General features: G+C 42.1%; 99 protein-coding genes, 4 tRNA genes, 3 rRNA genes and 1 pseudogene (2 of these 107 running past the window's edge). 62 read left to right on the plus strand and 45 right to left on the minus strand.

Features of this window, described 5'->3' with window-relative positions:
- On the minus strand, nucleotides 1-1,323 hold the 5' portion of the coding sequence (locus MmiHf6_RS00555; protein ID WP_316557777.1) for a DNA recombination protein RmuC. It extends 78 nt beyond the left edge of the window; the window shows 1,323 of its 1,401 coding nt (coding positions 1-1,323); its start codon is at nucleotides 1,321-1,323; the stop codon falls past the left edge of the window.
- A 232-nt stretch (nucleotides 1,324-1,555) separates the two neighbouring features.
- On the opposite strand from MmiHf6_RS00555, the gene MmiHf6_RS00560 reads away from it, so the two are divergent.
- The gene (locus tag MmiHf6_RS00560) at nucleotides 1,556-1,930 is read left to right on the plus strand and encodes a DUF488 domain-containing protein (RefSeq protein ID WP_316557778.1); all 375 of its coding nucleotides are present in this window, start codon (nucleotides 1,556-1,558) and stop codon (nucleotides 1,928-1,930) included.
- Between the two features lie 453 nt (nucleotides 1,931-2,383).
- Here the strand turns inward: MmiHf6_RS00560 and MmiHf6_RS00565 are convergent, their stop codons facing one another.
- From MmiHf6_RS00565 to MmiHf6_RS00600, 8 genes are all read right to left on the minus strand, one after another.
- Nucleotides 2,384-2,521 (minus strand): hypothetical protein, encoded by a 138-nt coding sequence (locus tag MmiHf6_RS00565; RefSeq protein ID WP_316557779.1) that lies wholly within the window; start codon nucleotides 2,519-2,521, stop codon nucleotides 2,384-2,386.
- An 8-nt stretch (nucleotides 2,522-2,529) separates the two neighbouring features.
- Entirely contained in the window at nucleotides 2,530-3,552 is a 1,023-nt protein-coding gene (gene cofG, locus MmiHf6_RS00570) for a 7,8-didemethyl-8-hydroxy-5-deazariboflavin synthase subunit CofG (protein ID WP_316557780.1), read from the minus strand.
- Nucleotides 3,553-3,620: 68 nt separating this feature from the next.
- Nucleotides 3,621-4,982, minus strand: coding sequence for a phytoene desaturase family protein (locus MmiHf6_RS00575; protein WP_316557781.1), 1,362 nt, complete (start codon nucleotides 4,980-4,982; stop codon nucleotides 3,621-3,623).
- 1 nt (nucleotide 4,983) lies between these two features.
- The gene (locus MmiHf6_RS00580) at nucleotides 4,984-5,151 is read right to left on the minus strand and encodes a DUF362 domain-containing protein (RefSeq protein ID WP_316557782.1); all 168 of its coding nucleotides are present in this window, start codon (nucleotides 5,149-5,151) and stop codon (nucleotides 4,984-4,986) included.
- A gap of 117 nt (nucleotides 5,152-5,268) precedes the next feature.
- Nucleotides 5,269-5,676 (minus strand): hypothetical protein, encoded by a 408-nt coding sequence (locus tag MmiHf6_RS00585; RefSeq protein WP_316557783.1) that lies wholly within the window; start codon nucleotides 5,674-5,676, stop codon nucleotides 5,269-5,271.
- Nucleotides 5,677-5,965: 289 nt separating this feature from the next.
- Nucleotides 5,966-7,057 (minus strand): lysylphosphatidylglycerol synthase transmembrane domain-containing protein, encoded by a 1,092-nt coding sequence (locus MmiHf6_RS00590; protein ID WP_316557784.1) that lies wholly within the window; start codon nucleotides 7,055-7,057, stop codon nucleotides 5,966-5,968.
- A gap of 148 nt (nucleotides 7,058-7,205) precedes the next feature.
- On the minus strand, nucleotides 7,206-8,381 hold the full coding sequence (locus MmiHf6_RS00595) for a nucleotidyltransferase family protein (protein WP_316557785.1): 1,176 nt from the start codon (nucleotides 8,379-8,381) through the stop codon (nucleotides 7,206-7,208).
- Nucleotides 8,382-8,625: 244 nt separating this feature from the next.
- Nucleotides 8,626-8,973, minus strand: coding sequence for a hypothetical protein (locus MmiHf6_RS00600; RefSeq protein WP_316557786.1), 348 nt, complete (start codon nucleotides 8,971-8,973; stop codon nucleotides 8,626-8,628).
- Nucleotides 8,974-9,181: 208 nt separating this feature from the next.
- Here MmiHf6_RS00600 and MmiHf6_RS00605 point away from each other — a divergent pair, with 208 nt between their 5' ends.
- Nucleotides 9,182-11,167, plus strand: coding sequence for a hydantoinase/oxoprolinase N-terminal domain-containing protein (locus tag MmiHf6_RS00605; protein ID WP_316557787.1), 1,986 nt, complete (start codon nucleotides 9,182-9,184; stop codon nucleotides 11,165-11,167).
- A 172-nt stretch (nucleotides 11,168-11,339) separates the two neighbouring features.
- Here MmiHf6_RS00605 and MmiHf6_RS00610 read toward each other — a convergent pair whose 3' ends face one another.
- Complete coding sequence (locus MmiHf6_RS00610; protein ID WP_316557788.1) at nucleotides 11,340-11,780, minus strand: hypothetical protein; 441 nt, start codon at nucleotides 11,778-11,780, stop codon at nucleotides 11,340-11,342.
- 816 nt (nucleotides 11,781-12,596) lie between these two features.
- Here MmiHf6_RS00610 and ppdK point away from each other — a divergent pair.
- Nucleotides 12,597-15,251 carry a pyruvate, phosphate dikinase gene (gene ppdK, locus MmiHf6_RS00615; protein WP_478219610.1) on the plus strand — a complete coding sequence of 885 codons (2,655 nt, stop codon included), beginning with the start codon at nucleotides 12,597-12,599 and terminating at the stop codon, nucleotides 15,249-15,251.
- An 81-nt stretch (nucleotides 15,252-15,332) separates the two neighbouring features.
- On the opposite strand, the gene MmiHf6_RS00620 is transcribed toward ppdK, so the two are convergent.
- Nucleotides 15,333-15,728 carry a hypothetical protein gene (locus MmiHf6_RS00620; RefSeq protein WP_316557790.1) on the minus strand — a complete coding sequence of 132 codons (396 nt, stop codon included), beginning with the start codon at nucleotides 15,726-15,728 and terminating at the stop codon, nucleotides 15,333-15,335.
- 149 nt (nucleotides 15,729-15,877) lie between these two features.
- On the opposite strand from MmiHf6_RS00620, the gene MmiHf6_RS00625 reads away from it, so the two are divergent.
- Entirely contained in the window at nucleotides 15,878-18,601 is a 2,724-nt protein-coding gene (locus MmiHf6_RS00625) for a calcium-translocating P-type ATPase, PMCA-type (protein ID WP_316557791.1), read from the plus strand.
- 203 nt (nucleotides 18,602-18,804) lie between these two features.
- Here MmiHf6_RS00625 and MmiHf6_RS00630 read toward each other — a convergent pair whose 3' ends face one another.
- Nucleotides 18,805-19,104, minus strand: coding sequence for a hypothetical protein (locus MmiHf6_RS00630; protein WP_316557792.1), 300 nt, complete (start codon nucleotides 19,102-19,104; stop codon nucleotides 18,805-18,807).
- Here MmiHf6_RS00630 and MmiHf6_RS00635 point away from each other — a divergent pair.
- Complete coding sequence (locus tag MmiHf6_RS00635) at nucleotides 19,089-19,496, plus strand: hypothetical protein (protein ID WP_316557793.1); 408 nt, start codon at nucleotides 19,089-19,091, stop codon at nucleotides 19,494-19,496. The two genes, MmiHf6_RS00630 and MmiHf6_RS00635, sit on opposite strands and share 16 nt — an antisense overlap.
- A 166-nt stretch (nucleotides 19,497-19,662) precedes the next feature.
- Here the strand turns inward: MmiHf6_RS00635 and MmiHf6_RS00640 are convergent, their stop codons facing one another.
- Nucleotides 19,663-21,021, minus strand: a complete 1,359-nt coding sequence (locus MmiHf6_RS00640; RefSeq protein WP_316557794.1) for a TldD/PmbA family protein — start codon at nucleotides 21,019-21,021, stop codon at nucleotides 19,663-19,665.
- A 1-nt stretch (nucleotide 21,022) separates the two neighbouring features.
- Entirely contained in the window at nucleotides 21,023-22,354 is a 1,332-nt protein-coding gene (locus tag MmiHf6_RS00645; RefSeq protein ID WP_316557795.1) for a TldD/PmbA family protein, read from the minus strand.
- A 245-nt stretch (nucleotides 22,355-22,599) separates the two neighbouring features.
- On the opposite strand from MmiHf6_RS00645, the gene MmiHf6_RS00650 reads away from it, so the two are divergent.
- From MmiHf6_RS00650 to uppS, 27 genes and pseudogenes are all read left to right on the plus strand, one after another.
- On the plus strand, nucleotides 22,600-22,794 hold the full coding sequence (locus MmiHf6_RS00650) for a hypothetical protein (protein WP_316557796.1): 195 nt from the start codon (nucleotides 22,600-22,602) through the stop codon (nucleotides 22,792-22,794).
- A 672-nt stretch (nucleotides 22,795-23,466) separates the two neighbouring features.
- Complete coding sequence (locus tag MmiHf6_RS00655; protein WP_316557797.1) at nucleotides 23,467-23,757, plus strand: hypothetical protein; 291 nt, start codon at nucleotides 23,467-23,469, stop codon at nucleotides 23,755-23,757.
- Between the two features lie 272 nt (nucleotides 23,758-24,029).
- Complete coding sequence (locus MmiHf6_RS00660; protein ID WP_316557798.1) at nucleotides 24,030-25,658, plus strand: CotH kinase family protein; 1,629 nt, start codon at nucleotides 24,030-24,032, stop codon at nucleotides 25,656-25,658.
- A gap of 211 nt (nucleotides 25,659-25,869) precedes the next feature.
- Nucleotides 25,870-26,556, plus strand: a complete 687-nt coding sequence (locus MmiHf6_RS00665) for a polyphosphate polymerase domain-containing protein (RefSeq protein ID WP_316557799.1) — start codon at nucleotides 25,870-25,872, stop codon at nucleotides 26,554-26,556.
- A 381-nt stretch (nucleotides 26,557-26,937) separates the two neighbouring features.
- Nucleotides 26,938-27,303, plus strand: coding sequence for a hypothetical protein (locus tag MmiHf6_RS00670; RefSeq protein WP_316557800.1), 366 nt, complete (start codon nucleotides 26,938-26,940; stop codon nucleotides 27,301-27,303).
- A 193-nt stretch (nucleotides 27,304-27,496) separates the two neighbouring features.
- The gene (locus MmiHf6_RS00675) at nucleotides 27,497-27,691 is read left to right on the plus strand and encodes a hypothetical protein (protein WP_316557801.1); all 195 of its coding nucleotides are present in this window, start codon (nucleotides 27,497-27,499) and stop codon (nucleotides 27,689-27,691) included.
- Between the two features lie 140 nt (nucleotides 27,692-27,831).
- Nucleotides 27,832-28,512, plus strand: a complete 681-nt coding sequence (locus tag MmiHf6_RS00680; protein WP_316557802.1) for a DUF4956 domain-containing protein — start codon at nucleotides 27,832-27,834, stop codon at nucleotides 28,510-28,512.
- A complete protein-coding gene (locus MmiHf6_RS00685) occupies nucleotides 28,509-30,413 on the plus strand; it encodes a CotH kinase family protein (protein ID WP_316557803.1) in 1,905 nt (634 codons plus the stop codon). The genes MmiHf6_RS00680 and MmiHf6_RS00685 overlap by 4 nt, the downstream gene beginning before the upstream one ends.
- 781 nt (nucleotides 30,414-31,194) lie before the next feature.
- Nucleotides 31,195-31,797, plus strand: coding sequence for a metallophosphoesterase (locus MmiHf6_RS00690; protein WP_316557804.1), 603 nt, complete (start codon nucleotides 31,195-31,197; stop codon nucleotides 31,795-31,797).
- Nucleotides 31,798-31,823: 26 nt separating this feature from the next.
- Nucleotides 31,824-32,585, plus strand: a complete 762-nt coding sequence (gene queC, locus MmiHf6_RS00695) for a 7-cyano-7-deazaguanine synthase QueC (protein ID WP_316557805.1) — start codon at nucleotides 31,824-31,826, stop codon at nucleotides 32,583-32,585.
- A 78-nt stretch (nucleotides 32,586-32,663) separates the two neighbouring features.
- A complete protein-coding gene (locus MmiHf6_RS00700; RefSeq protein ID WP_316557806.1) occupies nucleotides 32,664-33,944 on the plus strand; it encodes an acetyl-CoA decarbonylase/synthase complex subunit beta in 1,281 nt (426 codons plus the stop codon).
- Nucleotides 33,945-34,124: 180 nt separating this feature from the next.
- Nucleotides 34,125-35,387 (plus strand): CO dehydrogenase/acetyl-CoA synthase subunit delta, encoded by a 1,263-nt coding sequence (gene cdhD, locus MmiHf6_RS00705; protein ID WP_420891332.1) that lies wholly within the window; start codon nucleotides 34,125-34,127, stop codon nucleotides 35,385-35,387.
- Complete coding sequence (gene acsC / locus MmiHf6_RS00710) at nucleotides 35,387-36,895, plus strand: acetyl-CoA decarbonylase/synthase complex subunit gamma (RefSeq protein WP_316557807.1); 1,509 nt, start codon at nucleotides 35,387-35,389, stop codon at nucleotides 36,893-36,895. The genes cdhD and acsC overlap by 1 nt, the downstream gene beginning before the upstream one ends.
- 83 nt (nucleotides 36,896-36,978) lie before the next feature.
- Complete coding sequence (locus MmiHf6_RS00715; RefSeq protein WP_316557808.1) at nucleotides 36,979-38,088, plus strand: 60S ribosomal export protein NMD3; 1,110 nt, start codon at nucleotides 36,979-36,981, stop codon at nucleotides 38,086-38,088.
- A gap of 210 nt (nucleotides 38,089-38,298) precedes the next feature.
- Nucleotides 38,299-38,412: pseudogene (locus tag MmiHf6_RS00720) on the plus strand (transcription factor); the annotation flags it as partial.
- 60 nt (nucleotides 38,413-38,472) lie between these two features.
- The gene (locus MmiHf6_RS00725) at nucleotides 38,473-38,964 is read left to right on the plus strand and encodes a transcription factor (protein WP_420891333.1); all 492 of its coding nucleotides are present in this window, start codon (nucleotides 38,473-38,475) and stop codon (nucleotides 38,962-38,964) included.
- A 236-nt stretch (nucleotides 38,965-39,200) separates the two neighbouring features.
- Nucleotides 39,201-39,710, plus strand: coding sequence for an HDIG domain-containing metalloprotein (locus MmiHf6_RS00730; RefSeq protein WP_316557809.1), 510 nt, complete (start codon nucleotides 39,201-39,203; stop codon nucleotides 39,708-39,710).
- Nucleotides 39,711-40,008: 298 nt separating this feature from the next.
- Nucleotides 40,009-40,287 (plus strand): hypothetical protein, encoded by a 279-nt coding sequence (locus MmiHf6_RS00735; RefSeq protein WP_316557810.1) that lies wholly within the window; start codon nucleotides 40,009-40,011, stop codon nucleotides 40,285-40,287.
- 66 nt (nucleotides 40,288-40,353) lie between these two features.
- On the plus strand, nucleotides 40,354-40,641 hold the full coding sequence (locus tag MmiHf6_RS00740; RefSeq protein WP_316557811.1) for a hypothetical protein: 288 nt from the start codon (nucleotides 40,354-40,356) through the stop codon (nucleotides 40,639-40,641).
- 551 nt (nucleotides 40,642-41,192) lie between these two features.
- Complete coding sequence (gene psmB / locus MmiHf6_RS00745; protein WP_316557812.1) at nucleotides 41,193-41,822, plus strand: archaeal proteasome endopeptidase complex subunit beta; 630 nt, start codon at nucleotides 41,193-41,195, stop codon at nucleotides 41,820-41,822.
- Between the two features lie 464 nt (nucleotides 41,823-42,286).
- Nucleotides 42,287-44,185 carry a beta-CASP ribonuclease aCPSF1 gene (locus tag MmiHf6_RS00750; protein ID WP_316557813.1) on the plus strand — a complete coding sequence of 633 codons (1,899 nt, stop codon included), beginning with the start codon at nucleotides 42,287-42,289 and terminating at the stop codon, nucleotides 44,183-44,185.
- 139 nt (nucleotides 44,186-44,324) lie between these two features.
- Nucleotides 44,325-45,056: a DUF6994 family protein gene (locus tag MmiHf6_RS00755; RefSeq protein WP_316557814.1), complete on the plus strand. Its 732-nt coding sequence runs from the start codon at nucleotides 44,325-44,327 to the stop codon at nucleotides 45,054-45,056.
- 90 nt (nucleotides 45,057-45,146) lie between these two features.
- A complete protein-coding gene (locus tag MmiHf6_RS00760; protein ID WP_316557815.1) occupies nucleotides 45,147-49,937 on the plus strand; it encodes a DEAD/DEAH box helicase in 4,791 nt (1,596 codons plus the stop codon).
- Between the two features lie 44 nt (nucleotides 49,938-49,981).
- Nucleotides 49,982-50,455 carry a radical SAM protein gene (locus MmiHf6_RS00765; protein WP_316557816.1) on the plus strand — a complete coding sequence of 158 codons (474 nt, stop codon included), beginning with the start codon at nucleotides 49,982-49,984 and terminating at the stop codon, nucleotides 50,453-50,455.
- 87 nt (nucleotides 50,456-50,542) lie between these two features.
- Nucleotides 50,543-51,229, plus strand: a complete 687-nt coding sequence (locus MmiHf6_RS00770; protein ID WP_316557817.1) for a DUF8061 domain-containing protein — start codon at nucleotides 50,543-50,545, stop codon at nucleotides 51,227-51,229.
- A 328-nt stretch (nucleotides 51,230-51,557) separates the two neighbouring features.
- A complete protein-coding gene (locus tag MmiHf6_RS00775) occupies nucleotides 51,558-51,875 on the plus strand; it encodes a DUF2551 domain-containing protein (protein ID WP_316557818.1) in 318 nt (105 codons plus the stop codon).
- A 204-nt stretch (nucleotides 51,876-52,079) separates the two neighbouring features.
- Entirely contained in the window at nucleotides 52,080-52,943 is an 864-nt protein-coding gene (gene uppS, locus MmiHf6_RS00780; RefSeq protein WP_316557819.1) for a polyprenyl diphosphate synthase, read from the plus strand.
- A 173-nt stretch (nucleotides 52,944-53,116) separates the two neighbouring features.
- Here the strand turns inward: uppS and MmiHf6_RS00785 are convergent, their stop codons facing one another.
- The 3 genes from MmiHf6_RS00785 to MmiHf6_RS00795 form a co-directional block, all read right to left on the minus strand.
- On the minus strand, nucleotides 53,117-53,449 hold the full coding sequence (locus MmiHf6_RS00785; protein ID WP_316557820.1) for a hypothetical protein: 333 nt from the start codon (nucleotides 53,447-53,449) through the stop codon (nucleotides 53,117-53,119).
- Between the two features lie 380 nt (nucleotides 53,450-53,829).
- On the minus strand, nucleotides 53,830-55,281 hold the full coding sequence (locus tag MmiHf6_RS00790) for an aminotransferase class I/II-fold pyridoxal phosphate-dependent enzyme (protein ID WP_316557821.1): 1,452 nt from the start codon (nucleotides 55,279-55,281) through the stop codon (nucleotides 53,830-53,832).
- 265 nt (nucleotides 55,282-55,546) lie between these two features.
- Nucleotides 55,547-55,843, minus strand: coding sequence for a hypothetical protein (locus MmiHf6_RS00795; protein ID WP_316557822.1), 297 nt, complete (start codon nucleotides 55,841-55,843; stop codon nucleotides 55,547-55,549).
- 88 nt (nucleotides 55,844-55,931) lie between these two features.
- Between MmiHf6_RS00795 and MmiHf6_RS00800 the strand changes: the two genes are divergently transcribed.
- The 4 genes from MmiHf6_RS00800 (at nucleotide 55,932) to MmiHf6_RS00815 (ending at nucleotide 58,072) form a co-directional block, all read left to right on the plus strand.
- Nucleotides 55,932-56,348, plus strand: a complete 417-nt coding sequence (locus tag MmiHf6_RS00800) for an HIT family protein (RefSeq protein WP_316557823.1) — start codon at nucleotides 55,932-55,934, stop codon at nucleotides 56,346-56,348.
- Between the two features lie 133 nt (nucleotides 56,349-56,481).
- Complete coding sequence (locus MmiHf6_RS00805; protein WP_316557824.1) at nucleotides 56,482-56,781, plus strand: DUF2769 domain-containing protein; 300 nt, start codon at nucleotides 56,482-56,484, stop codon at nucleotides 56,779-56,781.
- A gap of 110 nt (nucleotides 56,782-56,891) precedes the next feature.
- Nucleotides 56,892-57,701, plus strand: a complete 810-nt coding sequence (locus tag MmiHf6_RS00810; protein ID WP_316557825.1) for a HesA/MoeB/ThiF family protein — start codon at nucleotides 56,892-56,894, stop codon at nucleotides 57,699-57,701.
- A gap of 92 nt (nucleotides 57,702-57,793) precedes the next feature.
- On the plus strand, nucleotides 57,794-58,072 hold the full coding sequence (locus MmiHf6_RS00815; RefSeq protein ID WP_316557826.1) for a MoaD/ThiS family protein: 279 nt from the start codon (nucleotides 57,794-57,796) through the stop codon (nucleotides 58,070-58,072).
- A 2-nt stretch (nucleotides 58,073-58,074) separates the two neighbouring features.
- Here the strand turns inward: MmiHf6_RS00815 and MmiHf6_RS00820 are convergent, their stop codons facing one another.
- From MmiHf6_RS00820 to MmiHf6_RS00850, 7 genes are all read right to left on the minus strand, one after another.
- The gene (locus tag MmiHf6_RS00820; protein ID WP_316557827.1) at nucleotides 58,075-58,749 is read right to left on the minus strand and encodes a TfuA-related McrA-glycine thioamidation protein; all 675 of its coding nucleotides are present in this window, start codon (nucleotides 58,747-58,749) and stop codon (nucleotides 58,075-58,077) included.
- A 65-nt stretch (nucleotides 58,750-58,814) separates the two neighbouring features.
- A complete protein-coding gene (locus MmiHf6_RS00825; RefSeq protein WP_316557828.1) occupies nucleotides 58,815-60,113 on the minus strand; it encodes a YcaO-related McrA-glycine thioamidation protein in 1,299 nt (432 codons plus the stop codon).
- 61 nt (nucleotides 60,114-60,174) lie between these two features.
- Entirely contained in the window at nucleotides 60,175-60,519 is a 345-nt protein-coding gene (locus MmiHf6_RS00830; RefSeq protein ID WP_316557829.1) for a hypothetical protein, read from the minus strand.
- A gap of 830 nt (nucleotides 60,520-61,349) precedes the next feature.
- A tRNA-Gly gene (locus tag MmiHf6_RS00835) sits at nucleotides 61,350-61,421 on the minus strand.
- 63 nt (nucleotides 61,422-61,484) lie between these two features.
- A tRNA-Phe gene (locus MmiHf6_RS00840) sits at nucleotides 61,485-61,557 on the minus strand.
- A gap of 49 nt (nucleotides 61,558-61,606) precedes the next feature.
- Nucleotides 61,607-61,680 (minus strand) — tRNA-Val (locus MmiHf6_RS00845).
- Nucleotides 61,681-61,961: 281 nt separating this feature from the next.
- Nucleotides 61,962-62,405 (minus strand): hypothetical protein, encoded by a 444-nt coding sequence (locus tag MmiHf6_RS00850; RefSeq protein WP_316557830.1) that lies wholly within the window; start codon nucleotides 62,403-62,405, stop codon nucleotides 61,962-61,964.
- 202 nt (nucleotides 62,406-62,607) lie between these two features.
- Here MmiHf6_RS00850 and MmiHf6_RS00855 point away from each other — a divergent pair, with 202 nt between their 5' ends.
- Nucleotides 62,608-62,967 carry a hypothetical protein gene (locus MmiHf6_RS00855; protein ID WP_316557831.1) on the plus strand — a complete coding sequence of 120 codons (360 nt, stop codon included), beginning with the start codon at nucleotides 62,608-62,610 and terminating at the stop codon, nucleotides 62,965-62,967.
- A gap of 63 nt (nucleotides 62,968-63,030) precedes the next feature.
- On the opposite strand, the gene MmiHf6_RS00860 is transcribed toward MmiHf6_RS00855, so the two are convergent.
- The gene (locus MmiHf6_RS00860) at nucleotides 63,031-63,168 is read right to left on the minus strand and encodes a hypothetical protein (RefSeq protein WP_316557832.1); all 138 of its coding nucleotides are present in this window, start codon (nucleotides 63,166-63,168) and stop codon (nucleotides 63,031-63,033) included.
- A 13-nt stretch (nucleotides 63,169-63,181) separates the two neighbouring features.
- On the opposite strand from MmiHf6_RS00860, the gene MmiHf6_RS00865 reads away from it, so the two are divergent.
- From MmiHf6_RS00865 to MmiHf6_RS00895, 7 genes are all read left to right on the plus strand, one after another.
- Nucleotides 63,182-63,385: a hypothetical protein gene (locus MmiHf6_RS00865; RefSeq protein ID WP_316557833.1), complete on the plus strand. Its 204-nt coding sequence runs from the start codon at nucleotides 63,182-63,184 to the stop codon at nucleotides 63,383-63,385.
- The gene (locus MmiHf6_RS00870; protein WP_316557834.1) at nucleotides 63,339-63,482 is read left to right on the plus strand and encodes a hypothetical protein; all 144 of its coding nucleotides are present in this window, start codon (nucleotides 63,339-63,341) and stop codon (nucleotides 63,480-63,482) included. The genes MmiHf6_RS00865 and MmiHf6_RS00870 overlap by 47 nt, the downstream gene beginning before the upstream one ends.
- 613 nt (nucleotides 63,483-64,095) lie before the next feature.
- Entirely contained in the window at nucleotides 64,096-66,126 is a 2,031-nt protein-coding gene (lonB, locus tag MmiHf6_RS00875) for an ATP-dependent protease LonB (protein WP_316557835.1), read from the plus strand.
- Between the two features lie 260 nt (nucleotides 66,127-66,386).
- Complete coding sequence (locus MmiHf6_RS00880) at nucleotides 66,387-67,202, plus strand: GLUG motif-containing protein (RefSeq protein ID WP_316557836.1); 816 nt, start codon at nucleotides 66,387-66,389, stop codon at nucleotides 67,200-67,202.
- Nucleotides 67,203-67,513: 311 nt separating this feature from the next.
- Nucleotides 67,514-67,765, plus strand: a complete 252-nt coding sequence (locus tag MmiHf6_RS00885) for an H/ACA ribonucleoprotein complex subunit GAR1 (RefSeq protein ID WP_316557837.1) — start codon at nucleotides 67,514-67,516, stop codon at nucleotides 67,763-67,765.
- Between the two features lie 116 nt (nucleotides 67,766-67,881).
- On the plus strand, nucleotides 67,882-68,889 hold the full coding sequence (locus MmiHf6_RS00890) for a transcription initiation factor IIB (protein WP_316557838.1): 1,008 nt from the start codon (nucleotides 67,882-67,884) through the stop codon (nucleotides 68,887-68,889).
- Nucleotides 68,890-69,329: 440 nt separating this feature from the next.
- Nucleotides 69,330-69,614 (plus strand): hypothetical protein, encoded by a 285-nt coding sequence (locus MmiHf6_RS00895; RefSeq protein ID WP_316557839.1) that lies wholly within the window; start codon nucleotides 69,330-69,332, stop codon nucleotides 69,612-69,614.
- Between the two features lie 225 nt (nucleotides 69,615-69,839).
- On the opposite strand, the gene MmiHf6_RS00900 is transcribed toward MmiHf6_RS00895, so the two are convergent.
- Entirely contained in the window at nucleotides 69,840-70,607 is a 768-nt protein-coding gene (locus MmiHf6_RS00900; RefSeq protein ID WP_420891334.1) for a DUF7839 domain-containing protein, read from the minus strand.
- A gap of 35 nt (nucleotides 70,608-70,642) precedes the next feature.
- Complete coding sequence (locus MmiHf6_RS00905; RefSeq protein ID WP_316557841.1) at nucleotides 70,643-71,158, minus strand: ArsR family transcriptional regulator; 516 nt, start codon at nucleotides 71,156-71,158, stop codon at nucleotides 70,643-70,645.
- A 681-nt stretch (nucleotides 71,159-71,839) separates the two neighbouring features.
- On the opposite strand from MmiHf6_RS00905, the gene MmiHf6_RS00910 reads away from it, so the two are divergent.
- The 3 genes from MmiHf6_RS00910 to MmiHf6_RS00920 all read left to right on the plus strand — a co-directional run bounded on the left by MmiHf6_RS00910 (nucleotide 71,840) and on the right by MmiHf6_RS00920 (nucleotide 73,679).
- Nucleotides 71,840-72,538: a hypothetical protein gene (locus MmiHf6_RS00910; protein ID WP_316557842.1), complete on the plus strand. Its 699-nt coding sequence runs from the start codon at nucleotides 71,840-71,842 to the stop codon at nucleotides 72,536-72,538.
- Between the two features lie 211 nt (nucleotides 72,539-72,749).
- Complete coding sequence (locus tag MmiHf6_RS00915) at nucleotides 72,750-73,241, plus strand: putative immunity protein (protein WP_316557843.1); 492 nt, start codon at nucleotides 72,750-72,752, stop codon at nucleotides 73,239-73,241.
- Nucleotides 73,242-73,361: 120 nt separating this feature from the next.
- Nucleotides 73,362-73,679, plus strand: a complete 318-nt coding sequence (locus tag MmiHf6_RS00920; protein WP_316557844.1) for a hypothetical protein — start codon at nucleotides 73,362-73,364, stop codon at nucleotides 73,677-73,679.
- 439 nt (nucleotides 73,680-74,118) lie between these two features.
- Here the strand turns inward: MmiHf6_RS00920 and leuS are convergent, their stop codons facing one another.
- The 3 genes from leuS to MmiHf6_RS00935 all read right to left on the minus strand — a co-directional run bounded on the left by leuS (nucleotide 74,119) and on the right by MmiHf6_RS00935 (nucleotide 80,526).
- On the minus strand, nucleotides 74,119-77,175 hold the full coding sequence (gene leuS / locus MmiHf6_RS00925; RefSeq protein WP_316557845.1) for a leucine--tRNA ligase: 3,057 nt from the start codon (nucleotides 77,173-77,175) through the stop codon (nucleotides 74,119-74,121).
- A gap of 53 nt (nucleotides 77,176-77,228) precedes the next feature.
- On the minus strand, nucleotides 77,229-78,446 hold the full coding sequence (gene thrC, locus MmiHf6_RS00930) for a threonine synthase (RefSeq protein WP_316557846.1): 1,218 nt from the start codon (nucleotides 78,444-78,446) through the stop codon (nucleotides 77,229-77,231).
- 145 nt (nucleotides 78,447-78,591) lie between these two features.
- Complete coding sequence (locus MmiHf6_RS00935; protein WP_316557847.1) at nucleotides 78,592-80,526, minus strand: hypothetical protein; 1,935 nt, start codon at nucleotides 80,524-80,526, stop codon at nucleotides 78,592-78,594.
- Between the two features lie 327 nt (nucleotides 80,527-80,853).
- On the opposite strand from MmiHf6_RS00935, the gene MmiHf6_RS00940 reads away from it, so the two are divergent.
- The 6 genes from MmiHf6_RS00940 (at nucleotide 80,854) to mtaA (ending at nucleotide 90,730) form a co-directional block, all read left to right on the plus strand.
- On the plus strand, nucleotides 80,854-82,236 hold the full coding sequence (locus MmiHf6_RS00940) for a TrpB-like pyridoxal phosphate-dependent enzyme (protein ID WP_316557848.1): 1,383 nt from the start codon (nucleotides 80,854-80,856) through the stop codon (nucleotides 82,234-82,236).
- 811 nt (nucleotides 82,237-83,047) lie between these two features.
- Nucleotides 83,048-84,521, plus strand: a 16S ribosomal RNA gene (locus MmiHf6_RS00945).
- Between the two features lie 187 nt (nucleotides 84,522-84,708).
- Nucleotides 84,709-84,781: transfer RNA gene (locus tag MmiHf6_RS00950), tRNA-Ala, on the plus strand.
- A gap of 301 nt (nucleotides 84,782-85,082) precedes the next feature.
- Nucleotides 85,083-88,014, plus strand: a 23S ribosomal RNA gene (locus MmiHf6_RS00955).
- A gap of 266 nt (nucleotides 88,015-88,280) precedes the next feature.
- Nucleotides 88,281-88,402 (plus strand): 5S ribosomal RNA (gene rrf, locus MmiHf6_RS00960).
- Together the 16S, 23S and 5S rRNA genes with 1 tRNA gene alongside form the textbook arrangement of a ribosomal RNA operon.
- Before the next feature lie 1,284 nt (nucleotides 88,403-89,686).
- Entirely contained in the window at nucleotides 89,687-90,730 is a 1,044-nt protein-coding gene (gene mtaA / locus MmiHf6_RS00965; protein WP_316557849.1) for a methylcobamide:CoM methyltransferase MtaA, read from the plus strand.
- A gap of 126 nt (nucleotides 90,731-90,856) precedes the next feature.
- Here mtaA and MmiHf6_RS00970 read toward each other — a convergent pair whose 3' ends face one another.
- The 3 genes from MmiHf6_RS00970 to MmiHf6_RS00980 form a co-directional block, all read right to left on the minus strand.
- Nucleotides 90,857-91,525, minus strand: a complete 669-nt coding sequence (locus tag MmiHf6_RS00970) for a hypothetical protein (RefSeq protein WP_316557850.1) — start codon at nucleotides 91,523-91,525, stop codon at nucleotides 90,857-90,859.
- Between the two features lie 107 nt (nucleotides 91,526-91,632).
- Nucleotides 91,633-92,286 (minus strand): histidinol phosphate phosphatase domain-containing protein, encoded by a 654-nt coding sequence (locus MmiHf6_RS00975; RefSeq protein WP_316557851.1) that lies wholly within the window; start codon nucleotides 92,284-92,286, stop codon nucleotides 91,633-91,635.
- 231 nt (nucleotides 92,287-92,517) lie between these two features.
- The gene (locus MmiHf6_RS00980) at nucleotides 92,518-92,646 is read right to left on the minus strand and encodes a hypothetical protein (RefSeq protein ID WP_316557852.1); all 129 of its coding nucleotides are present in this window, start codon (nucleotides 92,644-92,646) and stop codon (nucleotides 92,518-92,520) included.
- Between the two features lie 300 nt (nucleotides 92,647-92,946).
- On the opposite strand from MmiHf6_RS00980, the gene MmiHf6_RS00985 reads away from it, so the two are divergent.
- Complete coding sequence (locus MmiHf6_RS00985) at nucleotides 92,947-93,093, plus strand: hypothetical protein (protein WP_316557853.1); 147 nt, start codon at nucleotides 92,947-92,949, stop codon at nucleotides 93,091-93,093.
- A 2-nt stretch (nucleotides 93,094-93,095) separates the two neighbouring features.
- Here MmiHf6_RS00985 and MmiHf6_RS00990 read toward each other — a convergent pair whose 3' ends face one another.
- The gene (locus tag MmiHf6_RS00990; RefSeq protein ID WP_316557854.1) at nucleotides 93,096-94,025 is read right to left on the minus strand and encodes a 23S rRNA (uridine(2552)-2'-O)-methyltransferase; all 930 of its coding nucleotides are present in this window, start codon (nucleotides 94,023-94,025) and stop codon (nucleotides 93,096-93,098) included.
- A 250-nt stretch (nucleotides 94,026-94,275) separates the two neighbouring features.
- Here MmiHf6_RS00990 and coaBC point away from each other — a divergent pair, with 250 nt between their 5' ends.
- The 4 genes from coaBC to MmiHf6_RS01010 all read left to right on the plus strand — a co-directional run bounded on the left by coaBC (nucleotide 94,276) and on the right by MmiHf6_RS01010 (nucleotide 98,754).
- Entirely contained in the window at nucleotides 94,276-95,931 is a 1,656-nt protein-coding gene (gene coaBC, locus MmiHf6_RS00995; RefSeq protein WP_316557855.1) for a bifunctional phosphopantothenoylcysteine decarboxylase/phosphopantothenate--cysteine ligase CoaBC, read from the plus strand.
- Nucleotides 95,932-95,941: 10 nt separating this feature from the next.
- Nucleotides 95,942-96,910 (plus strand): pantoate kinase, encoded by a 969-nt coding sequence (locus MmiHf6_RS01000; RefSeq protein WP_316557856.1) that lies wholly within the window; start codon nucleotides 95,942-95,944, stop codon nucleotides 96,908-96,910.
- A 168-nt stretch (nucleotides 96,911-97,078) separates the two neighbouring features.
- Nucleotides 97,079-98,047, plus strand: a complete 969-nt coding sequence (locus MmiHf6_RS01005) for an SPL family radical SAM protein (RefSeq protein WP_316557857.1) — start codon at nucleotides 97,079-97,081, stop codon at nucleotides 98,045-98,047.
- Between the two features lie 455 nt (nucleotides 98,048-98,502).
- Complete coding sequence (locus MmiHf6_RS01010) at nucleotides 98,503-98,754, plus strand: hypothetical protein (protein ID WP_316557858.1); 252 nt, start codon at nucleotides 98,503-98,505, stop codon at nucleotides 98,752-98,754.
- Between the two features lie 89 nt (nucleotides 98,755-98,843).
- Here the strand turns inward: MmiHf6_RS01010 and MmiHf6_RS01015 are convergent, their stop codons facing one another.
- The 6 genes from MmiHf6_RS01015 to MmiHf6_RS01040 form a co-directional block, all read right to left on the minus strand.
- A complete protein-coding gene (locus MmiHf6_RS01015) occupies nucleotides 98,844-99,320 on the minus strand; it encodes a hypothetical protein (RefSeq protein WP_316557859.1) in 477 nt (158 codons plus the stop codon).
- Between the two features lie 170 nt (nucleotides 99,321-99,490).
- Entirely contained in the window at nucleotides 99,491-101,146 is a 1,656-nt protein-coding gene (locus tag MmiHf6_RS01020; RefSeq protein WP_316557860.1) for an AMP-binding protein, read from the minus strand.
- A 38-nt stretch (nucleotides 101,147-101,184) separates the two neighbouring features.
- Nucleotides 101,185-101,760, minus strand: coding sequence for a helix-turn-helix domain-containing protein (locus tag MmiHf6_RS01025; RefSeq protein ID WP_316557861.1), 576 nt, complete (start codon nucleotides 101,758-101,760; stop codon nucleotides 101,185-101,187).
- 90 nt (nucleotides 101,761-101,850) lie between these two features.
- Nucleotides 101,851-103,095 (minus strand): adenosylhomocysteinase, encoded by a 1,245-nt coding sequence (locus MmiHf6_RS01030; RefSeq protein ID WP_316557862.1) that lies wholly within the window; start codon nucleotides 103,093-103,095, stop codon nucleotides 101,851-101,853.
- 127 nt (nucleotides 103,096-103,222) lie between these two features.
- Nucleotides 103,223-103,534: a hypothetical protein gene (locus MmiHf6_RS01035; protein WP_316557863.1), complete on the minus strand. Its 312-nt coding sequence runs from the start codon at nucleotides 103,532-103,534 to the stop codon at nucleotides 103,223-103,225.
- Nucleotides 103,535-104,050: 516 nt separating this feature from the next.
- Nucleotides 104,051-104,887, minus strand: a complete 837-nt coding sequence (locus MmiHf6_RS01040; protein ID WP_316557864.1) for a metallophosphoesterase family protein — start codon at nucleotides 104,885-104,887, stop codon at nucleotides 104,051-104,053.
- Between the two features lie 328 nt (nucleotides 104,888-105,215).
- Between MmiHf6_RS01040 and MmiHf6_RS01045 the strand changes: the two genes are divergently transcribed.
- The 3 genes from MmiHf6_RS01045 (at nucleotide 105,216) to MmiHf6_RS01055 (ending at nucleotide 108,677) form a co-directional block, all read left to right on the plus strand.
- Nucleotides 105,216-106,079, plus strand: coding sequence for a KilA-N domain-containing protein (locus MmiHf6_RS01045; RefSeq protein ID WP_316557865.1), 864 nt, complete (start codon nucleotides 105,216-105,218; stop codon nucleotides 106,077-106,079).
- Nucleotides 106,080-106,169: 90 nt separating this feature from the next.
- On the plus strand, nucleotides 106,170-107,216 hold the full coding sequence (locus MmiHf6_RS01050) for a virulence RhuM family protein (RefSeq protein WP_316557866.1): 1,047 nt from the start codon (nucleotides 106,170-106,172) through the stop codon (nucleotides 107,214-107,216).
- A 108-nt stretch (nucleotides 107,217-107,324) separates the two neighbouring features.
- Nucleotides 107,325-108,677: an amidohydrolase family protein gene (locus MmiHf6_RS01055; RefSeq protein ID WP_316557867.1), complete on the plus strand. Its 1,353-nt coding sequence runs from the start codon at nucleotides 107,325-107,327 to the stop codon at nucleotides 108,675-108,677.
- A gap of 51 nt (nucleotides 108,678-108,728) precedes the next feature.
- Here the strand turns inward: MmiHf6_RS01055 and MmiHf6_RS01060 are convergent, their stop codons facing one another.
- The 5 genes from MmiHf6_RS01060 to MmiHf6_RS01080 form a co-directional block, all read right to left on the minus strand.
- On the minus strand, nucleotides 108,729-108,905 hold the full coding sequence (locus MmiHf6_RS01060; protein ID WP_316557868.1) for a hypothetical protein: 177 nt from the start codon (nucleotides 108,903-108,905) through the stop codon (nucleotides 108,729-108,731).
- 2 nt (nucleotides 108,906-108,907) lie between these two features.
- Nucleotides 108,908-109,309 carry an ADP-ribosyltransferase gene (locus MmiHf6_RS01065; RefSeq protein WP_316557869.1) on the minus strand — a complete coding sequence of 134 codons (402 nt, stop codon included), beginning with the start codon at nucleotides 109,307-109,309 and terminating at the stop codon, nucleotides 108,908-108,910.
- A 2,340-nt stretch (nucleotides 109,310-111,649) separates the two neighbouring features.
- Entirely contained in the window at nucleotides 111,650-112,567 is a 918-nt protein-coding gene (gene argF / locus MmiHf6_RS01070; protein WP_316557870.1) for an ornithine carbamoyltransferase, read from the minus strand.
- A 272-nt stretch (nucleotides 112,568-112,839) separates the two neighbouring features.
- Nucleotides 112,840-114,204 (minus strand): phosphoribosylamine--glycine ligase, encoded by a 1,365-nt coding sequence (purD, locus tag MmiHf6_RS01075; protein WP_316557871.1) that lies wholly within the window; start codon nucleotides 114,202-114,204, stop codon nucleotides 112,840-112,842.
- A 465-nt stretch (nucleotides 114,205-114,669) separates the two neighbouring features.
- Nucleotides 114,670-114,945, minus strand: a complete 276-nt coding sequence (locus tag MmiHf6_RS01080; RefSeq protein WP_316557872.1) for a hypothetical protein — start codon at nucleotides 114,943-114,945, stop codon at nucleotides 114,670-114,672.
- Nucleotides 114,946-115,209: 264 nt separating this feature from the next.
- On the opposite strand from MmiHf6_RS01080, the gene MmiHf6_RS01085 reads away from it, so the two are divergent.
- Nucleotides 115,210-115,343: the 5' portion of an Rrf2 family transcriptional regulator gene (locus MmiHf6_RS01085; RefSeq protein WP_316557873.1), read on the plus strand. The gene runs 403 nt beyond the window's last position; 134 of the gene's 537 nt are visible here — the first part of the coding sequence; its start codon is at nucleotides 115,210-115,212; its stop codon lies beyond the right edge, outside the window.

Genomic DNA, 115,343 nt, shown 5'->3' on the forward strand with positions numbered 1-115,343 from the left:
TTCATGAACCTGCTTTAATTTGCGGTTGATATTTCTTGTTTTGGAATCCACCGAATCCAAAACGCTTGCGGCTTCATCCAATTTCTTGCGCGTTTTTTCAAGTAAATCTCCGAATTTAACGAATTCGGTTTTGACGGCACCGAGCAATTTTTGAATTTCTCCCGTCCGTTTCTCAACGGCGAGCGTTTGAAAGCCCATTCTGAGGCTGTTTAAGAACGCGACCAAAGTCGTCGGGCCGACGATTGCGATTCGGTATTCGCGCTGAACAAATTCAAACAAACCGGGGCGGCGCAGGATTTCGGCATACAATCCTTCCGTCGGAATAAACATGATTGCAAAATCCGTCGTGTAAGGCAGACAAATGTATTTTTCCTGAATTGTTTTCGCATTCTTTTTCACGGCAATTTCCAATTGTTTGGAACAATTTTCAATTTCTTCGGGATAATTTTCGTAAGCATCCAAAAGGCGCTGATAATCTTCGATCGGGAATTTCGAATCAATTGCCAAATAAATCGGTCCTTCGCTGTCTTTTCCGGGAAGCCTGACGGCATATTCCACTCTTTCTGCGGTGTTCGGCCGAACGGGCGTGTTTTTATCGTATTGGTCGGGTGCCAGCACTTCTTCCAAAATCGCGCCGAGTTGAATTTCTCCAAGGTTGCCGCGTGTTTTCACATTTGTTAAAACTTTTTTCAAATCGCCGACGCCGTTTGCAAGCTTCTGCATTTCCCCGAGGCCTTTGAAAACATCATCCAAACGTTCGCTGATTCCTTTAAATGACTCATTGAAACGTTTTTCAACGCTTTCGCGAAGCTTTTCATCGACGACATTTTTCATTTCATCCAGTTTTTTTTCATTGGATTCCTGCATTTGAGCCATTCGATTTTCCGTCGTCTCGCGAATCTTTTCAAGTTTCATTTCCGTGATTCGATTCAATTCCGTTTGGCGATTTTCAAATGTCTGAAATTTGTTTTCCTGTGAAACCTGAAACGCAGAAAGCGCTTCCGTCATTTCTTTTCTGTTTCTGTTCAGCGAAATATTTAGTTCATCGCGGTTTTGAGCGATTTCATTTCTCAGATTCAAATCCAGGCGGGAAATGTTGCGGTCCATTTCATCTCGGATAAATATCGTTTGTTCATCCAGTTTCTTTGAGAATGCCGCAAAATCCGCTTCGGTTATTCCGCTCCCGTTTCCGCTGCTGCCGCCATTCCTGCCATCGCCGCCGGTCATATTATTTCCTTTTTTAAAGAGTGTTAAAAACAAATTGATAATCAAAAGAAAAACGGCGGCGGCAAGTATTATCAAAATGATCGTTTCGTATTCCATATTTAAACTCCGTATTCAAATTCTGTAAAATATTATGTCAGATTAAATGTCGGAGATTTATAAATGGTAAAACGAAGCGGGGTGAAAGTACAGACTTATATATAATCGCAATTTATTATATATTTGGATGAATTTATCTCTTATAAACAAATTCATCTCGAAAAAAAGAAACTGCTTTTAAAAATTTATAATGAAATGAGTCCAAAAAACTTCAAAAATGGGGATGATTGACATGAAAAACAGACTCCGACTGAAGCGCGCATACGATGCCGTTTCAAAAGATGACGGATTCCGAATTTTAGTCGACCGCCTTTGGCCGCGCGGCGTTTCAAAAGAACATGCAGCGTTTGACTTGTGGGCAAAAGAAGTAACACCTTCAACTGAAATCCGCGAAGAATTTCATCACATACCGACGGCTTTTCCGAAATTCAAAGAAAAATATCTTTCCGAACTTGGAAATAATCCGGCAGTTCCCGAATTCATTCAAACCGTTTACGAACACTTGAAAAAAGGAAATGTCACATTTGTCTATGCGGCAAAAGATCCTGTTTATAATCACGTCGTCATTTTAAAAGAATACGTCGAGAGCTATTTTCCGAAAGATTAATTTCTAAAAATGAAATCTTTTTTCGGTTATTTTTTGAAAAATGGATCACTCGTTCTTGATTATTTTTTTTAAAAATGGAGCGATTCGCGCGCGGCGGCGGTTTGCTGTCGGCAGCAGAGGCTTGCCTCGCAGCAGCAACATTAAAAGACAGTTGCAGACGAGCAGGCTCAGCCGGAAGCTGACAGCAAAAGACAGTCACAAGGCGGCACTTTGCAAAAGCGGAAAAGCATTTAAATCAGCGGTTTTGAAGTTTTTGTTTCTTTTGAACTTAAATTTGATCTAAAATCAATTGAAACATCGTTTTTCATCAAAATTACTCAAAAACGGAACGCCTTCTTTTATCCAAAATCTAAAACATTTAAGATTCGGATTTTATCGGGCGTTCGGGTTCACCGTTTCTTGAAAATGGATGTTTAGGTTTTGTTTGAATACAAAAATAAAAACGGGGCGGGTTTAAAAAACAAAATAAAAATGGAGTGATTCGCGCGCGGCGGCTTCCGGCAGCTGTGACGCAAATCTGACAGGCAAGCACCAAAATGAAAAGACAGCTGCAGACCGACAGACTTTGCAGAAATCACATGCAGAAATCACAAAATCAATTATAAACCGTCGGTTTTTCGATAACCGTCGGCATCTGCTAATTTTTCAATCAATTCTTTTGTATCGGCGCCGTACCAGCCTTTTTTCACATATTGCGGGTGAACAGGGAGACGTTCTTTGAATTCATATCCTTTCGAACTCAAAAGATTTCTCAATTCTTCAATTTTCGGCCAGGCCGATTCCGGATTGATGTAATCGATCGTCACCGGCGAAATGCCGCCCAAATCCGTCACGCCGTATTGAATCAGTTCAAGCGGCGACATCAGATTCGGCGCGACTTGTATCGTAATATCCGGCGTTAATGTGTTTTTTGTCAAAAGAATCAAGTCAATCATATCCGCTTTTGTCGGCGCCTTCAACTCTCGGGTACTGTTTTCCTGTCCCGAATTGGGCGTATAATTCTGTAAAATAATTTCCTGAATATGTCCGTATTTGCCGTGAAGCTTTTGAATCGCCTGCAAAGATTCAATCCAATCATTTCGAGTTTCGCCGATGCCGATTAAAAGTCCCGTCGTAAACGGCATTTTCAATTTCCCCGCATTTTCAATCATTTCAAGACGCGCCGCGGGAATTTTTCCGGGACAATCTTTGTGCGCCAAAACGTCGGCCGTTGTCTCAAGCATCAATCCCATGCTCGCGTTCAGCGGCGCAAGCCTTTTTAATTCATCAAAAGAAAGAACGCCGCCGTTGACGTGCGGAAGCATCCCGTAATCCAAAGTCAAGCGGCAGAGATGTTCCGTGTATTCGATCACCGTTTTAAAACCGGCGTCATTTAATTGTTTTCCAAACCGCTTCATAAATTCAGGATTTTGTTCGGGCGACTCGCCGAAAGCAAACATCGCTTCCGTACATCCCGCTGCAGCCCCGCGTTTCAGAACGGGAATGATTTCTTCTTCCGTCATCAAAAAAGCGTCTTTATGTTCTGCCGGGCGCCGAAAACCGCAATAGGCGCATTTGTTGCGGCAGACATTCGTGACAGGAATAAAAATATTTTTGGAATAAGTAATCGGGCGGTTTTTCATTTTTTGACTCCGATTCGTTCCTTTTTTGATTCTTTGTTCTATTCAAGCTTTGATTCAAATTTTGATTCTTAATTTTTCGATTCAAAGTCAGAACGTATTATTTTCATCGCGTCGCGGACACCAAATGTTATACCCTCTATTTCAATGCCGCCTTCGCCTTTTGCGCCGTCGCCGACAACCAATAAATTCGATACAGGCGTTTTGTTTCCGAAATCCGTTCCCGAAAAAGCGCGGTTGACCGGCCATCTGCCGTGGTGAACCTGAATGATCAAAATTTCAATCTTTTTGTCGGGGAATAAATCTTTGACATCTTCTAAACCGAGTTCGATTTCTTCATCGATTTCGATCAATCTGTCAAGCGCCGTTCTCTGGTGGCACATGACCAAATGCTTTCCGGGCGGCGCAAGGTCGGGGTCGGCAATCGTCACTTCGTTCAAGCCGTTGATTCTGCGCGTGTACGGCGTCAGCATCAGACTGCATCCGTCGGGCAGGATCTGCTCATCAGATGCAAAACAAATCTTCAAGCCGGCAGACGGTTTCATCTCGGCGAGCTTTTCTTCATATTCTTTAAAAACGGGCTTGGAAAGCGCTAAAACGTGTGAACCGCATTCGCCTTCAACGCCGTCAAATTCACAGATTTCCCAGGCTTCTTTGTGGCCGATGTCGCTGATGACAAGGTCGGCAGAAATCTCTTTTTCGCCGGCAATCACACCTGTTGCTTTTCCGTCTTTGACGATGATTTTCGTCACTTCCGTGTCGGTGTAAACGGTTCCGCCGTATGAGGAAATGATTCGAACGAGCTCGTCGATGACGGTCTGACAGCCGCCTTTTAAAATACCGGGGCCGCCGTATCTGTAAACGTTATGGAATATTTCAAAAATCTCGCGCGTCGTCACTTCGTCCGCGGTCGTGCTGAGCGCCCAGCCGGTAAAAGAGTCGGCGCAGCGATCGATTCTGTCATCATGGATATATTTGGAGTACCACTGTTTGAATCCGATTTTCGTGGGGCGGATGAGCCCGACTTTAAATCCGAGCGTTAAAAGAACCATCATGGCTTTGTTTTTGGAAGTCAGGTGTTTTTTGAAATCCAAATAAGAAATGTCTTCGTAACCGTTTTTGTAATCGGTATCTTCGGCATTTTTCGGCATTCTGACAATTGCCATCGGCGTCGATTGAATGATTTCAAAATCCGCGCCGAGATCGCGAAGCATTGTTGCAAGCGGACCTTTCGTTCCGTGCGGAACCATGTGAAGCGCGCCGGTTGAAAGCTGATAGCCGTTGTATTCGATGTTCGCAAAACGGCCGCCGATTAAAGAAAGGCGTTCATAAACGTCAACAGTCCAGCCGTCTTTGGCAAGCTGCGCCGCTGTCAGCAAACCGCCAAGACCCGAGCCGATAACGACTGCTTTTTTTGTATTGTTTTCAGTCATTTCAGACCACCTGTCCGGGTTGGATTGCTTTCATCGGGCAATAAGGTATACAGGCGCCGCATTCTTTGCATTTGTCCGTAATCGTCGCCCTCCCCTTTGCAGTGATCGCGCCGTGTTTACAGAACGCGATACATTGGCTGCATCCGACACAATTGCTGTTGACATACATTTTATAATACACCGATTCATTTTTCTGTCTGCCTTTCGCAGAATAATGATAATGAAAATAATAATGAAAATTGAATATAAAAAAATGTGAGATAGAAGCCATATTTATTTTGACTTTCTATAAAAAGGTATCATTATTATTTGTCGGTTCTGCTTTTCTTTTCAATTTATTTTCTTCTTTAATGCTGAAGATTTTAAAACGAATTCTCCTTTTTTTGATTATTTCTAATAAACCGGTCTCTCCACTTTGATTCATTTTTGTAATAATTTGTGCGGCTCGCGCGGCGGCGGTCCGCTGCTGCAGCTGCCGGCAGCGGCAGCAAATGAAAACCTGATTACAGGCGGAAAACGGAAACCTGACTCCGAACGGAAACAAACACCTCCCTCCCCCTGCAAACAGAAACCTGACAGCAAGCGGAAACAGAAACCTGACTCCAATCGGAAGCAGAAACCTGACTCCAATCGGAAACAGAAACCTGACTCCAATCGGAAACAGAAACCTGACTCCAATCGGAAACAGAAACATGAAGGTAGCGGCGGCACGTTCGCGAATGCGAACGGATTACCATAAAATGAGCAGATGCAAGCAGAAACTCAAACCTGACCGGCAGTGCAAAGAAACCCGGCTGCAAGCGCAAACACAAACCTGACTCCAATCGGAAGCAAAAACCCGATTGCAAGTAGAAACAGAAACCTGACTGACATTGGAAACACAAACTTGACTCCAACTGGAAACACAAACCTGGTCGGGAGCGCAGAAAAATGTTTACTTTACGGAAATAAAAATAAATCTTCGTTTGAACATACAATTTCAATCAATTATTCGGATCAAGCAGTTCCGCTTCTTTTTCCGGGCTCATTTCGGAACCAAACGCGTTGATCCCGTATTTTCGAATCACTTTCAGGCTTGCCAAAGCGCCTGCCGCGATATTGACATAATATGTAATCGCGCGCCAGGCAATCACGGTCACGCCGAGAACGGATGCGGGAACAAAGAGCGAAAAAAGCGTGTACGCCGCAATTTCGGAGATGCCGCTTGCGCCGGGCGTTGCGGGAATGATCATAATGATTGCAAGAACGACTTGGGTCGCGAACAGTAATTGCAGATTCGGATGAACGTTTAAGCCGAGCAGAATCAGCCAAAGCACGGAGAAGTGAACGAGCCAGTAAATCACGGTGTAAAAAACGGCAACGATTAAATTCAGTTTCCCGACAGACAGGAACCGCTTGAAACTGGATCGGAATAAGTCGATTTCATTTTCCGAGGTGAAGATCATTTTATTGATTTTCGGTTTGTATTTTTCGGGCGCTTTTTTTTCGGTGAAAATCAATATTTTTCGAATCATTTTTTTCGCAAATTCGGGTCGGATGATCGCGTAAATCAATACGGCTAAAATGAGAAACAAACAAATGATGCCGATATATAAAAGCGTGTCAATTCCCCAAATGCCGTTTCCGCCTTCATTTCTCAAAAATGACCGAAGGATAAACAGGGATGGAATCAGGCAGATTAAGAAAAAAAGCGCGTCTAAAAAGCGTTCCATGAAGATGACTGCCGTTGCTTTTCCGACGGGAACTTTTGAGTTCTTTCGAAGCAGAAGGATTCTGACAGGCTCTCCGCCGACGGAAGATGGTGTCAACGACGCGAGCAATATGCCCGTCAGTACATTTTCAAACGCGTGACGGGTTCTGATTTGATAGCCGAGCGAGCGCAGCAAGAATTTTGTTTTTCGCGCTGTTAAAATGTAAGAAAGAATTTGAAGCAAAAGCGCTCCGATGATGAATTCTAAACGAATCTGTTTCAGCGATTCAATGGTTTCGGCATCTGTCGTCAGGAATATGATTGCGACAGCTGAAATCAGACTGATTGCCAGACTGATTAAGAAAAATTTCTTGTAATCGACCATTGAAACCGCCAGCTTGTTTTTCCAAATTCGTTTTTTAAATCATTATTATTTAAAATGTTATTAAAAATTATTAAAATTAAAAATATTATTAAAATTAAAATTATTATTAAAATTAAAATTATTATTAAAATTAAAATTTAAAATAAAATTAAGAACCGCTGATATCGGTTCCGTATTTCTCATTTAATTTATCGTCTTTGACATTTTCGCCTTTCGAAACGGCTGTCTCCGGCCACAATTTCACGCCCGAGTGAATCGTCACGTTTTCTTCCAAGAGCGAATTCGGTCCGACAATTGTTCCGTTTTCAAGGCTGCTGCCGGCGCCGACGATTGATTCTTCGTCAACGATTGCGCCTGAAAGCGTCGTTCCTTTGCCGATTTTCGTTCCGTCAAAAACGTAAGAGGATAAGATTTTCACGTCATCTTCAATGACGCAGCTGGATCCGATGACGGAATACGGGCCGATTAAAACGCGTTCGCCAATCATTGTGTTTTCGCCGATGACAAGCGGTCCGACAAGGGAAGAGTTGCCGCCGACTGCGACTCCTGTTCCGACATGAAGCGGTCCCTGGATTTTGCCGTTTGAAATGAAATTGCCTTCCAAAACGGTTTCTGTCATGTCATCCAGCATCCATTTTTGAGCGTCGCGGTAGGCGCCGGCGCTTCCGACATCCGTCCATTTGCCGCGGACGAGTACGCCGTTGATGCGCTCGCCGCCTTTGAGCATGAGCGGAAACAAATCTTTTGCGAAATCGAACTTTTTGCCGGCAGGGATTTTGTCAAAAACTGAAGGATTGCAGACGTAAATTCCGGTGCTTGCAAGATTGCTGAATATTTCGCCGGCTTTTGGTTTTTCAAAGAATCTTAAAATGCGGTTGTTGATGTCCATGTCGGCGATACCGAATTCCCTCGGGTCGTCGATTGAAAGAAGACCGATTGTGACATCAGCGTCATTATTTTGATGGAATCGGAACATTTCGCGCAAGTTCAGCGTCATGACGTGGTCGCCGCCGACAACGATAAACGGTTCATTGCCGAGCAGTTCCTGCGCGTTTTTAACGCTGCCGGCTGTTCCGAGTTTTTCTTTTTCATAAACGTAATCAATGTGAACGCCGTAAACGCTGCCGTCGCCGAGTTCTTCTTCCACGTCTTCGCCTTTATATCCGAGGGTGATGACGATGTCATTGAATCCTTCTTTTGACAAATGTTCAATGAGATGAAGCACCGAGGGCTTGTTGGATATCGGAATCATCGGTTTGGGCCGCTTAAAAGTCAACGGGCGGAGACGCGTTCCGGTTCCGCCGCACATGATACACGCTTTCATGAATCTAATACCATCCTTTTTATTTATATAAATTCGCCCAGCGACAAACATTTTTATTTAAAATCAATTTCATCAAGAGCATTTTTTGAATTATATATCTTATGTATTGTTTTCGTGTTTCATTTTTATTTTTTCGAAAATTTGAGGGTCGTTCTTCGACAATTTGTTTTAAAAAATCGTAAGCTCGTTTTTTAATGTTTTTTTGAAAAAATGCGGTTTGTTTTTTGAAAAGTTGGTTGAAAAATCAAGGATTTGTTTTTGATAATTTGTTTGAAAAATCGCGGTTCTTTTTCAGTAATTTGTTTAAAAAGTCGGGGATTCGCGCGCGGCGGCGACTGCGTCCCAAAGCGGCGAAAAAATCGCGAAGCGATTTTTTCATAAACGCCGCTTTCCAAGCACAATCGGAAACCTGACCCAACTCGGAAACAGAAACCTGATTCCAACAGGAAACAGAAACCTGCCTCCACTCGGAAACAGAAACCTGCCTCCACTCGGAAACAGAAACCTGCCTCCACTCGGAAACAGAAACCTGCCTCCCACTGCAAACCGAAACCTGACTCCGCTCGGAAACAGAAACCCGGTTCCAATTCACTTCGAAAAATTCCGTGTGAAGCGAGGAATTCTTTAGACTAATACTTTTAAACAATCTTTTTGGCATAGATTTAATTGCAATATCCGCCTATTTTGTTTGTTTTTGATATTCGCTGCAAAAATCTGAAATCGTTTGATTCGGGGGGATTTGACGAAGATTTGCCGGCGAACTTGCGAATTATAAATAACGACATCGGAGGTTGATGTTTTTGTCAGATAATATTTCACTCGGAATCGATGCGGGCGGCACGTATACGGATGCTGCGCTGGTGGACATGGACGGTCGCCGCATCTTGCAATCGCAAAAAGCTTTAACGACTTATCCGAATCCGCTCGGCGGTATTCAAAATGTCTTGGATCTTTTGGATCCCGAAATCTTGAAGAAAACGAAATTGCTGTCGGTTTCAACGACTTTTGCGACCAACACGATCTTGGAAAAAAACGGCGCGCCCGTTGCTTTAATCTTGATCGGTTCTCAAAAAGTTCCTCAAGATTTGAAAGACAATTGCGTTGTCGTCAAAGGCGGTCACAATTACCGCGGCGCCGAAAACGAGCCGCTTGATTTGGAAGGCATTCGCGAATACGTTTTGTCCGTCAAAGATAAAGTGTCGGCTTTTGCCGTTTCTTCCTTTTACAGCATTTTAAATCCCGAACACGAAAAAACCGCTCGCGAACTGATTCATGAATTGACCGGCTATCCCGTCGTTTGCGGTTATGAACTTGCGCACGCGCTCGGCGCTTATGAACGCGGCGTGACGGCATACCTGAACGCTTCACTTCTTCCGGTGGCGCGCACATTTCTCGATGCCGTTGCCGAAGAGACGAAAAGGCGCGGCATGAATGTTAAAACAACGATGCTCAAATGCAACGGCGCTGTCGCCATGTTCGGCGAAGTGATGGAACGTCCGGTCGAAACGATTTTTTCGGGACCGGCTGCAAGCGTTCTTGGCGCATCTTTCCTTTCGGGAAAAGAAACATGTTTGGCAATTGATGTCGGCGGCACGAGTACGGATGTTTCGATGATCGAAGACGGAATCCCGCAGATTTCCGACCTCGGCGCAACCGTCGGCGGCTGGAAAACAAAAGTTCGGGCAATCAAGATGGAAACGATTGCTGCGGGCGGTGATAGTCACATTTGGGTTCGCGCCGACAACGTTTTGGAAGCGCGTTTTTCAGATATCATGATCGGCCCGCGACGCGTCATTCCGCTTTGCCGCGCTTTTGTTATGTATCCCGAAATCGCCGAGACAATTAAAAATCATTGGACGCCGCATAATATGTCTTTGGCGGAGTTCATGCAAAAGACGACGCTTGTTTTGAAAAGCGGTTACGTTGCCGCGAATTTGTCTGACGATGAAATGAAAGTTTATCAAAAAATGCGTGATGAGCCGGCTTTTATTGATGATTTTGACTGGAAAGATTTTGACGGCGACATTCCGTTTAACATCGTTGAAATGTTGGTCAACAAACGTTTGATTCAGCTCATCGGGTTTACGCCGACGGATGTTCTTCATGTCACGGGTGAATTTGTCGAATGGGATGTTGAAACCGCTCAGCTCGGCGCCCGAAAATTAGCCGAAATATTCGGAATGGCAAAAGAAGATTTTTGCCGTTTCATTAAGCGCAAATTCGCAAAAATCATGGCGGTTGAAACGGTTCTTTTCTTGAACGATACATTTTCGCGTGATGAATTGAATGTGTTTATGGATAAATTCGGTGACAACGGCATCGGCACAGGCTCGTATTTGCGTTTCAAATCAGACATTCCGATTATTTTAATCGGCGCGCCCGTTCAATGTTTTATTCCGGAACTTGGAATGTTTTTGGATGCCGAAATTATCGCGCCCGAACATTATGCTGTCGGAAACGCTGTCGGCTGTCTTGCGGGAAAACTTGCAAAACGCGTTGAGTTACGTGTCGACATTGAGTCCAAGGAAGAAGAAAACGGTGACTGGACGATTCGCTACAATATGTTTACAACGGAAGGGCAGCGCGCTTTTCCGACAAAAGACGCTGCCGTTCATTACGGTGAAACGTTTGCCAAAAAAGATATTTACAAATATATGAAAGAAAACGATGTCGCGGAATCGGATGTCGAAATTCGCGTGAAAGTCAAAGAAATGATTTATGATCCTCAAAAACCGCCGGTTCAAATTGATATTTTGGTGGAAGGATTCGCCGAGAATAAAGTTTGAAACCGAAAGAGCGTTTTTCTTTTTTAAAACGCTTTTTGTTTCATTTTTCATTTTTCATTTTTCGTTTTTCGTTTTTCGTTTTTGTTTTTATTTCTACTTTTCATTTTTTTGTTTTTCATTTTCATTTCATTTTTTCATTTTTTAAAACGTGTGCCTCATTTTTGATTATTTTTTAAAATTTGTGCAGCTCGCGCGCGGCGGCGGTCAGCTGCTGCGGCTGCCGGCAGCAGCGACTGCAGTGCAAACCTGATCGGCAGGCGGAAACGGAAACCTGACTTGCAAGCGGAAACGGAAACCTCCCTCCCGCTGCAAACAAACACTTCCTCTCGCAGCAACCCGAAATTTTGTGAGCGAAGCGAGCAAAATTTAATGCCAACGGATTTCTAAAAAAAGAGCAGATGCAGGCGGAAATGCAAACCTGACCGACAGTGCAAACATAAACCTGATTGGCAGCAGCAACATTAAAAGACAGTTGCAGACTGTTCCGCTTGGCAGGAGCCGCAGCAGTAAAAGACAGTCGCAGGAACGGCACTTTGCCGGAATCGTAAAAGCAATTAAAACCGGCGGGTTTGAGTATTTCGTATCGTATGAGAAAGAATCCGCCAAGTCTCAATTCCCAACGCTATGCTACGGGAATCTCGACTTGCGGGGGCGGTATTTTGTCTTTTCATTTCAATTTCAAGACAAATTGAAACATCGTTTTTCATTAAATTTTTCAAAAAGGAACGCCTTCTTTTATCGAAAATCTAAAAATTTAAGATTAGGGTTTTATCGGGCGTTCAGGTTCAACGCTTTCTCAAAATTGGATGTTTAGGTTTCACCCCGAAATAAAATAAAAGCGCGATATGTGTTTGAAAACATTCACGAAAAACGGAACAGCTCGCGCGCGCAGCCGCCTGTGAAAACAACATTTAAATGAATCAAAACAAACGAAATGAATTCATCAGTTCGTTTTTCAATTCTATTTAAATTTTGCTTGGAAAATTGAAAATTTATTTTGCAAACAGGAATGATTTTCAGCAGGAAAATAATCTGTCATATTTTGAATAAAATATAAAATTAAAAGATTTTGGAAAGCAAAACGATTTAATAGAAGAGATTTCATGTTTCAAACGTATAACTTATTTACAATTGAGCAACCGCTATTGATTTGTGGCGAATCGAATCGGGTGTTTTAATAAGGGCAATATACAAATTATTACAATTTAAATTACAATTTAATATTTCATTTAAATTACAATTTGTTTAATAATCATTAAATTAATACATTTATACATCTGTATAACTCATTTTTATATCCCGTTTTGCAGTGAGAGAACTTCATCTGACAAAGAGTATCTGAAAAGAATCTGTAAAGAAGGAAATCATTTCACGTTTTATTTTGGGATGAAAAAAGATCGGAGGAAAACTTTTGGTAAAGTATACATACATGTTCGGAGCAGGACAGACGGAAGGAAAAAGTGACATGAAGAATCTCCTTGGAGGGAAAGGAGCGAATCTGGCTGAAATGGCGAATTTAAACATTCCCGTCCCGCCCGGCTTCACGATTACAACGGAAGCATGTACGCATTATTTAGCGAACAAAGGGCTGACGGATGAAATGCAGACAGAAATTTTAGCCGCTGTCGAAAAACTTGAAAACGCGACCGGCAAAAAACTCGGCGACAATGCCGACCCTCTTCTCGTATCCGTCCGCTCGGGCGCAAGAATTTCCATGCCGGGCATGATGGACACTGTTTTAAATCTCGGCCTCAACGACACATCCGTTGAAGGACTCTCCTCCAAAACCGAAAATCCTCGTTTTGCTTATGACTGCTACCGCCGATTCATTTCAATGTTCAGCGATGTCGTTTTAAACATCGAATTCAGCAAATTCGAAAAGGCGCTTGAAGCACAAAAGAAAAAATCCGGCATTGAATCGGACACCAATCTGTCCGTTGACGATTTAAAAGAAATCATTGCCGTCTCCAAAAAAATCGTCAAAGACGAAAAAGGCTTTGACTTCCCCCAAAATCCTCAAGAACAATTATTCATGGCAATCAACGCCGTTTTTGACTCCTGGAACTCTCAGCGCGCCATCACATACCGCAAAATCAACAACATCCCGGGCGACTGGGGAACAGCGGTTAATGTTCAGTCCATGGTTTACGGCAACATGGGTGAGATGTCCGGAACCGGCGTTGCTTTCACGAGAAACCCCTCCACCGGCGAAAACAAATTCTTCGGCGAATATTTAATCAACGCGCAGGGCGAAGACGTCGTTGCCGGCATCCGCACGCCGTCTGAAATTTCAACGCTTGAAGCCAAAATTCCCGACGCGTATAAGCAATTAATTGACATTTGCCAAACCCTTGAAAAGCACTTCAAGGACATGCAGGATATTGAATTTACAATTGAAGAAGGCTGTCTTTACATGCTTCAGACCAGAAGCGGCAAGAGAACCGCCAAATCCGCGACAACGATCGCCGTTGAAATGGTGGAAGAAGGCCTCATTGACAAAAAAACAGCTGTCATGCGCGTCACGCCCGCGCAGATCGACCAGCTTCTCCATCCGATGATCGACCCGAAATGCGAACAAAAAGTGATTGCAAAAGGTTTGCCCGCATCTCCGGGAGCCGCCGTCGGGAAAGTCGTTTTCACGCCCGAAGACGCCGAAGAAATGGTTGAAAAAGGCGAAAAGGTCATTTTGGTCAGAACAGAAACATCACCTGAAGACATCGGCGGCATGTATGTTGCAGAAGGTGTTTTAACAGTTCGCGGCGGCATGACGTCTCACGCGGCTGTTGTCGGCAGAGGCATGGGCAAGCCCTGTGTTGTCGGCTGCGGTGACATTACGATTTCCGAATCCGAAGACAAAAAATTCTATGTCGGCGATTTGACAATCAGTGAACACGATTATATTACGATTGACGGAAGCACGGGCAGTGTCATTTTGGGACAGATGCCTTTGATTCCGCCCGAAATCAACGAAGATATCGGAATGCTTCTTGACTGGGCGGATGAATTCCGCACGCTCGGCGTCCGCGCAAACGCAGACAATCCCGAAGACGCAATAAAAGCGCTTGAACTCGGCGCAGAAGGAATCGGTCTTTGCCGAACCGAACATATGTTCTTTGAAGATGACAGAATTCCGGTTGTCCGCAGCATGATTCTTTCCGAAACGAAAGCAGAGCGTGAAAAGTATTTGGCGGAACTCTTGCCGATGCAGAGAAAAGACTTTACGGAAATTCTTCGCGTCATGCAGGGAAAACCAGTGACGATTCGTTACTTGGACCCGCCGCTTCACGAATTCCTCCCGAAAGTGTTTGAACTTAAAAGCCATTTGGAAGATTTGAAAAATGGATCGGCAGCTCTTCCGCAAGGAATAACACTCGAAGAAGAAACGGAACGAATTGAAAAGATGATTGACCGCGTTGTCAATTTGCATGAATTGAATCCGATGCTCGGCCACAGGGGCTGCCGTCTCGGAATTACTTATCCTGAAATTTACAATATGCAGACGCGCGCCATTATTGAAGCGGCCTGCAGTCTTCACAAGGAAGGCATCGTCGTCAAACCCGAACTGATGATTCCGCTCGTAGGACACGTCCGTGAATTGGAAATCACGAAGAAGGACGTTGACGAAACGGCTCAGAAAGTGATGGACGAATGCGGTGTTCAAATCGAATACACGGTCGGCACAATGATTGAATTGCCGCGCGCAACGATGACGGCTGATCAGATCGCAAGAAAAGCGGACTTCTTTTCGTTCGGTACAAACGATTTGACGCAGACGACGTTCGGTTTCTCAAGAGACGATGTCGCGAAATTCATTCCGCTTTACATTGAGGAAGGCATTTTGCCTGTCGATCCGTTCGTTGCAATCGATCAGGAAGGCGTCGGCGAATTGATGAAAATCGGTGTCAAGAAAGGAAAATCCGCGAAACCCGATTTGAAAATGGGCATCTGCGGCGAACACGGCGGCGAGCCGAGCTCTATTCGATTCGCTTATTCGATTGGTTTGAACTACGTCAGCTGCTCGCCTTACAGAGTGCCGATTGCACGATTGACAGCGGCGCAGGCATCTATTGAAAATGAAAAGTAATGAAAATCGGCTCGTCCGGTTTTCAAATCTCTTTTTTTCTGAATTTTAACGTCTTTTTTGATTGAATATTAAATACGGGGATCAAGTTTTGATTTTTTTTAGAAAAGCGGAGCGGTTCACGCGCGCGGGCAGCGCCCGAAAAGTGGCGAAAAAATCGCTGTGCGATTTTTTCATAAACGCCACTCTCCAAGCCCAATTGGAGACCTCCCTCCCATCGGAAACAAACACCTCCCTCCCGCTGCAAACAGAAACCCGACTCCAATCGGAAACAGAAACCTGACTCCCGCTGCAAACAGAAACCCGACTCCAATCGGAAACAGAAACCCGACTCCCGCTGCAAACAGAAACCCGACTCCCGCTGCAAACAAACACCGCCCTCCCACTGCAAACAAACACCCCCCCACTGCAAACAAACACCGCCCTCCCACTGCAAACCGGCGCAGCCTGAAAAATCGCGAAGCGATTTTTTACAAACACCGCCCTCCCCCCGCCAATATGAAAAATTGTGAGCACCGCCTCAGGCGGAGCGAACAATTTTTTCAGCAAACTTTAAATTCAAATTATGACTTAAACATCTGTATTGGGTTATTTTTATAATAATAAAAACAAAATGTCAGAAGGATATCATGAACGAAGAGAAAACGGTCGCCGATTGGTGTTCTGTAACTTCTGATGAAACCTGCAGGATTCTTCAAACAAATCCGCAGGGATTATCAAATGAGGAAGCAGAGCGGCGCTTAAAAGAAAACGGTCCGAATAAGCTTGAAGAAAAAGGTAAAAAATCTGTTATTTCTATTTTTTTATCGCAATTTAAAGACCTGATGATTTGGGTTTTGATTGCGGCAGCTCTTATTACGGCATATGTCAGCCATATGGAAGGCGAATTGCCGATTGATACGATTATTATTTCTATTGTTGTTATTTTAAACGCGGCTCTCGGAACCGCTCAGGAATATAAAGCGGAAGCGTCGTTAGAAGCTTTAAAGAAAATGGCGGCGCCCAACGCGCGTGTTTTACGAAACGGCGCCGTTAAAATGATTCCCGCAGCCGACTTAGTTGTCGGCGATATTGTTGTTTTGGAAGCGGGCGATTCGATTCCGGCAGATATTCGAATTACGGAAGCCAATTCCCTCAAAATTGAAGAATCGGCATTGACGGGAGAATCCAGAGCTGTTGACAAAAGCACAGATTCAATTCAAAGCGCTGACGGCAAAAAGATTTCTCTGGGTGACCGCGAAAACATGGCGTTCATGGGAACGAACATCGTTTACGGCCGCGGCAGCGGTGTTGTCATTGCAACCGGAATGAACACCGAAATCGGAAAAATCGCAGGCAAACTTTCGGAAACGAAGAAAGAAATCACGCCGCTTCAAAAGAAATTGAACCAGATTTCAAAATACATTTCAATTCTTGTGATTATTATCGCCGTCGCTGTTTTTGCAATCGGTTATTTTACGGGACAGGATACGATGCAAATGTTCTTGACCGCTGTTTCGCTTGCTGTTGCCGCAATTCCTGAGGGAATGGTTGCTGCCGTCACAATCGTTTTGGCGCTCGGCATGTCCAGAATGGCCAAGAAAGGCGCGCTTGTCAGGCGTTTGCCCGCTGTTGAAACGCTCGGCTCGACGCAGGTGATCTGTTCCGATAAAACGGGGACATTGACGCAGAATAAAATGACCGTTAAAAAAATGTGGGTCTTTAAAGAAATCGAAGATCCGAATTCGGAAGAACTGATTCCGCTGACAGAAGCGTTTGCGGAATGCAACGATTCGAGAATTGATGAAAACGGAAAACCGGCGGGAGACCCGACGGAAAACGCGTTTTTGGATTATGTTTTGGAAAACGGTTTGAAAACAACAGAGGAGTTGAAAAACAGAAAGAGGGCCGCCGAAATTCCGTTTGAGTCGGACCGGAAACGTTCAACGGTCGCGGTTGCCAAAGATGATGAAATCAGAAACAGCGGAATCGAAAACAGCGCGGCAGGTGCCGGCAGTAACAGTTACAGAATTTATGTCAAAGGCGCTGCCGAAAGCATTGTTTATCGCTCGGTGTCGGCTTTTAAAGACGGGAAAATTGTTCCGATGACGGATGACATGCGGAAAATCATTTTGACCGCCAACGAAGAAATGGCTGAAAAAGCGCTTCGTGTTTTGGCTTTTGCTTATAAAGATGTTGATTCAGTTTCGGATGTCGATTTTGAACATATGGAAGAAGTCGAAAATGATTTGATTTTCTGCGGCATGTCCGGGATGATCGATCCGGCGCGTCCCGAGGTGAAAGAGACGATTCAAGTCTGCAGAAAGGCGGGCATTATTCCGGTCATGATTACGGGTGACCATAAAACGACCGCTGTTGCGATTGCAAATGATCTCGGTCTTTTGGATGACGACAGAATTGCGATTATGGGCGCGGATTTGGAAGAAATGGATGACGCGGAATTTGATGAAAAAATCACTCAAATCGGTGTTTACGCGCGTGTTTCTCCGGAACATAAAGTCAGAATCGTCGATGCTTGGCAGAAGCGCGGCAAAATTGTCGCGATGACCGGCGACGGCGTGAATGATGCGCCCGCGCTCAAAAGTGCTGATATCGGCGTCGGCATGGGCATTACGGGAACAGATGTTGCGAAAGGAACGGCGGACATGGTTTTGACCGATGATAATTTTGCGACGATTGTGATTGCCGTCAAAGAAGGGCGCGGTATTTTCGATAATATTCATAAAACTGTGAGCTTTTTGCTTTCGTCCAACATCGGCGAAGTGATTGCGATTTTGGCGGCAACGGTGATGGGATTCACGCTTCTTTCGCCGATTCACATTTTGTGGGTGAATTTGGTGACGGATACATTCCCCGCGCTCGCGCTCGGTGTTGAACCGCCCGAAGAAGATATTATGGAAAGACAGCCGCGCGACCAGAAGATTCCGTTTTTGACAGGCAGTCAATGGTTCAATATTTTCTTAATCGGTCTTGTCGGCGCGATTTTAACGCTGACGGCTTACTTTATCGGCAGCCGGACGTCGGCTCAAACAGGTATTACGATGGCGTTTATGACGCTTGGTTTGATCCAACTGTTTGCCGCGCTCGGTTTCCAGTCGGAGCGGCAAAGCATTTTCAAGATTCATCCCAAACAGCACCCGTACCTTTGGCTGGCGTTTTTTGGCTCGGCAGCGCTTCAGGTCGTCATCGTTTTCGTACCGTTTTTGCGCGACATCTTCGGATTGACTGCGCTGACAATCACAGAGTGGGCATTGATTCTGGTGCTTTGTTTTGTCATGCTGCTGTTTATCGAGTTCAGAAAAGCGATTTTCCGGTACATGCACAATAAGAAACATGAGGCGCAAACGGTTTAAAAGAATGTTTGAAAGAATAATTTAACGCCCGATTCATTTAGTTCTGAAAATGAAAAGGGCGTTTGTTTTATTTTTCATTTCATTTTCTTTTTTTGTTTTATTCAACTTATTTTCTCTTTTTGTATGTTTTCAAAAGAAACCCAAACATCCAATTTTCAAAAACGGTGAACCCGAACGCCCGATAAAACCCTAATCTTAAATTTTTAGATTTCATTAAAAAACGGCGTTCCGTTTTGAATAATTTCAATTGAAGGTGATGTTTCATTTTGTCTCAAAAGTGAAATGAAAAGACAAAATACCGCTCCCGCAAGTCGAGATTCCCGTAGCATAGCGTTGGGAATTGAGACTTGGCGGATTCTTCCCATACAAAACGAAAAATAAAAAACCGCTGATTTTAATTGCTTTTCTGTTTCAGCTTGTTCCTTCTTGCGACTGTCTTTTACTGCTGCAGCTCCTGCCAAGCGGAACAGTCTGCAACTGTCTTTTAATGTTGCTGCTGCCAATCAGGTTTGTGTTGCCGCTGCCGGATCAGGTTTGTGTTGCCGCTGCCGGATCAGATTTGCGTTGCTGCTGCCGGATCATGTTTGTGCTTCCGCCTGCATCTGCTCTTTTTTTAGTAATCCGTTCGCATTCGCGAACGTGCCGCTGCTACCTACATGTTTCCGTTTCCGTTTGGAGTCAGGTGTTTGTTTGCAGTGGGAGTCAGGTTTCTGTTTCCACTTTGCATCAGGTTTCTGTTTCCGCTTGGTATCAGGTTTGCGTCACAGCTGCCGGCAGCCGCAGCAGCTGCCCGCCGCCGCGCGCGAGCCGCTCCAACTTTAAAAAATTGAATAAAATCAGTCGTCGTAAAAAAAATCAAATGAAAAATCAATCACCATTTTTTAAAATTGAATGAAAAATAATTGTCGTTTTTAAAATTGAATGAAAATCACTCGCCGTTTTTTAAAAAAGATAAAAATTGTTCAATGCAAAAAAATTGAATTAAAACGAATTTCGATTTTTATCAAACAGAAATCAAAACCGAAATCGTTTATTTCTCTCTTTTTCTTTTTTATTTCTCATCACTCGCCGATCACGCTCATCTCTGAAATTCGTATCGAAGGCGTAATGATTCCGCCCACCGACCGAACATCTTTTCCGGCGCCGTCGATATTCTTGAGCATTTCAAAAATGTTTCCCGAAATCATCACCGACTTGATCGGTTTCGTTATTTCGCCGTTTTCAATCAAAAACGCATTTCTGCCTTCCACAGAAAAGTCGCCTGAAATCTCATTTGCCGTGTGAGCGCCAATCACCGTGTTAATGTAAATGCCTTTTTTCGTCTCGGCAATCACGTCGCTTTGCGGAAATTGAATAATGAAATTGCTGTAATCAACGCTCGGCGCGGACGAATACGAATAGCGGTATCCGTTTCCGGTACTCTTGACGCCGTCTTTTCCCGCCGTGTAGCTGTCATACAAATACGATTTCAAAACACCGTTACCGATCACAGTTGTCGCCTGCGTCGGCGTTCCTTCATCATCAAAAGCGCCGCTTGAAATGCCGCCGGCAAGCGTTCCGTCATCAATAATTGACAGCTTCGAATCGGCAATTTCGTCACCGAGTCTTCCGACCAATCCCGATCTTTCCTTTTGAATATTGTCGGCATCAACAGAAGGTACAAGCGTGTTTTCCAAAATGTCTGAAAATGAAAACGGATGGAAAATCACCGGCATTTTCTCGGCGCCGCATGTGATTCCTTTCATCGATTTCTTCGCCAGATCCGCCGCATTTTTGCCGATTGCGGTAAAATCAATATCTTTCTTGCGCGACACGCCGTAATCATAAGCGGTTGAAACTTCTCCCGACTCCGTCGTCACATCGGCCGACCCGGAAATCGCCGTTCCTTTTCTTTGAGCGAACAAATCATTTGTATTCATAATCATAAAGTAGGAAACCGATCTTGAAAATCCGCCGGATGTCGGAATCATATTTTTGATACTTTTGACACCTGAAATCATATCGGTTGCGCATTCGATACATTCATCCAAACTCATCTCAACGATTTTATCGTCAAACAAGCCGCCGACTTCTTTGTATTCCGCTTTCTCGGGAAAACTCTTAAAGAGCGGATCCGCTTCCATCACTTTTGCCGAAGCCACCGCCGTTTTAACGGTATTTTCCAAATCGGACATCAGATTCGTTCCGGCAAATCCGACAGCGCCGCCCACAACCGCGCGAACGCCGTAACCCGCGCTTGTACTTTGTTTCGCCGTTTCGATAATGTCTTTTTTAAATTGAATGCTTGTCGACTCACCGATCGAAAAAACAATTTCTGCATCGGTTGCGCCGAGTTTTTCCGAAAGTTTCAGCGCTTTTTCAATTCCCGATTTAATTTCTTCAATTGAAATTTTGTTTTCGGGAAAAATCTTGCCGGACATCTTAGGCACCTCCGACAGTTGCTTTTGAAATCGATATGTGCGGCGCGCCGTCGGTCACGGGAACAGTTTGTCCCGATTTTCCGCAGTGGCCGGCTGTCAGTTTGACATCGTTTCCGACCATTTTGATGTGATTGAGAATGTCAAGCGTTTGTCCCGATAATGAAACGTCGCGTACTAAATCCGAAACTTCGCCGTTTTTGATCATATAACCTTTCTCGGCGTTGAATTGGAAAACACCTTCGCCCGTGTTGACCTGACCGCCGCGGGAGCCGATCAAATAAATGCCGTCTTTGATGTCTTCCAGCATTTCTTCAAATGTCGCGTCTCCTTTGTCGATGTACGTGTTGCTCATGCGGACAACAGGCATTGAATAGCCTTGCGCGCGTGAATTTCCGGAAACGCCGTCAAAAATGCCGGCCGTTTCTCTGGAATGCATATAAGAATTCATAACGCCGTCTTGGATGAGAACGGTTTTTTCGGAAGGAACGCCTTCGGCATCAAACGGATAATAGCCGTATTCGTGAAGCGTCGGGTCGTCAATAACTGTGATTTGTGGTGATGCGATTTGTTTTCCGAGTTTTCCGGAAAGCACGGAATCATTCTGCAGCACCAGATCCGCTTCGGAAGCGTGACCGACGGCTTCGTGCGCGAAAACGCCTGCAAGTTCGGGATCCAAAATGACGGGAAGCGCTCCGCCTTTGGGCGTTTTTGCGGTCAGCAATGATTTTGCCGTTTCGGCGGCGTGTTTTGCAAGTTCGTAAGGATCATTTTTCTCAAAAATTTCATAACCGGAAATGTTAAAACGGCTTTCTCTGCCGGCTTGATAGTTGCTACCTTCGGCGGCGACGGCGGAGACGGCAAATCCGCTTCGAACGGTTTTATATTCCCTTTCTTCGTTTTCAGAGTTCATAAAACGCGTTGTTAATATTGATTCGGAATATGAAACGCGCGTGCTTTTGATGCCTTCTTCTTTGGCGTGTTTTTCAATTTCGCGAAGCAGTTCGACTTTGTCTTCCATGCTGATGTCTTTGGGATTGATTTTTATGGCCGGCATGCTGCCGACTTTTCTTTTCGGCACTTGTCCGAGAATGATTTTGTCTTTAGGCGTGTTTCTGTTCATGGAAGCGGCCAGTTCGGATGCGTTTTGGATGCCGACTTTCAAATCGGTTTCGCCGTCAATTGACGTGTATCCCCAGGAACCTTGGCAGAGCGCCCGAATTCCGGCGCCTTTTGAACTGTTTTTGGAAATCGTTTCAAGTTTTCCGTTGTCTAAAACGATTGTCATGGAGCGCCCTTCGATTTGATTAGCGTCATAATATTGAATTTTATCCATTTTTTTCCCTCTTTCTGTTTTTTAGAATGAATTAAAATTAATTAAAGTGATTAATCGAATTGGTTAATCGAATTGATTAATTAAGATAAATTGAATTGAATAGAAATTGGGGCTTATTTGTATTTTATTATTTGTATTGATACATTGGTTTTTGTTTTCTTTTTTTGAAATATTTTTCATTTTCATTATCGAAAAGGGTAAAGTATATAAATTTAAAACCTCTTTCAAGATTAAGGTGATTTGAAATGATTGGCATTAAAGAAATTGCATATGTTACAGCGGCCTCAGTTGCCCTTTCAATTGTTATTTTCGCATGGTATGCGTTTGGCGCACCGTTGACTCAGCTTGATTTGACAAGCGATGTTAACCAGATGATCCTTGTCGGCATCGGCGTCGTCATTTGCTTCGTTGCATACGCATTCTCCAAACCGGAATTCTGATTTCGGTTTATAACTTTTTATTTTTTATTTTCATTTTTTGTTGTTTACTTTTTGTATTTTCGTTTCTTTTGTTTGAATTGTATTTTTCAGCGCAGCCGCCGCGCGCGAGTTGCACCGTTTTGTTTCATTTTCAACCTTTCTCACGTTTTTTATTTTGTTTTGATAAAAAATTCAGATAAACATTTTTTAGTTTTAATTTGAATCTGTCAAGTCATTTTTTATTCATATGGGAAGAATCCGCCAAGCCTCGTTTCCTCGCTGCGCTCGGAAACTTGAAACTGCGTTTCAAGTCCGGTTCGCCGCTTCGCGCCGCCCGAAACTCAAATTGCGGGGTTGTAGTTTGGGATTTTCTTCATTTTAATCAAAAAACAAACATCGGTTTTATTAATCTAAAACAAAAATCGAACGCCGTTTTTTTAAAAAAGATTCTTTAAATTTAGGGATTAAGGGGCGTTCGGATTTATCGAAAAATTATAGAAAATCGATGTTTGATTTTGTCTGAAAATAAATGAAAAGACGAAATGCCGCCCCTCCAACGACGAGTTCACGAGCGAAGCGAGTGAAGGAGGAGATGGAGATTCTTACCATGCGAAAATAAAAACTAAAATTAGTCAGCTTTTTAAACTGCTTTCGGCTCCGGCTTGTGACTGCTTTGTTTGCAGTTGGAGGGCGGTGTTTGTTTGCAGTTGGAGGGCGGTGTTTGTTTGCAGTTGGAGGGCGGTGTTTGTTTGCAGTGGGAGGGAGGTTTCCGTTTCCGCCTGCCGGTCAGGTTTGTGTTGCCGCCTGCCGATCAGGTTTTCACTGCAGTCGCCGCTGCCGACAGCCGCAGCAGCTGCCGCCGCCGCGCGAGCCGCACCATTTTTATTTCAATCATTCAATCCGAATCACATTTTCACTTTGATTTTCAATCCGAATCGCATTTTTCACTTTGATTTTCAATCCGAATCACCTTTTTCACTTTGATTTTCAATCCGAATCGTATTTTCACTTTATTCTTCATGACCAATCTGAATTTTATTCCCGTCTTTCAGAACTCATTCGGTTGCCGCCTTCAACCCTTTCTTTTAAATATCTGTTCTGTCATTTATTTATTAACACTGACCCGCTTTTCATTTCACATCGGGTCGGCGGTTTATCGGGGCAATTTAAATGGCGGTTTTTACTTTTAATAACATCTTTCAAAAAATGACGATTTCGGTAAGCACCGCTTTTGCCGAATTCTTTGGAGAAACGGCATGAGTTCCGACAAAGGTTCCGTCGGGTCCGACAAAAGATCCGACAAAGGCGCCGGTTTCATCAACAGCAAATACATGAACGCCGCAGCAGTTGTACTCATCGTCGGCGCCGTCATTTTTGTCGCTCTTTTGGTTTACGCGCCGGGATTGATTCCGATTCAGTCAGCAACGGCGTCGCCCGATTACGGCGAACTCATGTTTGACAAAAATGCCATTATGTCTGTTGAAATCGAAATGGACGAGGATGAATGGGATTATTTGCTTTCCAATCCGAAAGAAGAAAGTTATCACGTGTGCAACGTGACGATCAACGGCGAAAAATTCCATGCCGTCGGCATCCGCGTCAAAGGACAATCCAGTCTGTTATCGGTTGCCGCGAGCAATTCCGATCGCTACAGTTTCAAATTCAAAGCCGACGAATACGTTTACGGGCAATCCTTTTTCGGGCTCAAAGAATTCGTTGTCAATAATCATTACCGCGACCCGACGTACATGAAAGAATATTTGGCATACGACATGATGGATTATGCCGGCGTTCCCGTTCCGCTTTTCGCTTACGCCGACATCGACATCAACGGACAGGATTGGGGACTCTATCTTGCCGTTGAAGCGGTTGAAGATGATTTTGCAAAACGCGTTTTCGGACTTGATCACGGAAAACTGTACAAACCCGAATTAATTAACGAAAGCGACATTCCCCGATTAAGCAACTCTCTCCCGCCGAGCGGAACCGATGTCAATCAAGGCGCTGCTTTGATTTATACAACCGACAGCATTTGGGATTATTACCAGATTTTCGGAAACGCCGTGTTCAAAAATACAACATTTTCCGATTGCAGACGCGTTCTCAAAGCCGTTGAACACATCAACAGCGGTGAAAACTTGGATGAATACGTTTACATCAACGAATCCCTCGCTTATTTCGCCGTTTCGTGCGTCGCTGTCAGCATGGACAGCTATGCCGGCGCGTCGCTTCAGAATTTTTATTTGTATGAAAAAGACGGCAAGCTGATGATTTTTCCGTGGGACCAAAACTTCGCTTTTGACGGCTATAAAGACAACAGCACCCCGTCAGTCGTTGATTATCCGATCGACACGCCCGTCTTTTCAAACGTTTCCATGTATCACCGACCGTTTATTAACATGCTTTTGAAAAATGAAACATACAAAGAACAGTATTACGATATTCTTCAGGACATCGTTGACGGATATTTCGACAGCGGCCGTTACAATGATACGATCAGCCGCGTCGATTTGCTCATCGGAGAATCCGTCCGCGACGATCCGACCGCATTTGTTTCATATGATGATTACGCGGCAGGCGTTGAAGCGCTGCGCGTGTTCGGCGAATACAGAGCGCGAAGCATAGAAGGGCAGCTTAACGGAACGATTCCCGCCAATCATTTTGATCAGCGCATTGAGAGAGAAAACCTGTCGATTAACGCTCCCGTCAGTGCTATGTTTATGGAACGCACTTTTAAGTATTACATTAAACCCGAAAATCCGAGATATACGCCCGAGTCAAACGATTTTATGATTTTATCCGAATCAGGCGATTTGCCTGAATTAGTTAACGAGCCGGATCCGTCCGAAGATTCAGGCGATGCGCAGGACGATGAAGTGCAATAAATGCAATAATTGAAATGCAAAAATTAAAACACAATAATTGAAACGCCGGTAAAATCATAAAAAAGAAAATATCTCTTTTTTGTTTTTTGTTCTGTTAATCCATCAAAATAATGCAAACCGTCAAATATATATATTATGTATTTATTTACTAATGTAAACCTAAAATAAAAAATAGGTTTACATACATCTCGCTGAATGGAGAAAACGGTTTATGGAAACATTACAATTCAGACATGAGCTCAAGTATTACATCAATCTTGCGGATTATTTAACGATCAAGAGCAGGTTATCCGCTTTTGCCGAGACGGACAGACATGTCAACGAAAACGGCACGTACAAAATCCGAAGCTTGTATTTTGAGACCCCCAACGACCGCGTTCTTCGCGAAAAGGTTGACGGTGTCAACAATCGGGAAAAGTTCAGAATCCGCATGTATAATGATGACGCGTCTTACGTTCGTTTAGAAAAGAAGACGAAGATCAACGGTTTCTGTAACAAGATTGACGCTCCCGTAACGCAGGAAGAATGCGAGCGCCTTATCGCAGGCGACACGTCTTGGATGAAAGAATCCGAGCATGCCCTTTTGGTCGAATTATATGCGAAAATGAAATTCGAATTACTTCGACCGAAAACGGTTGTCGATTACATCCGCGAACCTTTCATTTACAAGCCCGGCAATGTCCGCGTCACGCTTGATTCTCAAATTACGACAGGCGTGCATGCAAAAGACATGTTCAATCCCGAGCTTCCGACGGTTCGAACGCACGGATCAAACATCATCATTATGGAAGTCAAATACGATGAATTCCTTCCGGAAATCATTCGTAATTCCGTTCGTGTTCAAAATCGTAAAAATACGGCCTTCTCAAAATACGCCGTTGCGCGAATGTTCGGATGATTCTAAAAATCAATGCAGATAAAAATCGAACAATAAAATTTGAACAAATCATGATTGAGCAATTAAAATCGATTGAATAAGTCGATTGAATAAGTCGATTGAATAAGTCGATTGAATAAGTTGATTGAACAAATCGATTGAACAAATCAATTGAACAAATCAATTGAACAAATCAATTGAATAAATCAAAATTGAACAATCAAAATGATTGAACAAATATGATCGAACAAATCAAAAAATAAAACAAAAATGAAAATGAAAAAAACTTGAAACTGTGTTTTAAGTCCGTCCGCCGCTTCGCGCCGACCGGAAATCAAAACTCGAAAAAATCATTATCATTAAAAATCGGAAACATTTGAGATCTAAAAAGGATTTGAAACTATGTCGTACATTGATAACGCTTTCGTTATTCAGACAGGCATGATCGCATTGCAAACACTTTCTTTGCTGTTCCTTTTGATTGCATTGAAATTTATATTTGAAAAGTCGGCGAAAATAAACAGTTCCTTTGAAAGCGCGGATCAATTCTTCTCTAAGATTTATCTGCCGCTCGGCTTTGCTTTGATCGCGCTGATGCTCATCCATTGGATGTGTTCCGTCGGCAGCGTCGAAGCATACGGATGGGCGCCGTTTATCGTCGGCTTCCTCGGAGTCGCAGCTTGTTTGGTTGCAGCCAGCATTTATTATTCCGGAAGAATCATAAAGCGGCCGAGGTTTCGCAGGTCCGCCGACTTCGTTCAAAAATAAAACAAATCAGTTGACCAAAAAGAATCAAACAAAAACCACAGCAAATCAAAGCAAATCAAAGCAATCAAAACAAATCAAATAAATCAAAAAATTTGCAGCATAAATCGCATTAATCGGATATATTATTCAGACAAAGGTTGAAACAAAGACTGAAACAAAGACTGAATAATTTCGGTCTTCAGCTCTGTATAATATGTCCATTAAATTCAATCAAAATAAAAAAACGGCAGATTTTTTCCTCTATATAAATGAAAAAACAAAAAATCAAAACAAAAAATCAAAACAAAAAATCAAAACAAAAAATCAAAACAAAAAATCAAAACAAAAAATCAAAAAAAAATCAAAAAAAAATCAAAAAAAAATCAAAAAAACGATAAAAGTTGAATGACAAAAACGGTCAAAAAACGGAATCAAACCAACTTAAAATACTGAAATAATTTGTAAATTTAATCATAAAATTAAGCAAATAAATCAAAATGAATACGGATATAAATTACGCACTTTGTGCATTTTTAGGAGTACTTAAGAATGGCTACTTTGACCTTTAACGACATATTGTCTTCAAGCATTATTGACAATATTACAAACTTTTCATTGCTCGATATGGCGATTGCCATGGTTTTGGCTTTTATCGTGGGCCTTTTCATTTACTACGTTTATAAGAAAACGTTTTCAGGCGTTATGTATTCGTCCGGATTCGGCGTTTCTTTGATTGCGATGTCTGTCGTGACGACAATGATCATCATTGCAATCAGTTCCAACATCATATTGTCACTCGGTATGGTCGGTGCGCTTTCAATTGTGCGTTTCCGTTCCGCCGTTAAGGAACCGATGGATATCGCTTTCTTATTCTGGGCAATTTCTGTAGGTATCGTTGCCGGCGCAGGCTTGATTCCTCTCGCAGTCTTCGGCTCACTCTTTATCGGTGTCATCCTCTTGGTTTTCTCAAGCCGCAGGCCGACCGACCAGCCGTACATTCTGGTTGTTGATTTCGACGGCGAAGAAACAGAAAAGGCAATTATGGATACGATCAAGGCTTCCGTCAGCAAGCACGTTCTCCGCTCCAAGACACTTTCCGGAGTCGGAATCGAATTGACGATTGAAGTTCGTTTGCCCGATTCAGAAAGCACTTTCTTGAACAAGATTTCAGAAACACCCGGTGTGACCAGCGCTGTTTTAGTCAGCTACAACGGAGAATATGTTACATGAGTTCGCCTGATAAGAAAAGCGGTTTTATCAACAGCAAATATCTGAACGCCGCTACGGCAGTTCTTGTCGTTTTGGCCGTTCTTCTTGTCTGCATTCTGATGTTCAACCCGAGCATTCTCGGTATCACTTCCGCCGGAAGCCATCCCGAATACGAAGACGAAATCTTCGACCAAAGCATGATCACGTCAATCAGCATTGATATTTCCGAAGAGAATTGGGCTGCCATTTTGGCAAACCCGACCGCTGAGGAATTCTATCAGGCAAATGTCACCATCAACGGTGAGACGTTTTATGCTGTCGGGATTCGAACGAAAGGCATGACCAGTTTATCACAAGTCGCAAGCAGTGATTCGGATCGATACAGTTTCAAGATCAAGGCCGACAAGTATGTTGACGGCCAGACTTTCTTCGGCTTAGAAGAATTCGTCATCAACAACATGTATCAGGATCCGTCTTACATGAAGGAATATCTGTCTTATGACATGATGGATTACATCGGTGTTCCGACACCGCTTTACAATTACGCCGAAATTACGATCAACGGCGAATATTGGGGCCTTTACTTGGCAATTGAAGCGGTCGAAGAAGACTTTGCCCTGCGTGTTTACGGAAGCGACTACGGTCAGCTCTACAAACCTGAAAGCATGAATGGCGGCGGAGGCGGCGGCAACGGCGGCGGTGAACGCCCTGACGGCGGCGAAATGCCCGATTTCGAAAACATGGATTTCGGAAATATGGCAGCAGGCGATATGACCGGCATGCAGGACTTCGGCGGCTTTGATCCGACTGCGGCAGGCACAACCGATGCAGCGGCAGACGGTACTGCAAACACGACCACAACGACCACGACACGCCAAAATCCGTTCGGTGACGGCACGACTTTCGCGGAAGGCGAAATGCCGACAACGGGAGGCGGAGACATGGGCGGCGGCGGTATGGGCGGAGGAGGCGGAAGCTTCGGCGGAACAGGCGGCGGTGCCGATCTGGTCTACACCGATGACGAAATTTCCAGCTACAGTCAAATCTTTGACAATGCTGTTTTCGGCAACGCTCAGAATTCGGATTTCAAGCGCGTCATTACGGCGCTGAAATATTTGAATGCGGGCGAAGAGTTGGAAACGTATGTCGATGTTGACGGAACGCTTCGTTATTTCGCGGCCAACACGATGCTTGTGAATTTGGACAGTTATGTCAGCAGTTTGAAGCACAATTACTATCTGTACGAAAAGAACGGACAAATTGTGATTTTGCCGTGGGACTTCAACTTGGCGTTCGGCGCTTTCCAAAGCGGAAGCGCGTCTTCAACGATTAATTTCCCGATCGATACGCCGGTTTCCGGTGTCAGTTTGGAAGAGCGTCCGCTCATCGGCGTTCTTTTGGCTGACGAAGAATACATGGAATTGTATCATTCGTATTTGCAGGAAATCGTTGACGGCTACTTCACAAGCGGCTATTACGACGCCAAGATTACGGAATTGGATGCCTTGATCAATGAATCCGTCAAGAACGACCCGACGTCTTTCTACACGCATGACGAATACGTCACGGCGGTTGCAGCGCTCTATGTTTGGGGCGATCTTCGCGCTGAAAGCGTTCAGGGACAGTTGGACGGCACCGTTCCGTCAACGGATGAAGCGCAGTCCGCAAATCCGGACGCTCTGATTGACACATCCGCTTTGAACATGAATGATCTCGGCGGCATGAACAACATGGGACGCGCGGAAGGCAGAAGCGAACGCACGACAACGACGACGGACGCAACGCAGACAGCCGGCACAACGGCGACTGATGCGGCGACGGCAACAGCTGACGCGGCAGCAGGGCAGGCGCCCGGAATGACGCAGTCGGCTGACACGAATCAGTTCGGCGGCGGTCGGACGCGCGGCGCGGCGCCCTTCTGATATGCAGACAAATTAAAATTTCGGAATCGAATTTGTATCAAGTTCGATTCCTTTTTTTTTGAAAAATTTCTGAAAAACGGGGCTATTTTTGTAATATTTTTTTCAAAATGATGCGGCTCGCGCGCGGGCGGCGGCAACTTCTCTGAATGGCGTTCGTTTTTGTTTTAGATTGATAAAACCGATGTTTGTTTTGAATGAAAATAATAAATATTTCGAATACCGTCCCCGCAAGTTGAGTTTCTGAGCGAAGCGAAGAAACGAGACTTGGCGGATTCTTACCATACGAATAAAAAGTTCATTCTCCACCGATTACAGATATAATATAAAAGGCAGATTCTTTCCATGCGAATAAAAAATTCAAATTCGGCTGTCAGATATTTATAAATCTGAGTTTGTAAATTCGTCGCTCTGAGGGGCAGCTTTTGGATTTTTAATTCATTTCATTTTTTGAATTGAAACATCGTCTTTCATTTATTTTCTCAAAAATCGGAACGCTTTCTTTTCTCCAAAATCCAAACCATTTAAGATTAGGGTTTTAATGAGCGTTCAGGTTCAACGATTTTATAAAAATTGGATGTTTGGGTTTAAGATTGATTTCAAATTGATGATTAATGAATGATGATTAATGAATGATGATTAATGAATGATGATTAATGAACGATGATTGAAGAATGATGATGTTTCATTTTATATTGACAAACATATATAATGAGTAAAATCGCTTTTATTTATTAATTATAATTTAAAAAAAATTTTGAAAAACAAAAACAGGTGGATAAAAATGAAAATTTTAGCACTTTCCGATACGCATATTCCGGCTTTTGATTCTCCCGAAGCCGCAAAATTGGATAAATCCGATTTGAAAAACTTTTCTTTTCTCTCGCCGATTCTGCGCCACAAAATTTTCGAAGCAGATTTGATCGTTCACGCGGGCGACATTGAATCGGACGACGCGTACCGTATCTTTTTGGAAACCGGAAAACTGAAAGCCGTTCGCGGCAACACCGATAACGACCCGCTTTCAAGCAAACTTCCCGAAAAATTGATTTTTGAAGAATTCGGCATCAAATTCGGCGTCGTTCACGAAGCGGGACTATCATTGGATGATAACACGGCGCGCTGGTATCTTTTGGAAGAAATGGATGTCGATGTTTTGATTTACGGGCACGTTCACTCGCCTATGATTGACGAATACAAAGGAAAATTCCTCGTGTGTCCGGGGTCGCCGACAAGAGCCCGATTATCGGAGCCGACGGTTGCCGAAATCATAATTGATGAAGACAAAAAAGAAATCGAAGCAATCGAACTTGTTCAAGTCGGGCAAGCAGCTTGCGGCGCCATTAAATTCTATGACGAATTGATCGGAAAAAGCGAAAAGAAATAAATAAGCCCGCTCACTAAAAAGAATCAATGGAAGACAAAACCGAAAATAATCAAAAAACCGACAATAATCAAGAGAATCAAAATAAACATCAAAACAATCAAAAAAACAATCAAAAAAACGAAAAGGATAATGACGGCGCCGTTGTTATCTTTTCGGGCGGTCAGGACAGCACGACCTGTTTATTTTGGGCGGAAAAAATATACGGGAAAGAAAATGTCCTTCCCGTTTCATTTGATTACGGTCAGAAACATAAAAAAGAGTTGGAAGCAGCCGAAAATATTACAAAGCGATACGGTTTTTCACAAATGATTTTACCTCTTGAATTTCTAAAAAGCATCGCGGTATGCGCGCTGACGGAAGAAAATATTGAAGTTGATAAAGAAATCCCGAAAGGAGAGGATTATCCCAACACATTTGTTCCCGGCAGAAATTTATTCTTTTTATCAATTGCAGGCGTCATTGCAAGAAACAACGGCCGGCACAATATCATAACAGGCGTTTCCGAATCGGATTTCAGCGGCTACCCCGACTGCCGCGAAGAATTCATCAAATCCGCCGAAAAAACAATATCGCTTGCAATGGATTATGAAATCAAAATTCATACCCCGCTGATGCATAAAACAAAAGCGGAAACATGGAAAATGGCCGAAGAACTCGGCATCATAGATTTGATTGCAGAAGAAACGGTTACCTGCTACAACGGAATTGCCGGAAGCGGCTGCGGCGAATGTCCGGCGTGTACGCTTCGACAAAAAGGTTTGGAAGAATACAAAAACGGGAAATATTGAGATAAAAAAATCTTGGAATGAAAGAATTATCGAACAATCGAACAATCGAACAAAATAATAAAAGCGGAAACCACTGAAATGAATCGTGATGAAAAAATAATTGCGGCGCCGGAAACGGCGGGCGAACACATTCGAGATGAAGACACATTTGTCGTCCTCGGCGGCTCTGAAGACGGTTACCAGCTGGTAACGGCTGTCGGCGTGAAACAGGTCGAGTCGACCAAATCAACCGATGTTGAAAATGTCGACGGTTTGGATTTGTTTGACGAATATTTGGTCGGTCCGGAATTGGAACGTCTCGGAAAAACATCACCGTTCGGATTGATTGTCAGAATTAAAATCAAAGACGAAATCGAAAAAATCATTTCAAAAGCATCGGCTGTTTCGGAAAAAGATTTGGAAGCCGTTGTTGAAAAGAAGCTGGGCGACATATTCAATTTAATTTCGGGCGTTTCGCATGAACACACACGAGATCAAATTGAAATCAAAATCAGTACTGACGCCGTGAAAAACGGCATAACTTTTGAGAAAATCGAAGGGTTTGTTAATGAAACGCTTTTGGAAGAATTTCCGTTTATCGAATCGGTGTCCGTTCGCATTTACACGGACAAAGAATCCGTTGCGGCAGGACTTGAAATTGCGAGAGGGATTTATGAAAAGCGTGATGAGAGGGCTTTGACATTGCACGATGAAGAAACGGAAAAATTCTACGGCTGCAAAATTTGCCAAATCAGCAGTCCCGCGCACGTTTGCGTCATTACGCCGGATCGGCCTTCCGTTTGCGGAACGATCAACTGGTTTGAAGCGGGCGCATCTGTTTTGGCAAACCCGGGCGGTCCCGTTTTTGAAATCGACAAGGATGAACTTTTGGATCAAACCGGCGGCGAATATTCAGGTGTTGATCGAGCCGTTTTTTCGGAAAGCGGCGGCGAAAATGAAAAGATTCAGCTTTATTCTTTGATTGAAAATCCGCATACGACCGGATCTGTTTTTGAAATTATCGCTTTTTACATACCGGAACTGAACGGGATCGGATTGATCGACAGGCAAACGAAAACGCAAAGCGTGAACTGTTTGACGTTTGAAGAAATGGCGATTTTTACGGGATACGGTCAGCAAATTTCAGGATTTTCCGGCATCGGCGAGATGTATCTTTTGTCCGACAAATTCATGCAGAAAGAAGGCGGCTGGGAAAGTGTCGTTTGGATCGCGGATTCTTTAAAGAACAAATTAATTCAAAAAATCAAATCGGCCGATTCAAAAAAATATGAAAAACTGCTCGACAGAGTTCAAAAAATTCCGACGGAAAAAGATGTCGGGAATTTGAAAGAGCTTGAAGAATATTGGAAAACGGCTTGATCGATTTGAAAATAGAATGAGACTGAAACGACGAATTAAAAACGGTAAATTAAAAACGATAAATTAAAAACGGTAAATTAAAAACGGTAAATTAAAAATGGTAAATTAAAAAACGATATAAAAAAGTAAAAAACGGTATGAAAAGTTAAATAAGCGTAAAAAACATTGGTAAACAAAATTATGACGCGCAGAATGAAATATTCCGATTTGGAAAAACTTTTTTCAATATTACAATCCGAAGGAAAAGCGGACAGCGTATGCTTTTCGGATTTATCGGGCGCAAAGGAAGATGAAAAGGAACTTCTCGCCCGCATTTCTCAAGTTTCGGCGTTTCTCGGCTGCCAAACGGACGGCGAGCTTGAAGCGCTTTTAAGCAACGCATATCCCGTTTCCGACACGCTTGCCGCCGCAAAATTCAATATTTCCAATTTCAATCAATTCAAACAGCCGATTCAGGAAGTCGTTCTCGGCGCCGGTAAAAGTGAAGGCGGCAGCCGAAAGAAAACGCTGACGCTCGGCGGCGAAAAGACAATGCCTTACTTTTTTGACGCGCCGATGCCCAACATCAATCGCGTGACGATGGACGTTTTTGACATGCCGGTCGGTCTTGCAAAATCTGTTCGCTCCAATTACGAAGACGTAATTGACGACCCCGCCGCCTGGGCGAAAAAAGCGGTCAACGAATTCGGCGCCGACATGATTACAATTCATTTGGTGTCAACCGATCCCGCAATTAAAGACACGCCCGCAAAGGAAGCGGCAAAAACCGTTGAAGAAGTGTTGCAGGCCGTCGACGTTCCGATCGTTATCGGCGGAAGCGGCAACCCGCAGAAAGATCCGGAAGTGCTGGAAAAAGCAGCGGAAGCAGCAGAAGGTGAACGCGCTCTGATTGCATCGGCCAACCTGAACATGGATTATAAACGCATCGGAGATGCCGCAAAGAAATACGGTCACGTCATTTTGTCCTGGACGCAAATGGATATCAACGCGCAAAAAGAGCTCAACCGCAAACTGTTCCGCCAATGCGGAATCGAGTCTGACGGACTGATCATGGATCCGACGACGGCTGCGCTCGGCTACGGTTTGGATTACGCTTATTCCAACATGGAACGCATTCGAATGTCGGGCTTGTCGGGCGATTCCGAGCTCGCTTATCCGCTCTCATCAGGCACGACAAACGCGTGGGGCGCGCGCGAAGCGTGGATGATTGCGTCTCCGCAGGGACAGGATTCCGACTGGGGCGACCGCGAATATCGCGGACCGATTTGGGAAATTATTACGGGAATGACGCTTGCGCTTGCCGGAAATGATTTATTCATGATGATGCACCCCAAAGCCGTTCAGTTTTTAAAAGAATTCACGAATATTTTGGGAAATTCGGCGGCGCTTGCGACAACCGATTCTGAAACAAATTATGATGATTGGCTGACGGAGGTTTACTGATGGCAAAACAAGTCAGTCCTCTTGACATTTATCCGCTTCTTCCAGAAAATTGCGAAACGCTTTTCGGAACGTCAAAAATGGCGGTTGCAACGCAGTTGGCCGGCAAGAAAATGAAAGTCGGCGACGTGAAAGAAATTTATGAAAATCTGCCGCCGGAATTTGCCGAAAAATATGAAAAGCTCGCCGCGCTTTTAAGCCCGCTGATTCGCGAAATTGAAATCGGCGCGGGTGAAAAGAAAGTCATTATCGGCGGCGATGACGTCATGTTCCGCCATACGCTTTCGTTTTACAATAAACCGCCGATTGCTGTTGATGTTTGGGATACGATGAGTGAAACGGAATTGATTGAAAGAATCAATAAAATTCAATCGTTTCAAAAATTCTATGTCGGCGACTTCCTTTATTTGGATATGATTGCCGTTCGATCGACATCGGGCAATCCCGAAACATTTGGAAAAACCGTTGAAAAAATCATTTCACATACCGATTTGCCTTTGATTTTGTGTACCAAAAATCCAGAAATCATGCGCGCGGGACTCGATGCAGCGGGCGGCAAAAATCCGCTTATGTACGCGTGCGACACGAAAAATCGCAAAGAAATGACGAAACTCGCGCTTGAATTTGATGTGCCGATCGTGATTTCAGCCGGCGGGAATTTGGATGAATTAAAAGCGCTTTCAATCACGCTTCAAAAAGACGGCGTTTCAAAAATCGTGATCGACCCCGGAACTTCTTCTTACGGGCCGGAATTCAAAAAGACATTCCAAAATTTCGTGAAACTAAGAAAAGCAGGACTTGACGGCGACAAGGATTTGGCGTTTCCGCTGATTGCATTGCCGATTGCCGCGCGAAAAAGCAGCAGAGGCAGCAACAGAACCAACAACAGCACCAACAACAGCGGCAGTGAAGCCGACAGCAACACCGAAAAATTGGAGAAAGAAACACTTCCCTCCGAAATTGTTGCCGACTATCATGAAACGATTGCGGCATCGGCGCTGACCGTTCGTTACGCCGACATTATGATTATTCACGGTTTGGAAGGACATGAATTGCTTCCGATCGTTCACGTAACCGATATGATTTACACAGACCCGAGAACGCCGTCGTCGGTGGAGCCGAAAATGTATGAAATCGGAAATCCCGATTCAACATCACCGGTTTTGTTTACGACAAACTTTGCTCTGACGTATTATACGGTTGAAAGTGATTTGGAATCGGCCGGCTTTAACGGATACGTTTTGGCGGTCAACACGGGCGGGCTCGGCGTGGAAGCAGCCGTTGCCGGCGGACAGCTGACAGCGGATGTCGTTAAAAAAGACTTTGAGGAAGCGCAATTTAATTTTGAAGACCGGACAACGCACCAAACGGTTGTGCTGCCGGGACTCGCCGCGCGTTTGCAGAGCGATATTGAAAAATCAATGAATATTGCGGCGCTCGTCGGCCCGATGGATTCGGGAAGACTTCCGAAATGGCTTGAAGAGAATTGGCCGCCGAAAAAAGAAGAATAAATAAAAAGAAAAGTGAACAGAAAAACAAAAAAACTGTGAAATGAAAAAACTGTGAAACAAACAAAAACGAAAAAAGGAAAATTATGACACCAAAAGATAACAAATCCGAAACGAAACAAACATCTGCAAGAGCAGCTGCTGCCGCTGCGCCTGCCTCTTCGATGACAGTCTGTCCCGAGTGCGGAAAAGAAACGGATAAGACGGTCAGAAATGTCTGTCCCGAGTGTTTCGGAAAGAAATTAAATTTATTTGATTTGCCGGAAGTGCTTCACGCGCGCGTCTGTCAGCGCTGCGGCGCCCACTACTACAAAAGCAAGTGGGAAGACATGGGAACGCCTGACGAGGTGGCGATGCTGACGGCAGAAGAGCATCTTGCAATTCCCGACGGCATCGAAAACATAACCGTCGGCATGCATCCGGTCGCGCGCTCGCCTTACATTTATGATGTTTTGGTCGATGTCGAAGGCGACGTTGACGGTGTGACGTATTATAAAAACGGAAAAGTTGAAGTTCGAATCAAAAGAGAAGCGTGCGAAATGTGCAGCCGCCGCGCCGGCGGTTATTTTGAAGGAATCATTCAAATCCGCGCGAATAATCGGACGCCGACGAAGGAAGAAATCACAGAATGCTTGAAACTTGTTGAAGAGTCGATGATGGCGCAGCTGAAAAAAGGCGACAAACTTGCGTTTGTCACGGACACGATGACGTTTAAAGACGGCGCCGATGTTTATATCGGCTCATCAAAAGCGGGAAAGCATGTCTGCAAACACATTATTGAAGTACTCGGCGGAACGGTTGCCGAATCCTATACGCTTGCGGGAATGAAAGACGGAAAAGACATTTATCGAACGACTTTTGCGATGAAGCTGCCCGAATATAAGAAAGGCGATGTCGTTTATTTTGAAGACAAAGTAATTGAAATCAAAAACTGCGGCAAGCGCGTGACGGGAATCAATTTGATGAATTCGTCCAACTTTTTCATTGACGGCGAACATTTCAAAAATACAAAGCTTCTCGGAAATACGGCGGATGCGCAGGAGGCCGTTTTGGTCGCGATTGAAGAACACGGCATTCAGATTTTGGATCCGGTGACGTTTGAGACGGTGACGATTCAAAAACCGATGGGATTTAATGCGCTCCCGGGAAGCGAAATCAAAGTTTTCAAAACGGAATACGGGATTTTTGCGCTTTAAAACAATGATGACTAAATAATGGCTGAAAATTCATGAATGAAAAAAAGCAAAAATATAAAAGCTAAAACGCACAGAATTATCCAAATTATCATAAATGATATATTTCACATATTGAATTAAATTTCACACATTCACATTAAGTACGGTTTTCAAAAAAACGAAATGCGGGAAGAACAAATCCGCAATAATAATCCGAACGAGGTAAACGATTTGATTAATTTAGACGACCCCCTGATTCACGGCTATCTGCTTCGCTTAATCGGTGAAGACGGCATTACTTTGATTCGAAATATGCCGGAAGGCGAAGTGACGGACGAAGAAATCTGCAATACGCTGAATCCGCTTCGCACGATTTCAAAGGCAGCCGATGACAGAGTTAAAAAACTGAATATTGAAATTAAAGCTTTAAAAGAAAAAGGCGAAGAAACGAAAAAGCTTGAAAAAGATCTTGCCGCCGCCGAAGCGGAAGCAGCCGCTGCCAAAGAAAATATGGCGGGTGAAAAAGAAATTACGTTAAACACGGTTCGTAAGATTCTTTTTATTCTTTATGAAAGCAAATTCACGATCTGTCACCGCGAAAGAGATGCGAACAGCGGCTGGCTGACATTCCGCTGGATGCTTAATATGGACGGCATCTATCATCAGATTGAGCGTGAGAAGAAAAAGTTGTACAGAAACCTTGTCAAACGCAAGGAATACGAAGACAACAATATTTTCTACGTTTGCCCGCAGAACTGCCTGCGCCTCGTCTTTGACGAAGCAACGGATACAGAATTCCTCTGCCCGCTTTGCGGCGAAGATTTGGTTTTCCAGGACAACGAAATGTTTAAAGAACTCTTGGATAAAAGAATCTCAGAGTTTGAAGAAGTTGTCTGATTGCGTTGTCGGCTCAATCAATGCTGATGCAGCGATTAACAAAATTTAATGATTAACGGCTGACGGATTGACAGCATTGACAATTACAGCATTAACGATAAAACTGCTTGCGCCGCGCGCGCAGGCAATCATTCATTTTAAAAAACGAATTGAATCTAAAAATTAAAAACGAAAACAAACAAAAACAGAAATAAAAAAATTAGTCAAAAACAATCGTCAAAATAGGAGTTTTGAAAATGACTTCAAGAGAAGAAGCGCTTCAAATCTTAAAAGATGAAGGATGCGAAGACAAAGTGATTCAGCATTGCATTACCGTTGCGGATAAAGCGATGGAAATTGCGAAAAAAAATGTCGCAAAAGGGCGCGATGTTGATCTTCATCTTGTTGAAATCGGCGGCCTCCTTCATGATTTAGGGCGCGCGAAAAATCATGACATGACTCATGCTGTCGTCGGTGTCGAGCTTGCGAAAAAGCACGGCGTTGAAAAACCTGTTTTGGAAATAATTAAAAAACATATCGGCGCGGGAATCACAAGAGAAGAAGCCGCTTATTTCGGTCTTCCGGATGATGATTATATTCCGCGGACATGGGAAGAAAAAATCGTTGCGCACGCCGATAATTTAGTGAAAGGCACGAAAGTCATCACGCTTGAAAAAAGAAACAAGATTTTGACGGAAACCGGAGCGGATGAAGAAATTCGTGAAAGAATCAATAAATTGGCTCATGAAGTGGATCCTGATGAATAAACAAAATTCCGATGAATAATAATGAACAGCCGGAACAACATTTGTAAAATCCGGTTGTAACCCAAACATCCAATTTTGAAAAACGTTGAACCCGAACGCTCATTAAAATCCTAAATTAAATTGTTTTAGATTTAGAATAAAAGAAAGCGTTCCTATTTTTAGAAAAATGATTGAAAGACGATGTTTCAATCCAAAAAATTGAATTAAAAGTCCAAAAGCCGCTCCTCCAACGACGAATTCCCGAAGCGAAGCGGAGGGAAAGAGGAGTTGGAGATTCTAACAATGAGTCAGCGAAATCATGGTACTCGATTTAGTTTTAAATGGGACAACTGAATTTGAATTTATTGTAAGTCATGGAAAGAATCCGCTTTTTACTCAAAATATGAGCTCAGCTGAATTCGAACTTTTTATTCGTCGTGAAAGAATCCGCCAAGTCTCAATTCCCTTCGCTTCGCTACGGGAATCTCGACTTGCGGGGGCGGCATCTGGATTTTTCATCAATTATTGTCAAAAACTAAACATCCCTTATTATTCCAAATTTAAAACAAATCCGAACGCCGTTTTTCTTCCAAAATAATTCTTAGATTTAGATTTTAAAGGGCGTTCAAGTTTATCGAAAATTTAAGAAAAACGATGTTTAGGTTTGTCCGAAATTTTTGAAAGCTGCTGCAATCAGGTTTCTGTTTCCGTGTGGGGTCAGGTTTTCGGTTTCCGCTTGGAGTCGGGTTTCTGTTTCCGCGTGGGGTCAGGTTTTCGGTTTCCGCGTGGAGTCAGGTTTGCGTTGCCGCTGCCGCTCTCGGCAGCCGCAGCAGCTGCCCGCCGCCGCGCGAGCCGCTCCATTTTTGCTCAATTTTTAAAACCCGACCGGCGTTTTTATCAAATCAAAAGAAATCGAAACAAAAGAAATCGAAAACATAAACGATACAATTAAATAAAAATGAAGTGATAATAAAAAATAATAAATTAAAAACAATACAAAAAATAAAAACAAGAACTGAAAAAACAGGAAACGAAAAAATTAAGGAAAATTTATATACATCAAAGATGATTATGTCAGTAAATAATATTTATAGCCGAGTCAGATAACTTTTTTGAAATCGGCTGTTATTTCTGAAAATTAAAAAAGCGGTCGAAAGAGAGGTTGACTGCAAAGCCTGAAGCTTATTCATTTTATGTTTTTAAAAATTATTTGAAAAAGCTTAGGTTTTAAAAATGTGATATGTGATTTTACATTTCAAAATCAAAATTTCAATCGAAGAGATTTAAAAAACGAAACTGCCAACGATTTTCAGAATGACATTTTTAAAATTATTTAATAAAATAATTTAATAAATTTATTTATAATTTATTTAAGAATTTAGATTTATTAACTTATACAATATTTAATAAAATAATCAAGATAATATTTAATTAAACTCACATTAAAACAAAATTTAAATCAAAATTTAAAATTAAAATCAAAAACAAAAAAGGTAAATTATCATGGAACAAGAAGTATACAAAGGAACAACGACAATCGGCATAGTTTGTTCAGACGGAATTGTTCTCGCCAGCGAAAGGCGCGCAACAATGGGACACTTGATTGCCAGCCGTGAAGCCAAAAAAGTGTATCAGATCAGCAGCAATGCAGGTCTCACCCTCGCAGGTACTGTCGGCGACGCACAGCAGATTGTCCGCGCCATGACAGTTGAATCCAAATTATATGAAATGAGACGCAAAGAACCGGTCACGATCAAAGGACTCGCGACAATGCTCTCCAACATGCTCAACTCCAACAGATATTATCCGTTCGGCGTCCAGCTGCTCATCGGCGGCGTTGACAAAAAAGGCGCTTCCCTCTACTCATTAGACGCATTGGGCGGCATCATCGAAGAATCAAGAGCGGTTTCAACCGGCTCCGGCTCTCCGATCGCCTACGGTGTTTTGGAAGACCATTACAAAGAAAACATGACCGTTGACGAAGGCGCACAACTCGCGATTCGCGCGCTCCACAACGCAATGAAAAGAGACTCAGCCTCCGGTGACGCCATCAGCGTCGTTAAAATTACCGACGGCAAATTCATAAGAATGGAAGACGAAGACGTCCTTGAATACAGAAAATCATTAAACTGATTCTGTATTTCATTTTTATTTATTTTTAATTTAGAGTTATCATTTCAAATTATCATTTCAAGTTATCATTAATTATTATTTATCTCAATAAGTCTTTCAATTTTTGATTTAAATTATAATTTAATTTACAATTCAATCGACTCAATTCATATTTATTTAACTTTCAATTTAATTTCAATTAACTTTCACATACTTTCAATTATTCAATTTAATTTCAATTACTCTAATTTCAACTTATATTCAAATTTATTACTCAATTAAGTTACTGTATAAATTTAACAACGGCAATTTCGCCGATATTGGTTTTTTGAGTTCATCAAAAGCAGAGCCCCGATACGATTTTCGGCCGCTGTTTTCATGTTGCTTTTTGAAAACGTCATAAAATCATTTTTCAGATAAATTCAACAGACTCAAAATCAATAGCATACGATATAATTATTCATTTTAAAAAAAGGAAGAAAAGAATGGCAATAGATGACGTTTTAGCTGACCTTCGAAACAAAATAGAAAAAAATCTGCCTGACGGCGTAACCATTTCAGGCGTGAATTTTGAAGGTCCCCAATTAGTTCTTTACACGGAAGAGCCGAAGAAGTTTGCCGATGACGGAAACATCATCAGAAACTTGGCAAAAGCACTTCGAATCAGAATCGCGGTTCGTCCCGATCCGAAAGTTTTGGCAGAACCCGAAAAGTCTGTCGAAATTATTCACAAAATCGTTCCGGCAGATTCCGTTATTTCAAACTGTTATTTTGACCCCGACTCCGGCGAAGTGATTATTGAAGCCGAAAAACCGGGACTCGTTATCGGAAAACACGGCGACACGCTTCGTGAAATTACGAAAGAAATCGGATGGATTCCGAAAGTCGCCCGAACACCGCCGATCAAATCAAAAACGGTCAAGAATGTCCGCGACTTTATGAGAAACAATCTCAAAGAAAGAAAAGAAATTCTCCGCGACGTCGGCCGCAAAATCCACCGCGAATGCACGAACCAGGACCAATGGATCCGCGTGACCGGACTCGGCGGAAGCCTTGAAGTCGGCAGAAGCTGTTATCTTCTCTCAACGCCCGAATCCAAAATCATGATCGATTGCGGCGTTAACTTAGGCGCAGAAGACAAAACGCCTTACCTTTACGTCCCCGAAGTCAGCAACTTCAACGAGCTTGATGCTGTTGTTTTGACACACGCGCACATGGACCACCAGGGACTCATCCCGCTGCTTTACAAATACGGCTACGACGGACCCGTTTACTGCACGCCGCCGACAAGAGACATGACTGTTCTGCTTCAGCTTGACTACGTCGACATCGCCGCAAAAGAAGGCAAAAAGGTGCCTTACGATTCATCAACAATTCAAAAAGAATTGCTTCACATGATTCCGCTCGACTACGAAGAAGTGACGGACATCGCGCCTGACATGAAGCTGACGTTCCACAACGCCGGCCACATCATCGGATCAGCCATTGCGCACTTCCACATCGGCGACGGTCTCCACAACATTGTCTTTACGGGCGACTACAAATATGAGAAAACGCGCCTCTTCGACCCGGCTGTCAACCGTTTCCCGCGTGTCGAAACCGTGATTACGGAAGCGACATACGGCAACAACAACGGTTTTCAAACGCCGCTTCGAGATGCCGAAAAGAATTTGCAGAAAATCGTCCGCGAAACCGTCAAGCGCGGCGGCGCCGTTCTGATTCCGGCATTCGCTGTCGGCAGAAGTCAGGAAGTCATGATTGTGTTGGAAGAAGCCATTCGTAAAGGTTTCATTCCGGACGTTCCCGTTTATTTGGACGGTATGATTTGGGAAGCAACTGCAATTCATGCAACTCACCCCGAATATTTGAACAGCGAACTCAAAAAACAGATTTTCCAGAAAGGTCAAAATCCGTTCCTGTCGGAGTCTTTCAAGCAGGTCGATTCAAAAGAAATGCGTGAAAAGATTTTGGAAGAGCCGCACCCGTGTGTTATTATCGCAACATCAGGTATGATGACGGGCGGACCTGTCATGAGTTATTTCTACAAGCTGGCGCCGGATGAGCGCAACACGCTTGTGTTCGTCGGTTACCAGGCGGACGGAACAATCGGCCGCCGCCTCCAAAAAGGCTGGTCCGAGATTGCTGTCGGCAACAACAACACTGTAAAAGTCAACATGGATGTTGAGACGATTGACGGTTTTTCCGGTCACTCCGACGTGAGACAGCTTCATGAATACATCCGAAAGATGCAGCCCAAACCCGAGCGCATTTTCACGGTTCACGGCGATGAAAAGTCATGCATTGAACTTGCGGAATCGCTTCGCAAGAAAAACAGAATTGACTGCAAGCCGCTTGTGAATTTGGAAACGTTCAGGATTTTGTAAACGAATTTGATTCATATTGATTCAAATTCTTTTTCTTTCTTTATTTTTCTTTTTTCGATTTATATTTAAACGAACATTAATTATTTCAAAATTAATAATAAATAGCGTTTTTAATCCCATTTTACAGGTTCGTTGGAGAATGAAAATGAAAATCGACACATCATACAGGACAGATTATAGTAATGGCAAAGATCCTGATGCAATTGATTCTATCCTACGTGACTACCATCAACTGCTTTGGAGCAAATCATTGCCTTGTGGAAAGATGTTTGACCTTCAGACAAACGAAAACAAGCCTTATCGACTATTTCATGAATCAGATTTAGGCAGCTTTTCCTTATCAAGTGATGCAATCACTCATACATTTACATTCTGGGACAAGAAACCATGGAAAAGGATTTCTGAAGTCGTCAAAGATGTACCACAGGAAGACATTGATGCATTCTTTGATTTAGGTTGTACAATTGGCAGCTACATCATATTTCCTGCAAATCAAATAAATATGAATACAACAATAAATCAAGAACGTGGGACACATCCAAATCTATTGGACCGTTTTGATTTTACACTTGAGTGTATAAGACGCTGGTACATTGGAGAGAGAAGCCCCTTAATTTACTGTCTGAACAGATACAGCGATTTTTTCAGACTATTCTCAGATTTCAAAGGATATGTTGAATTCTTTCTTCTTGATGATCTTGTCGATGAAAATAAAGAACAAGTATCTTTTTGGCTTCCTTTTAAAGAATTTGGGATAACACCTCCTCTGCCGAAAGATGCTGATGAATACAAAATATATATGGAAAATGCTTCAAATTTCATAAAAGCGCGCAATAAACGAATTGATGAAGCAATAAATTATGAAGAATAAAGTGAGAGAAATTATCTATCTCATTTTTACAATCATAGTCAAACAATAGATGTCCAAGATGTTTATATAAAATCCATATATAGCACTAGCATGGATAAATTTAATGAAAACTATTTTTCAGCTTTGTATATTGATCGTTCTGAAAGTGCAAATACGCTTGAAAAACCTTCAATGCGTGGAGTAAAAAAGAGTGTGGTCGATAAATATTCAGATCAAGCTCACTTCATTTACGAATTAATTCAAAATGCGGATGATACAAAAGCAACTAAAGCACATTTTGAATTACGGAAAGAAGGGCTTGTTTTTACCCATAACGGTACGAAAAGATTTTTGATCTCTAACCCTGCAACTGAAGATGAAGATACACAAAATGGTTGTTTAGGCGACATTAATGCTATTACTGCTATTGCAAATTCAAATAAAACAACGGATTCATCTATTGGAAAATTTGGTGTCGGATTCAAAGCTGTGTTTCAATATACACAAACACCGCATATTTATGATCCGGAAATATTTTTCAAAATTGAAAGATTTATTGTCCCTGTACGCCTTGACAATGATTTTGAAGGCAGAAATGAAAATGAAACTCTTTTTTACTTCCCATTTAATTTTGCTGAAAAAGGGAAAGAAGAAGCATATATTGACATATCTGAAAAATTGCATTCTTTGACTTATCCAATTTTATTCTTACAAAATCTTAAAGAAATCACCTACGAAATAGCTTCGTCCAAGGGGAGTTATCACAAGACTGTTAATAAAACGGCAGAATTCGAAAATGCAACTGCTCAATTCTTGCGTTTTTCCCAACAATGTGATGAAATAAATAATGAAGACAATTTGTGGCTAATATCTCGAACAAATGAAAATAACTATACATATTCTGTAGGCTTTTTTCTAAATGAGAAAGGGAATTTAATGCCTGTTTCTAAACCTGCTTTCTGTTATTTTCCCACAAAAGAAATAACAGGGCTCAATTTTGTGATTCATGCTCCGTTTCTATTAACTGATAGTCGTGAAGGAATAAAAGCAGCTGAATCCCATAATAAAAAAATGATTAAAGAATTAGCAGAGTTAGCTGCTGACAGTTTATTGATTTTGAAAAAAATAGGGCAAGAACAAGATCATACATTAATTAATGATGATATTTTTGACATAATTCCCTATGATGAGTCTTTGTTTAATGATGTGGATGATAAAAGCAGGATTTCTTTTAAGCCGTTTTATACAAAAATTTTGGAAAAAATAAGCAGTGAAGAATTATTGCCAAGTTCCTGCGGATATGTAAAAACAGAAAATGCATGTTGGGCAGCGGTGCCCAAAATTACTGAAATATTTTCAAATGAACAATTAGCAATGCTTATGGGTAATCCTAATGCAAAATGGGTTTTCACTTCATTTGGACGTGATGAAAAAAGTCGTAATAACAAAGCTCTTGCCGAATATATTGATTCATTAATAATAGTGTGGCTTAATGAAGAAGACATAATTACTGGGTGGAGTTATGATGATGGAACATCTATTAAGGGAATTACTGCGGATTTTATTGAAGCCCAATCTGATGAATGGTTACATGCATTCTATAAATGGATTTCAGAAACTAATACCCGAACATATCTTATTAAAGAAAAACCGATATTTTTGAATCAGGAAGGAGAAGCAGTTTCAGCATTTGATAAGAATGAACAACTTATTTTATTTTTGCCATCAGATATGTCTGAAAATTATATGACAATTAATACAAAATTAATTGAAAATGAAAATACGTTTAACTTTATAAAAAAACTTGGGATTACAGAACCATCACTCCGAGACGAAATATACAATATAATTTTGCCATTGTATGAAAATAATAAAGGTATAGATACGAGTTCACATTTTAAGAAATTTTATAGATACTATAAAGAATGTAAAACGGAAGAAATGGATGAATATATTGGTTTAATTTGGGATTGTAAATTTATAAGATTTTCATCTGAGGACAAAGATACAGTTTACAGAGGAAAAGCAAGCGATCTCTACATTCCAACTGATGAATTGAAAGTGTGGTTTAAACCAAAACCAAAAACCCGTTTTATAAAATATGATGAATACCTAGAACAAGTAGGCAAAGATGAAAAAAAGAGTTTAGATAGCTTTTTTGAGATACTTGGAGCAAAGACAGAACCGAGTATAGAAATGAACAAATTAAGTTGGGATGAGGCTCATAGAAGAGGATATAATTGGACATCTTCAACAAGAACCAACGAATGGAAAGAGTATCATATAGATGGTTGTCAAGAAGTCCTTAATTATATTCAGGATAACAAAGATCAAAATTTTTCATATATTCTCTGGAATCAATTACTAAGCATTATTTCATCAAATTATTATCATAAATTAGATAGAATATTAAGAGGAAGACATGAATATTTTTATCGAACTGATCAAGAAGAATTTTTTGACTCTTCCGAAATAATACGTTTACGCACCTATGCTTGGCTATTAAATAGAGATGGTGAATTCGTATCAGCCGAAGATCTTACAGTTCAATCACTATCTCAAGAATACGACATACAGCATATAAGAGCCAGTGATTTGCTTGAGTTTCTTAATATTCGTGAAGAAATCATTGAAAATGATGAAATAGAAGATTACTTGACAGAAGAACAACGTGCAAAAATTGAATTTGCTGATACATATTCAGATGTTCCGCCCGAAGTATTACAAAAAGCTGCGAAGGAATATCGAGAAAGAAAACGTATTGATAGCACTGATGAAATTGACTTAGAACAAAACGGAGAAATTGAAAATAATGAGTTAGCTCCCGAAATAAAACGTGTAGTAAAAGACATTACAAAACGAATAACACATCCGAAATTGTTTGAACCGGAAAATCAAACGAGTGATAATACTGATGTAATTGATTCAGATGAAGACGAATTTATCAAACCTGTCGTTGATTATAGCAAAAAGATTGAGCAAGCCAAACAAAAAAGTGCAAAAGAAATAGAAGAAATTGAAAGACTTGAAGACTTAACCAACAAAGCACAAAGTGCTGAACGATACACTTTTGGTTGGTTTAAAGCATTGCTTGAACTTGAGCTTCAAAACAGTCCGGGAAACAATTCACAAAGTCGAGAAGTATCAATTAGTTTCGCACAAGTAGAACATGAAAAAGGCACAGAAAGAACACTGATATTGAAACATCCCAATCGATATATTCCACAGTCTATGGAAGATCTTGCAGACATTCCGCTTACATTGCATTATGGAGACAAACAAAAACAGGTTGCAATAGAAGTGGTGAATGTAAAATCATATACATTAAGAGTAAAACTGAGAACAAATGCAGACATCAGTGACATTGATTTATCAACTGTAACACAAGCTCGAATAGAAGCTAAAAATCCTGTTTTTCTTTTGGATGAACTCAGAAGACAATTTAATGCATTGCCGTATGAGGACGACTTCAATATGCATGATAATCTGTGTGAAAATATTGATTTTATCTTCGGTCCGCCGGGAACAGGTAAAACAACATACATTGCCAAAGATGTGTTAATGCCAATAATGGAAAAAACAGAAAACTTAAAAGTTCTTGTTTTAACGCCGACTAACAAAGCAGCAGATGTTCTCGTAAATCGCATAATGGAATGGATGGGCGATGATAAAGATTATTTGAATTGGCTTGTTCGTTTCGGAACAACTGATGACACAAATATAGAAGATATCGGCGTTTATCGTGACAAAACATTTGATATCAGGACATTTCCAAGAAATGTAACTGTAACAACGATGGCACGGTTCCCCTATGATTATTTCTTACCTGATGACGGGTCACGCTTGCATTTAAGTGCATTAAAATGGGATTACATTGTGATTGACGAAGCATCGATGATACCGCTTGTCAATATAATATATCCGCTTTATAAAAAAACACCCACTAAATTTATAATTGCAGGTGACCCGTTCCAAATAGAACCGATTACTTCAGTAGATCTTTGGAAAAATGAAAACATCTATACAATGGTTAATTTAAATTCATTTGTACAACCTGAAACAACCCCTCACAAATACAAAGTGGAACTTTTGACAACACAATATAGGAGTGTTCCGAATATTGGGGAAGTATTCAGCCGTTTTGCTTACGGCGGCGTTCTTCAACATCATCGTGTTTCAGAAAATCAAAAGAAAATTACAATAAAAGATTTCATAGATTTAAAGCCACTAAATATAATAAAATTCCCTGTGAGCAAATATGAAAGTATCTATCGCCCCAAAAGGCTGAATAGCAAAAGTAATTATCAGATGTATTCCGCTCTATTCACATTTGAATTTGCAAAACATCTGTCATCAAACATTGAATTATTAAGTAAAGATGAAAAATTAAGAATTGGAATTATTGCACCATATCGAGCACAAGCGGATTTAATTGATAGATTTATTGCATCCAGCAACTTGCCCAAAAATGTTGATATCCAAGTGGGAACGATTCACGGATTCCAAGGAGACGAATGCGATATTATAATTGCAGTATTTAACCCGCCCCCAAAAATATCCTCACACCCGGATATGTTTTTGAATAAATTAAACATAATTAATGTTTCAATTAGCCGCGCAAGGGATTATTTGTTTATCTTGATGCCAGACGATCAAACTGAAGAAGTGCAAAATCTAAGATTAATAAAGAAAGTGGAAAAATTGTGTAAAGAAACAGAAGATTATACAGAAATACATTCAGAATCTATCGAAAAAATCATTTTTGATAATGAAAACTATTTATTGGATAATACTTTCTCCACAAGTCACCAATCGGTTAACGTTTATGGTAAACCGGAAAAAATCTATGAAATACGGAGTGAAGATGACGCAATTGATGTGCAGATTCACAAAAACACATAAACGGAATTAAAAGCAAGATAAGCCGAATAAGATGGGAGAATAAAATGCAAGTTGATGAAAGCGGATCTTACAGCACATTTTTACCGGACGGCTGCCTTTGCTGCCGAAAAGGCGCGAAGATGGTTTTATTCGTCACAGGCATCTGCCGAAAAACCTGTTTCTTTTGCCCGCTCTCAGTTGAACGGAAAAATAAAGACGTGATTTTTGCAAACGAGCGCGCCGTTTATTCGGATTCGGACGTTTTGGAAGAAGCGCGGTCCATGAACGCCGAAGGAACGGGAATTACGGGCGGCGAGCCGCTTTTGGAACTTGAAAGAGTGATTCATTACATTCACCTTTTGAAAAATGAATTCGGTAAAAATCATCATATTCATCTTTATACATCGACTGCGCCGAGTGAAAACGATTTGAAAGAACTCGCGGATGCGGGTTTAGATGAAATCAGATTCCATCCGCCGATTGAAATTTGGAAAAAAATGTCCGGCTCTTCTTATGAAAAATCATTAAGCGCGGCATAGAAATTCGGAATCTGCGCCGGTTTTGAAATTCCGGCAATTGAAGGCGCCGAATTCGTCGCCGAATTTGCAAAAAATGCCGGCTGCTTTTTGAATTTGAATGAATTGGAATTTTCGGACACGAACGCGGAAGAAATGAAAAAACGCGGCTACGTTTTGATCAATGATGAATCAAACACAGTACTCGGATCTGCCGAAGTTGCGGCGCGCGCGTTTGAAGCGGTCTGCGGCGGCAGCGGCAGCGCGGCAGCAAGCAGCGGCTTGGCGGCAGACATCAACAGCGTGGCGACCGACAACTGCACGGCATCAAGCGGCAGCAACACGGCAGCAGCAAGCAGCAGCAACACAGCAACAGCAGACGGCAGTGCGTCAGCAGGCAACAACGCGGCAGCAGGCAGCTGCGCCAACATCAACTTCTGCTCCTCCCGCTACAAAGATGCAATTCAGCTTCGGCTTCGACTTCTTCGAACGGCGCAGCAGTTCGCGCGTCCTTTTGATGAGATTACTGAAGACGGAACGGTCATTTTCGGAAGAATCAAAGTTCCGGATGCGTTTTTGAATGAAATTATTTCATTTTTACGGGAAAATGAATTGCCTGAAGAAGCTTATTCGATCAATTCAGAGAAAAACATTGTCGAGACCGCTTCCGGAATTGTTGAGGAACTGGCGTTGATTTTTGAAGAGGACGGGGCTGTTTTTGAAAATGTTCAGCTTTGGATAATTGAGCAATATCCGTTTGAGGGCGGCTTCGTTGTCGGCAGCGAGCGAATCTTCTAATATTTAAAGCTTGCGCGTAAAAACTTATAAAGGATTAACCTGTATAGGGATTGTTCATCCGCAAGCTTAAAGCCGTTTTTATCGGACATTAATATTGCGGAATAACTTGCAAAAACGGATTGCATAAACAATTATAAAATTCGACCGAGTTAATTGTAAGGGAGTTATACTTCGTCGGCTGCGTCAAATAAAAAACGTTTTTTTAATCGATTTCTAAAATTCAAAAGCAATCGAATCATATCTAATATTTGCGCAAAAATTGGCGATCCGAGGCGCCTTTTGGGGTGCCGCAAAACCCAAAAACCAGTTATAAAGGGATACAAGAGGGGTGTCAGGGCTGCAATCATCAGAAGACAGAGTCAGGGAAAGATTAGAAAAGTACCTTTCAAGAGATGAAAACGGAATACGAAAAATTGTTTTGAATTTGTTTATTACGGGTGACAAATTCACGACCGGCGACGTTTACAAGCATTTGGAACAAGAATGCTGTGATGTCAGCTACAGAGGCGTTTCAGCTATGGTCGGTTTAATGAATACGAGACTCGGTATCTTAAGCATTAACGTTACCGGCGATCACAATATTTATTCATTGAAGGATGACTACAAACAGGTTGTCCAAGCAATTCTCACCCATACCGCCCAGTAATTCGGGCACGTTATTTTTGTTGTTTCGTATTTCGTAAAAAGTAAACAAAAAGAATGCCGGATAAATGTTTTACGACATTCTTTTTTATTTTTTTAGGGTTGGAGATATCTTCGTTTTTATTGTTTGGTTGTTTTATTGTTTGGTTGTTTGATTTTTTATTATTTTGTTGAACAGAATCAAAAAAATAAACGGTTGCCTTAAATCATGCTGAAAAGAAAATCCAATTCAAGAACATTTCTTCATTCAACGGACTGTGTTCCGCAGCATATCGCTTTTATTATGGACGGCAACCGCAGATATGCTCAAAGAAAGGGAAAAGAAGCGACATGGGGTCACACCGTCGGCGTTTCCGCGGTTGAAAATCTTCTTCATTGGACGTATCTTGCAAAAATAAAACACATTACCATTTACGCTTTTTCAACCGAGAATTTCAAGCGCGATCCCGCGGAAGTGGAGCGCATTTTTGATCTTCTTGAAAAGATGCTTTACAAACTTTCAACCGATGAAAAGATTCTGAGCAAAAAAATCAAGATCAGAATGATCGGTGAGACCGACAACTTGCCTGAAAAAACGCTGAAAGCGTTCAAAGATTTGGAAGAAAAAACAGCCGGCAACGACAAGATGTATCTGAATGTCGCGCTGGCTTACGGCGGTCGAAATGATATAACGCAGGCGTTTGAAAAAATAGCGGAAGATGTTGTTGATTTGAATAATTCAAAGAACTTAAATGAAACGAATAATTCAAATAAAACGAAAGAAATGAAAGAAAATTTTCTCTCCGACGATGAAATTTCCAAATATCTTTTCCCGTTCTCCGACGAAGTTGTTCCCGGCGTTGATTTTTTAATTCGAACCGGTGACGAACACAGAACTTCCAATTTCCTGCCGTGGCAGGCAAACGGCAACAATGCAATCGTTTGTTACTACAACAAATTTTGGCCGGAATTCACGTTTAAAGACTTGTTTTACGTGCTGAGAATTTATCGCCGAATGGAAGAAGAGCGGGCAAGAGATGAAGCGCGGCGGCTGAAAAAAGTCGAGGCGTTTTTGGCGGCGCAAAACGACTAATTTGCGAGAGCGGTGAGCGGTGCAGTGCGCTGTGTTTTGACCGCGGCGGCGCGCGTGACGGCGACAATTTTTGAGAATTAAATGAAGAGCGGACGCTGTTTTTGAAACAAATTTATGAAAAAATGAGGATGGATTTGTTTTTTATTTTTAAAAAATGGATGAGCATTTATTGATTATTTTTTAAAATTGTGCAGATCGCGCGCGGCGGCAGCAGTGACAACTGTAACACAAATCTGATTGCAAGCAGAAGCAGAAACCTGAAACCAAGCGGAAACAGAAACCTGAAGGTGACGGCGGCACGTTCGCGAATGCGAACGGATTACTAAAAAAAGAGCAGATGCAGGCGGAAATGCAAACCTGATTGCCGGCAGCAAACCAAAAAACAGTTGCAGATTTGCAGGCTTTGCAGGAGCCGACAGCAATAAAAGACAGTTGCAGATTGGCAGGCTTTGCCGGAATCGAATATAACTGTAAACTGCATATGTTTTTGTGTTTTTATTTTTCATGGGAAAGAATCTCCAACTCCTTCTTTCCTCCGCTGCGCTCCGGAAACGCGTCGTTGGAGGGGGCGGTGTTTGAGATAAAACTCAATCTAAATCAATTGAAACATCGTCTTTCATTAAAATTATTCAAAAACGGAACGCCTTCTTTTTTCCAAAATCAAAATTTAGGATTAGGGTTTTATCGGGCGTTCAGGTTCACCGATTTCTGAAATTGGATGTTTGGGTTTTTCCAAAAATAAAAAAAACACGGTCGGGTTTAAAAATCTAAATAAAAATGATGCGACTCGCGCGAGGCGGCAGCGCAGAAAACGCAAAATCGAAAATGAAAGAAACGAAAAAGAAAAAAAAGAAAAAATAAAAATGAAAAAGAAAAAAATGAAATATTACTCATCGCCTTCATCGACGACGAGAATTTTATCGGGCTCTTTGCTGTCTTTTTGAACACAGTCGCTGTTTTCGCGGCAATAGAGAATTTCATCGATCGTTTCTGCCGTGATCAATTCGCCGGGGATGCAAATCGGAATTCCGGGCGGATAAATCATAACGGCTTCGGCGGCAACGCGCCCGACGGCTTCTCCGATGTCAACGGAAATTTTGTCGGCGTAAAAAGCCTGTCTCGGAGACATGATTTGAGGCGGCACGTAAACGATTTCTTCGGGAATATCCAGGATTTCGTGTTTGCCGTAATAGGTTTCCGCCAGATCTCTGAAAGCGTCGGCGAGTTTCCAAACGGTTTCTTTTGTGTCGCCGATTCCAATGACCGCCAAAACGATTGTCGGCTCTGCCAGCTCCAATTGGATGCCGTATTTTTCAAACATAATGTCGTAAACGTCAAATCCGTCCAAACCGAGTTTCGTCACGTTGATGACGATTTTTGTCGGATCGTACGTCATTGTCGTCACGCCTTCGTTTTCGTCCAAAACGGAAAGACCGGGGATTCTTGAGATTTCTTTCTTCAATTTCCGGCATTCGTGAACGAGTTCGCTGAAAATTTCTTCGCCTTGTGTTGCAAGCATTTTGCGCGACGATTCGAGAGACGCCATCAGCAAATAGCTCGGGCTTGTCGTGTGAAACATGAGAACGCGTTTTTTGACGGAATGATATTTGACCAAGCCTTCGTTGTGCAAAAGCATTGCGCTTTGCGTGAGCGAGCCGCCTGTCTTGTGCGTGCTTGCGACGACTAAATCTGCGCCGAATTCGGCGGCGGACTTCGGAAGTGATGAAGAGAATGAAAAATGCGCGCCGTGCGCCTGGTCCACCATCACGACAATGTCTTTGCTGTGCGCGTATTCAATGATTTGTTCAATATCGGCGCACGCGCCGTAGTATGTCGGATAAACGAGAAAAAGCGCTTTTGCGTCCGGATTTTCTTCGACGTATTTTTGGACTGTTTTCAGCGTCATGCCGCTTGCGATACCGAAGTTTTGATTGATTTCGGGTTCCATGAAAACGGGAACGGCGCCTGAAAGGATCAATGAATTTGTAACGGATTTGTGCGCGTTTCGCGGGATGAGAATTTTTTCGCCGTCATAACAGACGGTCATGATCATGATTTGAACGCCGCTGCTGCTTCCGTTGACTAAATAGAAAGCGTTGTCGGCTTTGTAAGCCTCGGCGGCAAGTTCTAATGATTCTTTGATAACGCCTTTGGGGTGAGCGAATTTGTCTAATCCCACGGGCGAATTTACATCCATTAAATAAACTTCTTTGCCGACCAGTTTTTGGAAATCGTCTTCGCGGATTCCTCTTTTGTGGCCGGGGACATCATACGACGTGATATTTTTTTTGTCATATTCACGTAATGCATCGATAATGGGGGTAGCATTTTGGTCCATCTACAGTTATAACCTCTGATTTATTTCAACAAGAGAAGAAAAACGGTATGGGGACAGTTTTAAAACAGATATTTTGGAACAGAGGTGTTTTTCGATATCCGCTTTCGCCTTTTTCCGTCAAAATAAATTAAACAAAGTGCATAATCAATTTCAATATTTAAAACTAGTCCTTTATGTCAAAATTTGAGCGTTCCGTGAAAAATTGAGTTGAAAATCAGACGTTGCTTTTGAAAAAAATAAATAAAAACGAGAGCCTGATTAAAAATCAAATGAAAACGAAGCGGCTCGCGCGCGGCGGCGGCAGCTGCTGCCGCAAACGGAAAACCTGGCGATCGGCACAAACAAACACCTCCCTCCAACCGGAAACAAACACATCCCTCCCGTCGGAAACAAACACCTCCCTCCCGCTGCAAACAAACACCACACTCCAAGCGCAAACCTGCACACTCTCCAAGCGCCAGGCGAAGCCCGAAAAATCGCGAAGCGATTTTTTACAAACACCACCCTCCCACTGCAACCCTGAAATTTTGTGAGAGACCGACAGAAGGTCGGCCGCGAGCAAAATTTGTGAACACGATTTTAAAACAACGGTAAGATTAAATGATTTTGAATACATTCATCAACTAATCAAAAAAAATCAGGTGCTTGAAATGGATTGCATATTCTGTAAAATTATCGCGGGCGAAATTCCCTGCTACAAAGTTTATGAAGACGAAAACGTGCTCGCCTTTTTGGATCTTGATCCTTGCGCCGACGGTCATACGCTTGTGATTCCGAAAAAACATTCTGACGCGTTTGTTGAAATGGCGCCGGAAGAATCAGGAAAGCTTTTTGAAGCCGTCAATAAAGTTTCCAATCAGATTATGGATAAAATGGAAAACATAACGGGTTTGACAATCGGTATGAACACATATGAAACGGCAGGACAAACCGTCATGCATACGCATGTTCATATTTTTCCGCGCTACGAAGGCGACGGCGGCGGAACAACGCACGATATCGTTGATTCGGCAAAATCAAAAGAAGCTGAATATTTGAAGCAAATCAATGAACAGCTGACAAAATAATTTTAAAATTATTCTAAATCAAATTAAAAACATAAAAATAAAAAACATAAAGTCAAAACGAGAAGCATAAAAACAAAATAAAAATAAAAATGACAAACATAAAAAACAAAAAATAAAAATGAAGTGAAAATTTATGGAACAGGAACAAAAATTCGGGAAATATTTCGGCGTCTGCGCTTCATTTCATCATTCCAAAGCCTGTCTTTGTCCGACCTGCTCGCTGCGCCCGAATTACGGAAACATTATGTACTGCGCCAAAGGAAGCTGCCCGACTTACGGATCGGGCGATGAAAACGGTGCGCTCGGAACAATTGTTGAAGCCGAAGATTTTGAAAATGAAAAAGAAGACAATACCGTTTGTATATGCGGAAAATGCGCCGTTTACAAACAATTTGCGATGGTTGGAGAAGAGTTCTGCCGCGGAACAGATTAAATGATTATTGAATTTTGTATATTTTTGTATATCTGTATAATTTTGTATAAAACTGAATTTAGTATTGAATACTGAATCCGATTTTGAATTTATGAATTAACGGGAATAATATGAATCAGCAGGAATCAAAATGCAGCTGCAGCACGCCCGCCGCCGGAAGATATGACCGGCAACTGCCGCTTTTCGGAAGAGCCGGGCAGCAAAAATTAGCGGACGCATCCGTTTTCATCGCCGGCGCGGGCGGTCTCGGATCTCCCGTTGCGACATATTTGGCGGCAGCCGGCATCGGAAAAATCGTTTTGCTGGACTGCGATGTTGTTGATAAGACGAATTTGAATCGTCAATTTCTTCACCGTGAAGAAGATATCGGACGAAAAAAAGCTGATTCGGGCGCCGAGAAATTAAAATCAATGAATCCCGAAATTCAAGTGTATTCCGTTTGTAATCGACTGACTGAAGAAAATATTAAAGAATTGGTCGGCGATTGTCAAATTATCGTCGACGCTTTAGATAACGATCAAACCCGAAGAATTCTTGCAGCATTTGCAGTTCAAACGAAACGTCCTTATTTTCATGCCGCCGTTTCAGGATTTCAAGGACAGTTCGCTTCATTTTATCCGGAAGAAGGGCCGTGTTATTTCTGCGCGTTTCCGGAAACAGAAGATGAAGAAAAAGATGATGAGAAAGATGAAGAAAAAGATGAAACGAATATGAACGGAAATAAAAAGATCATATTTCCGATTGTCGGCGCGACAGCAGGAATTATCGGTTCCATGCAGGCGAATGAAATTATCAAATACATAACAAATGCCGGAAAAAGGAATGTCGGAAAACTGTTTATTTGGGACGGGTTTAATAACAATTTTGAAACGATTGAGATTGAAAAAGAACAAGATTGCCAATGCTGCGGCAAAAAATGAAGAAAAAGAATGAAGAAAAAGAATGAAGAAATAAAAACGAAAAAATAAAAACGAAAGAGAACAAAAACGAGAATAAAAAGATGAGGAAAACAATGAAAGTTTCAATTTCAATTTTCGGAATGCACACAACCCTCAATGAAAGTATGGTTGAGATGGATATTCCGGCACTATCAACGGTAAAAGAGTTAATGACCCGATTTGCGTTTACTTTATTGAGTGATCCCGATTTGATCATTGACAAAGAAGGAAATCTTCGAAAACATCTGATAATCCAGGTCAATAAAAAAAGAGTCATGACCGGCAAAGCAGCAGACTACGTTTTAAATGAAGGCGATAAAGTCACCGTTTATCCGTCCGTTTCCGGCGGCTGATCTCAATTTGATTCTTCTTGGATTTCCGCCGAAATAAATTTTAAAACAGCAATCGCATCTTCTTTTTTAATATCGGCGGCGTTTCCTTCGGCAATCCATTTTTCAAAAATATTCAAATGATCATCATCGAATGAATCGTCTTCCCGCGCTTTTTCAATCAAAAAATCATAAATTCTGTCGGGATAATACATTTCGGCTGCGATTTGAAACAAATTTGCACTTTCGTCAACGGTCAAAATTGAAGCAGATACAGCTTTTTCAAGCGTTGCCCGAATATTGACTAAAGCTTCCGTTATTGCTTCATTGGTAAACGGATCACAAGTGACGGCGACTTCGTCATCGGATTCGACGATTTTGTTTTTATAAAGTTCAAAAACTTTTCCGATGCCGACCATTCCGAATGATTCAGTTTCTGATGCGCGAAGCGCGCCCATGCTGGAAGCGCCGACGACAAAAATGCCTTTGTTGAGCGCGGAAAGAATTTCACGGTGACCGACGGAACACTGCTCGAAAAAAACGCCGTCAATCAGACAAATGATATCGGGATTTTCGGCGACGGCTTTCTCCAAATCGCCGCGGGAAGCCGGCGGCCGAAAGTCTGCGCTCGGCAAAATCCGGCGGGCCGTTTCCAAATCCAAACTCGGTCCGAGAAAAACAATTATCGATTGACTTTTCATAATTTTCAGCATATTTCATTCAAGTTTTTCAGCACATTTCATTCAGGTTTTTCAACATATTTCATTCAAGTTTCACGAACATATTTTCGAACTCTGCTGCCGGTTTTTGAAGCTTTTGCGCGCGCCGCTTTGCATCGGATTCCCATGCGATCGGAATCAATCGCAAAAGACTCGATTCCCGGAATAATCACGTGAACGACGGGGATTCCGAGTTCGGGGCGCGTCAAATCTTTGACAATCACGGTTTGAAGACCGACATTGTTGAGGGCGCGAATCGTATTTTTGATTTCATCCAAAAAGTCATCGGATGAAATATCTTTGAGTTCGGGCCATGAAATCGTTTCCGATTCGTCAAACCATTTCGCGTTCAAGCGTTTGGTGCGTTCGTAACCGATTTGTTTGCGGACATCTGCAATCGTCGCGTCTTCACGCGCGCCGTGGATTTGCGTTGCGCGGCTTTGCGCGGCTTCTGTCAGGGCGCGGAGCGCTGCGATTTTCGGCGACGAATGCGTTCCCATGCCGAGGCAGAGCAGTGTCGGATCTTTCAGTTCGACGTCATCCGAAACAGCCGCGATTGTCGGGAGACCGATGTCGCTTGTAATATCGCGAAGGAAAACATCAACGCCGGCATCATTAAACAGGCGGACCATGTTCAAAATGTCGGGATCGTCAATGTCAATGATCAGTTTGCCGCCTGTTTTTCCGGCTTCGGCAAGCGACCAGGCGTCGCGTTCGATGACTTCGCACATGGCGTGAAAAATCGCTTCTTCGAGAGCGTTTCCGGAAGCAATGCCGTTTGTACCGGTTCTGAAAATCGAATAATGGTGAGACGGAAGCGGATGATAAACAGCCGCGGCCGGAACAAGAAGTTCTTCAAGAACAAGATTTCCGTTGTCATCCAAAAGCATTTCATAACACGGCGTCCACGGAATTACGGCATCGGGGTCGATTGCTTCGGGCAAAATCAGTTCGACGGGATCTAAAACTTCAAATTCTTCCGCCAAATCGGGATATTTGCCGGTAATCAGTGATTTACTGTCGCCGTCGCCGCCATTGTTACCGCCATTGCTGCTGCGCTCCTGAAATTCTGCCGAATAGCGTTCGATTCCTTCCATGATTGCGGAAACGCGCGCTGCAATCGGCGTTGCGCCTTTGCCGTTGTAAACGGAAATTGCGCCGTCGGCGGCACCCGGTCGGATGCATGAAAAGACGGGAATATTGAGGCGGTCTAATTTTGTGATGTCGGCGACACGCGTAATGCCGGCAGTTTCCGTCAGCGGCTCGACAATTTCAAAGGTTTCCTCGGGAGACTTGATGCGGTGAGTTTCTTTGAGGTACAGTTTTTTACAAGATTTGAGTTCCATGATTACGCACAACGAATTTAAAAGTCAATTTGAATATGCGTGAAAAACGAATCGAAATGATTTAACAGTTTTCAATGAATCCGAAAAATGAATCCGAATAATGGGATTGAGAATGATTGAGAAAAAACGGTGCCCTTTTTGATGAAAATTGAATAAAAATGATGCGGCTCGCGCGGCGGCTGCGGCGGCGGCTGCGGCGGCAGCTGCTGCGGCTGCTGAAAGCGGCAAGTGTGACGCAAACCACACTCCAATTGGAAACAGAAACCCGACTCCAAGCGGAAACAGAAACCTGACTCCAATCGGAAACAGAAACCTGACTCCAATCGGAAACAGAAACCTGACTCCAATCGGAAACAGAAACAGCACTCCAAGCGGCAAACGCAAGCCTGACCCGCGGCGGCAGCACAAATTTTCGGACAAACCTAAACATCATTTTTCTTTAATCTAAATAAACTCGAACGCCCGATAAATCCCAAAATCGAAAGAATTTTTGGATAAAAAACGGCGTTCGTTTTTAAGAAAATTGATAAAACCGATGTTTGTTTTTGATAAAATAATAAATATTTCGAATACCGCCCCCGCAAGTTGAGATTCCCAAAGCGTTGCGAAGGGAATCGAGACTTGGCGGATTCTTACCATACAAATAAAAAGTTCATTCACAGACGATTGTAGATATAAATTAAAATTTGGCGGATTCTTTTCATGACGAATAAAAAGTTCATTCTCAGACGATTGTAGATATAAATTAAAATTTGGCGGATTCTTTTCACGACGAATATAAATTCAAATTCAGTTGACTCTAAATTAAGATCAAAAAATCAGAATTTGTAAATTCGTTGACTCATTGTTAGAATCTCCAACTCCTTCTTTCCTCCGCTTCGCTTCGGAAACGCGTCGTTGGAGGGGCGGTTTTTGAAATATCATTCAATCAAAATAAGATTGAAACATCGTCTTTTATCAATATTCTTCAAAAAACCGAAACGCCTTCTTTTATTCAAAACCTAAAACATTTAAGATTAGGATTTTATCGGGCGTTTGAGTTTCATTTATTTTTGAAAAACGGATGTTTGGGTTTGTCCGAAAAAGTAAAAAAGAAATGCAGAACAGGTTTGAAAATCAAATAAAAATGATGCGATTCGCGCGAGACCGCCCGCGCAAAAAAAAAAATGAAAAACAAAAATAAAACAGAATGTATTCTTTCGCTGTTAAAATTGAAAGAATGAAAAGAAAGATGAGTACACTGGCCGGGACTCGAACCCGGGTTCGAGCGTTGGCAACGCCCGGTGATAACCACTACACTACCAGTGTCCTTCGATTTTGAAACAATCCTAAGATTATTCCAAATTATTAAATGGTTTCGATAGCTGAAAATGCCCAAAGCCGGACTTGAACCAGCGACATCTGCCTCTTCAGGGCAGCGCTCTCCCAACTGAGCTATTTGGGCACGTTTGTGCCGTCACATTAGGTTTCGGCATACAGCTAATCGAATTGAATGGGCCCGCTGAGATTCGAACTCAGGACCTCCGCCATGTCAAGGCGACGTCATAACCGTCTAGACCACGAGCCCATTTGCATATATTTCTTCATAGCACGGAAAACGTTTTCCGGAAAAACCGAAATCAGACAAGTATTTTGCCTGCACTTTTCCTCGCGGCTGTGCACTTCTCATAAATATGATAATCGTATATAAAGGTTTTGAGTAACGGGAGCAGGAGTATAAATACAGACTCAATATTGACCCAATACAGACTTGAAAAACACGGCGGAAAAAGCCGACTTCAACAAAGTTTTTTGAGAAAACAATAAGATGAAAACAATAAGATGAAAACGAATGAAAACAAAACAGAATCAATAGAAAACATTCTGCGTTTCGGTTGCGTTGTCAAACGTCATTGTTTTGTTGTCGGGGAAATACAAAGTCAATCGATCGACTTCGCTTCCGAGCATTCGCGTTTCATGGAGATAATATGTGCCTTGAAAACGGGAGACATTGATCAGTTCAACCGTTGCTCTTGTGCCGTGAACGGAAGTAATGCGGTATTCTTCAAAATCGTAAAGCAATTCATCCAAATAAGGATCAAGATTGCGGCTGCCGAAAAAGAAAACATACATCTGTGTCAGAAAACCGATTTCATAATCAATTTCGGCAGTTGCGTTTTCATTGGTAAAATGAATGCCCACCCCCGTAAAATGAACGGAAGTTTGAGGCGCAACGGAATAATGAAACGTTGCCGACGCTATCAGCAGAACTGAAAGAACGGCAAAGAAAATTAAAAAATGAGACGCTTTCATTTATTTTGACCTCGGCATTTTCGAAGAATGATTTAGCATTTGAATGTATTTTTTGAATAAATAATATTGCTTACGACAACAATAATATTTCGTATCGGTAAACATCGAAGAAACTGTTTTAATGAAAGAAAGACAAAACGTACGAAAGTATAAAAAAGAGAATATAAGAAGATTAAAAGAAATGGGGCTGAAGGGGATTAATTTGGATTTAAAATTAGATAAAGAAATGACAAAAAAGATGATCATTGCGGGCGTCATCGGAGCAATTATCGGAATTATTGCGGGTTTTGCCGGCACGATCGCTTTTATTGTATTGGCGCTTGCCGTTTTTATCATAATCGGCTACACATATTATCAAATCAGAAAAGGCGAAATCATTGAACCTTACAGTTTAATTGAAAAAATTCAATATACGGCAGTCGGCGCAATTGTCGGCGTCATTTTCTATTCGTTTGTCGCTTTTCAATTTATACTCGGCATCTTTTTGTGTATCGGCATCGTTCTTTTGGCGCTCGCTTTGATTCATGCGATTCGGACAGATGTTTTGGCGCTGGATAATTGAACCGGATGAAAAATCTAAAAAATAATATTTAAATTATGTTTCATCCTTTTCTTTTCATTATTTTTAATTCATTTTTCTCGTTTTACATTGTTCTTCAATTTTGAAAAGTAAATATTTATTTTTATGATTACTGCTGCCGGGGCGGTTTTGCGCTGCTGCTGCCGAGGCGGGTTGTGTTTCCGCTGTCGGGGCTGTTTGCATTGCTGCTGCCGAGATGGTTTGCGTTTCCGCTGTCGGAGCGGTTTGTGTTTCCGCTGCCGTGGCGGTTTGCGTTATTGCTGCCGAGACGGTTTGCGTTATTGCTGCCGTGGCGGTTTGCGTTGCTGCTGCCGAGACGATTTGCGTTATTGCTGCCGTGGCGGTTTGCGTTATTGCTGCCGTGGCGGTTTGCGCTTCCGCCTGCATCTGCTCTTTTTAATCACAATCCGTTCGCATTCGCGAACGTGCCGCCGCTACCTTCAGTTTTCCTTTTGCTGCTGCTGCCTTTAGGTTTCTGTTTGCGCTGCTGCCTTTAGGTTTCTGTTTGCGCTGCTACCTTTAGGTTTCTGTTTGCGCCGTCTGACAGGTTTGCATCGTCTTTGCCGGCAGGCAGCTGCCGCCGCGCGAACCGCTCAATTTTCAAAAAAATAATCGAAAGGGATCTTCAACTTCCAAAAAAAATAATCGAAAAGGATCTTCAATTTTTCAAAAAAAATAATCGAAAAGGATCTTCAATTTTTCAAAAAAAATAATCGAAAAGGATCTTCAATTTTTCAAAAAAAATAATCGAAAAGGATCTTCAATTTTTCAAAAAAATAATCGAAAAGGATCTTCAACTTTCAAAAAATATCGAAAAGAGATTTACAGCTTTCAAAAAATAATCAAAAAAGATTTGAATTTTTGAATCTTGATTGAAAACAAAAATTTATACCAAATCATTTATCCGATTAATTTTTTGATTTCAGCTTTCTTTTATTTTTGAGAATTAAATTCTTATAGGGTAATATTGCTTTATATGTAGGATACCGTAAAATAAATAAGATAAAGAGCTTGTTTATTATTCCAAAGCTTTTTCATAAGGTTTCGTTTTTAACTTGATTTTAAGATCAGAGAATCGATTTTTAAAATTTTAATATTAGTGTGATAAAAATGGAAACATTCAACGAACTCACAGAACAAAAAACCGAAGACGGTAAGTTCTCTGAGGAAAATACGACTCTAAAAACGGATGTTGAAGCAACCGAACCCGGGTCAGGATCCGGTCCCGTTATTGAAACCTCGGAGACCGGGTACGAAAATCCGGAAATAAAAGATATCCCCAACGACAATGAAGATATCGAACTCGGATACAGCTTCACAAATACGGGCGAAATAAACGTCCCGCCGCTTTTGATAGACCAGATTTTAGGTCAGGAACAAGCCGTTGAAATTGTCAAAAAAGCCGCGCGTCAAAGACGTCACGTCATGATGATCGGAACGCCCGGGACGGGAAAATCTCTCCTGGCAAAAGCAATGGCAGAACTGCTCCCCAAAGAAGAACTTGAAGACATCATGGTTTATCCGAATGCGGAAGACTCAAACAACCCGCGCATCCGCAGAGTGCCGGCCGGAAAAGGACGCGAAATCGTCGCCGCCCACCGCGCCGAAGCTCAGAAAAAAGCGCAGTCGAAAACAATGATTTTAATGTTCTTAATTGTCGGTGTCGTCATTTACACGATTTTAACCGGACAAAGCATTTTGATTGCGATTTTCGTTTGTCTTTTGCTGCTGACATTCGGCCGCCAGTTTATCGGGCGCGACGAAGCGCTGATCCCGAAACTGCTCGTCTCCAATTACAACAAGCAGCAGGCACCTTATGTTGACTCAACCGCCGCACACGCAGGCGCGCTTCTCGGTGACGTCAGACACGACCCGTTCCAGTCGGGCGGACTTGAAACACCTGCACACGACCGTGTCGAAGCGGGAGACATTCATAAATCGCATAAAGGCGTTTTGTTTATGGATGAAATCAACATCTTAAGCATTGAATCCCAGCAGAGTTTATTAACGGCGCTTCAGGAAAAGGAATACGCCATCACCGGTCAGTCCGAAAGGAGTTCGGGCGCGCTTGTCAAGACGGAACCCGTCCCCTGCGACTTTATCATGGTTGCGGCCGGAAATATTGACGCGCTTGAAAAAATGCATCCGGCGCTTCGCTCAAGAATCAAAGGCTACGGTTACGAAGTTTACATGCGCGAATCCATGCCGGACACGCCTGAAAATCGTGACAAATTTATCAGATTCGTGGCGCAGGAAGTCATGCGCGATGGAAATATTCCGCAGTTTGATGAAGATGCGGTCAAAGAAATTATTCGCGAAGCAATGCGCCGCTCCGGACGCAAAGGCCAACTGACGCTGAAGTTGAGAGACTTGGGCGGTTTGGTCCGTGTGGCCGGCGACTTGGCGCGTGCCGACAACGCACCGTTTACAACAGCGGAACACGTTTTGCGCGCGAAAAAGATATCACGCTCCATTGAGCAGCAGCTGGCAGACCGCTATCTTGAAAATAAGACGGATTACGAATCTTTCTTCAAAGAAGGCGGCGAAATCGGACGCGTCAACGGTCTTGCCGTTATCGGCAGCGACTCAGGCATTGTTCTTCCGATTTTGTCGGAAGTCACACCGTCCATGTCGGGCGCTCAGGGCAATATTATCGCAACCGGTCAATTGAAGACGATTGCGCGTGAAGCCGTGAAGAACGTTTCCGCCGTGATTAAAAAAGTGACCGGAAAAGACATTGAAGCAATCGACATTCACATTCAGTTCGTCGGAACGTATGAGGGTGTTGAAGGAGACAGTGCATCCATTTCAATTGCGACCGCTGTTCTTTCGGCATACGAAAAGATTCCGGTGGACCAGACGATTGCAATGACCGGCTCGCTTTCCGTCCGCGGCGATGTTTTGCCTGTCGGCGGCGTCACTTACAAGATTGAAGCGGCAGCGCAGGCCGGCATTAAGAAAGTCATTATTCCGAAGGCAAACGAATCCGACGTGATGATTGAAGATTCCTACAAGGATATCATTGAGATCATTCCGGTTTCAAACATTACGGAAGTCGTTGAATACGCACTTGTTGACAGCCCGAAGAAACAGGAATTTCTTAAGAAATTGGAAACAATGTTAAAAAATGATAAAAATTAACAAATTAATTTAACAAATTAATTAACAAACCAATCTAATAAATAAAATTAGACGAATGAAATTAAACAAATAAATGAAAGTCGGAATTTTCCGGCTTTTGTTTTCATTTTTTATAATTTTTATTAAATTATATTTTCCACTTTGATGTTCTGTAAGTGATAAATATGAAATTTAAAAAACTCTTTATTCTCGTTTTTTTGTTTTCATTTCTATTCCTCCTCCCGTGCTGTCATGCCACGTCATATCCCGGAGAGCCAACTTTGGTCCACAAGATTTCAACAGCGGAAGATCTCAAAAAAATAGGGACGGAATGGCCTTTAAATGACGCTTATGACTTAGAATCAGACATAATTATAGACAGTGATACGTGGACATGTATCGGAAACTTCGATACACCTTTTGTCGGCATGTTCGAAGGAGCAGGATATTCCATTATTTTTGAAGGAGATATTTCATTTGTTCAGACATCCGATCTGGAAAATGAATTTGACGGATACGGATTTTTCGGGAACACCGGCGGAGCAGCAAAAATCTGGAATCTGACACTCGTTTTTAACGGAAATATTGCAAATTCTCAAAACAACAATGTCGGAACGCTTGTCGGTGTTATGAATAATGGAACAGAAGTGAATTTCAACCCGTCTTATATTTTAAATTGCTCTGTTAAAGGCAACGGATCAGCAATATACGGAAAAAATAATGTGGGCGGATTTGTCGGAACTGTTTTTGACGGCGCGATTGACAGTAGTTCTTCCGATATTATCGTATTTGCGAATGAACAAAATGCAGGCGGTTTTATCGGTTATATTGATACAGGAAATATTTCAAATTGTTCGGCAATTGGTGCTTCTCAATCAAATAATTCACAAAACAAGTTTATCGGCGGTTTAAATGAAAATAACAGTTATACGGATTATAATAATTCATATAATGTTGTCAACTATCCTGAATATCCGCAAACGGAAGAAATTGTTTGTTATGAGTATAATTTAAGACCGCTTGTATTCGCACTCATATTGCTGATTGTAATAATTATAATCGGAGCTGTTTGGTATTTTAAAAACAGGAAAACATGATTGTAATTGAAAAAGTAATCAAAAAACAGAATCGGTTAAAAATAACTGAGGTAAATCGATTCAAAAAGAGATGAATTATATTTTTACATATAACTATTGCGGCAAGTTTAAATACTATGAACCGGCTTATATGCTGTATAGTTCATTTGCGAAACCGCAATGATCGTTGCCGCTTCGATTTTTAAATCACAATGAATTTCATAAGCGATTTAAGGATTTAAAGGTTATTGTTTATCGGCACGCCCGAAAACAAATTTGAATGTAAAGATTTACAGATTACATCTGAATTGATGACGAATTTTGAGGATTTTATGAAACGACTTGGGACTGTATCGCACTTGCACGGAAAATCTTGTTTTGTTGTCAAATATGACACACCTGACGAAACGCCGCTGAACAGAATGATGAATTTGCAAGTGATCGATAAAAGCGTCCGCCCTGTCGGAAAAGTTGTAACAGTCTTCGGATCGGAAAAGCAGCCGTATTTTTTGGTGCGCATTTTTAGGGAATTGGATACCGCGCAGGCAAAAAAACTGGTGAAAGAAAAAGTATATGTCAAATAAATCCGGCAATCTTAAAATTTACAACCTTAAATTTAAATCAATCTTACAAAACGAATTGACAAACGATCAAAAACGATTTCGCCCGAAAAACGATAACAAACTAAAAGGTGATGACAATGGTAGAATTAGAAAGGGTTCGATATTCCGAAACAGTCAACAGAGACAAAATTAAAGAGATGATTCGCGCCAAGAAGGAAAAGGAAACTCCGAAAGAAACGGAAGTTTATTCTTGTCCGGAATGCGGCAGCCAAAATCTCGTTCACGATTATGAGCGTGCAGAACTTGTCTGCGGCGACTGCGGTTTGGTTGTTGATGCCGACTTTGTTGACGAAGGTCCGGAATGGCGCGCATTTGACCACGACCAGCGCATGAAACGCTCTCGTGTCGGTGCTCCGATGACATACACGATTCACGACAAAGGTCTCTCGACAATGATTGACTGGAGAAACCGTGACTCATACGGCAAATCCATCTCTTCTAAAAACAGAGCGCAATTGTACCGCTTGAGAAAATGGCAGAGACGTATTCGTGTCAGCAACGCAACGGAAAGAAACTTGGCATTCGCGCTTTCCGAATTGGACCGTATGGCATCCGCCCTCGGTCTTCCGAGAACGGTTCGTGAAACGGCATCAGTCGTTTACAGAAAAGCGGTTGACAAAAACCTCATCCGCGGACGCAGTATTGAAGGTGTCGCAGCAGCAGCGCTTTACGCAGCCTGCCGCCAGTGCGGTGTTCCGAGAACGCTTGATGAAGTTGAAGAAGTGTCAAGAGTGAGCAGAAAAGAGATTGGCAGAACTTACCGTTTCATTTCAAGAGAATTGTCGCTCAAATTGATGCCGACTTCTCCGATCGATTACGTTCCGAGATTCTGCTCCGGCTTGAATTTAAAAGGCGAAGTTCAGTCCAAGAGTGTTGAAATCTTGAGACAGGCTTCCGAAAAAGAATTGACAAGCGGCCGCGGCCCGACAGGAGTTGCAGCAGCAGCCATTTACATTGCGTCTATTCTCTGCGGCGAGCGCAGAACGCAAAGAGAAGTGGCAGACGTTGCCGGCGTGACCGAAGTGACGATTCGAAACCGTTACAAGGAATTGGCCGAAGAATTAGATATTGAAATTATCCTTTAAAGAGGATAATTTTCATTCCTTTTCTTTTCATTCCTTTTCTTTTCATTCCTTTTTTATTTCATTTTAATTTTCTATTTTATTTCATATTTTATTCCATTTTATACTGCCCGCCGCGCGCGAGTTGCTCCGTTTTTCGTAATTTTTTCAAACATCTCCCCCGTTTTTATTTTGTTTTCAAGATGAAACCCAAACATCCTATTTTTGAAATCGGTGAACCTGAACGCCTGATAAAACCCTAAATAAATGTTTTAGATTTTGGAAAAAAGACGGCGTTCCGTTTTTGATATTTTGAATTAAAAGACGATGTTTCAATCGAATCTTATTTTGTATGAAAAAACAAAATACCGCCCCCGCAAGTTGAGTTCCGAGCGCAGCGAGGAAACGAGACTTGGCGGATTCTTTCCAATACAAAACGAAAATACAAAATCGTTGGCTTTTAATTGTTCTTTTCAGCTCCTGCTAAGACTGCTGGTCTGCAACTGTCTTTTATCGGCATCTGTTCCAAACAGGCCTGCAAGTCTGCAACTGTTTTTTATTTTGCTGCGTACAATCAGGTTTGTGCTGTCGGGTCAGGTTTACATTGCCGCCGCTACCTTCATGTTTGTGTTTCCGCTTGGATGGAGGTTTCTGTTTCCGCCTGCAATCCAAGTTTGCATCGCAGTTGCCGCTGCCGGCAGCCGCAGCAGCTGCCCGCCTGCGCGCGAGCCGCTCCTCTTTTATTTTGATTCTCAAATTATGCCACAGTTTTATTTTGATTTTCAAATTGCATCACAGTTTTATTTTATCAAAATAAAATGCAGAACAAATTTTAATAAAAATAATTCAAAAAAAGAAATAAAATATGATACAAAATTAAAAATGAATAAAGAAAACGAATTAAGAAAAATGAATAAAGAAAAATGAATAAAGAAAAATGAATAAAGAAAATGAAAAAAGAATTGTCGGAATGATTATTTCATTCCGGTTTTGCTTAAATCCATAATTTCGTACGGAATGCTTTCGTTCTCAAGGCGTCCCATCAAATAAGACACTTCATCTTCGACAATGACGATGACGGAAGACAAACCATGATATGCTGCCTGAATCACAGACTCGGACGCGCCGAACATCACATCCGGCGTAATGCCGATTCTCTTAAGCGCCATCAGAGCTTCCGTGCCGACCGCGCCGATATAAGGCTTGGATTCGACAATCGGTTTCAAGCGCTCCAAATTCACAAAAGAAGAGCCGCCGCGCTTAATTCTCGGAACTTTGCAGATCGTAATCGCTTCAGCTTCGACATGCATGTAACCCTTCAAATCCGTGACACCGATGTCAAAACCTTTTTCGCCGCTCATGATCGAAGTGCCGTAAATGCCGGTATCTCGAGTGCGGTTGGCGTACAATAATCCCTTGCGCATTTCAATATAGACCTTTTCGTCTTTTTGAATCGCTTCATCACAAATGGCAGTCCATGTCGAAACATGGCTGATAATATCCTCCATCACCAACTGAGAATAACGCTTCAATTCCGACGCATTATCCAAAACCCATTCGACGCCGTCTTTGGTAATTTTATACCGGACACGACCGTCCGAATGAATCAATCCTTCCGCCGTCAATTCTTTAATATATTCTGAAACGGCCTGGGGCGTAATTCCGATTTTGTTTGCAATTTCTTTTTGACGAACATTCGGCTGGTGAGCGGCAATTTCCGTCAGCACTTGGAATTTGGTCATCTCGCTTTTGCTTTGAAGGATTTTTGCATTCAAGTTTATATCTCCTCATCTTTTTCGGCTAATTTAAGACGCTGTCCCATAACAGAAAGTCTGTCGGAACGGCGGGCAATGGCGCAGATGTGGCTGGTATTCATATTTAATTCGCGAGTGAGTTTGCTCATGGAGTTGTTGCCTTCGGCAACCATTTTCTCAAGACTTTCAATCGTGTCCTTCACTTCTTCATAAGGCTTGAAGGCCAGCATGATAATGTCGCTTAAATCTTCAAATGAACTTTGGAAATTCACCTGAACATTTGAATAAGACGTGTGATATTCCTTGACCGGTGATTTTCCGGGCTCGGGGACTCTCCATTTGCTTTCCAAAAGACCTGCTTTTTTGAGGTTAATTAAGCTGCTCAAAGATTCAGTTTCAATCGCTTCGTCCAGCTCTTCCTGCGTCATCCAATTTGATAAAAGTAAATCGAAGACTTTTTTGTGCGTCCTTGAACCGAAAGTTCTCAAAAGAGGAACCAGGTATGAAGGATCATTAATAATTCGCGTTCTTTCTCCCATTTCAAAGCCTCAAATTTTGCCAAACAGCAAATAATTGTTTTTAAATTTATTTCGTTTTTGTTATTTCAGGGTTTAACAGATTCATTTCAGCCGATTGCTGAATTTACAGACTGCTGAATTTATGAAATGATCAATTCATTTCAAATGTTCGAATTTATCTGTCTTTATCGCTCGTTTACCCTCTGAATCATAAACGAGAGATTTGTATCCGAACATGGTAAAAGTTATATTCATCTATTGTGTTGATATTGTGTTTGTTTATTAAATCAAATGATTTAAAAAAGACAGGATGACAAATAGGTATGCAAAGTATTTTAAACTTATTAGAAATACGCCGATTTAGTCAAAATAAATTGTGCATCTTTTGTTGAGCCGTCGTTAATTGCTCAACTCATTATGAAAATTCAAAACGTGTTTAATCAAGTTTCGTTCATTGACAATCATGTTAAATTTATTATTTCCGTTATGCGGCATTGATTTCGATATTATTCAGGTTCCATGATTTGATGTTATTCAGGTTCTATGATTTGATGTTATTCAGGTTCTATGATTTGATGTTATTCAGGTTCTATGATTTGATGTTATTCAGGTTCCATGATTTGATGTTATTCAGGTTCTATGATTTGATGTATTCGGTTAATGACTTTGATGTAACGGCTTTGGTATAATTTTGGTGTATTTATGCAGGAACATTCGGATTTATCAGTGGAAATTTATGATTTGTTAAAAGACGGCCGTCAGCTTTCGATCAGTGGCATCACGCGTGAATTGAAAAGCCGTAATTTCAATGAACATCGTCTTATCGTGACGGGTTACCTTCGCGCGCTTAAAGATATGGATTGTTTAAATGAATTTGATTTGTCGCCGTCAAAAATTTACACGCTGAAAACGGACGGAAAAGGCGCAAACGCTTTTTCAATTTCAAAATCCAAAACATCCGGCTTTGCCGCCGATTCAGAAACTTGTTCCTGCACTTCCGATGTTTACGGTTTGGTCGGGGACAAGCTTTCTAAAATGACTTCTCCCGCGACGAAAATCGAAACCGCTGTTTACATTTTCATGACGCTTTTTGACCGCCCGTGTTTTGAATCCGAATTAAACGCGGCCGGAGTCGATTCCAACCAGCTTTCCAAATATTTCGCAGCTTCAGGTGATTCGGGCGATTCTCATCTTGTTTTCAAATCCAAAGATTTCAAAAAATATTATGATGAATTGCCGCAGATTCCGAAAAATTCGCCGGCTTACGAAATTCATACGGATAAATTGGATTCCGATTTCCTGATGCGCGCCGTCAATATTTTAAGCGCGCTTTTAAAAGACGAAATTGACGTTTCGGAATTGGTTTCAAAAACCGCGAATACAAGTTTGCTGGATTTCTGATTCCGGTTTTTCATTTTAATTTTATTTCAATTCCGTTTATTCATTCCAATTTCATTTTATTCATTTTCATTTTATTCATTTTCATTTTATTCATTTTCATTTTATTCATTTTCATTTTATTCATTTTCATTTCGATTTCATTTACTTTCTTTTACTTTCATTTTTATTTGTTTTTTAAAATTTAATTAGGTTTTAATTCAAGTTTTAATTATTGATTACAGAGGTTAATATGTATCCGATTGAACAAATCCTGAACGAAGCAGATCAAAAAACAAAGGCAAAATGGGCGCTGGATTGTGCCGAACACGTTTTATTCTATTTTAACAATGAATTCCCCGACGACTCTCGCCCGAGTAACGCGATTGCCGCCGGCCGTTCTTGGTTGAACGATGAAATCAAAGTGCTTGACGCCAGAAACGCTTCCGTTGCGGCGCACAATGCGGCGCGCGACGTTGTTGAAACGGATTTCAGTTCGAAAACTTTAGACCCGCTTTCGGAAGGCGAAGGTTTGCAGGCTGCGGCTTGCGCTGCCGCTCGCTCTGCCGGCCAAGCTGTTGCCGTTGCGCACGCGGCGGGACACGCGCAGCACGCCGCCGATTATGCGATCAAAGCGGTTTCTTACGGCGAAGGAACGGACGAAGCGGTTCGAAAAGAGCGCGAATGGCAGTATAATCGGTTATTGGAAATTACGGGAAAATCGTAATTTCTTTTTGTTTCTTTTTTAAAATCAAGTTCGTTTTTCTTTAATTTTTTTAAATTCGTGCGTTGTTTTTTTGAATCTTTTTTAAAATTCGTACGTTGCTTTTTTTGATTTTTTTTAAATTTGTGCGGGTCGCACGCGGCGGGTGCTGCCGGCAGCGGCAATGCAAACCTGATTGCACGCGGAAACAGAAACCTGACTCCAAGCGGAAACGCAAACATGAAGGTAGCAGCGGCACGTTCGCGAATGCGAACGGATTTATTAAAAAAGAGCGGATGCAAGCGGAAAGATTGGGTCGCTGCTTCGCACCGCCCAAAAAATGCAAACCTGATCGGCGGCAGCAACACTAAAAGACAGTTGCAGACTGTTCCGCTTTGCAGGACAGGCAGTAATTTAAAGACAGTTGCAGACTGTTCCGCTTTGCAGGAATCGCAGCAGTAAAATACAGTTGCAGACTGTTCCGCTTTGCAGAAGTCGAAACACAAATTAAAAATCAGATTGTTTTTAATTTTTTTGTTTCGTATGGGAAGAATCCGCCAAGTCTCGTTTCCTCGCTTCGCTCGGAAACTCAACTTGCGGGGGCGGCTTTTGGATTTTTAATTTAAAATTATTTGATTGAAACATCGTCTCTTATCATTTTTCAAAAAAGGGAACGCTTTCTTTTCAATAAAACTAAAACATTTAAAATTAGGGTTTTAATGAGCGTTCAGGTTCAACGATTTTTGAAAATCGGATGTTTTGGTTTATCCAAAAATAAATGAAAAAACGCGGTTGGTTTGAAAAAGTAAAATAAAAAACGCGGTTTTGGTTTGAAAAATAAAATGAAAATCGGAGCAGCTCGCGCGCGCCGCCGCCCCTTTTATTCTAAATTCTAATTCTTTTACTGCTCGATATAAATCGCCGGTCTTCCCGGCTCCGCAAATCTCGATTTTTTATCGGGATCATACGCCTCGCCCGCATCAATTTCTTCGGCGCTGAAGATTTCAACAGGACAGCCGAATTCTTTTTCAAAGAACGGCTTGGCTTCTTCCAAAATCGCTTTTTCGTCCAAATTTGCGTCCAAATATCTCAAAACGACGTCAATCGAAGATCCTCTGATGTCATTCGCGACTTTTTGAATGTACTTCTGAGCTTCCTTGCCGCGCGAGCGGATGATCGGTTCTTCCATACTCTTTTGCATCAACTCTTTCATGCCGACGACGCTTTGCGCTTTGACCGCTTCAACAAAATCGCCGACACGCTCTTTGACATCTTCATGAACATATTTCTGCATCGTTTTCGCGCTTTCGACGACGATTTCTTTGTCATCCCTGATCTGCTCGGTGATTTCTTCCGCCGGTACATACTCTTCCGATGCCTGAACAATTTCAGCCGCCTTTCTTAAAATCATCACGCGCCACTCGTGCGTCGTGTAAAGGTAAACTTTCTTCGGCGTGATTTTCGCGACGCGGACAATCTCATCGACATCTTCAAGCGTCTTGATAATGATATTTTCGGCAACTTCCGCCGACTCATCCACCATTTCCGGATTCACAGTCGGATACGGCGCAAACGCAATGGATTCGCTGTGCCCGAGTTCGCTCCAAACCTCTTCACAAATGTGCGGCGTAAACGGCGCCATCAATTTGGTCCAGGTTTCAACGACCTCCGTCAAACACTGTCTGCCGCCGCGTTTATCATACCATTTGATATCATTGTAAATCAGGAAAAACGCATTCTGAATCGCGTGTCTCGTGTGAATTGATTCGAAAGCCTCGTTGACTTCACGGATGTATTGCTGGATACGGCTTTCAATCCATCTGTCGATGTGTGTTTTTTCCGCGCCGTCGGGAATTGCGCAGCCGCTTTCAACGACTTGCCGGACAAACGCATAGAATCGGCTGATCTGCGTACGCGCGGACTCGATTCCTTCGCGGCGCCAATCGGCATCCTGCGCCTGTTCGGCGGCTGAAAGGATGTACATGCGCGTCACGTCGGCGCCGTACGTGTCCACCGCTTCCTTTAAAGTCAAAATCGGGCCTTTGGATTTGCTCATTTTCTGTCCTTCAAGAGAGACGAAGCCGTTGACTGCCAATGCTTTGGGCCATTTGGATTCGTCAAAAAGCGCGACGTGATGGAACAAGAAGAAAAGCAGGTGGTTCGGCACCAAGTCTTTTCCGGAAGAGCGGATGTCAACGGGGTACCAGTAGTTGAATTCGGATTTCATCTTGTCAATCATGGCAGTGTCGAGACCGCTTGAAGCGGCGGCATCTTCGACGGTTCCGATGTCCAAAAAGAGGTAATCCAAAAACGGACGCGTCATCATTTCAGACGTGATCGTTCCGTCGTTGATGTAATTGGCAATCGTATAATAAGACATGTAGATGGTGGAGTCGCCGAGCGATTCAATCAGCCAGCGTGGGTCGCACGGCAGTTTCGTTCCGAGACCTTTGGTTCTTGCGCAGGCCTTGTCTTTGAGCCAGTCGATTTTGTTTTCAAATTCGACGCGGAATTCCGGCGGAATCACCTCCATCATGGAGAGGCATTTGTAAACTTTATCTTTCCATTCGGAATTGGAATAGTTGAGGAACCATTGTCCTTTGACCATGTTGACGACGCACATCGTTCCGCAGCGGCACTGAACGGGCTCGCTGAATTCATAGAAAATACTTCCGATGCCTTGTGAAATGAAATCCTGAGTGAGACGGTCTTTGATTTTGGAAACCGGCATGCCTTTGTATTTGCCGGTGATGTCTTTGAGCGTTCCGCCGTGGAATTCGCGGCGATAAACGATTTTGGTCGCTTCTTCGGCTTTCGGATCTTTTTGATCGACGACGCCAAGCTCTGCAACGACTTCGGCGGCGGGTGCGCTTCCGTAATCGGGGACGTCGATGACTTGAATCGGCTTGATGTTTTGAATGTCTTCGGCGCTGATTCCGTATTCGGTCAGGTCTTTGTTTGCCAAATCACGCAGTGCCAGCCAGTCAAAAGGCGCGTGCGCAGGAACGCTCATGACAACGCCGCTTCCGTTGTTTCCGCGAACGAACGGCGCGGGAAGGATTTGGATGATATTGTCGGTTGCGGGGTTTTTGAGTTTTAAGCCGATGAGGTCGTTTGAATTCAATTCTTCGACCAATTCGACATTCCAGTCGGTGTAAAGCAATTTTTCGTGGGCCTCTTTACTGACGACCCAATATTCTTCAAGCCCGTCTTTTTCCATTTTGAGTTTGACGTAATCGACTTCGGGGTTGAGCCAAAGGTTCGTGACGCCGTAAACCGTTTCGGGGCGCAGTGTCGCGCAGGGAAAAATCGTGTCTTTGTGTCTGAATTTGATGAGCGTGTATTCGACAAGCGTTGCCTCTTCGCCGCGGAGAATGTCGTGATCTTCAACGGGATTGTTGTCGTGGGGACACCATTTGACGGGGTGGGAGCCTTTGACGATCAAGCCTTTGTCGTAAAGATTTTCGTACTGCCATTCGATGAATTTTTGAAACGCGGGATCCATTGTCGTGAATTTGCGGCGCCAGTCGATGGAGTAGCCGATGATGTTCATTGCGTTTTCGGCTTCGACTTTGAAATAATCTACGATTTTTTCGGGCTCGTCCAGTGTCGGAAGAATGTCTTTGGGGATACCGTGCAGTTCTGTGTAGACCTTCATTGTGGTCGGGTCTTTTTCGCGGATCAAATCGGCGAGACCGACAATCGGGGTTCCCGTGACGTGAAAGCCCATCGGGTATAAGACATTGCAGCCTTGCATGCGCTTGTAGCGGGCGATAACGTCTCCGATCGTAAAGGTTCGTGTATGGCCGGCGTGGAGGTTTCCGTTTAAGTACGGGAACGGGATGGTGATGAAGTATTTTTCCTTGCCCTGTTCGGGGTCGGCTTCAAACGTTTTTTCCTCTCTCCATTTCTGCTGCCACTTGGATTCGGTCTCTTGTATGTTATAATCCTCTTGCATCTGTTTCACCGAAAGCTTCGATTATTTCCCTAATTTTTATTTTCCGTTGATTTTTACTCAAAAACGGCTTTTCTCAATGCTTCCAAATTCGCTTCAACCGTGACGGGTTCTGCACAGACGCTGATGACTTCTTCGGGGTCTTTGAGAAGGTGGCCGGTCGTGACGCAAACGACGGTTTCGTCTTTTGAAATGAGTCCGGCGTCAACGAGTTTCTTTAAGCCGGCGACGGACGTTGCGCTTGCGGGCTCCACGCCGATTCCTTCCAGCTGCGCCAAATCTTTCTGTGCTTGAACGAGTTCGTCATCGGTGACGGATTCGGCCATGCCGCCGGATTCTTTGATGGCGATGAGTGCTTTTCTGGCGTTGACGGGGTCGCCGATTCGAATCGCGGTTGCAATGGTTTCGGGATTCTTTTCGGGCGTGATGTTGTCAGCGCCTGCTTTGTAGGCTTTGACGATCGGACATGCGCCTTCAGTTTGGATGCCTGTCATTTTCGGGCGTTTGTCTGTGATTCCGAGGGTCACGAATTCTTTGAAGCCTTTGTTGATTGCGGTGATGTTGCCGGCGTTTCCGACGGGGAGCACGACGCGGTCGGGGACCTTGAATCCGAGCTGGTCAACGATTTCAAACGCGATTGTTTTCTGTCCTTCCAAACGGTAGGGGTTGACGGAGTTGAGGAGGTAAATCGGCTCCTGTTCGCAGAGTTCGCGGACAAGGGCGAGCGCGTCATCGAAGTTTCCTTTAATCATAATGACTTTTGCGCCGTGCATGAGGGCTTGTCCGATTTTGCCGAGCGCGACTTTGCCTGCGGGGAGCAAAACGACGGACGGGATGCCGGCTTTGGCGCCGTAAATAGCAAGGGCTGCGGATGTGTTTCCGGTGGATGCGCAGGCGACTGTTTTCATGCCAAGTTCGATTGCTTTTGAAACGCCGACGGTCATGCCGCGGTCTTTAAAGGAGCCGGTCGGGTTCATGCCTTCGTGTTTGACGTAGAGTTCTTTGACGCCGATTTTTTCGGCGAGGCGGTCGCATTTGTAAAGCGGGGTTCCGCCTTCGCGAATGCTGACAGGTTCGATTGCGACCGGGAGCAAGTCTTTGTATTTCCAAACGGACGGCGGCGCGGTTTTCAATTTGTCCATGTCCATGTTCTTTTTGATTTCATCGTAATCGTAAATGACATCCAAAAGTCCGTCGCATTTTCGGCAGGTGTAGATGATTTCGGTTTTATCAAAATCTGCGCCGCATTCGATACATTTCAGGTAATAATCCATTGCTTTATGCTCCTGTTAAGAATTTTAAAATTTGAATTTAAATAGAAAATGAATATTGATTTTATTTATTATCTTATCGATTGATTAGGGTTTTCAGAATCCTTTAATTCATTATTAATGTTTGTGTTACAGTAATCAGATTCTTTTAATTTTTTCTTAATGCATTGTCTAAATCCTTTGGGCTTTTACCCAATTTTTTAAGTTCATCTTTTATAATTAAATATTCAATATTATTTTTTTCTAATATTTTTATAATCTCTTTTCGTTTTGGTTTTTCATAAAAACTAAATACGGTTTGTATGTCAATATCATCATCTTTCATGATTGCATTTTTTATAAATATCTTCTCAATTTCTGCAATTACGTCCGTATTTTCTAATTTTGCTTTACATTCAACAACACTTTTTTCCTCTTTGTTTTTCAAAAACACATCGAATTCTCTATTATCTATTTTTTTTCTCCAATCTATGGATGTAGCTCTTTTCTGTAAGTAATCTTTTAAAAACAAAAATGTATCTTCTTTGTGTTTTTCATTTGTTCCAATAAAATAGCTATTATACTCATTTTCAAAATCAGAAAAATCAAGTTTTAAATGTGAATAGTTTGTAGAAATAGAATAATATGTAAGTAGCTCCGTTAAAAAACCTCTTGCATCATCCAATTTCGTTTCCAACAATTTATTTCTTTTTAGTAAATTCTCATAATTGTATGATATTTCTTCATAATGGTCTTCAAATTCTTTTCTATTTTCATGGGTTGGTGTTCGTTTTTTAAATATTATATTAAATAATTCATATTTTGGAACTACAAGTTCTTTTAATTCAACGAGATCTCTATTTATGAGTTCATCAATTATTGTTTCTGCAAACATATGTTCTGATCCACCCAAGCCGGAATAATCTGTACAAGAATCAAAAAATAATAACCATCCTGAATAATCAGCGAGTATACTTCTTGATTCGATTAATATTCCGTATGTGTAATCATTTCCTTCTGTTTTTTCATTTGGGTGGATGAATTTACGAATTATGGTTTTATCGCTGTTTTTATTCCTTTTTCGAAATTCTACTGACCCAATTAATAATTGGCAGAATGTCTTTATTCCGTTAAATACGTCTGATCTTGATGATCCTAATAAGTCAACTTTATACCATAACAACATTTGGTCTATTTTTTCATTCATTTTAAATTTTGGATCTGAAAATGAGTTACTTTGGACTCTTTTGAGAATGCTATAATATTTTTGATCCTTTTTTTTCATTTTAAAGAATGAATCAAAAATATCATTTTTTTGATTAAATATTATATCTGATATCTTATTGGAAAAGTTGTTTATGGTTATCCCGGGCTTCTCAATCAAATTTAAGTCTTCATCATATTGTTTTGCCCATAAAGTTGCATTATGAATCTCTTCTATGCATGTGTTTTTATAATCATCACCAAGCAATACTTTCCATAGGTATTGAAGTGAAAATTTATATCCATCTAATAAAAATAAAGAATTGTTTTTGTAATTATTTCTGTTTAATATGACGACATAATAGCCGAATGGTTCCATTCTTTCACAATTTGTTAAATCTAAATAAGCAATGTGTATTGAGGTTCTAGTAAGAGCATCGGCCTTTGTAGAATTTTTATTTGTCGTTTCAATATATTCATCGTATATTATTTCAAATGGCTCCATCACGACCTTTTTGAAATTTTTAAATCTTTTTTCGAAATCTCTGATATTTTCAGCTTTTTCAATTTTTTCCAATTCTGAATTGATTTTTTGGACAACTTTTCTTTTTTCACAAGTTGTTGGGATCTTTTCTATATTTATCCCTTCAGAACACGCTCTATCAAATAAAAAATCTGTTTCAATGTCAAGAGAATATTCTAATAAAATTTTGTCAATGAATATTCGAATTAAAGTCTCAATTGAATACTTATATCCCTCAAATAGGTTTTTTTCAAACTCGCATTCTGTAATTCCATATTCTGCGGTTAACCAATCTTTAAAAGCATTTATGTCTCCTAATATCTTTAAGTTATTTAATGTACCAAATATAGAATCTAAATCCGTATCCTTTTCTATCATTAATTTCAATCCTGTCATTTATTTTATCATTATATGGTCCTATCTTTTTATTATTTTCTTTTTTACTAATCTTTTTATAGTTGTATATATTTATACATTATTGCATCAATTAAAACAAAACTGTTTGAATGCAGCCAATTCAATCATTCAACTCAAAAAGTGACCAAATATGAAATTTACAGAACACCGTTGGCGTTTTTAATCTCCTTTCAAAAACATCGCTTCTTTGCGACATGTCCGTTTTACAAATAAAATCAAAAAGAAACATCAAACTTTTAAAAATTCAAATTAAAAATTAATTGAAAAAACAATCAGGAGATTACGATTATGAGCGATCATTACAGAATTTATTTAGAAGAAGATCAGATTCCGACCAAATGGTATAATGTCCGCGCCGACATGCCGGAACAACATGATCCGCTGCTGAGCCCGGCAACGGGTGAACCGGTGACGGTCGAAGATTTGAAACCCGTTTTCTGCGAAGAACTCGCGAAGCAAGAGCTTGACACGACGACGCGTCACTTTGACATTCCAAAACCCGTTCAGGAATTTTACAAAATATTCCGACCGTCGCCGCTGATTCGCGCTTACAATTTGGAAAAAGCGCTTCAGACGCCCGCGAAAATCTATTACAAATTTGAAGGCAACAACACCTCCGGAAGCCATAAATTAAATTCCGCCGCGGCTCAGGTTCATTACGCGAAAGAACAAGGTTTGACGAGTTTAACGACCGAAACCGGCGCCGGCCAGTGGGGAACTGCCCTTTCAATGGCGGCTGCTTTCTTTGAAATGGATTTAACGGTTTACATGGTTCGCGGAAGCGCTGAACAAAAGCCGTATCGTAAAGCAGTCATCGAAACGTTCGGCGCCGATATTATTCCGAGTCCGAGCGAAACGACCGAAGTCGGCCGCGCTATTCTGAAAGAACATCCGAATACAAGCGGAAGTCTCGGGTGCGCCATTTCCGAAGCCGTTGAGCAGGCGGTCAGCACGCCGAATTGCCGTTACGTTCTCGGTTCCGTTTTGAATCAAGTGCTTTTGCATCAAAGCATCATCGGTTTAGAATCAAAAGCAGCCATGGATTCCATTGACGAATATCCCGACATTGTTATCGGCTGCGCCGGCGGCGGTTCCAATCTCGGCGGCTTGATTTCCGCTTACATGCAGGACACATTAAAAGGAAGCAGCGACACCCGCTTTGTCGCCGTCGAGCCGGCATCGTGCCCGAGCCTGACGCGCGGCAGATATGAATACGACTTCTGCGACACCGGAAAAATTACGCCGCTTGCGCGCATGTACACGCTCGGCAGCCAATTTATGCCGTCGGCCGATCACGCAGGCGGACTGCGCTACCACGGCATGTCACCGATTTTATCCAAATTGTATGACGACGGTTACGTTGAAGCGGTTTCCGTGCATCAAACGAAAGTCTTTGAAGCCGCGGTATTGTTTGCCAAACAGGAAACGATTTTGCCCGCGCCCGAGTCGGCACACGCGATTCGAACGGCAATCGATGAAGCGCTCAAATGTAAGAAAACGGGCGAAGAAAAGACGATCTTGTTCGGTTTGACCGGCACGGGTTACTTTGACATGCAGGCTTATTCAAGCTATTTGGCCGGCGAAATGACGGATTATATTCCAAGCGACGCGGAACTTGAAGCCGGTTTTGCGCAGCTGCCGAATGTTGAAGCGATTCGTTCTTCAAAGTGAAATATTTCAAAAATACTCTGTAAGCTGCTTTTTTGCAGCTTTTTTAACTTTTTTTTGAATATTTTTTACAATTTTCGACTTTTTTGCAACAATTTATGATTATTTTTTGCATTTTTCTGCTTTTTTGTAATATTTTTTTGATTTTATTTTTGATTTTATTTTAATTTTCTTATTTCTGTTCTCGTTTTTTCAATTTATTCTTTGATTTTTTTCAATCTATTGTTTTATTCGCTCTCAATTTTATTCGGTTTTATCCGGCAAAACACTTAAATACTTGACATCACTCTTTTTGATTCCTTCAAATCGCTCAGATTTGCGGGGTAAAATTCACTAAGAAGAGTTTTGACGAGAACTTTTATATACCTCAAAGCTCTTGTGAGAATCTCTTGCGCGGCGCGATTGAAACGCCTTGTAAGAACAATTTTACATTCATCAATTAATGAAGTCCGGAGTTTTTTCCGGTACTGATATGTGACCTGATGTTTCGGTAAACTTCGGCGGTGGTTTTCAAATCAATTCTCACTTGTGAGAAATTGACTCAATTTGCAAAGCAAATTGAACAAAAATTTGTAAATCATCGTTACGAGATTTACAGGAATATCAAACTGTGTATTGTAAGGAAGCAACTCTAAAATCTAAGAACTAAGTGTGAAATCGCTTTATTCGTGGTTGAGAAGTTTTTTCCGACAATTTCTGTTTAAGCAGTGTTTGCAGTATTTCCAAAACCAGCTATTAAAAGCAACATCTAAGTGTGTACAGGATTACATTTTCAGAAGCGTTCACGTCTTTTGCGATGTTTTATCTTAATATAATTCCGGTTGATCCTGCCGGAGGTTACTGCTATCGGTGTTTGACTAAGCCATGCGAGTCAAATGTTCTTCGTGAACATGGCGTAATGCTCAGTAACACGTGGATAACCTGCCCTCAGGTCCGGCATAACCTCGGGAAACTGAGGATAATTCCGGATATCCCTTTTCTGCCGGAATGCTTAAAGGGACAAAGAATTTCGCCTGAGGATGGGTCTGCGGCCTATCAGGTTGTAGGGGGTGTAACGTACCCTCTAGCCTACAACGGGTACGGGTTGTGAGAGCAAGAGCCCGGAGATGGATTCTGAGACATGAATCCAGGCCCTACGGGGCGCAGCAGGCGCGAAAACTTTACAATGCAGGAAACTGTGATAAGGAGACACCGAGTGCTCGCATCAAATGCGGGCTGTCCACATACCTAAATCGTATGTGTTAGCAAGGGCCGGGCAAGACCGGTGCCAGCCGCCGCGGTAATACCGGTGGCCCGAGTGGTAGCCGCTTTTATTGGGTCTAAAGGGTCCGTAGCCTGTTTGATCAGTCCATTGGGAAATCCGGATGCTCAACATCCGGGCTTCCAGTGGATACTGTCAAACTTGGGATCGGGGGAGGTAAGAGGTACTACAGGGGTAGGAGTGAAATCTTGTAATCCCTGTGGGACCACCTGTGGCGAAGGCGTCTTACCAAAACGAGTCCGACGGTGAGGGACGAAAGCTGGGGGCACGAACCGGATTAGATACCCGGGTAGTCCCAGCCGTAAACGATGCTCGCTAGGTGTCAGGCATGGCGTGACTGTGTCTGGTGCCGAAGGGAAGCCGTGAAGCGAGCCACCTGGGAAGTACGGCCGCAAGGCTGAAACTTAAAGGAATTGGCGGGGGAGCACAACAACGGGTGGAGCCTGCGGTTTAATTGGACTCAACGCCGGAAAACTCACCAGGGGAGACAGCAATATGTAGGTCAAGCTGAAGACTTTACCTGAATCGCTGAGAGGAGGTGCATGGTCGTCGCCAGTTCGTACTGTGAAGCATCCTGTTAAGTCAGGCAACGAGCGAGACCCGTGCCCACAGTTACCAGCGACATCTCCGGATGGCCGGGTACTCTGTGGGGACCGCCGGTGTTAAATCGGAGGAAGGTGCGGGCTACGGTAGATCAGTATGCCCCGAATCTCTTGGGCTACACGCGGGCTACAATGGACGGGACAATGGGTAACTACCCCGAAAGGGGATGTTAATCTCATAAACCCGTTCGAAGTTCGGATCGAGGATTGAAACCCATCCTCGTGAAGCTGGAATCCGTAGTAATCGCGTTTCAACATAGCGCGGTGAATACGTCCCTGCTCCTTGCACACACCGCCCGTCAAACCACCCGAGTGGGGTATGGGTGAGGGTATGGACATCGTGCCGTATTCAAACCTGAATTCCGCAAGGGGGGTTAAGTCGTAACAAGGTAGCCGTAGGGGAATCTGCGGCTGGATCACCTCCTAAGAATAAAACACCGCCGAATGCCGAAAAAACATCAGGTCACAAACATAAACCAAAAAAAGACTTCAATCTGAAATTTTAAGTTTGAAAAATTCAAAAAAATTCAAATCCGAAAAATCAGATCCAATCCAAAAGTCGATCGGGCAAGACCCAAATACAAACCGGGCTGCGCCCGAATTTGCGTCATCGGGCTTGTAGATCAGCTGGAAGATCGCCGCCTTTGCAAGGCGGAGGCCTGGGGTTCAAATCCCCACAAGTCCATTTTATTGGTTTAAATTATTGATTTAAAATTCAATAAAACAGTAAAGTTGCCGGGAACGGCAATTTAAAACAAAAACATTTAAACAAAACAATCAGAAACGCTTTTCAAAAAAGCGTTGAGGCGCAATTCCTCATCAAACATTTATAATGCACCCCGTAAACTGTTACGGGGGAAGGACGGATAAATCCGGGTGCCAGCCCGTGTATTTGTGTGATGTCATGTAAAGGTTGAAGAAGACAAACAACAACAAATCAACAAGTTGGACAGATATATCAGACGCTGACTGAAAAATCGGTTAAGCGAATGGTGTTACGCCAACAGGTGGATGGCTCGGCTCAAGAGCTGATGAAGGACGTGCCAAGCTGCGATAAGCTCAGGGTAGACGCAAGGAATCTATGAACCTGAGATCTCCTAATGGGAATCCCGTTGTCCGCGAGGGCAGCGATCATTCATGATCGGGAACGCTCCGAATTGAAACATCTTAGTAGGAGCAGGAAAAGAAATCAATAAGAGATGCCGTTAGTAAAGGCGATTGAAACCGGCAGAGTTCAAACTGAATCCGTTGCAGGAATGCGGCGGAGATGTGGTTTACGGCTGACTTTATTTTCCGATGTCATTTAATCAAACTTGCCTGAAACGGCAGACCAAAGAGTGTGATAGTCACGTCGATGAAAATGAAAGGAAAATCGTCATGTCCTGAGTAGTGTGGGTCGGAAATCTCGCACGAATATGGGGGTCACCAATCTCCAAAACTAAATACTCCTTGAGTCCGATAGCGAATTAGTAGGGTGACCGAACGCTGAAAAGTACCCCGAGAAGGGAGGTAAAAAGTGCCTGAAACCTGTTGGTTATAGAACGATGGGGCGTGAAAGGATCTTTCTTATGAAGGAAAAAGCCGCGAGGCTTGTGTACGAATAAGATTGCCGATGTTCCATCTTAAGTTTTGAAGAACTGGCCAGGGAGTTTATTTTGGTGGCGAAGGCTAACTGTTCACACAGGTAGCCAAAGCGAAAGCAACAGGTGCGCAGCTCTACGAGCGAGGCACGGCGTATACAAGTGCGTGGAGTCACCGGAATAAGACCCGAAGCCGGGCGATCTAGGCGTGGGCAGGTTGAAGCGTGGCGAAAGCTGCGTGGAGGACCGCAAGTGGTATTGATCTGCAAATCATTCACGTGACCCACGTCTCGGAGTGAAATGCTAATCTAGCCCGGCATCCGCTGGTTCCCTCCGAAACATGTCGTAGCATGACCTGACCTGAGGTCGTTGGTGGAGTAGAGCACTGATTGGGGAATCCGGGGAAGAAATTCTTCGCTCTTCTGTCAAACTCCAAACCCACCCACACCGTAGACGGTCGGAGTCCGCACTGCTGGGGTAAGCTTGTAGTGCGTAAGGGAGACAACCCTGCCCGTGGTTAAGGTCCCCAAGTGTCGGCTAAGTGTAAACACTAAAGGGCGTCCCAAGCCCAAAACAGCTGGAAGGTTAGCTTAGAAGCAGCTATCCTTTAAAGAGTTCGTAACAGATCACCAGTCGAGGTTTGGGGCCCCGAAAATTGACGGGGCTCAAGCCGACCACCGATACCACGGAGTACCGTATAGGTAATCTCGTAGGAGGGCGTTGCGTTCGGGCAGAAGCAGGGCTGTGAAGTCCTGTGGACCGTTCGCAAACGAAAATCCTGGTAATAGTAGCAGCATAGTCAAGTGAAAATCTTGACCGCCGAAGGGGCCAGGTTTCCTCGGCAATGATCATCAGCCGAGGGTTAGTCGGTCCTAAGACGTACCGTAATTCGAGTACGCCGAATCAGGGAAACAGGTTAATATTCCTGTACCGTTCGACAATAATCCTGACGCTTCAGGGCAGACCGAGCGGCGTTGTCGCGCCGTTTAAGCGCCGAAGTTCGTGGAGAGCCGTAATGGCGAGAAGCGAATGAATGCGTTATGACGCAAGTCGGTTGCACCCCGGAGCCCGTGAAAAGGGGTCGAAACGTCCGTACCAAGATCTGACACAGGTGCCCCTAGCTGAAAAGGCTAAGGCGTGACGGAGTAATTCAGTTTAGGGAATTCGGCAAATTAGCTCCGTAACTTCGGGAGAAGGAGTGCCTGCTGTGAAGACAGCAGGTCGCAGTGACCAGGGGGCTCCAACTGTCTAATACCAACATAGGAGATCGCAAATCCGTAAGGATGAGTACGATCTCTGAATCCTGCTCAGTGCAGGTACCTCAAACCCCGGTTCAACGGGACGAAGGGCCTGTAAACAGCGGGGGTAACTATGACCCTCTTAAGGTAGCGTAGTACCTTGTCGCTTAATTGGCGACTTGCATGAATGGATCAATGAGAGCCCTACTGTCCCAAACTGGAATCCGGTGAAGCTTACATTCTAGTGCACAGTCTAGAGACCTCTAGGGGGAAGTGAAGACCCCATAGAGCTTTACTGCAGCCTGTCGTTGAGTTGTGATTTCGAATGTACAGTGTAGGTAGGAGACGTCGAAGCGGGCGCGCCAGCGTTCGTGGAGTCAAAAGTGGGACACTACCCTTTTGGAATTACGATTCTCACTCTCTTCTCGAGAGGACCCCGATAGGTGGGCAGTTTGCCTGGGGCGGGACGCCCTTGAAAAGATATCAAGGGTGCGCAATGGTTGACTCAAGTGGGTCGGAAACTCACTGAAGAGTGCAAGAGCATAAGTCAGCCTGACGTTATTTCGCACAACAAGGAATGACGAGACGAAAGTCGGTTCTAGCGAACTTTTGAGCCCGCTTGGTGCGGGCCAAAAACTACAGAAAAGTTACCTTGGGGATAATTGTGTCGTTGCCGGCAAGAGTACATATCGACCCGGCAGCTTGCTACTTCGATGTCGGTTCTTTCCATCCTGGCCGTGCAGCAGCGGCCAAGGGTGAGGTTGTTCGCCTATTAAAGGAGATCGTGAGCTGGGTTTAGACCGTCGTGAGACAGGTTGGTTACTATCTACTAGAGGTGTTTGATGTCTGAGGGTAAGTTGCTTTTAGTACGAGAGGAACAAAGCAACGGTGCCTCTGGTCTACCTGTTGTCTGACAAGGCACCGCAGGGCAGCTACGCACCAAGGAATAAGAGCTGAATGCATCTAAGCTCGAAATCTCACCTAAATAAGAGACATCGTCAAGGACACTCGTAAAAGACGAGGTTGATCGAAACGGGATGTACGCACCAAGGCAACGAGGTGTTAAGTCCGCGTTCACGAATTGTCCGTGCCGCCGCAAGACCGGTTTTTCAGGCGATATCTGAGTATGTCTGTGATAAAACCAAGTTGTTGAAAATTAAAAGAAAGTTGTTTGTCGTTTAGGAAAAATCAAATTTAAGATTTGTCTTTGATCAGTCTTATGATTTGCATTTCAAATTCAATCGTTACATGGCAAAATGTTTCCGAAATTTTATCGGAAACCGTTAAATATCATATCCGTTATTCAAAGGTTGTTGTCGCGATGCGTCAACGATATTTGAAATTATATCGCGCTTAGAGAAAGTCTTTTGGCGGCCATAGCGGCGGGGCGACTCCTGTACCCATACCGAACACAGAAGATAAGCCCGCCGGCGTTCCCTGTTGTACTGAAGTGTGCGAGCCTTCGGGAAGCTTGGATCGCTGCCATGAGTCTTTCTTTATTATTCTTATTTTGATGTTTTTAAAATGAAGAGCGAACGCTTTTGAGTCTTTTTTGTTTTGTTTTATTTTTGAAAAACCCGTTATCGGTTTGTTTATTTTTTTGATAAATTCGTGTGTCAATTTTGTTTTATTCTTTAAAGTTGGTGCGGCTCGCGCGTGAGCGGGTGCGTTGGGACAAGTTCTGTTAAAGACAGTTGCATACTTGCAGGCTTAGCCCGTCAGGTTGCCGATTTCGGATAAAATGAAACATCGTTTTTTTCTAAAAAAGAACGGAACGCCAATTTTTCAATAAAATCTAATACATTTTTAGGATTTTATCGGGCGTTCGGATTTATTAATTTGAAAAATCTGATGTTTGTTTTTGATTCAAAATAATCAAAAAGTTTACAACCGACCCCGCAAGTTGAGTTTCCGAGCGTAGCGAGGAGACGAGACTTGGCGGATTCTTTCCACGACGAATAAAAAGTTCAAGCACTGTCTGCTTTGGATGTAGCTAAGAAAATCGTGTTTGTAAATTTGTTGACTTATTGTTAGAATCTCCAACTCCTTCTTTCCTCCGCTGCGCTTCGGAAACGCGTCGTTGGAGGGGCGGCTTTTTATCTTTTCATTTAATTTTCAAACAAAATGAAACATCGTTTTTTAAAATCTAAAAAAGAACGGAACGCCCATTTTCAATAAAGTCTAATACATTTTTTAGGATTTTATCGGGCGTTCGGATTTATCAATTTGAAAAATTGGATGTTTGTTTTTGATACAAATAATCAAAAAGTTTACAACCGACCCCGCAAGTTGAGTTTCCGAGCGTAGCGAGGAGACGAGACTTGGCGGATTCTTTCCACGACGAATAAAAAGTTCAAGTTCAGGCTGTCTTGCATACAGCTGAAAAAGTCGGAAATAGTAAATTCGTCGACGTATGGTTAGAATCTCCAACTCCTTCTTTCCTCCGCTTACGCTTCGGAAACGCGTCGTTGGAGGGGCGGTTCTTGAACTTTTAATTTACATTTATTTTTGATTGAAACATCGTCTTTCATCATTTTTCTTCAAAACGGAACGCCAATTTTTCAATAAAATCTAATACATTTTTAGGATTTTATCGGGCGTTCGGGTTTATTCGATAAAACAGATTGGATGTTTGGGTTTTAATCCTATCAATTTTTGCATAATATTTTATTTCTTGATTCCGATATACTGTTATAATCAATAATCAGAGAATAATCAATAATCAGAGAATAATCAATAATCAGAGAATAATCAGATAATCGGAGAATAAAAATGGATACAAATTTAACGATGCTTGAACGATTCACACGTTCCATGCAGCTGAAAGAAGTCGATAAAGTTCCGGTTTGTTCCGTCACGCAAACGGGAACAATGGATTTGATGGAATTAACCGGAACAAGCTGGCCGAAAGCTTTTACAGATCCCGTCGAAATGGCGGCACTTTCCATGGCAGGATATGAAATCGCAGGACTTGAAGGCGTTCGCTTTCCTTTCAGTTCCCCCGACATTCCGCAAGCATTCGGCTGTTCATATTCAAGCGGCACAAACAATTCGCCGCCGTATCAAACCGATTTCCCGTGCAAAAACCCCGAAGACGTCGGCAATGTCGTCATTCCCGATAACCTGTATGAAAGTCCCGGAATGAAAGCGATGATTGAAACGACTGACATTTTAAGAAAACAAATCGACGACAAAGGATACGAATTGCCGCTCATTTGCGGTATTCTCGGTCCCGCTTCCTTTGCTTCCTGCGTTGCCGGCGTCAACAATTATCTGATGTGGTCCGTCAAAGAACAGGATGCGCTTCAGAAATTGATCGATCTCGGAGGCGACGTTTGCGCCGAATACGCCAACGTTCTTTACGATCATGGTGTCGATTCCGTCGTCATCATTGATTCCGAATCCGGTCCCGATTTATTCCCGCCGCCGCTCTTTGAGCCGATGTTTCTTCAAGTTTACAAAAAAATGGCAGCCAAAATGAAAGGATTAAACATTCTTCACATGTGCGGCGATGCAACACTCATTTTAGAGCCGATGGCAAAATCAGGATTCATGGGAATCAGTTTGGAAGAAAAAACAGATATGGGTTATGCGTCACGCGTTATCGGCAATGAAGTTTGTCTGATCGGAAACGTTTCTCCCGCAAATGAATTGCTTTTACAGTCGCCTTCTGCCATCAAAGCCGCGGCAAAAAAATGTATCGAAGACGGAACCCGAATTTTAGCTCCCGGATGCGGAATTGCGCCGTACACGCCGCTTGCAAAATTAAAAGCGTTTGTCGAAGCAAGAGACGAATATTATTCAGAAAAGAATTGATATTATTGAATATTATTTGAAAAAATATTATTTAAAAAAATATTATTTTAAAAAATTCATTTGAATAAAATGATGATATTCGGAAAAGAATTGATTTGATTCTTTTCCTTAATCTTTTTGTAATTTTTATTTTTCACAAACCCCGACTTCAACTGTTTTACACGTTTCCGTCGGATATTTGTAATATTCTAAAATCTTGAATAAAAGCATAAACGCATACCAGTTGTCGGTATCGTCAAAACCGCGGCAGCTGCGGACATCCAGCCTGTTATTTTTATAAGTGATTTCGGCATAAATCGAAACGTCTCTCGTTTCGGATTCCAAGATTGTTCCCGTGTAATCTTCTTTCAAAAATGTCCCGGTTCCTTCCATAACATATACGTTAGTGTCTGAATCTGTTTTTATGTTTTCTTCGTTTTCTTTCAGATTGTCTTCTTTTTCATCAGCTTTTGCCGTTTCTTCGGCTTCTTCCGACTTTTCTTTTTTCTTCAAAGTGATTTCTTTAAACATGTAATCTCTTTGTTTGTACCAATCTTTCGGGCGTCCCATGTAATCGATTCTGAAAAAAACATCGTTGACGGCATAAATTTCGCCGGCATCCAGCTTGCCGAAAAATTCGGTAACGGTTTGATGTGACGGGATAATGTATTCGGAACTGGCGATGTAATCTTGTTTTGTATATTCGTTATCATCGATTTCCCAGTCGAGTCTGTTGTAATTTTTCGTCTTTAAATGACCTTGCGGCTCTTTTGCATTGTATTCATTTGAGCCGAATAATTTTCCGAACAATCCCATTTTCTCACCTGCTTTCAAATAGGTTTTTTAAGCTTTTATATTTTTACTGTTCGTTTTTATATTCGGTCTTAATTCTAATTAATGATTGACATGGTCAGCCTTTCACATTACGTTTTCTTCATCTTTTCAACAATCTCTTCCGAATTTCTAAACGCGGCGTCCGCCTGTTCTTTTGTAAGCCCCGCTCCCATCAAAACATGATACGCGATTTCTTTTGTAATCATGTCTCCCGGCTTGTGCGTATCGGTATTGCAGACAAGTTTTGCGCCGACTTCGGTTGCCAGCTTCGCGACATGACCGTTTGTCCTGTTGTGTCCGCCGCGCGCCGTAATTTCAAGATAAGTGTTTGTCGCTTTAGCGAGTTCCGTTTCTTCTGCCGTTATAAATCCGGGATGCGCTAAAATATCAACGTATTCGGATTCGATTGCGGCGCGGTTTGTTCCGGGCGCGACCGGCTCAACTGTGGTTTCGCCGTGAACGACAACGATGTCGGCGCCGATTTCTTTTGCGGCTTTGGCGAGCTTGTCGATTTGTTTCGGCGGCACGTGGGTGATTTCAATCCCTGCGAAAATGTCGATGCTGAATTCTTTTTCCATGACTTTTGCTTTTTGAAGGGATGAAATGATGTATTCGAAATTTGTAAAATCGGCGTGATCGGTCATCGCGATTGCGCGATAGCCGTGAATAACTGCGCGGCGGATGTGTTCGGCAGGAACGAGTTCTCCGTCGCTGAATAAAGTGTGGGTGTGAAGATCAATCATTGAAAAAACCTTTTTGAAATAATGAAATTGAATAAGGAATCTTCGGTTTCGTGTTATTTATAAATTGCTGATTTGTTCGGTTTTGATTTGTTCGGTTTTGATTTGTTCGATTTCTTTTTGATTCGTTTGATTCGTTTGATTTTGTTTTGGTTTAATTTCTTGATTTATTTTTTAAATATCGAGAGCAGGTTTTGTTGGTTTTTTATGACGCGGGTTTGTTTTTTAATCAAATTAAAAATTTGTGCGGGTCGCGCGCGGCGGCAGCTGTAAAATACAGTTGCTGACTGTTCCGCTCGGCTTGGGTCGGTAACTGTAAAATACAGTTGCAGCTTGTTCCGCTTGGCCGGAATCGATAACCATAAAAGCAAATGGAATTTGAACTTTTTATTCGGCGTGGAAAGAATCCGCCAAGTCTCGTTTCTTCGCTTCGCTCAGAAACTTGAAACTTCGTTTCAAGTCCGGTTCGCCGCTTCGCGCCGCCCGGAACTCAAATTGCGGGGGCGGTATCTGAACTTTTCATTTATTTTTAATCAAAAATCAAACATCTGTTTTGCTCCAAATCTAAAACAAAATACGAACGCCTTCTTTTATTTTTCGAAAATCCTTTTAGGTTAAGGTTTTTAGCGGCGTTCTTGTTTCATTCGGATTTTCAATTATTGGATGTTTGGTTTTATTGACACCAAAAAGAAAAAGGCTGAAATAAAAAAAATCAAAAAAGAGCGAACAAAAAAATTAAAATCATATTTGAAAAAAGTTTGGAAAAAATTTGAAAAAGAAATTGAAATGAATGAAAAGAATCTAAAATAATTTTATTCTTCCTCTTCTCTTTCTTCTTTCGGCGGCCGATAATTGTCTCTTCTCACATTTCCTTTCGGCTGTTCTTCTTCGTCTTTCTCAAAATCCGCTGACAACGGCGTTTGAGACCTTTGCTGAGTCGGGTTGTTGTATTTCGGGTTTTCGGGAAGCGCGCCTAACTTTTCAACAACGTCGGCGAATCCGAAATTGGGTTTCACGTCTTTGATTTTGATGTTGACAATATCGCCGACTTCGGTTTCTTTGACAAATATCACGAAATCATCAATGTGCGCGATGCCGTCGCCCGACGTTCCGAGTTCCTTGATTTCAACGGCGTAAATTTGTCCTTTGCGAATCGGCGCCGTCAGGAATTTTTTCGCAATAATGTAAATTTCAGCGCTCGTTGAACGCGACGCTTGCGGCGTATAAGCGCGAATGTGAACAAATTCGCCTTTCACGTCATCGAAAAACTCTTTGAACATATCGCCCTGGAAAACTTTGACGACAAACGTTCCTTTCGGCTTGAGAATTTTTTTGGCGCACTCAAAAGCGGCGCGATTCAATTCGATTCCGCGCGCGTGGTCCAGCGCCCAGTTGCCCGTTAAGTTCGGCGCCGCGTCACACAAAACAACATCAACGCCGCCTTTGCCGGAAAACTCAAGAATCCTTTCAATCGTTGAATCGGCAGTGATGTCGCCTCTAAACGTTGTAACGCCCGGAATTTCTGCAATATTTTGAAGATCTACGCCCAAAACGCGCCCGCCGGAAAGCTCTTTGGCCACTTGAAGCCAGCCGCCCGGAGCTGCGCCCAAGTCGACGATCGTGTCGCCGCGATTGATAATGTTGGAGTGCTGCTGAATTTGTTTCAGCTTATAAGATGCCCGTGAACGGTAGCCTTCTTTTTGGGCCAAGTCATAAAAATAATCCTTTTGGTTTCGCGCCATAAAATCCCTGCCTTCTTCAAATAAATTTAATCATAATAAAAGATATTTAAAAATATTTTAAAATTTTCCGAATACTTTCTGTACTTTCGCTTTGAACGGGTTAAACGTATTTATGATTAATGTTATTAATCAAAAAATCATAAAAAACCAATATAAATTAATTTACGAATTAAAATTAAAATTGAAATTAAAATTAAAAATTTTAAATTCTTCAACTCTTCAACTCTTCAACTCTTCAGCGGGCTAAAAAATGGAACACAACAACGATATTCTCAATAATTCTTCCAAATCCGTTCACCCGACGCTTTGGATCAAAGAGTCCAAAGGAAAAGTTTTGTCCGGAAAAACAATCGTCATCGGCGTGACGGGAAGCATCGCTGCCGTTGAAACAATCAAACTCGCCCGCGAACTGATCCGTCGCGGCGCCGACGTTTACGCCGTCATGACAGACGCTGCCCGCCGAATCGTTCACGAAGACGCACTTCATTACGCAACCGGGAACCCCGCCATCACAGAATTAACGGGACGCGTCGAACACGTCGAGTTTTTCGGGTCAAACGGATCCGCCGATTTATTTTTAATTGCGCCCGCAACCGCAAACACCGTTTCCAAAATCGCCGCGGGAATCGATGACACGCCCGTTACAACATTTGCGACAACGGCAATCGGCGAAGGCAAAAAAGTCATGGTCGTTCCCGCCATGCACGAATCCATGTACAAGCATCCGAAAGTTTTGGAAAATTTGAAAACAATGGAATCCTGGGGAATCGATGTCATCGGTCCGCGTTTTGAAGAAGGAATCGCAAAAATTGCCGACAACGACGAAATCGTTTTGCGCGTGATGCGCACGCTCGGCGACAATTCTCTTTCGGGAAAAACCGTTTTCATCACATCCGGCTCCACTGCCGAAGCAATCGACCCGATTCGTTTGCTGACCAACCGCGCGTCAGGCAAAACGGGAGACGCGCTGGCCGAAGAAGCGTACATCAGAGGCGCTGAAGTTTATCTTTTCCACCGCGGCAAATCCAAATGGAAACATCTGCCGCATTTTCATGACATTCATACGGAAAGCGTCAAAGAAATGATCGAAGCCGTCACCGAAAAGATTGCGCTGGCAGACATCCCGCTCTCCGGCAAAAACATATTGATCAGCGCGGCCGCCATTTCCGATTATACGGTTGACGCCGCCGATTCCAAAATCAAATCCGGCGAACGCGCGCTGACAATCACGCTAAAACCTACGAAAAAGCTGATTGAAGAAGCGTGTTATACCGACCCGAATATTTTCATCGTCGGATTCAAAGCGGAAACGGATGTCGAATACCGGCAGCTGATCAATTCCGCCGCCGAAAAAATCGACGCGGGAATCGCCGACATCGTTGTTGCCAACGACGTGAAAGAAAAAGGTATGGGGACAAATGAAAATGATGTTTATGTCGTGACGAAAGATTATTTGTCCAATCACGATTTGAACACGATTATTCCGATTTCGGGAACGAAAACAGAAATTGCGGCAGCTCTTTTTGATTTGATTTTCAAAAGCGCGGCAGAAGACGATTTGTCCGTTTTGATCGATTTGGAAATAACAAGGACGGCAAATGAAAGAGAAGCGGATGAAAAAGAAGAAGATAAATCCAAATCAAATATATCCAAATCGAATATATCAGACCGAAATGAAGAGGCTCGTTTAAATTTGTTTGAAGATACAATTGATGATACTTATTTGAGTGAAGTAAGCAGTGGTGACACAGACATCATTGAAATCGCCGATTCTGAAACCGGGGACGGGATCGTGGATGTAACTGAAACCGAAGATGAGGATGAAAATGAAGATGAAACTTCCAAAAAGCAAACGATTCGCCGAAAATCCGCTCAAATGAGAGGTCGTATTTTTAAACGCAAATGAGGGGTTTGATATGGAATTTGAAACACGCAGCGCATATTCTCCCGGTCATATCACCGGTTTTTTTCAAATTTGCAATCACGCCGACCCGCATCAAAAAGGATCTGTCGGCGCGGGTCTCGTTTTGAATAACGGCGTCAGTTCTGTCGTTCAAACTTTCCAAGGCGAGGGAAAAACCGTCATTACATTCAACGGGATTCAAAAAGCGGCTGATTTTTCCGACGAATCCGCGAATTCGGTTTTAACGGTCATTTCTGAAATCTCAAAACTCGCCGAAGAAAAATACGGATCGGCTTTTCATTTTAATATTGACGAACAAAGCAATCTTCCTGCCGGAAGCGGATTCGGCCTCTCCGCGGCAGGCGCAATCAGCACGGCGTTTGCCGCCGGCAGCTCGCTTCGCATTGCTGTTCCTAAAAGCGAATTTATTGAAATGGCTCACTACGCCGAAGTTGTCAGCGGCAGCGGTCTCGGCGATGTTGCGGGCGAAACAGCAGGCGGTCTTGCTGTTCGCGAAAATCCGGGCGGTCCGAAATTCGGGAAATATTACAGCGTTCCGCTGTCGAATTCGGAGCTGCAAAAGAAAATTTATTGTTTGGTTTTGGGAGAATTGTCAACGAAATCCGTGATTTCCGATGATGATTGTATTCAGCGGATCAACAAAGCAGGCGCTGCCGCGCTTCAAAGTTTTTTGAAAAAACCGGGATTGGAGTCGTTTATGGACGAATCATTCAAATTTACAAAAGACATCGGGCTTCTCGGTAAAACGGCAGAAAAAGTCATTGATTCGATTGATTCCGCCGACGGAAAAGCGGCGCAAGCGATGCTCGGCAACACCGTTTTTGCAATTCCTTCCAATCGCGAAGGCGCCGATGAATATATTCGGGATTTGATGAAAAAGCACGGCGATGTTTACGAATGTAAAATCGGTACGGAAAAGCCTCATGTGATTTGCAGGCATTTCAAATCATTTCAGCTTTGAATTTTTATTTCAGTTTTGAATTTTTATTTCAGTTTTGAATTTTTATTTCAGTTTTGAATTTTTATTTCAGTTTTGAGTTATTATTTCGGCTTTGAGTTATTATTTCAGTTTCGAGTTATTATTTTTTGATTCTTTTTGTTCTTTTATTGTTTTATTTCGGCGATTCACATGAAAAATCAAGCGCAATATTTACCGATCCAATGTAAAACTGCTCTTCATGCCGTTAACGGCGGTTTTCCTTACAAACTTGATTTAAACATTTACCGCGGCTGTGAAAACGGCTGTAAATATTGTTTCGCAATTTATTCTCACAAATATTTGAAATCGAATGAAAGCAAAGAGATCGATATTGAAAAAAACAAAGAATCGGAGCAATCTTCCGACGGTTATTACGATCAAATTTATGTCAAAACGAATGTTGCCGAACAATTGGATAAAGAACTCAGCCGTCCCGGCCGCAAAAAACTTGCCGTCAATATCGGCGGCGTTTGTGACAGTTATCAGCGCGCGGAAGAAGAATTTCAATTGATGCCCGACATTTTAAAAGTCATGCTCAAACACAAAAATCCGATTATCATTTCAACAAAAACCGATCTCATTCTCCGCGATTTTGATTTAATTGATGAACTTTCCAAACACGCTTTTGTCAATATCGCGTCAACGATTACAACCGTTAATGAAAATCTGCGCGAAAAAATCGAGCCCGGCGCCGTCAGTACAAAGCGCCGTTTTGAAATGCTTGAAAAATTCAAGAAAACGGACGCGAAAATCGGCGTTCACACAATGCCGGTTCTGCCGTTTTTGACGGATACGCCCGAAAATTTAGAATCAATTTTTTCAAAAACAAAAAAGATCGGCGCCGAATACATCATCGTTCAAACTTTGTATCTCAGAAGTCAAACGAAACAAACCTATTTTGAATTTCTCAAAGAAGAATTTCCCGAGCTGCTTGACCCGATGAAAAATCTTTATCGAACGGGCGGTTTGGATAAAGAATACAAAAACAAATTTTATTCGATGCTGAATCCGCTGCTGAAAAAATATGATTTGTCAACCGATTATTTGAAACACGTTCGAGAGGCGGAAGCGGCTGAAACAAAAAACGAAGTCAAACAGCCGACTTTGTTTGATTTTTAATATTTTTAATTCTTTTTTCAATTCTTTTTATTCGATTCTTTTTTTGATTTTTTGTTATTTTGATTGGTTTGAATAAATAAATCAAACAAAAACATCCAATTTTCAAAATCGGTAAACCTGAACGCCCGATAAAATCCTAAAAATGATTTAGATTTTGGAAAAAAGACGGCGTTCCGTTTTTGAAAATTTTGAAGAAAAGCGATGTTTCAACGAAATAATTTGAATCAAAAGTTCAAAAACCGACCCTCCAACGACGCGTTTCCGAAGCGCAGCGGAGGAAAGAAGGAGTTGGAGATTCTAACCATACGAAACGAAAAAAGTAAACACTGTTGTTTTTAAATTGTCTTTTAATTCCGGTTCAGTGTTCTCTTGCAACTATCTTTTGCAGTTGTGTTGCTGTTTGTGTTTGCGCTGTCGGGTCAAGTTTCTGTTTATGTTGCCGTCGCCGGTCAGGTTTGCGTGCTGCTTGTATCTGCTCTTTTTTAAGAAATCCGTTCGCATTCGCGAACGTGCTGCCGCTACCTTCAGGTTTGCGTTGCTTCTACCTTCAGGTTTGCATTGCTGTTGCTACCTTCAGGTTTGTGTTTCCGCCGGCAGGTCAGGTTTATGTCTGCGTTGCCAGTCAGGTTTGCGCTGCTGCCGCCACTGACAGCTGCACGGCAAAGCCGGCAGCAACTGCCCGCCGCCGCGCAAGCCGCACAAGTTAACAATAATCAAAAAATGGTCTCAGGTTTAAGAAATATACAAAAAAGAGAACTATTGATTTCAGATTTCTTAGAAATCATAAATCATCATTTTAATTGAAAAAAATATTAATTAAACGATTTAAATACACGATCCAACCGGTTTGATTTTTTTCTTCCAAAATCTCCGGCGTATTCTCGGGTTTTGTTTCATCTTTATATCCGACAGGCGGCATCTCTTCTCTAATGACAATAGGCAAATTTTTAATATTCCGGTCTTGCGCGAATTGTTCAATTTTTTCTTTTACAATAAGCACATCATTTTCTTGAGAATCCGGCAGTACAACTATACCTAAATATCCGGATGCATTCGCTTCAATGCTTACAATAATGCCCCCGTTTATATCATAATATTCGGCGAGCATCTTTTTTTCGGATAACGTATCAGTGAGTTCATCAATCATCATCCACCAATCATAAGCATCTTTTCCGCTTTTTTCAGGAATTGAGCCGGATACAATCAAAACATTATCTTGTTTTGCTAATTGATCCAAAAGTGAAAGATTCAGCGAAGGCGTTTCTTCAATCAATTCATTTTCGAGTTCCGACATCGAATCAAACGAATGTGATCCATCATTGCCTGCCGCAAAACCGATAAATCCTAACAAAATAAAGAAAATACAGAACAGTTTGATTCGTTTCATATTTTTACCCTGAATTTTTAATTTCAAAACTGTTCACGTATTTTTGAATCATTTCTTCAAACCACTTCATATCCGTATTCTTTCGCCAATTCCAAGCTCATTTCTCTTAACTTGAACTTCTGAATCTTACCGCTTCCCGTCATCGGGAATTCGTCAAGGAAAAACACGTATTTCGGAATCTTATAGCGCGCGATTTGACCGCGGCAGAAATCTTTGACGTCTTCCGGATGCATTTTCGTGCCTTCCTGCAAAACAATGAAAGCGCCGACTTCTTCGCCGTATTTCTCGGACGGAACGCCCGCGACCTGAACATCTTTCACGCCTTCCAATTTGTATAAAAATTCCTCGATTTCGCGCGGGTAAATATTCTCGCCGCCGCGGATAATCATATCCTTGATACGTCCGGTGATCGTGTAATTACCGTTTTCATCCATCACGCCGAGGTCGCCCGAATGAAGATAACCGTTTTCATCAATCGCTTCTGATGTTGCTTTCGGATTATTGTAATAACCTTTCATCACATTGTAGCCGCGGCAGCACATTTCGCCGGGGACGCCGGGCGGACATTCTTCATACGTTTCAGGATCCAAAACCTTGACATCCGTAAACTCAAACGGGCGGCCGACAGTCAAATAACGAACTTCGGGCGCGTCATCAATGCGCGACTGCGTCATTCCGGGAGACGTTTCCGTCAAACCGTAAACGCTCGTAATATCGATATACATCTCTTCATTGACGCGTTTCATCAAATCGGACGGACAAACGGAACCCGCCATAATTCCCGTACGAAGGCACGTCAAATCAAACATATCAAACATCGGATGATTCAATTCCGCGATAAACATCGTCGGAACGCCGTAAAGCCCCGTACATCTTTCTTTGTGAACAGAAGCAAGCGTCAGAAGCGGGTCGAATTTCTCAATCATCACCTGCGTACTGCCGTGCGTCAGACAATTCATCGTCGCCAAAACCACGCCGAAGCAGTGGAAAAGCGGAACGCAGACGCAAAGCTTGTCGTCCGGCGTAAATTTCATGTGCTCGCCGGTCAAAAGCCCGTTATTCGCGATATTATGATGCGAGAGCATAACGCCCTTCGGAAAACCCGTAGTTCCCGACGTGTACTGCATATTGACAACATCGTGGCAATTGACTTCCGATTTCGCTTTTTCCAAAACGTCATCGGCAACATTGCTTCCGAGAAGCAGAACTTCAGCGGTATTGTACATCCCGCGGTGCTTTTCCTGCCCGATGTAAATCACATTTTTCATGTGCGGATATTTCTCGCTCTTTAAATGGCCGCGCTGACACGTTTTAAGTTCGGGAAGCATATCGTATGTCATTTGAACATAATCACTTTCAAATGTGCCGTCGATAATACAAAGCGTATGCATGTCGGAATCCTTCACAAGATATTCCAATTCATGCTGCTTGTAACTGGTATTGACTGTCACGCAGACCGCGCCGATTTTCGCGCACGCGTAAAGAAATGTCAGCCAGTCGGGAACGTTTGTCGCCCATAAGCCGACGTGATAGCCTTTTTGAACGCCGATTGCAAGCAAACCTTTTGCCATATTGTCGACGCGCTTATTGAAATCCTTCCAAGTAAATCTTAAATCACGATCGGAATAAACAATATATTCCTTGTCAGGCGTTTGTTCCGCCCAATATTCGAGCCAGTCGCCCAATGTTCTGTCGGAAAGTTCGATTGTCATGTTTTTCTCCTTTGATTTTCTCCTGCTTCCCTTTCCATTTAAGCCGGAGCGTAAACGGTTGCAACGATTTTTGCGCCCCTCTCATCGGCGGCGCAGACGAGGTGGCTGACAATGGAGTCATAATAAATGCTGTCGCCCGCACTCAAAATGTAAGTGTCTTTTCCGTAAATGACTTTCAGCGATCCTTCCAAGACGTAAATGAATTCTTCGCCTTCGTGCGCCGACATTTCAAGTGTTCCGTCATCAACGGCGTTGATTTCAATGAAAAACGGTTCCATCGATCTTCCCGATTTCTGCGATGCAAGCGCGAAAAAATTGTTGAGGCTTGCGGTTTTCTTTTCCGCGTTGGACGTGTGAATCGTTTCGATCGCTTCGTCTTTTCGGCTGACGGCGGGGCCGAGATTTTCATTGTCATCTAAAAACGTTCCGAGGCGAACGCCTAATGCGCGGGCGATTTTGATCAGCGGTGCTAAAGACGGCACATTGGTATCGTTTTCGATGTTGCTGATCTGTTCAATGCTCAGCTGACTTCTTTCTGCCAATTCTTCCACCGACATCTGTTTTGATTCGCGGATGGATCTGATTTTTGTTCCGATGTTTTTATCGTCTGCCATAGTGTTTTCCTCTGTTTCGTGTATATTTATTTAAATTTAGGGGTGCGGCTCCATGTTTTTGTTATCACGTTTCCGCCGGCGGTTCCCGCTTTACGTCCCTTCTTCCCAATCGTCCATGTAATTTCTTTGTTTTTCGGTCAGCGTGTCGATAACGATTCCCATCGACTTTAATTTCAGCATCGCGACATAGCTGTCGATTTCTTCGGGAACTTTGTGAACGCCGTTGGATAATTTGTTTTCGGCGATATATTTGACGCCGAGCGCCTGATTGGCAAAGCTCATGTCCATGACTTCCGCCGGATGACCGTCGCCTGCCGCCAAATTCACAAGTCTGCCGTCGGCTAAAACATTGATTTTTTTGCCGCCCACGACATATTCTTTGATGTTTTTCCGAACGGTTTTTTCAGATGTTGCCATCTTTTTGAGCACTTCTAAATCGATTTCAACGTTGAAGTGCCCGGCGTTTGCCAAAATCGCGCCGCTTTTCATCTTTTTGAAATGATTTTCCGTTAAAATGTCGCGGTTGCCGGTTGTCGTGACAAAAAGGTCGCCGATTTCAGCTGCCTGCTCCATCGGCATCACGCGGTAGCCGTCCATGCGCGCTTCAAGCGCTCGAACGGGATCGATTTCGGTGACGACGACTTCTGCGCCGAGACCGTCAGCGCGCATCGCAACGCCGCGCCCGCACCAGCCGTAGCCGCCGACGACGACGGTTTTTCCGGCGACGAGCAGATTTGTTGTTCTCATGATGCCGTCCCAAGCGGATTGTCCGGTTCCGTAGCGGTTGTCGAATAAGAATTTGGTTTTCGCGTCGTTCACGGCCAAAACCGCCATCTCAAGAGCGCCGTCTTTTTCCATTCCTACGAGTCGGTGGATGCCGGTTGTCGTTTCTTCACAGCCGCCGATGATTTTGGGAATCAAATCGCGTCTTTCTTTGTGGATTTTGAAAATCAGATCGGCGCCGTCATCAATCGTAATGTCGGGGTCGATGTCCAAAACTTTGTCGATCGCATCGTAATATTCTTCGTTTGTGCAGTCGTATTTGGCAAAACAGGTTATGTTTTCGGACGTGTTGAGCGCTGCTGCAACGTCATCCTGCGTGCTGAGCGGGTTGCAGCCCGTGATTGCAACGATTGCGCCGCCGGCGGCGAGGGTTTCGACGAGAACTGCGGTTTTGGCTTCGACATGAAGCGCCATTGCAATTTTGTGTCCTGCAAGCGGTTTTTCTTTTTCAAAGTCTGCTCGGATTTGATTTAAAACGGGCATGTAATTTCGCGCCCATTCAATCTTTAAACGGCCTGACTCTTGCATTTCTTTTAATGATAAATCAGTCAATAGAGACACCTTTAAAGTGATGGATTTAAAAATTCGTGAATGAAATGAATAATAAATAAAAGAGATTCAATCGGAATTGAAAAGTCTTCATGAAATATAAAACAAATGCTTTTTTTGAAATTTCGGTTCATTTTGATTTATTTTGATGATAATTATAATATGATAAATGGGGGGAGCGATTTGAAAATTGAAGAAAAATGTGTGGCGGGTTTTTCATTTTTTTAAAAATGGGGCGGCTCGCGCGGCGGCGGGCGCTGCTGCCGGGCGGAAAACTGACGGAAGCAGCGGAAACAGAAACCTGATTGCAAGCGGGAACGCAAACCTCCCTCCCACTGCAAACAAACACCTTCCTCCCGCTGCAACCCGAAATTTTGTGAGCGAAGCGAGCAAAATTTAATGCCAACGGATTATTGTTATAAGAGGCAGATGCAGGCGGCAACGCAAACCGCCCCGCAGCAGCAACACAAACCGTATTGGCAGCAGCAACATTAAAAGACAGTTGCAGACTTGCAGTCTTAGCCGGAGCCGGTAACTATAAACAGTCGCAAGAATGCACTTTTTAGGAGCTGAAATGCAATTCTAACTCAACCGCTTTTAATTTTTCGTTTCGCATGGAAAAGAATCTCCATCTCCTCCTTCCCTCCGCTTGCGCTTCGGGAATTCGTCGTTGGAGGGGCGGTTTTTGAAATTTTATTAAATCTAAAATTGATTGAAACATCGTTTTTCATCCATATTTCAAAAAACGGAACGCCTTCTTTTCTCCAAAATCAAAAAATTTAAGATTAAGGTTTTATCGGGCGTTCAGGTTCACCGATTTCGAAAAATTGGATGTTTAGGTTTCATTGAAAAAACAGAAAATACGGCGGATGATTTTGAAATCATGAAAAAATATAAAAACGAGTTCAGGTTTGAAAATCTTATGAAAAATGGAGCCGTTCGCGCGCACAACGGCGATTCATTTCAATTTCAGCTTTTTCTTTTCATCTGTCCACTCAAATCCCATTCTTGTTTTTCTGAAATAATAAAACTTGATTTCATCGCCTTTCGCAATCGCAACTGCTGCTCGAATTTCGGGGCTGTCGCTGTGAATTCCGGAATAAAGCGAAACAAGTTTGTTGTCGTGCCAGCATTTGACGCCTTCCGTATGCGATGTGTGACCGCGGATGATGACTTTCAAATCGTTTCGTTTGAGAAAACTTTTGACCAAATCGGGGCCGATGCTGTAAATTCCGTTTCCGCGCGGCGACGGCTGCACTCCGTTTTCAGCGCCGGGGTCGTTCCATAAATATTTTTTCGGATCTTTTTTGGAAATGCTTTTGAGCGTTTCATTGTCGAATCCGGCGATACATCCGTGGACGCAGAAAATTTCGTTATTGATGACGGCGGCAATCGGCATTTCGTCAAAAACGGCGTTTGAATCGTCCATAAGTTTTGGGTCGTTTACCAAATCTTCGCCGAATTCAAGCCACGGGCTGAGGCCGCGCGTTTCGTGGTTGCCGCGAAGCAGAATCGTTTTGTTCGGGTCTTTGCATTTCATGTCAAAAAGAATGTTTAAAACGTCAACGGAATACCTGCCTTTGTCAATGTAGTCGCCGAGAAAGACATATGAGTCGACCTTTTTCATTTCCGCGAATTTTAAAACGAATTCAAGCGCGTGATAATCGCCGTGAATATCGGTTGCGATCAGCGTTTTTTTAAAAGATGAACTGACGACAGCGTCTTCTTTTTTGAAAATCGGGCGGATGCGCTTCAGATTTTCACTCAGTTTATCTTTTTCTTTTTGGTCTGACATAATAGTGCCTTCTGCCTTTGCCTTTGTTTTTGCTTTTGTTTTTGCTTTTGTTTTTGCCTTTTTTTTGCTTTTGTTTTTGCTTTTTCATTTGTTTTTATTTTTGCTTTTATTTTTATTCTTTTCTTTTTATTGATTTATTTTTAATTCAATACACTTATGAATATTTTGAATATTTGCTTGATAAGGTTCATGAAATCAGATTTCATTGTGAAAATTGTAAAAAATAATTCATATCTATTCAACAGCTTTTGATTATGATATCATGTTGATCTTATAGGGAATTGTTTGATTTTATAAATTATAATTTTTGTGGATTGGAGATGAAAGAATGGAAGATGTTATTAAAACGGAAATCGAAGTAAATAATGAAAAGATAAAAATTCTAAGAATTGGGGAAAATGAGTATATTTCTCTTACCGATTTAGCAAGATATGCGAATCCTGAAGAACCCAAAATACCAATTCAAACTTGGATGAGAAATAAAGACGTTATATTATATTTGGGCTTATGGGAAAAACTCAATAATAAAGATTTCAAAGGTCGCGAATTTACGACCTTTGAGAATAATTCCGGTAAAAACAGTTTTTATATGTCTCCTCAAAAATGGATAAAAGAAACAAATGCAATAGGGATAGTTTCTAAGTCCGGTCATAATGGCGGGACATATGCTCATTCCGACATTGCATTCGAGTTTGCCAGTTGGTTAAGTCCGGAATTTAAACTGTATGTCATTACAGAATTTCAAAGATTAAAGAAAAACGAGCAATATCAAAATCAAATAGAGTGGAATGTTAGAAGAATTATTTCAAAAGGAAACTATAAAATTCATACAGATGCTGTAAAAGACAAGTTAATCTTGCCGATACTTACAAAAGAACAAATAAAATATACTTATGCGAGTGAAGCCGATGTGTTAAATGTTGCTTTATTTGGAATGACGGCAAGTCAATGGCGAAGTAAAAACAAGAATAAGAAAGGGAATATCAGAGATTATGCTGCAATTGAACAGCTAATAGTCTTATCGAACATGGAAAGCTCAAATTCAATAATGATTCGAGAAAATATTCCTCAATGTGAAAGATTGAAAAAATTAAATGAATATGCTTTGATACAACTAAGATCACTTCAAAATAATGCAAGCATCAGCGAATTAAAAGAATTGGAATCATCAAAATTAATTGAATCAAAATAAAAACAAAATAAGTCAATAAAAATAGATTCATCCTAAGAACAACTAAATAATTTGGTGTTCAAATCATGAATGCCTTAATAAGTGATATCCATGAAGCAGAAAGCAACCTCACCGACAATTCGAAGCAGTGCTGCGGAATATTTGACTTTTGTTGCAGCAACGGGTGAAAGTGAACAAAGCGTTGAAATGCGCTATGAAGATGAAAATATATGGATTACTCAAAAAATGATGGCGGCTCTTTACGATGTTGAAATAAATACGATTAATTACCATATCAAAAAAATCTTTGAAGATTTTGAACTTATTCCTGATGCAACTATTCGAAAATTTCGAATAGTTCAAAACGAAGGCAGTCGGTCTGTCGAACGTTCAATTGAGCATTATTCATTACAAATGATTATTGCTGTCGGTTTTAAAGTCAACAGTGAACGTGCGGTTCAGTTCCGCAAATGGATTAATCAAATTGCAAAAGATTATACAATTCAAGGATGGGCGATGGATAAAGAACGTTTGATCAACGGCGGTTCCATCTTAACCGAAGAATATTTTGAACATTTACTTGATGAAATTCGTGAAATCAGATTTTCAGAACGAAAATTCTATCAAAAGATTACTGATATTTATTCAACAGCTCTTGATTATGATAAAACAGCTCCGTCTTCTAAAGAATTTTTTGCGGCTGTTCAAAATAAGCTGCATTGGGCAATACACGGGCATACCGCTGCTGAAGTCATTATGGGACGGACAAATTCCGAAAAACCGTTCATGGGTTTAACATCATGGACTCATTTTCCTGACGGGAAAATTCAAAAGTATGATGTTTCTATTGCTAAAAATTATCTTGATATGGAAGAGTTAACTTCTCTTGAAATGATTGTAACAATGTATTTGGATTATGCAGAATATCAGGCACGCCGCCGCATTCCTATGACGATGGAAGATTGGAAATCCCGTTTAGATCGTTTTTTGGATTTGAATGAACATGAAATATTAAATGATAAAGGGCGTGTATCTCACGAAATCGCTAAATCTTTTGCTGAAAGTGAGTTTGAAAAATATCGTATTGTTCAAGACAGAATGTTCAAATCTGATTTTGATAAATTATTGGAAGAAGTGGATGATACGAAAGAGCAATAAAAGCAACAAACGCAACAACCCCATCCTTCCGGATTTTGATAATTTGTTTTAAAATTATTTATATTCTCAAATCAATGAATATTTCTTGATTTATTTTGGTGTATTCATATGTCAATTCTCATAAAAAATGCTTATATCGTAACGATGGACAAAGACGGCGCGGGCGAAATCCCAAACGGCTTTCTTTTGATTGAAAATAATCTTATTTCAAAAATCGGCAGCATCGACAGTATCGGCGATATTTCCGGCGACAACTCCGGCGATGCCGACAGCATTTCCGCCGACACCGTGATTGACGCGGGCGGTGCTGTTTTAATGCCGGGCCTTTCCAACACGCACACGCATCTCGGGATGACGCTTCTGCGCGGCTATGCGGATGACATGGCGCTTCAAAGCTGGCTTGAGACGAAAATCTGGCCGGCGGAAGCTAATTTGACGGCGGAAGACGTTTACTACGGTTCTCTTCTCGGCTGTCTGGAAATGATCCGCTCGGGAACGACAGCGTTTTGTGATATGTATTTTTTCATGGATGAAACGGCGAAAGCGGTTGATGCTGCCGGCATTCGCGGCTGTTTGGCTTACGGGATGATTGAATTCGGCGATCTTGAAAAAGGCAATAAAGAGATTGCGATGAATGAAAAACTTGTCCGCGATTGGCAGGGAAAAGCAGGCGGCAGAATCACAACGATGTACGGGCCGCACGCGCCGAACACTTGCTGTCAATCTTTTATCAAACGCGTTAAAGAAGCGGCTGAAAGAGACGGTGTCGGGGTTCATATTCATGTTTTAGAAACGGAAGCCGAACTCAATTATATGAAAGAAAATTTCGATATGTGTTCTGTTCATCATTTGGATGCCGTCGATTTTTGGAATACGTCAAAAGTGCCGATTCTGGCGGCGCATTCGGTTTGGATGTCTGACGGCGACATCAGGCTTTTTGCCGAAAAAGGCGTGACGGTTTCTCACAATCCTGTCAGCAATATGAAATTGGCTTCGGGGATTGCGCCGATTCAAAAAATGCTTGATGCGGGCGTTAAAGTGACGCTCGGAACAGACGGCTGCGCTTCGAATAACAATCTCAATATGTTTGAAGAAATGAAGACGGCCGCGCTTTTGCAAAAGGTCGGGACGATGGATCCGACAGCGCTTCCGGCAAAAGCGGTTGTTGAGATGGCAACGGTAAACGGCGGACGTGTCATTGATTCGATGACGGGCGTTTTGAAAGCCGGCAATAAAGCCGATATGATTTTGGTCGACACGAGCAAAGCGAACGCGACGCCGATCTTCGATGTTTATTCTCATTTGGTTTATTCGGCAGCTGCAAGCGATGTGAAAACAATGATCGTTGACGGCAAAATTCTGATGCAGGATTATAATGTTTTGGTCATGGATGAAAAAGAAATTATGAAAAAGGCGAATGAATGCGCTTTGTCGCTGGCGGAGCGGGCGAAAGCAAAGTAAGAGCTGAATGAAAATTGAAAAACAAAAAAATAAAATCGGATGAAATTGAAGTTAATCTTCAATTTTTGTTCCGTCGTAACGAAGACCTTTACTCATATTATCTAATTGTATTTTCAAAGCTTGTTCCGCTTCTTCAATATATTTTTGTCTTCGTTTTTCTTCTTCCGGAGTCGGTTTTGGAGATTGGCCGACATATGTGAATATTTGTTCAAAAGATTCCGCATGCATTTTTAATCACTCCAAACTTCTTCAATTATGAATATTTCTATTTCGTTATTTATACCTTTCACTTTTTCTATTCTTTTATCAACAATTCGATATGTGATTTCTCTCGGTCTTAATATTTCATTCTCCGCCTTATCAATATATAACGCTCTCATTTCGCTGTTTAATTTTATTTGAAATATAATCGGTTTTTCTAAATTTGTATATTGATAGGCGTGAGATATGTCTATACTGAAACTGCCGAATGCTTTTTCAGTAAAAATCCCTCCTATTTGTGAATTATTTAACCATGAGATATCAAGAACACCTCTGTAAATCCATATCTCTTCTTCTATTCTGCTTTTCTGAATTGCAGTATCTAGGTGCATGACGCAAAACGTGATCAATTCTTTTTCTTCTTTTATCAATTTTTTCTAAAATTCAGGGAAACGGCAGCAAGAATTAATCGCGTAACACCAAGTATTTGTTTTCCATTCATCAGGAATCGTAAAACTCCAATCTTGTTTTTGATAATGGTCGGCATGAACATCTTGGAATATACTGATTACGGTTTTTTCAATCTGATGTAAATCTGAACGTGTTTGAAAACATTTCAAAAATCCTTTTCCAATCATACTCGCCAAAATATTTGACAGGTTATATGCTGCTCGATTTTGTTCAAATAGAAAAACTTATTACCATCGAAATAAATGCCGGGAGAAATAAAATTATTCGGCGCCAAATTTTTAAAAATTTTAATGAATGAATTAATCTCGTTATATTTTCAACAGGTTTCATTATCTTTCCATTCTATTTTGTTATATTTGAAATATAATTTTTCATCAACACTCAATTATATATATCTTCTAATCGTTCTGTCAATTGTGTCAGCCTGAAATATTCCTGATATATTTCAGATTGACATGATATCAGAAACCGTTTTGCAGGGTGGCGCATTTCGGAAATGATTGCAAGAGAACCGAAAAACTTGCTTTCAAAACTGATTCAAAAACGAACACCAAAAAACAAAAACTGCAAAAACAGATGTATGTGACGCATGTACAAGTTATCCCTACCATTCACGAAGACATGCCCCGACATAATCCAGACACACCCAATTTAACCAAACACAAAACAAACACAATAACCAAACACAAAACCAAAAACATGACAAAAAACGAATAACGTAAATTTAAATTGACTCAAATGACAGATGACAAATCTTCAACTTTTTGAGTCACAATTAACCCTACAACACATTGTACCTTTCCCGTTTTAAATTAAAATTATTTTAATTAAAACGGTCAAAACAAAAACGAATCGATTAAATCAAAACCGAATAAAAGATCGAATTTCAAATCAAAAACATCGGTTTTGCTATCCTCGAACCCGAACGCCCGTTTACAACAAACAAAAACGATAAAATCGGCGTTCGGTTTTTGCTTACTTTTCATGTTTTTATTTCTTTCATGTTTTTTACTTCTTTCATTTCTTTTTCATTTCTTTTCTGTTTATGTCATTTTTCAATTTGATTGAACTGACTTTTTTCATTTTTACAATTTTGTTTTTCATTTTTCATTTTTCATTTTTCAATTTTCGGACAAACCCAAACATCCAATCTCAAAAAAATCGTTGAACCTGAACGCCCTTTAAAATCCAAAATAAATGGAATCCTTTGAAAGAAAAACGGTGTTCGATTTTCTTTTTAATCTGAAATAAAAACGATGTTTGTTTTTGAAGAAAATAAATGAAAATTTCAGATACCGCTCCCGCAAGTTGAGTTCCGGGCGGCGCGAAGCGGCGAACCGGACTTGAAACGAAGTTTCAAGTTTCTGAGCGAAGCGAAGAAACGAGACTTGGCGGATTCTTTCCACGCCGAATTAAAAATTCTGAACTCGGCTTTCTCCTAAATCTTAAATCAAAAATTGAAGCCGGTAAATTCGTCGACGCATGGTTAGAATCTCCATCTCCTCCTTCCCTTCGCTCCGCTTCGGGAACTCGTCGTTGGAGGGGCGGCGCGTTGTCTTTTCATTTCAATTTTCGGACAAACCCAAACATCCCTTTTCTTTAATCCAAAAAAACCGAACGCCCGATAAAATCCAAAATATAAAGGAATCTTTTAAAGAAAAAACGGCGTTCGTTTTTCTTTTCAATTTGAAATAAAAATGATGTTTGTTTTTTAAAAATAAATGAAAAGTCCAAGTTACATCCCGCAAACGAGATTCGTGAGTGAAGCGAGCGATATCGAGGCTTGCGGATTCTTACACGACGAATAAAAAGTTCAACTTCAGCTGACTTCAAATTTAAATCAAAAATTGAAGCCGGTAAATTCGTCGACGTATGGTTAGAATCTCCATCTCCTCCTTCCCTCCGCTTACGCTTCGGGAACTCGTCGTTGGAGGGGCGGCGCTTCGTCTTTTCGTTTAATTTTCAGATAAACCAAACATCCCTTTTCCTTAATCCAAAAAACCCGAACGCCCGATAAAATCCAAAATAAAGAAATATTTTGAAAGAAAAACGGCGTTCGCTTTTTATTTAGATTTTTAAAAAACGATGTTTGTTTTTGATTAAAATAAACAAAACAAACAAAAAAAGTAAAACGAACTAAACAAAAAAGTAAAACACAATCAAACAAAACAAAAAAGAAGAAAAGTGAAAACGAGAAATAAAATGAGAAAAAAATGAGAAAAAAAGAAATGATAACAGAAATATGAAAAAATGAAATGCTAAAAATGAAAAAGGAGAAAAGAAACAAACAAAGTTTGCTTTTACTCTTCATCCACAATCATTAATTTCAAAAGCACCGCTTTCTGTGCGTGCAGTCTGTTTTCCGCCTGGTCGAAAACAACCGAATGCGGGCCGTCAATGGCGCCGGCGGAAATCTCAAGACCGCGGTGGGCGGGCAGGCAGTGCATCACAATAACGTCCGGCTTTGAAACGGCGATCAACTCTTCATTGATCTGATAGCCTTCAAAATCCTTGATACGCTTGGCTTCTTCTTCTTCATCACCCATCGAAACCCAAACGTCGGTGTACAAAATGTCCGCGTCTTTTGCTGCTTCCAAAGGTTTGTCCGTAATCGTTAAAACGCCGCCGAGCTCACGCGTTTTGATAATAAATTCTTCGGCGGGCTCATAGCCTTCCGGACACGCGACAACGATTTCCATGCCGGTGATCGCGCAGGCGAGCATCAAAGAGTTGCAAACGTTGTTGCCGTCGCCGACCCAAACGAATTTCATGTCCGAAATCCGGTTTTTGTATTCCTTAATCGTTAAAAGATCCGCCAAAACCTGACACGGATGTTCTTTGTCGGAAAGCGCGTTAATGACCGGAATGGAAGCGTTTTCCGCCAATTTGACAAGCGTGTCATGAGAATAAACGCGCCCGATAATCGCGTTTAAGTAGCGGGACAAAACCTTCGCGGTATCTTCAACGGTTTCGCCGCGGCCGATTTGAATATCATTTGAATTCAAATAAATCGCGTGACCGCCCAAATCATTCATGCCGACCTCAAAAGAAACACGCGTCCGCGTCGAAGATTTCTCAAAAATCATGCCCAAACTCTTGTTTCTCAAATGATCGGTAATTTTACCCTGACTTCTCTTTTCCTTCACTTCAGAAGCCAAGTCCAAGATGCCGTAAATGTCTTCCAAAGACAAATCCGCCATCGAAAGCAAACTCTTCATTTTTTCACCTTTCTCCTAAACACACGTCATTTTTCAAATAAAAATAATAATTTTCCGATTACAGTTAATAATCTTTCGAATCAATCCAAACAAAATGCAATTTTGGTTAACAATTATAGTTGACAATTATGGTTGACAATCACAATTTTGATCTTTTTCAATCTCAGCTCAATTAATTTTACTTCAATTGATTTCAGTTCAATTGATTGCAGTTCAATTAATTTCAGTTCAACTTATCTCGATTTTTATTGGTTGGTCTTGATTCTTTTTGATTATTTTTCCGACCTTAATTCATTCATGTGATCGATTCTTTTCTGAATCAAAGCCGCCGTTCCGATATCTCTTCTGAAAAACAGGTCGCCTTTGACTTTATGATCCAGCGCGTCCTGAGAAATCTTTTCGGCATCGGCAATTGAATCCGCCAAACCGACAACGCCGACAGAGCGGGACCCCGTCGTGAAAATCTTGCCGTCCTTTTCATAAACGCTGGAATAATAAACAATCAAATCCGAATTCGGACCGGTTGTTTCATCGGCAATCACGCTGTTTGTTTTATTGTTTGCGCTGTCCGTTAAAACCGTAATTTCCGAATCCTTTTTCGGATCATCCGGATAACCTTCGGGAACCGCATATTTGCAGACCGTTGCCTTCTTTGAAAACACAACATCAATCTTGTCCAAAGTTCCGCCGGTCACGGCTTTCATAATCTCGACCATGTCGGTTTCCAAAAGCGAAAGCACATTCATCGCTTCCGGGTCGCCGAAACGCGCGTTGTATTCAATCAATTTCGGACCGCGTTTCGTTAAAATAAATTGACCGTAAAGAATTCCTTTAAACTCTTCACCCGTTTCTTTCGGGAAAGCGGCAACCGTTTCTTTCATGATTCGTTTTGCCGTTTCGTATTCTTCCGGCAGCAAAAACGGTAAAAGCGCGCCCGCGTTCGTGTACGCGCCCATGCCGCCCGTATTCGGTCCGACATCGCCCTCGTAAGCTCTTTTGTGGTCCTGCGCTGTCGGGCAGAACGCCAAATTTTTGCCGTCCACAAAAGCCTGAAGCGTAAATTCTTCGCCGATAAATCTCTCTTCAATGACGACGCTATCGCCTTTCAAAACTTCTTTTGTATATTCTTTGGCAGCGGCAATATCGGGAAGCTGGTCTCCCATCACTTTTACGCCTTTGCCGCCCGTTAGTCCTGCCGGTTTGACCGCAACATCGCCGAGTTTGTCAATGAAATCAGCCGCCGCTTCGTAATCCGTGAAAACTGCGTATTCGGGGTTGCCGTCAATGCCGTGCTTTTCAATAAACTTTCTTGCCCACGCTTTGTCGGTTTCGATTCTCGCGCAATCTTTTTTCGGGCCGACTGCCGGAACGCCTGCCGCCCAAAGAGCGTCAGAAACGCCTGCCGAAAGCGGCGCTTCGGGACCGATAAAAGCCATGTCAACGCCGTTTTCTTTTGCGAAAGCGGCAATTGCCGGCGCGTCTTTTTCGTCATGAATAAAAACGTCTTCAGAAAGCGCTGCGATTCCCGGATTTTTCTTCGACATCACTGTGTAGAGAAGCGGTTTTTGCGGGCTTCTTTTAATCGCTGCTGCAAGTGCGTGTTCACGGCCGCCGCCGCCGACTAATAAAATCTTCATATGTGTTCCTCATAAATTTAAGATTAGAAATTAAAAAAGTATGTTAAAGGCTTTGAATTATTAAAATTGCAGTTAATTTAAAAATTTAGAATAATATTTGAAATAACATTTAGAATAATAATTTGAAGTAATTTGAAAAGATGTTGTTTGAAAAGATATTCATTGTGAAAATAAACTTATCTGTAAATTGTTTGTATAAATTATTTGTAAAAATTATTTATAAAAATGTTATATTAAATAACAAGAGGATTAAAACGATTTGATGAATCCGTGACAATTTAAGAATCAAATAAATCTTTTTTATCTATTTAAGATTACCGACTCAATCGGATATTTAATAAAAACAGTATGTGCAGAATTCAATTTAACTTGATTTCGTCATTATTTCATCTTTAAATGATTTATCGTTCAGATTTTCATTTTTTGATCATTTAGATTATTGATTTCATTATTTATTGTATGATTTCAGGATTTCTTCTTTCCTTTATTGAAATTCATTTCCACAGCTTTTTCCCGAATAATAATCCGCAGTGCTTCGATTTCATCGTCTGTAAAATAGTTTGATTCAATGGCAGGCATATTGTTTTCATATTTCTTGAGCAAATCCGAAACAGCCTGATTGATAAAATCAGATACACTTGCAAATTCACCTGCTTCGACAAGTCTGTCGATTTTTTTCTTGTAAATCGGACTGACCGTACCGCTGATAATCGGCTTTTTGCGCGTGTATTCTTTTGTCATTATAACATGAAATCATTGTTGGGATAATTAAATCTGATTCGGACAATTGTTTTACAATTGTATATTTTGAATATCTATGAAAACAAAATTTATAAAATGATTTTTTTTGAATTGTTTTGAATATTTATTCAAAAACGCAAGGTTTTTCGTTTCAATCGTTTAAAAGAATAACAAAAAGAATAACAAAAAGAATAACTTAATAACAATCGAAACATATTATAACGCAATTCATAAAAAAATAAATGATATCAGGGAGGCAGGCATATGAAAATTTCGAGCAGATTCAGTATTGCGGTTCACATTATTATAACGATTGCAATTCTCGGAAACAAGCAGAAGATGACATCCGATTTCCTGGCTTCCTGTATTTCCGTCAATCCCGTTGTTATTCGCCGTAT

The organism is Methanimicrococcus hongohii, assembly GCF_032594095.1.
GTDB lineage: Archaea > Halobacteriota > Methanosarcinia > Methanosarcinales > Methanosarcinaceae > Methanimicrococcus > Methanimicrococcus hongohii.

Excerpts from the sequence above, each read along its gene's own strand:
- MmiHf6_RS00560 (WP_316557778.1), top strand. The coding sequence starts at position 1,556 with ATGAAAAACAGACTCCGACTGAAGCGCGCATACGATGCCGTTTCAAAA.
- cofG (WP_316557780.1), bottom strand. The coding sequence starts at position 3,552 with ATGAAAAACCGCCCGATTACTTATTCCAAAAATATTTTTATTCCTGTC.
- MmiHf6_RS00575 (WP_316557781.1), bottom strand. The coding sequence starts at position 4,982 with ATGACTGAAAACAATACAAAAAAAGCAGTCGTTATCGGCTCGGGTCTT.
- MmiHf6_RS00580 (WP_316557782.1), bottom strand. The coding sequence starts at position 5,151 with ATGTATGTCAACAGCAATTGTGTCGGATGCAGCCAATGTATCGCGTTC.
- MmiHf6_RS00585 (WP_316557783.1), bottom strand. The coding sequence starts at position 5,676 with ATGTTTCTGTTTCCGATTGGAGTCAGGTTTCTGTTTCCGATTGGAGTC.
- MmiHf6_RS00590 (WP_316557784.1), bottom strand. The coding sequence starts at position 7,057 with ATGGTCGATTACAAGAAATTTTTCTTAATCAGTCTGGCAATCAGTCTG.
- MmiHf6_RS00595 (WP_316557785.1), bottom strand. The coding sequence starts at position 8,381 with ATGAAAGCGTGTATCATGTGCGGCGGAACCGGAACGCGTCTCCGCCCG.
- ppdK (WP_478219610.1), top strand. The coding sequence starts at position 12,597 with ATGTTCGGAGCAGGACAGACGGAAGGAAAAAGTGACATGAAGAATCTC.
- MmiHf6_RS00625 (WP_316557791.1), top strand. The coding sequence starts at position 15,878 with ATGAACGAAGAGAAAACGGTCGCCGATTGGTGTTCTGTAACTTCTGAT.
- MmiHf6_RS00635 (WP_316557793.1), top strand. The coding sequence starts at position 19,089 with ATGTTGCTGCTGCCAATCAGGTTTGTGTTGCCGCTGCCGGATCAGGTT.
- MmiHf6_RS00640 (WP_316557794.1), bottom strand. The coding sequence starts at position 21,021 with ATGTCCGGCAAGATTTTTCCCGAAAACAAAATTTCAATTGAAGAAATT.
- MmiHf6_RS00645 (WP_316557795.1), bottom strand. The coding sequence starts at position 22,354 with ATGGATAAAATTCAATATTATGACGCTAATCAAATCGAAGGGCGCTCC.
- MmiHf6_RS00650 (WP_316557796.1), top strand. The coding sequence starts at position 22,600 with ATGATTGGCATTAAAGAAATTGCATATGTTACAGCGGCCTCAGTTGCC.
- MmiHf6_RS00660 (WP_316557798.1), top strand. The coding sequence starts at position 24,030 with ATGAGTTCCGACAAAGGTTCCGTCGGGTCCGACAAAAGATCCGACAAA.
- MmiHf6_RS00665 (WP_316557799.1), top strand. The coding sequence starts at position 25,870 with ATGGAAACATTACAATTCAGACATGAGCTCAAGTATTACATCAATCTT.
- MmiHf6_RS00670 (WP_316557800.1), top strand. The coding sequence starts at position 26,938 with ATGTCGTACATTGATAACGCTTTCGTTATTCAGACAGGCATGATCGCA.
- MmiHf6_RS00675 (WP_316557801.1), top strand. The coding sequence starts at position 27,497 with ATGTCCATTAAATTCAATCAAAATAAAAAAACGGCAGATTTTTTCCTC.
- MmiHf6_RS00680 (WP_316557802.1), top strand. The coding sequence starts at position 27,832 with ATGGCTACTTTGACCTTTAACGACATATTGTCTTCAAGCATTATTGAC.
- MmiHf6_RS00685 (WP_316557803.1), top strand. The coding sequence starts at position 28,509 with ATGAGTTCGCCTGATAAGAAAAGCGGTTTTATCAACAGCAAATATCTG.
- MmiHf6_RS00690 (WP_316557804.1), top strand. The coding sequence starts at position 31,195 with ATGAAAATTTTAGCACTTTCCGATACGCATATTCCGGCTTTTGATTCT.
- queC (WP_316557805.1), top strand. The coding sequence starts at position 31,824 with ATGGAAGACAAAACCGAAAATAATCAAAAAACCGACAATAATCAAGAG.
- MmiHf6_RS00700 (WP_316557806.1), top strand. The coding sequence starts at position 32,664 with ATGAATCGTGATGAAAAAATAATTGCGGCGCCGGAAACGGCGGGCGAA.
- cdhD (WP_420891332.1), top strand. The coding sequence starts at position 34,125 with ATGACGCGCAGAATGAAATATTCCGATTTGGAAAAACTTTTTTCAATA.
- acsC (WP_316557807.1), top strand. The coding sequence starts at position 35,387 with ATGGCAAAACAAGTCAGTCCTCTTGACATTTATCCGCTTCTTCCAGAA.
- MmiHf6_RS00715 (WP_316557808.1), top strand. The coding sequence starts at position 36,979 with ATGACACCAAAAGATAACAAATCCGAAACGAAACAAACATCTGCAAGA.
- MmiHf6_RS00730 (WP_316557809.1), top strand. The coding sequence starts at position 39,201 with ATGACTTCAAGAGAAGAAGCGCTTCAAATCTTAAAAGATGAAGGATGC.
- MmiHf6_RS00735 (WP_316557810.1), top strand. The coding sequence starts at position 40,009 with ATGGTACTCGATTTAGTTTTAAATGGGACAACTGAATTTGAATTTATT.
- psmB (WP_316557812.1), top strand. The coding sequence starts at position 41,193 with ATGGAACAAGAAGTATACAAAGGAACAACGACAATCGGCATAGTTTGT.
- MmiHf6_RS00750 (WP_316557813.1), top strand. The coding sequence starts at position 42,287 with ATGGCAATAGATGACGTTTTAGCTGACCTTCGAAACAAAATAGAAAAA.
- MmiHf6_RS00755 (WP_316557814.1), top strand. The coding sequence starts at position 44,325 with ATGAAAATGAAAATCGACACATCATACAGGACAGATTATAGTAATGGC.
- MmiHf6_RS00760 (WP_316557815.1), top strand. The coding sequence starts at position 45,147 with ATGGATAAATTTAATGAAAACTATTTTTCAGCTTTGTATATTGATCGT.
- MmiHf6_RS00765 (WP_316557816.1), top strand. The coding sequence starts at position 49,982 with ATGCAAGTTGATGAAAGCGGATCTTACAGCACATTTTTACCGGACGGC.
- uppS (WP_316557819.1), top strand. The coding sequence starts at position 52,080 with ATGCTGAAAAGAAAATCCAATTCAAGAACATTTCTTCATTCAACGGAC.
- MmiHf6_RS00785 (WP_316557820.1), bottom strand. The coding sequence starts at position 53,449 with ATGAAAAATAAAAACACAAAAACATATGCAGTTTACAGTTATATTCGA.
- MmiHf6_RS00790 (WP_316557821.1), bottom strand. The coding sequence starts at position 55,281 with ATGGACCAAAATGCTACCCCCATTATCGATGCATTACGTGAATATGAC.
- MmiHf6_RS00800 (WP_316557823.1), top strand. The coding sequence starts at position 55,932 with ATGGATTGCATATTCTGTAAAATTATCGCGGGCGAAATTCCCTGCTAC.
- MmiHf6_RS00805 (WP_316557824.1), top strand. The coding sequence starts at position 56,482 with ATGGAACAGGAACAAAAATTCGGGAAATATTTCGGCGTCTGCGCTTCA.
- MmiHf6_RS00810 (WP_316557825.1), top strand. The coding sequence starts at position 56,892 with ATGAATCAGCAGGAATCAAAATGCAGCTGCAGCACGCCCGCCGCCGGA.
- MmiHf6_RS00815 (WP_316557826.1), top strand. The coding sequence starts at position 57,794 with ATGAAAGTTTCAATTTCAATTTTCGGAATGCACACAACCCTCAATGAA.
- MmiHf6_RS00820 (WP_316557827.1), bottom strand. The coding sequence starts at position 58,749 with ATGAAAAGTCAATCGATAATTGTTTTTCTCGGACCGAGTTTGGATTTG.
- MmiHf6_RS00825 (WP_316557828.1), bottom strand. The coding sequence starts at position 60,113 with ATGGAACTCAAATCTTGTAAAAAACTGTACCTCAAAGAAACTCACCGC.
- MmiHf6_RS00850 (WP_316557830.1), bottom strand. The coding sequence starts at position 62,405 with ATGAAAGCGTCTCATTTTTTAATTTTCTTTGCCGTTCTTTCAGTTCTG.
- MmiHf6_RS00860 (WP_316557832.1), bottom strand. The coding sequence starts at position 63,168 with ATGCAAACAGCCCCGACAGCGGAAACACAACCCGCCTCGGCAGCAGCA.
- MmiHf6_RS00865 (WP_316557833.1), top strand. The coding sequence starts at position 63,182 with ATGGTTTGCGTTTCCGCTGTCGGAGCGGTTTGTGTTTCCGCTGCCGTG.
- lonB (WP_316557835.1), top strand. The coding sequence starts at position 64,096 with ATGGAAACATTCAACGAACTCACAGAACAAAAAACCGAAGACGGTAAG.
- MmiHf6_RS00885 (WP_316557837.1), top strand. The coding sequence starts at position 67,514 with ATGAAACGACTTGGGACTGTATCGCACTTGCACGGAAAATCTTGTTTT.
- MmiHf6_RS00890 (WP_316557838.1), top strand. The coding sequence starts at position 67,882 with ATGGTAGAATTAGAAAGGGTTCGATATTCCGAAACAGTCAACAGAGAC.
- MmiHf6_RS00900 (WP_420891334.1), bottom strand. The coding sequence starts at position 70,607 with ATGACCAAATTCCAAGTGCTGACGGAAATTGCCGCTCACCAGCCGAAT.
- MmiHf6_RS00905 (WP_316557841.1), bottom strand. The coding sequence starts at position 71,158 with ATGGGAGAAAGAACGCGAATTATTAATGATCCTTCATACCTGGTTCCT.
- MmiHf6_RS00910 (WP_316557842.1), top strand. The coding sequence starts at position 71,840 with ATGCAGGAACATTCGGATTTATCAGTGGAAATTTATGATTTGTTAAAA.
- leuS (WP_316557845.1), bottom strand. The coding sequence starts at position 77,175 with ATGCAAGAGGATTATAACATACAAGAGACCGAATCCAAGTGGCAGCAG.
- thrC (WP_316557846.1), bottom strand. The coding sequence starts at position 78,446 with ATGGATTATTACCTGAAATGTATCGAATGCGGCGCAGATTTTGATAAA.
- MmiHf6_RS00935 (WP_316557847.1), bottom strand. The coding sequence starts at position 80,526 with ATGATAGAAAAGGATACGGATTTAGATTCTATATTTGGTACATTAAAT.
- MmiHf6_RS00940 (WP_316557848.1), top strand. The coding sequence starts at position 80,854 with ATGAGCGATCATTACAGAATTTATTTAGAAGAAGATCAGATTCCGACC.
- mtaA (WP_316557849.1), top strand. The coding sequence starts at position 89,687 with ATGGATACAAATTTAACGATGCTTGAACGATTCACACGTTCCATGCAG.
- MmiHf6_RS00970 (WP_316557850.1), bottom strand. The coding sequence starts at position 91,525 with ATGGGATTGTTCGGAAAATTATTCGGCTCAAATGAATACAATGCAAAA.
- MmiHf6_RS00975 (WP_316557851.1), bottom strand. The coding sequence starts at position 92,286 with ATGATTGATCTTCACACCCACACTTTATTCAGCGACGGAGAACTCGTT.
- MmiHf6_RS00980 (WP_316557852.1), bottom strand. The coding sequence starts at position 92,646 with ATGGTTATCGATTCCGGCCAAGCGGAACAAGCTGCAACTGTATTTTAC.
- MmiHf6_RS00985 (WP_316557853.1), top strand. The coding sequence starts at position 92,947 with ATGTTTGGTTTTATTGACACCAAAAAGAAAAAGGCTGAAATAAAAAAA.
- MmiHf6_RS00990 (WP_316557854.1), bottom strand. The coding sequence starts at position 94,025 with ATGGCGCGAAACCAAAAGGATTATTTTTATGACTTGGCCCAAAAAGAA.
- coaBC (WP_316557855.1), top strand. The coding sequence starts at position 94,276 with ATGGAACACAACAACGATATTCTCAATAATTCTTCCAAATCCGTTCAC.
- MmiHf6_RS01000 (WP_316557856.1), top strand. The coding sequence starts at position 95,942 with ATGGAATTTGAAACACGCAGCGCATATTCTCCCGGTCATATCACCGGT.
- MmiHf6_RS01005 (WP_316557857.1), top strand. The coding sequence starts at position 97,079 with ATGAAAAATCAAGCGCAATATTTACCGATCCAATGTAAAACTGCTCTT.
- MmiHf6_RS01020 (WP_316557860.1), bottom strand. The coding sequence starts at position 101,146 with ATGACAATCGAACTTTCCGACAGAACATTGGGCGACTGGCTCGAATAT.
- MmiHf6_RS01025 (WP_316557861.1), bottom strand. The coding sequence starts at position 101,760 with ATGGCAGACGATAAAAACATCGGAACAAAAATCAGATCCATCCGCGAA.
- MmiHf6_RS01040 (WP_316557864.1), bottom strand. The coding sequence starts at position 104,887 with ATGTCAGACCAAAAAGAAAAAGATAAACTGAGTGAAAATCTGAAGCGC.
- MmiHf6_RS01045 (WP_316557865.1), top strand. The coding sequence starts at position 105,216 with ATGGAAGATGTTATTAAAACGGAAATCGAAGTAAATAATGAAAAGATA.
- MmiHf6_RS01050 (WP_316557866.1), top strand. The coding sequence starts at position 106,170 with ATGAAGCAGAAAGCAACCTCACCGACAATTCGAAGCAGTGCTGCGGAA.
- MmiHf6_RS01055 (WP_316557867.1), top strand. The coding sequence starts at position 107,325 with ATGTCAATTCTCATAAAAAATGCTTATATCGTAACGATGGACAAAGAC.
- MmiHf6_RS01060 (WP_316557868.1), bottom strand. The coding sequence starts at position 108,905 with ATGCATGCGGAATCTTTTGAACAAATATTCACATATGTCGGCCAATCT.
- argF (WP_316557870.1), bottom strand. The coding sequence starts at position 112,567 with ATGAAGAGTTTGCTTTCGATGGCGGATTTGTCTTTGGAAGACATTTAC.
- purD (WP_316557871.1), bottom strand. The coding sequence starts at position 114,204 with ATGAAGATTTTATTAGTCGGCGGCGGCGGCCGTGAACACGCACTTGCA.
- MmiHf6_RS01080 (WP_316557872.1), bottom strand. The coding sequence starts at position 114,945 with ATGACAAAAGAATACACGCGCAAAAAGCCGATTATCAGCGGTACGGTC.